This window comes from Massilia sp. W12, from assembly GCF_037300705.1.
Classification (GTDB): Bacteria; Pseudomonadota; Gammaproteobacteria; order Burkholderiales; family Burkholderiaceae_D; genus JACPVY01.
In genome coordinates, this window is the sequence record NZ_CP147776.1 from 1,210,083 (window position 1) to 1,325,425 (window position 115,343).

The following is a 115,343-nucleotide window of genomic DNA, read 5'->3' on the forward strand; positions in this document are numbered from 1 at the left end:
GGATGCTGCCGCCCCATTCATCCTGGCGCTGATTGCTGCCGTCGCGCATGAATTGGTCGAGCAAATAGCCGTTTGCGCCGTGCACTTCGACGCCATCAAAGCCGGCTTCGCGCGCCATCGCGGCGGCGTGGCGGAAGTCATTGATGATGGCTGGAATTTCCGCCGCCTCCAGGGCGCGCGGCGTGACAAAGGGTTGGAAACCCTGTTCGGTGAAGGCATTGCCGTCCGGCGCGATGGCGGAAGGGGCTACAGGCAAGGCGTTGCCGGGCTGCAGACTGGGGTGGGAGACGCGCCCGACATGCCAGATCTGCAGGAAAATTTTGCCGCCGGCGGCATGCACCGCCTGCGTCACTTGACGCCAGCCGGCCACTTGTTCCGGGCTATAGACGCCCGGCGTCCAGGCATAGCCCTTGGCTTGTGCGGAAACCTGGGTGGCTTCGGCGATGATCAGGCCGGCGCTGGCGCGCTGCGCATAATATTCAGCGGCATGCGGGCCGGGCACATCGCCGGCCTGGGCGCGTGAACGGGTCAGCGGCGCCATGACGATGCGGTTGGATAATTGCAGCGCGCCGAGTTGAAACGGGGAAAACAAAGTGCTCATGGTGACTCCAATATCAGTTCAATTGTATGCCGCAGCGTGCGGCGGGAATGCGATCAGGCTGTTTCCTGGCCAGGGATAAAGCCTGATTCGCGTAAAAATTCACAGATTGCTTGCAAAGCCGGTTGTTGTCTGGCGCAGGCTGCGCGCGCCGCGCCGTCGGTCAGCGAAGGCGCGCTCAAGCGCAGATGGCGCGCCGTTACGCCGCCGGCTTGCAGTTTGTGCGCATACGCCAAAGCTTCATCGCGCAGCGGATCATCGTCAGCCGAGATCAAGAGCGCCGGCGGCAAGCCTTTGATGCGGCTTGAAGCCAGCGGGCTGGCGTAGGGGTGGGCGCGGTCGCAGGCGCGCGGCAGGTATTCGGTATAGGCGCGGGCGCAGGCGTCAGCGACGCCGGCGGCTTGCGGCTTATTGCACAGCGCACGCATCGAGGCGCTGGATAAACCGGGGTCTAACATCGGCATCAACAGCATTTGCGCGGCGACTGCGGGTTTGCCCCGGTCGCGCGCCATCATGCAAGCCACCGCCGCCAGATTGCCGCCGGCTTCCAAACCCGCCAGCAGCCATTGCCTGGCGCCGCCGCATTGTTTGGGATGGCTGACAGCCCAGCACAGCGCGGCGTAGGCGTCTTCGACCGCCGCCGGGAAGGGCGCTTTATGCTCGCCGCAGCCTGCCAGACGGTAGCTGCAGGACAACACCGGCAACTGCGTGACCACGGCCAGCGCGCGCACAAAGTGGTCGGCTTCATCCAGTGAACCGCAGACAAAGCCGCCGGCATGGAAAAACACAATCCCGTGCGCTGCCGCGCCGCTGTTTGCGCTGCTTTCTGCGCTGGAATACAGGCGCGCTTGCAGTGGCCCGCACGGCCCCGGGATCTGACGCGCTGCCACACGCACCGCAGCGGCTTGCGCTTCCGGGCAGGTCGTGCTGGCCGTCATGCCGCGCCGCCGAAGATTTTTTGCGCCAGGAGATCCATGCCGCGCACCTCGTTGGCGGCGTAAGCGCCCAGCCCGAAATAGCTATGCGCTTCTTGCAACAGCCATAAAGCAAGCAGGCTGATGGCCGACAGCAATGTCAGTAAAACCAGATTCATCAAGAGATGGCCCCAGCCGGCATGGGCTTGCGGCAGTCTTGGCAAATGCAGTTTGGCGATGGTTTTCATGATGCCCTCCTTGTTGATACACACTATAAATGTTCAGATTGAACAGTTAAAGTGGCAAAATTCTAATTGACTGTTCACCATTGTGAACAATCGGGCTTATTCTTGGGAATTGAAGGGTATGCGCAGCGTGCTGTGCGTATCCAGCGGCGCCAGACGCCGGCTTAGCGCTGCGCGCAAGCCTGCCTGCGCTTGGGCCTGAATCCGGCTGTGACGGGAGGGAGAATGGATAAATTATTGGCGATGGAAGTGTTTGTGCAGGTGGTGGACGCCGGCGGTTTTACGCGCGCGGCGCAGCAATTGCAATTGCCCAAGGCGACTGTTTCGACGCTGGTGCAAAAGCTGGAAAAACATCTTGGCGCCAAGCTCTTGCACCGCACCACGCGCCAACTCAGTTTGAGTGCGGATGGCGCGATGTATTACGAGCGCTGTTTGCGCATTCTGGCTGAAGTGCGCGACAGTGAAGAAGCCTTGTCATCCAGCGTCGGCCAGGCCTTTGGCCGCTTGCGCGTGGAGGCGCCGAACAGCCTGGGCAATCGGCTGCTGGCGCCGGCATTGCCGGATTTTTTTGCGCGCTATCCCGATTTGCAACTGGAATTGGGCTGCAGCGATCGCGCGGTGGATTTGATTGAGGAAGGGGTGGATTGCGCTTTGCGCGGCGGCGAGTTGGCCGATTCGAGTCTGATTGCGCGGCGTGTCGGTGTGCTGCATTTTTACACCTGCGCCGCGCCATCGTATCTGGCGGCGCATGGCGAGCCGCAACACCCGGAGGATTTGCACAGGCATCGCTGCCTGAACTATTTTTCGGCCCGCAGCGGCAAGCACTTCCCCTGGAGTTTTACGCGTGGCGAACAGCAGTTATCGCTGCACTTGCCGGGATTTTTTTCCACCAACAACTCCGATACCTATCTGCAGGCGGCTTTGAGCGGTCTGGGCGTGGCGCAAATGACTTCCTTTGTCATGCAAGACTATGTGCGCCGTGGCGAATTGCAAATCGTGCTGCCGGCCTGGCGCAGCCGCGCCGCGCCGGTGCATGTGGTGTATCCGCATAATCGGCATTTATCCGCCAAAGTGCGCGTTTTTGTGGAGTGGCTTGCGCAATTATTGGCCGGCGTGCCACAGTTGCAGGCTGAGGCGGCGCTGTAATACGCAAAATATTTTCGTAAGGCAACTTTTTTGCTGATTCCCGCCCAAGGCTTTACAATATCGCCACTTTTTACCGTATCAGCTTTCCCCGGAGCCTGTTTATGCCATTCATGAAACCTGTCCTGATCCTGTCCTGTTGCGCAGCATTCTCCGCCGGTCTGGCGCACGCCGCCGCCAGTGCGCCGCCGATTTTGCTGGGGGTGCCCAATGCGCCCGAAGCGAAAATGGTGTCTGACACAGTGAAGTATTACGACGCCTGGGGTTTGCAAAAGACCCTGGAAGTGGTGAATGGCGATGCGAAACGGCAGAATCACTGCCTGGCGCTGTTTGACTTGCAAGGCAAATTGCTGGGTGTCTCTCAGCCGGAGTTGAAAGCAAAAATCGGCAGCGACGCCGGTTCGCTGAAGATGGGCAACGGCATGTTTTCCGCTGCTGACTTGTTGGCTGAAGGCCGTCGATACAAAAAGCCTGAAGATTGGCAACGTTTCGTCAGCTATGCCCCGCCTAAGCGTGATATGTATGTGCGTTTGCACGACAAATTGATGTTTGTGTGCGACCCTTCGCTGGGTAAATAAGCCGCCGCAGTCTGGCGCTCAGCCGCTTCTGTCGCAAGCCAGTGCGGCCCGGCCCCAAGGCCGCCAGCGCTGGTCCGGCGCATCGCCATGAATCGGTATGTGCGTTGCCGGTAAGCCCAATGCATATAAACCCAGCTATGACAGGGCAAAGCGTATCCTGACGGCTACCCAGGCAAGGAATGGAATCCGCCATGCAAACTGATGCAGTCCAACCCGTCTTCTTCCTGTCGCACGGCGGCGGCCCCTGGCCCTGGCTGGATGGCCCGATGCGCACTGCATACGCCAAACTCGAAGCCTGCCTGCGCGCCTTGCCCGCCAGCTTGCCGCAAACCCCGCGTGCCGCCATCTTCATCACCGCACATTGGGAAGCGCCGCAATTCACCTTGAGCGCCGGGGCCAATCCCGGCATGTTGTATGACTACGGCGGTTTTCCGCCGCACACCTATCAGATTTCCTATCCAGCACCCGGCGCGCCGGAGCTGGCGCAAGAAGTGTGCGCCAGCTTGCAAGCCGGCGGCCTGCGCGCAGCGCTCGACCATGTGCGCGGCTATGATCACGGCGTATTCACACCCGCCGCCGTGATCTGGCCGCAGGCGCAGATGCCGATTTTACAAATCTCGCTGCAAGCCGGACTTGACCCCGCCGCCCATCTGCAACTGGGCCGCCTGCTGGCGCCCTTGCGTGCGCAAGGCGTGTTAATCATCGCCAGCGGCCTGAGTTATCACAATCTGCGCAACTTCGGCCCCGGCGCGGCAAGCGCATCGGCGCAGTTTGACGCCTGGCTGCAAGAAGCATGTTGCCGCTTGGCCGGCGAAGCGCGCAATGCGCGTCTGTGCGACTGGCGGCAAGCCCCCGCCGCCATGCAAGCGCATCCGCGCGAAGAACATTTGATTCCCTTGCTGTGCGCCGCCGGCGCGGCGCAAGAGGATGCCGCGCAATGCTGCTATCACGAAACGGATTTTGTCGGCGGCGTGGTGGTGTCGAGTTTCCGCTTTGGCTAAGGCGCAATACTGCGCCATTGCTCAGCTGCAGCGCATGATGGTTTTGCGGTTGTGCCTGAGTATGCTAACAGGCGATTTGCGCCGGCGCCCGCTTGGCGCAAGTGCGGCAGCGTATTCCGGTTCGGCTGCCGCTTCGTCTGTTGTTGCGCTGCGTTGGCGGGATGTGTCGTAAGAGGGGGGAGCTTAGAAAGAATTCGGCAACAGGTCGCGCATCCGGTTGCGGATGTTTTCTTCCATCAGATTGCGGATGCTTTCGTCTTTGGCATGGCCTTGGATCACCACCACATCTTCACACCTTTTCTTTTTGACGATGCGGCTGCCGGTCGGGGCGTCATCCATGCAGATGGTTTTCTCGACTTTTTTGCCGCTGACTTGCACCACTTGCGAGGCTTCCTGCCCTGGCGCGCTTTCAGTGCTGACCGGCGCGTTGTTGGGCTGGCTGGCGACGCTGGGGCTGCTTGCTGCGGGCTGGCTGGCGGTGGGGACGGATTGGGCTGGCTGGCTGGCGGGGTCGGACAGTGGAGGTTGGCTGACCTGATCAAACATTGGATTGACAGCGGGTTCGCTCAGATTGCCGGCGCTGGCGCTTGTGGCCAGCAAGAGGGTGCAAAGGAATAATGTTTTCATATTGTCTCCTGATAATCATCCGCCCATGCATTTGGCGGAAGGGACAGTATCAATGGAAATAAAACAAAATGCAAATAATATGAAAAATGCTGTGCATTGTTCGGATTTTGTAAGTATGGATTTTATATTTGTTTGTTAAATGCCAAGCACATGCGGCTTTGTCTGTTTTAATGGCAACTGTGTCCGGTTCAGTTGCCGCTGTTTTTTTCTGGTCTCGTTCAGCGTTTGCCGGCCATCGGGTTTTCACTGACCGGCGGTGGCGGCAGCAGGGTCAGCATGCGATTGCGCAGATTTTCTTCCATCAGCAATTCAACCGAGCGGTCTTTGGCGGCTCCGCGCACCACGATTAATTCTTCGCAGCGTTTCTTACGCATGATGCGGCTGCCGGTGGGGGCGTCATCGACGCAGATGTTTTTTTCTTTTTGCCCGGTAATAGACACGGTCTGCGGTTCAGACTGTCCCAATCCCGGGTTGCCGCTGGCCACGGATTCATCCGGCGTTGTGCTTTGGGTTTGGAAGTGCGGGAATGCGTAGGCGGTGTTTAAACCCAGCGCGAGCAGGCTGATTGCCAATGATGTCTTTAAAATCTTCATGTTGTCCCCTTGTTTGATTAGCCGTTTGATGTAAGCGGCGGTTTTACTATCACATAAAATTTTCGGCAAGGCAAATTACTTGTGAAAATATTGATTGCATTGGAAATTATTATTCCAAGAGGAAAATGAATAATACTTTTTGTTGTTTTGAGGGAAATAATGTCGTGTTTGCCGCTGCTTTTTTTGCGCAGCTGACAGCCTGTGTTGCGGCAGGTTTGGGCGATTGCGCAGCGCCGGATTTACGCCACGTCCAGCGGTAAATACAGATGAAATACCGTTCCGGCGCCGGCTTGGCTGTGCGCTTCGATCTGGCCGCCGAGTAATTGGGTGACGATATTGTGGCAAATCGACAGGCCCAGCCCATTTCCGCTCTGGGCCTGGGTTGGCGGGCGGGTGAAGGCTTCAAAAATATGCTCCAGCCGCTCCGCCGCAATGCCGCAGCCATTGTCTTCCAGGCTGATATGCACCTGCTGCGCATTGTTGATGGCCGCGCGCAAAGTAATCTGCCCGCCCGGCGCCTTAAAAGCATGTGTCAGCGCATTGCTGAGCAGGGCGTACAAAGCCTGCCCGTAGGGGCCGGGGTAGCTGTGCATGACGATGCCGGGGGCTATCGCCAGGGTGAGTTGATGGCCGCCTTGGCGCACCTGGTTGATCAGGGTGTCGGCCACTTCCTGGCTGGTGATGGCCAGATCAAAATCCCGCGCGCTGGCGTTGGCGCGATCGACTGCGATTTGCTTAAAGCTGCTGATCAGGTTCGCCGCGTGTTGCAAATGCTGCAGTAAATCCTGTCCCGTGGCTTGCTGTTGCTGACAATGCGCGCTCAGTCCGGCGGCGTTCAAGGCGCCGCTTTGCAGACTGGCTTGCAAGTGCTGCAAAGCCTGTTCTCTTTCTGTCGCCAGGGACAGGCTGGCGGCGAGCGGGGCGCTTAATTCCTGCGCCACGCCGGACACCAGGCGGCCCAGGGCGGCCAGTTTGTCTTGCTCCACCAATTCCTGCCAGGTGTGTTCCAGGGTTTGCCAGGCTTGCACATTTTCCAGCGCCACGGCGCCATACGCGCACAGATTGTTGAAAATCAGCAGTTCGCGTTCGCCATAGGCATGCCGGGGCGGCGCTTGAATTGTCAGCACGCCCAATACCCGCTCGCCCAGCAAGAGCGGGCCGAACAGGGCGCTCAAGCAGATCGGTGCGTCGCTGCGTTGCATCGGATTGTCTTGCCCCGGTGCAGCGTCGATCAGCAGGCTGCGCCGCTCACGCCAGCTGATCACGGCATGCGAATCATGCGCGTCAAGCGCTACGCGGTAGGGCGGCAGCGCGGCCCCGTCTTGCAGGCGGAATACGGTTTCCAGCGCATCGCCTTCTGCGCTGGGCAGAAGCAGTGTGCAGTATTTGGCGTCCAGCAGATTGTGTAATTGCTGTTGCAAATCCAGAAATAAGTCATCGAGCTTGCGCCGGCTGTGCATTTCGCAGCCGATTTCTCCCAGCAGGGTCAGGCTGTTGCGCATATCTTCGAGCGCCGCCACGCGCCGCGCTTCGGCTGCCGCGAGCGCTTGCAAATGCTCGGCTTCTTGTTGCACGCGTTCGGATTGATGGCGGATTTGCATCGCTTGCGCGCGCTGGCTGGCGCTTTGATTGTGGCTGTGGCTGCGTTGCCGGTTGGCTTGCCGGGCAAATTCGAGCGCCTGTCCCGGCAGTCCGAGCGCTTTGCTGGCTTGCGCCAATTCATCCAATAAGGCAGCGCTGATTTGCATGCCGGGAATGGTGTGCGCCAGGGCCAGCGCTTGTTGCAGCCAGTGCAGGCGGGCGGCGTGCTGACCAAGTGTGGCGCAGGCGGCGGCCAGGGCTTGCAGGATGTCTAAACGCGCCATGCCCAATTCCACCGGGTCCATGCCGGGCAGCCAGTCCAGGCCCTGTTGCAGCGCATTTTCGGCCTGTCCCATGCCGCAGAGCGCGCGCAGCAGGCCGATGCGGGCGGAGGCCAGGAAATCGGGGTGTTGCAGTTTCTGCGCCAATTCCGCCAATTGCTGATGCCAGTCGTAAGCCGCTTGAAAATCTTTGCGGCGCAATTCGACATGTCCCATTTGCATGAGGGTATGGCAGTAATTGCGTGAATTGGCTTGCGGTTGTTGCATTTGCAGCGCTTGCAGGCCGATTTGCTGCGCTTCATCGCTGCGCCCAAGCAGCATCAGGCATTCGGAATATTGCACCAGGCAGCTGGCGTGCAAGCCGGGCCAGGCGTAGGGGCGCACCAGTTGCAGCGAGCGTTCAGTCCATTCCAGCGCGCCGTCGAGTTCATTCAAATTCGCCAGCACCCGGCTGACATTGCTGGCGGCGATGATGGCGCGCCGCATTTGTCCGCTTTGCTGTGAGGCTTGTGCGGCCAGGATGTAGCAGCTCAGGGCGCGCTCCATATGCGCGCCGGGATGCAGATACAGGCCGAGCGCATTGCCCAGCACGGCCAGCAGGGCTGGCGCTTGTTGCCGCCAGTCGCGTTGCAACCAGTCTTCGCAAATGGCGGCGGCCTGCGGCAGGCCGCGCAGGATCTGGTCGGTCAGGATGGCGCATTGCGCGCAGGCGCTGCGCAATGCATCGCCGGCTTGTTGCGCCAGGCTTTGCGCGGTTTGCGCGTGGTGCATAAAATCCTGTTGCGCGCCGCGCTCGCTGCTGAGGGCGTATAGCAGGGCATGTGCGTCCGCTTGCAGCAGGCGTATTTCATGGGTTGCTTCATGCGCCAGGCCGGCGCTTTCCTGCAGTACGCTGGCGGCCAGTTTCCAGCCGGCTTCCAGGCGCAACATCAGCCAGTCTTGTTCGGCTTGGATCAGGCGTGCGCGCAGGCGCAGCGCGGCGGGGGCGGCGGCGCTGTGCTGGCTGAGCTGGTGCGCGCGCGCCGGATCGCTTTGGCGCAGATACCAGGCCAGTTCAATCGCCAGTGCAATCGCTGCCGCGCTGTCGGGCGCAGCCTGCTCCAGGCGCGCTTGCAGCGCTTGTTGTTGTGACAGGCTGGCAAACCAGGCGATCATGTTGCGGCATCATGCGCCGGGGCCGGCAGTTCGAGCAAGAAGCAGGCCCCGCCGCCCTTGCTGCTGATGACTTCGATGCGTCCGGCCAGATGATTGCGCACCAGCTGATAACAGTGGTGCAGTCCCAGTCCGTTGCCGCCCTGACCCAGGCGGGTGGTGAAATACGGGTCGAACACATGTCCCAGATGTTCGGGCGCGATGCCGCAGCCATTATCCGCCACGCGCAGTTGCAGCGCGCCGTTGCGTTTGCGCTCGGCGCTGATGTGCACTTCGCCGCCGGGGCCGCTAAAGGCGTGCGCCAGGGCGTTGTCGAGCAGGGCGGATAAAACTTGTTGCAGTGCTTGCGCTTCGCTGTGCGCTTGCAGGCCGGGGTCGAGATTGACCTGCAACCGGTGCCCGGCGGCGGCAAAGCGCGCCTGCTGCGTTTGCAGCAAATCGTGCAGGGCTTCGGCCAGATGCAGATTGCGCAGTGCGTGTTTGGCTGGCGCGCTTTCATTGGCGCGCAATTTGTGCAGCAGCTGGGCGGTGCTGTGCAAGCCATGCAAGAGCAGGTCGCAGGCTTCTTGCGCATGTTCAAACCAGGCTTGCAGGGCGCTGCCGCGCAGGCGCTGGGCGCTGAAGTCCTGTTCCAATTGGCGCAGCAGATCATGCATGCTGCTGACCATCATCAGGCTGTTGCCCAGCGGGGTGTTGACTTCATGCGCCACCCCGGCCACCAGATTGCCCAGCGAAGCCAGTTTGGCGTGCTGCACCAGTTGCGCGCGGCTTTCGCGCAGCGCTTGCCAGGCTTGCGCATTGTCGAGCGCGATCGCGGCGTATGCGCAGAGGTTTTCAAAAATCAGAATTTCCCGTTCGCTGTAGGCGTTTTCCTTTGGCGACTGGATGGAGAGGACGCCGACCACGCGTTGTTGCACAATCAGCGGGCCGAACATGGCGCTGTTGGTCGGTTTGCTGTCTTGCAGGCGCGGCAGGTCGCCTTGCGGGGACTGATTGAAAAACACCAGGCGCCGTTCGCGCCGGCACAGGGTGCTGAAGGATTTCTCGTGGTCATACGGGATCTGGTAGGGCGGCAGGATTTGCTGATCTTCGATCCGGAACACGGAATGCAGGATGCAGTTGTCGTCGTCCGCCAGCAGCAGGGTGCAATAGTCGGCGCGCAATAATTCCTGCAAGCGGGTTTGCAGGGTGCTGAGCAATTCGGGCAATTCGCGCTGGGCGGTGATCTGGCGCCCGATTTCTCCCAGCAGGGCCAGGGTTTGATTGCTGTCTTGCAGGGCGGCGGCGCGCTCGGCTTCGCTGTGCGCCAGCTTTTGCAAGTGCTGCGCCTGCTGTTCCATTTGCTGCAATTGGCGGCGGATTTGCAACGCCTGCACCCGTTTGCCGGCTTCGGTGGCGTGCAGGCGGTCGCGCATCGCATTCGCTTCTTTGCGCGCGAGCCAGGCTTCGCGTTCGCGGCCCAGTGCGGCGCAGGCGTCGGCCAGGGCTTCCAGCAGCGGCGGCGGGATTTGCATGCCGTCGATTTTGCGCCGCACCGCCAGCGCTTCTTGCAGCGCTTCCAATTCCGCCTGCCGTTTGCCGCATGCGCACAGCGATTGCGCCAGCGCTTGCAGCAAGTCAGCTTGCAACAGCCAGTTGGCGCGCGCGGCGGCGCGCGGCAGCCAGTCTTGCGCCAGGGCTTGCACTTGTTCGTGCTGTTCCAGCAGCAGCAAGGCGCGCACCCGTCCCAGGGTGGCGATGCACAGATAGCTGTCATAGTCCAGGCTGTGCGCCACGCCCAATAATTGCTCGAAATGGCGCAAGGCGGCGGCGCCGTCGCGCTCGGCCAGGGCGACATCGCCGGCTTTGTGCAGACACATGCAGATATGGCGCGATTGCTCCAGCGTTTGCAGGCTTTGCAGCGCTTGCCCGATCACGCTGCGGGCGTTGTCGATCTGTCCCAGCAATAAGAGACATTCGGCGTATTGCACCAGGGCGTTGCCCAGCACGGCGGGCCAGCCGAGTTCTTGCAAGCCGTGCAGCGCGCGTTCGGTCCACAGCAAGGCGCCGGCGTGATCATTCAAATTCACCAGGCAGCGGCTGACATTGCTGGCGGCGATGCTGGCGCGGCGCAATTGTCCGCTGCTCAGCGCGGCCTGCCAAGCCAGGGTGTAGCATTCGGCGGCGCGCGAGATTTGCGCGGTCTGGTGCCAGCGCATGCCCATCAGATTGCCGACTTCGGCTAACAATACCGGGTCGAGTGCTTCCAGCTTCACGTCTTCCCAGGGCAGGGCGGGCAGGTTTTCCGGGCTGGTGCGCAAAATCAGCGGCCCTTGCAACAAGGCTTGCGCGTAGGCGCTGCGCTGGGCGTCATCGGCCTGTTGCGCCAGTTGCAGCATGCGTTGCGCATGCGGGATGGCCTGCGCCGGTTGCGGGCTTTCAAATTCGACCCAGAAAGCGAGACAGGCGGCGTCGCACAGCAAGAGCAGGGCGGCGCGCGAGTCCGGCTTGGCGCAGGCCTGTTCGATGGCGTGCAGCTGCGCTTGCGCGGCGCTGTGTTCCGCCGCCAGCCAGCGCCATTCGGCTTCGATCAAATCCAGGCGCAAGTCCCATAAGTTGGCGTGGCCGCCGGTCTGCGGCGGGGTGTGTTTGAGCAAGGCGCGTGCGCGTTGCATCAGGCTGTGCGCCTGCGCCACATCGGCCTGGCGTAAATACCAGGCGCGGCAACACAGCGCGGCCAGGTCTTCGCCCAGCGGCCCCAGTTCTTGCAGCGGATGAAAGAGGGCGATCATGCGCCGTCTCCCGCGCGCAAGGGCAGGTCAAGCATGAAGCAGCAGCCGCCCAGCGTGCCGACGCAGCAATTGATTTTGCCTTCCAGCAGGGCGGTTACGATGTTGTAGGCGATATGCAGGCCCAGGCCGGGCCGCCGGCTGTGTTCGGGGCCGCTGTGGTTGAAGATCTGCGCCATGGTTTGCGGCGGCATGCCGCCGCCATCATCTTCGCAGCGGATTTCCACTCTGGCGCCGCGCAATTGGGCGGAAATGCGCAGCAGGCCGCCGCGTCTGGCGGCAAACGCGTGCTGCAGCGCGTTTTCCAGCAAAATCCGCAGCACTTGCGCATACGGGCCGGCAAAGCTGTGCAGCACAATGCCGGGCGCAATCGCCAGTTCGAGCCGGTGCGCATGTTGTTCAAAGTCGGCCAGCACGATCGCGGCGGCGGCCTGGCTGACCTGGGCCAGATCAAATTCCTGTGCTTGCAATTGCGCGCGTTGCACCGCCAGTTGTTTGAATTGCGTCACCAGTTGCGCGGCGCGCGTCAGGTCTTCGCCGGCCTGGCGGGTTTGTTGCAAGCCCTGTTGGATGAATTGCCCCAGGTCTGCGGCTTGCAGGGTGCGGGCGGCGAAGGCCTGGCTCAGTTCGGTGCGCGCCTGATGCAGGGCGCGGATTTCCTGCTGGCAGTGGGTGAGCGGATCGAGCAGGGCTTGCGCCACGCCATCGACTAAGCCGCCCAAGGCGGCCAGCTTTTCCTGCGCCACCAGCTGACGCTGGTTTTCCTGCACCTGTTGCCAGGCTTGCGCATTGTCGAGCGCAATCGCGCCATATGCGCACAGATTGCGAAACACCAGTAATTCGCGCTCGTTGTAGGCGTGCGCGGCAAAGGATTGGATGGTCATTACGCCCAGCACGCGGCCACCGGCGATCAGCGGCGCAAATAAGGCGCTTTGCGTGATATCGACATCGGCTAAGCGGTTGATGTGGCGGTCATCCGGCGGCAGGAATAAAACCAGTTCGCGTTGTTCGCGCACGCATTGCACGGCAAACGCGGACGGGTTGTCCATGCTGACCCGGTAGGGCGGCAAATGGGTCTGGCCCTGGATCCGGAAGACTGAGTGCAGCGCGCTGCCTTCGGCGTCCATCACCAGCAATGCGCAGTAATCCGCCTGCAGCAGATTGCGCACATGATTTTCCATACTGGCAAACAGGCCGGCGAGGTCGCGGCAGGCGGTGATTTCACGTCCGACCGCGCTCAAGTGCGAGAGCGTGTCCCCGGTTTCAGCCAGGGCTTGCACGCGCAAGGCTTCGGCCTGCGCCTGTTGCTGCAATTGTTCGGCTTCGATTTGCATGCGCTCGGCATGATGGCGGGTTTGCAGGCTTTGCAGACGTTGCAGGGTGTCTTGCCGCAATTTATCTTCGCGCACCCGGCCTGCGTGTTGGCTGTAGGTGTTGGCTTGCAGAAAATCGCCTTGTGCGGCGTGCAGATCGGCCAGGCTGTCAAGCAGGCTGCTGGAGGTTTGCATGCCGTGAATGCTGTCGGCGATTTCCAGCGCTTGCAGCAGGCAGGCGCGCTGTCGCCCGGCATCCTGATTGGCGGCGTGGATATGCGCCAGCACTTCCAGCAATTCGACTTGGCCGAGCGGGTCGCGCATCTCCTGGGCGAAGCGCAAGCCTTCTTCTGCGCACTGGCGCGCGGCGTCAAACCGGGCCAGTCCGAGAAGCGATTTGGCCTGGCCGCTCAAGGCCGCCGCCTGGAAGTTGTGATAACCGCGCCGCGCCGCCTGTTCCTGCAGTTTGCTGAAACTCTGCAAGGCGTCGGCGTGCTGTCCCAGATCGCTTTGCAATTCGCCCATCATTTGCAGGCATTGGCTGTAGCGGTGCGAGTGCGGATTGGATTGCAGCGCTTGCATGGTTTCCTGCACCAGTTCCAGCCCTTCGCTAAAGCGGCCCAGTTGCCGCAGACAGGAAGCATATTGCGTCATGCTGTCGTGGTACAGGCTGCGCCATTGGGTTTGGCGCGCGATGTCGATGGCTTTTTCTATCCATTCGAGGGCGGCGTGCACATCATTGAGGTTGAGCAGGACGCGGCTGACATTGCCGGCGCAGACGATGGCGCGGCGGCTCTGGCCGCATTGCTGCGCATCCTGGCAGGCTTGCATGTAATGGCCGATTGCCTCGGCCATGTTTTCACTCATATGCATTTGCAAGCCGAGCGCATTGTGAAAGGCGGCGCGGCTGACCGGATGCAAGCCGGCCAGGTGCGGCAGCCAGGCTTGCAATTGCGCTTCGGCGGCGGCCGGTTCGTATAAACCGAGCGCGGCCAGAATCGAGGCTTGCAGGTATTCGTTGCGCAGCGCATCTTCGGCCTGCTGGGCGCAGCGCAGGGCTTGTTGTAAATGGTGATGGCGCGCTTTCACATCGCCCAGTTCAAACACCAGCCAGCTCAGTAATTCATGCGCATCGCAGCATAAGGCATGCGCGCTGTGCTGCAAGGCGGCTTGGCTGCTCAAGGCGCCGGCTTGCTCCAGGCAGGCTTGCGCCAGCGCTAAGGCTGCCTGGTGTTCGCTGCACAGCCAATGGCGTTCGGCGCGCAGCAGGTCGAGGCGGAGGCGCAAGAGCTGATGTGCCGGGCTGCGGTCGAGTCGCAGCAGGGCGCGCTGCGCCAGCACTTGCGCCTGGGCTTGCGCGCTCTGGCGCATATACCATGCCAGCGCCACCAGATCGGCGGCGTCAGCCACGTCCAGTTGCGCGCGCGACTGCAAGGCGGTCAGTTTGGCGTTTGTTTCAAAAAACGCGATCATCAGCGGATGTCCATATCAGGCGCAGTGCAGGGGCAAATCCAGTATAAAACAGGCGCCGTCGCCGGCCCCGCTTTCGGCGCGGATCGAACCCTGCAGCAGCGATCTGACGATGTTATAGCAAATATTGAGTCCAAGTCCATTCCCGCCTTGCCCTAAGCGGGTGGTGAAAAAAGGGTCGAAGATGTGTTTTAAATGCGCAGCCGCGATCCCTGCGCCATTGTCGCACACCTTGATTTCGACGTGCGCGCCGGGCAGGCGGCGCGCGCTGATTTTGATCAAGCCGCCGCTGCGCCCGGCAAAGCCGTGTTCCAGGGCGTTTTCCAGCAGGGCGCTTAAGACCTGGCCCCAGGCCCCGGGCTGGCTGTAGAGCGTGATATCGGGGGGGATGTCCAGCTGCACATGGTGGTTGCCGTCACGCATACGGTTTTGCAGGGTGCGCAAAATATCCGCCGTGGTTTGCGCCAGGCTGAAATGGCGCGCCTGTTCGCTGGTGCGGTCTTGCGCCACTTGTTTGAAGCTGGACACCAGGCGCCAGGCGGCTTGCAGACTGCGCTGTAAAACCGCGCTGCTTTCATGCCCGTCTTCCAGATAGCAAAGTAAATCGCTGTGGCGCAATTGGCTTTGCTGCTGCAGCGCGAACAGGGCGTCTTGTTGGCTGGAGGCCATCATCAGGGCGTTTCCCAGGGGGGTGTTCAATTCATGTGCGACGCCGGCCACCAGACTGCCAAGGGACGCCAGTTTTTCCTGCGCCACCAATTGCCGCCGGCTGCTTTCGACCTGGGCCCAGGCTTGCGCATTGTCGAGCGCGATGGCGGCATACGCCGCCAGATTGGCGCGCAAGGCTGGCGTATGCGCGCTTTCCTGTTGCGGTGCGCTGCTTGTCAGCAGCATGCCGCACAATTGTCCGCCTTTAAACAATGGCTCAAAACACAAGCTGCGGCGCGCGCCGGGCCAGGGGCAGCATTGCAGGCTGTGGCGCTGGCTGGCGCAGGATGCGGCCAGCTGCGCCAGTCCGTCGGGCGTGGCGGCGCCGGGCATGGCTGTGCGCCATGCGTCCGCGCCTGGCAGCAGCAGTTCGACCGCCTCGGCTTGCAGCAGCGCCGGGGCATGCTGGCGCAGGGCTTTGGCCAGTTCGGGCAGGCTGCGGCGGGCGGTCAGATCGCGCCCGCAGGCGCCCAGCTGGCTCAGTACGTCGATATGCGCTTGCAAGGCGGCGGCGCGCGCCGCTTCGCTGGCGGCCAGCTCGCGCAATTGGCTGGCGCGGGTGGCGGCGCGCTCTTCTTCATAGTGGCTGGCCAGCAGGGTGGCGCGCCGGCTCAAGTCGGCCTGATATTGGCGCACCTGGGCTTGGCCGGCTTGCAGGGTGTATTCAAGCGCCTGTTCCAGCTCGCCTTGATTTTGATGCGCTTGCGACAGCATTTCCAGCAAACCCAGGGGCAGGTGCATGCGGTCCATGCGCTGCGCCAGCGCGGCCGCCTGTTGCAGCCACATCATGGTTTCGGCCTGTTGCTGCAGCGCTGTGCTGATTTGCGCCAGAATTTGCAGCATCTGCATTTCTTGCGCTTGTAAGCCAAGCTGGCGTATTTGCTGTAATTGCCGGCGTCCGCTTTGCATGGCGTGCGCGGCTTGCCCCAGTTCCAGCAGGGCGCGGGTTTGTCCCAGCCAGGCTTCGGCCTGGAAATCGGCTTGTTCCAGGCGCAGCCCCAATTCTTCCAGCGCGACGAAGGCTTGCAAGGCCTCATGCGCCTGGCCGCTGGCCTGACACACCAGCCCTTCTTGCAGCAGGGCTTGGGCATAAAGGCGCGACCCGGCCAGCGGGGCCAGGATCTGCAGCGCTTCGCGGCTGGCGGCGCGCGCATCGCTCAGGCGTCCCAGCAATTGCATGCATTCGGCGTATTGCGCCAGGGCGTGTCCGAGCAGGCTGGGCCAGGCGCTGCTGCGGGCGATGCAAAGTTCGCGTTCGGCCCATTCGAGCGCGCCATCGAGGTCTTGTTGATGCGCCAACACCCGGCTGATATTGCCGGCGGCGATGCAGGCGCGGCGCAGTTGCCCGCTGTTTTGCGCATGTTGCCACGACAGGCGGTAATAGCGCACCGCCAGATTCATTTGCGGGCCATTATGGAAATACAGTCCGAGCGCATTGCTGAGGATGGCGCCGGGGGCGGGCGGCAGCGCGCTCAGGTCTGCTGCGCGCCATTTGTCGATCTCTTGCGCCACGCCTTCGCTTTGCTCAAGGATGCGCATGGTCAGCATATTGCCCTGCGCAATCAAGATGCGTTCGTGGTCGCCGGCGGCTTGCGCGGCTTGTTCCATCTGCGCTAAATGGTGGTTGCGCGCTTCGTGTTCGCTGTTTTCAAAGCAGAGCCAGGCGGCCAGGGCGTGACAATCGGCGCGCAGCAACAGGCCGTGCTGGCTGTCTTGCGGACAGCGCGCCAGTATGCGCTGGCATACCGCTTGCGCTTGCGCCGGGCGCAGTTGCAGCCAGTCCAATTCGGCTTGCAATAAATCCAGACGCCAGCTTTGTTCTTCGCGCCATCCGGGCAGGCCGGGCAGGGCGGCGCGCAGCGCGTGCGCGGGCCGGCTGTCGGACTGGCGTTGATACCAGGCCAGCGCCAATAATTCATCCGGCCCGGCGCTTTGCTGCGCCGCCTTGTCCTGCAGCGCGGCGATGCTGCTTTGGGTGGCGAAGTAATGTAAGTCAGACATGTGCTCTAATGCGCCACCAGCGGCAAATCCAGACTGAAACAAGCGCCTTGCCCCGGCGTGCTGCTGGCTTCAATGCTGCCTTGCAAGAGCGAAGTCACCAGATTGTAGGCGATGTTCAAACCCAGGCCATTCCCGCCTTGCCCCAGACAGGTGGTGAAAAAGGGGTCAAAAATATGCGCCAGATGTTGCGGCGCGATGCCGCAGCCGTTGTCGCTGCAGCAGATCAGCACCCGGCCTGGTTTGTGCAGTCTGGCCCAGATCCGGATCTGGCCTTGGGGCTGGCCGGCGAAGGCGTGCACCAGGGCATTGCTGATCAGGCTGGCGATGACCTGGCCGTAATGTCCGGGATAGCTTTGCAATTCGATATTCGGCGCAATTTCGAGCGTGATGCTGTGGCCGTTGGCGCGGATCTGGCTCATCATGGTGGCCACGATTTCCTGCGTGGTCTGGGACAGATCAAAGCTGCGCCGCTCAGCGCTGGTGCGGTCCACCGCGACCTGTTTGAAGGTGCTCACCAAATGCGCTGCGCTGTGCAGGGCGCGTTGCAGTAAATGACTGGCTTGTTTGCCGTCGGTGATGCAATCTTGCAACCGCGCCATGCTCAAGGTTTGCGCTTGTAAGCGCTGTTCCAGGTCCTGCCATAATTCCTGAATGCTGCTGGCGATGGTGATGCTGTTGCCCAGCGGGGTGTTTAATTCATGCGCCACGCCGGCCACCAGACTGCCCAGGGCCGCCAGTTTTTCCTGTTCCACCAGCTGGCGCTGGGTCTGTTGCAATTGGCGGTAGGCGTTGGCGTTGTCCAGCGCAATCGCGCCATAGGCGCACAGATTACGGAAAATCAGGCGTTCCCGTTCGCCATAGGCGTCGGCCTGGCTGGATTGAATCGTCATTGCGCCCAGCACCCGCTCACCCACTTGCAACGGGCCGAACAGTGCGCTCAAGGTCGGGCTGGCGTCGTCGCGCAGGGCCGGATTGTGTTGCCCGGCTTGCATCGACATGATCACTTCGCGTTTTTCCAGCACGCATTGGGCCACATATGAATTGTCCGCCGGCAGCGCCTGGCGGTAGGGCGGCAGGGATTGCTTGTTTTGCACCCGGTACACCGAATGCAGGCCGCTGCCATCTTCGTCCATCAGCAAAATCGCAAAATAGCTGGCGTCCAGCAGATTATTGACATGCTGATTGAGCAGGGCGAATAAATCGCTCAGATTGCGTTGCGCGGTGATTTCGCGCCCGATCGCGCCCAGGTGGCTTAAGGTGTTGCCGGTGTCTTGCAAAATTTCGGCGCGGCGCGCTTCGGCTTGCGCCAGTTGGCGCAAATGTTCGCTTTCGGCGCGCATGCGCTCTGATTGATATTGCAATTGCAGGGAGAGCGCGCGATTTTCCGCTTTCACATCGCTTAAGGCGTCGCGCGCACGCGCGCTCTTGCGCGCATACTCAAACGCTTGCTGCAGCTGGCCGTCGCGCGCATAGGCGTCGGCAATCGCATCCAGCAATTCCGGGGTGTGGCAGTATCCTGTGATGGTGGCGCCCAAGGCTTGCGCCTGCAGCAGACAATCCAGCTGGGCCTGGCTGAAGTGCGCGCCGGCCTGATAAGCGTGAATCTCGGCCATGATGTGCAGCACATCAATCTGGCCTGAAACATCTTGCACTGCGCGCATGATCGTCAAGGCTTCTTGCGCCATCTCCCAGGCTTCTTGCGGGCGTTGCAGCATGAGCAGGCTTTTGGCGATGCCGCGCCGCGCATTGCCTTGCAAGTCGCTGTGCTTGAGGGTATCGGCGCGCGCTTTGAACATACTGAAATTGTGCAGTGCGCTGGCGCCGTCCTGGCGCGCCAAGTCGATATCGCCGGCGATCACATAGCTGACGGCGTGATTGCGCGAACCGGCGTAAGGCGTCATGCATTGCAGGCTTTCCTGCATCAAGTCATGCGCAGCGTCGAGCCGTCCCATCAAGCGCAGACAGGAGGCGGTGTGCATCAGGCAGTTGCCCAGCAGTCCGGGCCAGGCATGCGTGCGCGCTGCGCCCAAGCCGCGCTCCATCCATTCCATGGCGGACACGGCGTCATTCAGGGTGACAAAGATATTGCCGATATTGCAGGCCAGCACCGCGCTGCGCCGCACTTGTCCGCTTTCGTTTGCGCTTTCATAGGCATTGAGCCAATATCCCACACATTGTTTCAAATCGTCGCTGATGCGCAAGGTCAGGCCGAGAAAGTCATGCACCACGGCGCGCAGCGCGCTGTGCATCGTTTGATTGCCGGCCTTGCTTTGATAGCGTTCGGCCTGGGATTGCGCTTGCACCGGATCATGGAAGGCGAGCATGGAGGCCAGCGATGCCTTGGCGAATTCGGCGCGCAGGCTGTCTTGTGCATTCAAGGCCGCGACATGCATCGCTTGCCAGGCCTCGCTGCGTTTCTCGGTGTCGCCGGATTCATTCGCCACCCAGCCCAGCAGCCACCAGGCGTCGGCTTGCAGGGCGGCAAATTGAATGCTTTCGCTGGGAGCGCTTTGCTTGATCACATATTGCGCATGTTCCACCGCCTCGTTTAAGCGTCCATGCAACCAGTCGTGTTCTGCCAGCACCAGCTGGCAGCGCAGGCGCAGCAGCTGGCCTTCGGCGTCTTCACCAGCCAGGGCCAGGGTTTGCCGGCACAGCGCTTGCGCGCGCAGCGGGTCGCGCTGGCGCAGCGCCCAGGCCAGGGCGCATTGCGCAGCCGGATCGGCTGGCGCGCTTGTCAGCGCATCTTCCAGCGCTTGCAACTCGCTCTGGCTGGCGAAAAATTCAATCCTGTCCATGCCCGGCGGCTCCCTGTTGTGCGCCTGGTGCGCAAAGTGGTAAATCCAGCGTCACAATCACCCCTTTGCCTTGCTGGCTGACAATGCCGATTGCGCCGCCCAAGAGCTGGTGCACGATATTGTGGCAAATTGATAAGCCCAAACCCGTGCACCCTTGCCCCATGCGGGTGGTGAAAAACGGATCGAACACCTGTTTCAGATGCGGCGGCGCAATCCCGGCGCCATTATCCTCAAAGCTCAGGCGCACGCGTCGCCCGCTCTGCTGCGCGCATAAACGCATGCGGCCATTGCGTCTGCCGTCAAAACCATGACGCAGGGCGTTGTCGATCAAGTGCGTGATCACTTGGCCCAGCGGGCCGGGATAGCTGTGCAGCATGATGCCGGCATCGATTTCCAGCAGCAGTTCATGCCCGTCCGGACGCAAACGGTTCATCACTGTGGCCAGAATCTCATGCAGGGTTTGCTGCAATTCAAAATCGCGCAATTGTTCGGTGGTGCGGTCCAGCGCCACTTGTTTAAAGCTGCCGACCAATTGCGCGGCCTGGCGCAAGCCGCGCAAAATCACGGCGGCCCCTTCGTCTGCTTCCTCCACCCATAATTGCAGTTCGGACAGGCGCAGTTGCTGGCGGTCGAGCAAATCCTGGATTTGCCCATTGCGTTGCAACAGCGCGCTGCTCATGATCAGCGCATTGCCCAGCGGCGTGTTTAATTCATGCGCCACGCCGGCCACCAGCCCGCCCAGCGAGCCGAGTTTTTCCTGCGCCGCTAAGCGGGTGTGGGTGTGTTGCAATTGGTCGTAGGCGTTCGCATTCGCCAGCGCAATCGCGCCATATGCGCACAGCGAGCGGAAAATCAGGCGTTCCCTTTCGCCATAGGCATGCCGTTGCAGTGACTGCACCGTCATCACGCCCAGCGCCTGGCCGGCTGCGCACAGCGGCGCGAACAGCGCGCACAGACTGGCGCGCGTGCCGGGGATCACGCTGTCTTCATCTTCCGGGTTGCGATCATCCAAAATCTCGCTTTGCTCACGCAAGGCGCGCGCAGACAGCGCATGCGGATTATTGCAGGCGATGCGGCCAGCCGGCAGCGCGCAACCGGCTTCTATGCCAAAGGCGCGCTCCAGCCATAAACCATCTTCATGCAATAAATAGATGGCAAAAGAACTGACATCGAGCATTTGATGCACATGGCGGTTGAGCGCGGTAAATACCGAGTGGCGTTCGCGGTGGGCGGTGATTTCCTGGCCGATTTGCGATAAATGCGCCAGCGTCGCGGTCATTTGCTGCAAACTCAGGGCGCGTTGCGCTTCGGCTTGCGCCAGCTGGCGGTGATATTCGCCCTCCGCCTGGGTTTGTTCGGTGTGCTGGCGGATTTGCAGCGCAATGGCGCGATTGGTGGCTTGCTGGCTGTGGGTTTTTTCGCGCGCCAGATTCGCTTCCCGCGCCAATTGATAGGCCTGGGCGTAATCGCCCAGACGGGCATAGGCGTTGGCGGCCTGATCCAGCAAATCGCCGGCGATGGTGTAGCCTTGGATCGCTTTGCCGATGGCGATCGCCTGTTCCAGTAGATACAGCTCGGGGTCTTGCGCCGGTGTTTGCGCGGGCGGGCTGGCGTGCTCCCACTGCGCCGGGTGCGGCAAGTCCGGATGCTGGTGGTGAATATGCGCCAAGACTTGCAAGACTTCGATTTGGCGTGCGCCGTCATGTTGCCGGCGCGCCAATTCCAATGCGGTTTGCGCCGCCGCCAGTGCGCCAGGCCCATCGCCCAGTTCGCACAGCGCATGCGCCTGACCGCGCCACGCGCTGGCGAAAAAATCCGCCTGCTCCAGCGCCGCCGCCTGCTCATAGAGTTGATGGAAATGCTCCAGCGCGACTTGATATTCGCCATTTTCCAGCGCCAGATCGGCCAGATATTCCAGCGTGATGCTTTGATTGCGCGAGCCGGTGAAGGGCTGCAGCACATGCATGGCTTCATCCAGCATGCGCGCGGCGCTGTCGCGCCGTCCCAGATGACGCATGACTTGCGCGGTTTGGGTCAGGCAGACGCCGATGCACAGCGGCCAGTTGCTGCGGCGCGCCATTTCCAGCCCGTGCTGCATCCACTGCAGCGCGGCGTGATGGTCGTTCAAACAGCAAAATGAATCGCCGATATTGCCGGCGATGAACAGAGCGCGGCGCAGCATGCCGCATTGCAATGCGGCTTGATGCGCGCGCATATGCAACATCGCCGAGCGGCCAAAATCGCCATGCATCCAGGCTGATGCGGCGAGAAAATCGCAATGCGTCAAGACTTCCAGGGGATGGGCCTCCGGCCCCGGTTCGCTGATCTGCGGCCCCCAGTGCGCCAAGGCGCTGCGCGCATCGTGCAACAACGCGGCATAGGAAGCCAAACCCTGCACCACCAAGGCGCGCCAGGGGTCCGGCGCACAGGCGGCGGCGGCTTTGAGCATGGCGTCTTCTTGCGCGGTGTCGCCACGGTCAGCTGACATGCGGCTTTGCAGAATCAGGGCGTCGCAGTAAATTGCGGCTTCGTGGTGTTGCGTCAGCAATTGCTGGCATTGTTCGAGCAAAGCCTGGGCTGCATCCATATTTGCGTACAGCCAAAAAGCTTCTGCGCGCAGCAGCAACAGCCGCATTTTGCCGTGGGTGTGCAGGCTGGCTTGCCAGGGGCTGTGCGGCAACAGCATTTCAGCTTCATCGGCCAAGTCCAGCGCGCGCCGCGTATCGCGCTGCCGCAAGCCCCAGGCCAATTGCAGCATGGCCGGCAAACGCGCGCAGCCGGCTTCGCGCAGCAGGGTTTGCTCCAGCCGGCTTATGCCTTCATCGAGTAAAACGATGTCGGGCGCTAAATGCAAAATCTCAGCCTGGGTTCGCATGTGCGTATCGGTTCAGCCATCCACTGACAGGGATATTGTATTGTGGCATTGCCACAGCGCACTGGTGCGGTTTATTGCAGACAATCCGGAAAAAAATATGCGACAGATGTCTGTTTGCTCATATTTTCATGAAATGATTATCTCGTTGATAATTTTGTCTGCAAATCCAGGGCGGCGGCTTGTCGCCCTGGTCTGGGAGTCGGCTCACGATGCGCAAGGACTGGCGGGCGCGGCTTGCGCGCTGTCGTCGGCTGCGCCGGCAGGCGGCAAATGGCGCTCCATGCCGGTGGGCAGGCCATCCAGACTGACCATATTCGCATTGCGCCAGAATTCCCTGATCACCGCCTCGCCTTTTTTATTCGCCCATTTTTCGAGTGTGCCGCGTTCTTTCACAAATTCCATGCGCGGCACGCCAAAGCCGCAAGAGGTTTGCACCAGATCGATTTCCAGCACAAACACCTGACGCGCGCCGGCCACACCCTGTTCAAAATGGGCCAGCAGCGCCGGCCATTCCGGCGCATCGCAGTGATACATGCGGGCCTGACCATACAGACGCAAAATCAGCGGCGCTTTGTCAAATGAGCAAAACATCATGGTCATGCGCGGATGGGTTTGCAAATGGGTCGCGGTCTCATTCCCGGTTCCCGTGCCATTCACCCACAATACTTCGGTCGGGGACAGCACGCGCAGGCTGTCCATCCCTTTGGGCGACAGATTGATGCGGCCTTCGGCGGTGGCGGTGGATACAAAAAACAGATGCTGCCGTTGGATGAATTCGATTAATTCCTGGCTCAATTGCGGAAAACGCCCGTCATCACTCATAGTTGCCTCACATAAATGCGAAAGGCATCAGGGTAGCAGGTTTTGGCCTGAGCGGGAGGCCGCCCGGCATGTCGCCGGGCGTGCAGACATTAATGCTTGTGTTCGCCAATCAAAGCTTCGGAATCGTACTCGCGCTGGTTCATGCGGTGGCGCACCATCACCAGCATCATCGTGACAGAAACAAACATGCCGAAGAAAATGATGATGGTGTAAATGCTCATGTCCATCTTGGTCATCAGAGCGTACACCGCCAGCATGGTCAGAATTGACAGATTTTCATTGAAGTTCTGCACCGAAATCGAATCGCCCGCATTCATCAGAATATGGCCGCGATGCTGCAGCAGGGCATTCATCGGCACCACAAAAAAGCCCGACAGCAAACCCACCAGAATCAATAGCGGGGCCGCGCTCCAGATCGTGTCAATGCCGGTCATGGCCATCACCACAAAACCCATCGCCACCCCCATCCACAGTACGCGCAGCGATTTTCTGAGCGTGATCATGGAAGCGGCGGCCACTGCGCCCAGCGCGACCCCGATCGCCACCACGCCTTGCAGATACGAGGCATGGTGCAGCGGCATATTCAAAGCCTTGTCGGCCCATTTGATGACGATGAATTGCAAGGTGGCGCCAGCGCCCCAGAACAGGGTGGTGACTGCCAGCGAAATCTGGCCCAAGCGGTCGCGCCACAGCAGGCCGACGCAGGTGGAGAAATGGCTGATTAATTGCAGAGGGTTGCGATGATGGCGGCGATAGCGCACGCCGGTGTCAGGAATCCGCAGATTGAACATGGCGGCAATCATATACACTGCCGTGATGACGCTCAGCGCCGCTTCCGCCGGGGTGTCAATCCCGCTGTTGATGCCGGGCATATCAAACAACAGCAGTTGGGCGGAGATTTTCGGATTTACCAACACCCCGCCCAGCACCGTGCCCAGAATGATGGAGAGCACGGTCAAGCCCTCAATCCAGCCATTCGCCGCGACCAATTTTTCCGGCGGCAGCAATTCCGTCAAAATGCCGTATTTGGCCGGCGAGTAGGCCGCCGCGCCAAAGCCCACCACCGCATACGCCGCCAGCGGGTGCACATCAAAAAACATCAGGCTGCAGCCGCATACCTTGATCAGATTTGAAATGAACATCACGCGCCCTTTGGGCATCGAATCGGCAAAGCTGCCGACAAAGGCGGCTAACAGCACATACGAGAGCACAAAGAAAAGTTTGAGCAGAGGCGACATCCATTCCGGCGCATGGATAGCGGCCAGCATGGCCATGGCCGCGATCAGCAGCGCATTGTCGGCCAGCGAAGAAAAAAACTGCGCCGACATAATGGTATAAAAACCGCGTTTCATCCTGGGTGGGCTAGATGCCTGTGAATGCAAATGGCTTGCTTTATACCATGAAAAACGCGCAAATCAGCGCAAAACCGGGAAAAAGCCTTGCCGCATACTTTGGCGTGATGTGCTTTCCAGGGATTTATCAATTTCTTTGATGAAATAAATAAGCTTTCAGTAATGCAATGTTTTTCTGCATTTCCGCCCAAATGCGCTGCGTGTTTCGCAGGCTGATTTTGTAAAATACACAGCATCCCGTCATTCAGGAGCCAGGCATGCCCCGTCCACTTTGCGCCACCATTCATCTTTCCGCCCTGCATCACAATTTGGGTGTGGTTCGCCGCCATGCGCCCGGCGTCAAAGTCTGGGCGGTGGTGAAAGCCAATGCGTATGGCCACGGCATTGAGCGCGCCTTGCGCGGTTTCGCCGAGGCCGATGGTTTGGCCCTGATTGAGCCGGATGCGGCCTTGAAATTGCGCGCGCTCGGCTGGCAAAAGCCGGTCTTATTGCTGGAAGGTTTTTTTGATCCGAGCGATTTGCCGCCGCTGTCTGCGGCGCGGATTGAAGTCGCGGTTCATTGTTTTGAGCAAATCGCGATGCTGGAAGCGGCGCAATTGGCCACCCCCATGAATGTGCATCTGAAAATGAATACCGGCATGAACCGCCTGGGTGTGATGCCGGCGGACTATGCAACTGCGCATGCGCGTCTGGCGGCCTGCCCGAATGTGGCCAAGATCAGCCTGATGACCCATTTCGCCAATGGCGAGGCGCAATCGGCGCATGTGTTGCCGGTGGCCGAGCAGGTGCGCCGCTTTCAGCAGGGGGCCGCCGGTTTGAGCGGTGAGCGCAGCTTATCCAATTCCGCCGCCGTGCTCTTGCATCCTTTGCTGGGTTGCGATTGGGTGCGGCCAGGGATTATGTTGTACGGCGCCACACCGGGCGGCAAGAGTGCGCAGGAATTCGGCTTGCAGGCGGCGATGACCTTGTCTTCAGAAATTATCGGGGTGCAGGAATTGACGGCGGGCGAGGCGGTCGGCTATGGCTGCCGCTTTATCGCCCCGGTGCCGATGCGGGTCGGGGTGGTGGCTTGCGGTTATGCCGACGGCTATCCGCGTCACGCCCAGGACGGTGCGCCGGTGCTGGTGGCTGGCGTGCGCACCCGTTTGCTGGGACGCGTCTCGATGGATATGCTGGCAGTCGATTTGACCCCTGTGCCCGGCGCCCGTGTGGGCAGCCAGGTGATTTTATGGGGCAAGGATTTGCCGATCGACGAGGTGGCGCAAGCCGCCGGCACAATCGGCTATGAATTGATGTGCGCAGTGGCCCCGCGCGTGCGGATTTTGGAAGATTAAAACATCCTCAGTCGCTGCGTTTGGCGACGCGCTCAAATACAGTATGGGCGCGCGCCAGATTCATACTCCAGGCGGTTAAGCGCGGCGCCAGGTTGTAGCACATGCAGCTCAAGCGGGTTGAAAAAGGGGCCAGGATTTTTTCATGCGATTGCGCGCGCGCCAAGGTGCGCACTATATACGCCACCACCTCTGGCGCCGGAATCGCGCCCACCAGGGGCGGCGCGTGAATGCCATGCGCTTCGGCTTGATCGGCGTACATCCCGGCCCCGCTGACAAAGCCGGGGCAGATCAGCGACACCGCAAGCGCGCTGCCCTGACGTTGCATGGTGGCGCGCAGTGAGCGCGTAAAGCCTACCAGCCCATGTTTGCCGGCGGCATACATATCGCCGAATTCCACCGGCAAAAAGCCGGCCACTGAAGCCAGATTCAGAATGTGTCCGCTGTTGCGCGCCTGCATGGCGGGCAAAAGGGCGTCGGTGAGCAGCATCGGCGCTTGCAAATTCACCGCCAGCATCTGGCAAATCGCCGCGCTGCTGCTGCGCGTGTGCATCAGTCCGGCGTTATTGATCAGGATGTCGGGTGCGCCGAACAGATTTTTGGCTTCCTGCGCCAGCGCCAGCACTTCGGTGCTGTTGCCCAAATCGCAAGGATGCAGATGAATCGGCGCGCGGGCGCCGCCGGCTTGCAAGCTTTGCCGCAGCTGCTGCAATTGTTCATGATTGCGCGCGCTGAGCAGTAATTCAACGCCGCAGGCGGCCAGCTCTTGCGCCAGGAGGCTGCCCAGGCCGCGACTGGCGCCGGTCAGCAGGGCGCGCTTGCCATTCAGGCAGGCGCGCAAAGCAGGGGAGGTGTGTGTCACAGTAGTCCTTGCCGGCTGCCCTCAGGCCAGCGGCGCCGGACTGTGACAGCCAAGATCAGTATTCAAACGAGCAGGCGGCAAACGACATGCCGGCGCTGCCCACCCAAAAGGCCAGCCGGTCGCCGCGCTTGATGGCTTGTTTTTCCTGCGCCAGATACAAGGCGGCCGGCACCGAGGCCGACACCAGATTGCCATACTCGGGATAAACGCAATGCAAACGGTCTTCCATCCCGGCCAGCTGGGCGAATTCGCGCCACTCCGCCCAGGAAGAAGAATGGGTGAACACGCCTTTGATTTCTTCTTTGCGCGGCACGGCTTTGGCGAACACTTCTTGCAGCGGCTGTTCCGCTGCATCGTGCAAGGCGCTGCCAAAGGAAACGAAACGCCAGGGGCCGTTTTTGGCGATTTTATCCGAAGGCGCGCAATAGTGCTCCCAGGATTCAGTGGCCACGCTGCATAAATCGGCCAGATCCGGGCGCGATTGGAAGGCCCAGCGCCAGGGCGGCAGATTGGCGTCGGCGGTCAACAGCGTGGCGGAAGCGCCTGTGCCAATGGTGTAGCTGGGGAACATCCATTCCACTTGCGACTCATCAAACAAACGGTAATTGCCCGGATACAGCGGGCCGCCTTCGACGGTGTTGCATTCGCTGTTGACCACCAGAATGCGGCGGTAGCGGCCCGTGGTGAGCAGCGCTTCAGCCATTTGCAGCGCGCGCATCCAGCTCATACAGGCGTCCAGAATGTCGAAGCATTCGACATGGTTCCAGCCTAAGGCTTGCGCCATTAAATATGATTGGCCAGGCTCCATACAGCCTTTGCCGATGCCAACCCAGATCATCAGATCAACTTCTTTTTCGCTGCAGTTGGCGCTTTGCAAAGCCTTGGCGATGGCATCTTTGGCCAGTTGCAAAGGGGTTTCGCCGGGCGCCAGCCAGAGGCGGTGATTGGCGCCGGATAAGCGCAGATAGCGCCCTATTCTGCGCAGACATTGGTCCAGGTCGCCGTGAAATGTTTCACTGCTGTGCTGCCGGATTAAGGAAAGGATTTCGTGATTGCAAACGGTGCGGGAGGGAAAGGCGGCGGCGACCGCCTCGATTTTCATGCTCATGAAGGTGCATCCTTTTCAATTATTGTGTTTTGATGATTGGCGTGTGCCGTGGAGGGTGATGCTGAATGTGCTGCGGATACTGAAATGCGTGCGGCGGCGGGCGCGTAAAGGCCGCTGGCGAAAGCCTGTTGCAGCTGGCCGGCATCCTGGCCGAAATCGGCGGGGCTGTAGTGGTGGCGGCTTTGCCTGGCGTGTTGATCTTGCGCTAATGCCTGGTGCAGGCGCGCGGCAAAGTCGGGTTCAAAAGGTAAATCGAAGTGACGGTGAATGGCGCGCACCGCTTCCAGCGGTTCCCGGGTGAGTTGCGCATAATCGAGCTGGTAAATGCTGCCCGGGTGCGCAGTTTGATAAGCCTGGCTGACCTGCTGCATTTGCAGCAAGGCTTGCAAATTGGTTTGCGCCATGCGCGGCAAATCCAGCGCATCGCTGACCACGCCATGCAAGGTGGAAAGCAGGCTGTTCAAACTGGTCAGGGTGGTGACCGGATCGCGCATGGTTTGCACAATCATGGCTTGCGGCAGCGCCTGCATCAAGGCCGGCAGGCAGCCGGTGTGCGCCGGCGCTTTCAGGGTTAAGCGCAGATCCGGCGTTTGCGCCTGTAAAAAGCGCAAATGTTCGGCATAGCCGCGATAGGCCTGCTGCTTATCCGCCTCCAGCCACCATTGCATATAACTGTGCATCGGGCCGAATACCCAAAATGACAGACTGACCAGACAGGCGTCCAGCAACAGCATGCATTCTTCGGCGTCATCGCCGGAGGTCAGATGTTTGTGATCCAGATCCGGCGCCGCCCAGCGCAACAGCTGGATGGCGCGCCGGCCTGCGCGCTGGCGTCCGTCGGCGCCGCGCAGCGGCGGGAAAGGGCGCTGCAATTCCCACATCGGCAGCGCGCGCGCGCGCGGATCCAGCGCCAGCAAGCGGTGCAGCAGGGTGGTGCCGCTGCGCGGATGTCCCAGTACGATCAAAGGGGCCGGCGGCGGGGCCTGGAAAATCTCAGGCCTGGCTTTGCGCCAGGCCACCCACAGCAGACGGTTTTCCAAGACCCGCTGCAATAAATCCCGCCACACCAGCCGGCCAAACAGGGTCAGGCGCGCATCATGTCTGATCGAGTGCTGCAACATCTGCAACCCCTGCTCAAAGTCGGCGTCCGGCGCAAAATCGGATAGGCCGGTGGCCGCCTGCGCGCGCGCCTGCAAGCGCCGCACATCGGGCATGCAAGCGTGCGGCGCCAGCCAGCGGCCAAGCGTATTCAGACTGCGCAGCAGAAAAGGAGAGGAAGTGGGTGTCATGTCAGGGAGGAAGGGGTGGGAAGTGGGTGAATGTTTCTGTATTGATCACTTTCAGGATGAAGGAGTCCTGTATTTTGCAATTTTTCATGCAATTTTGTCAAGTGTTGCAATACGGCCGATGATGCAAGCACAGCTGCGCCTGCGCCAAGAAAAAACGCGCCTTGCGGCGCGTTTTTCCGGTGTTTCGCATTAATTGCGGCGTTGACGCGCGCGTGCGGCAATCCGCATGCGCAGCGCGTTGAGCTTGATAAAGCCGCCCGCGTCCGCCTGGTCGTAGGCGCCGCCGTCTTCGTCGAAGGTGGCGATTTTCATATCAAACAGGGAATCGGTTTGGGAATCGCGCGAGACCACTTGCACATTGCCCTTGTACAGCTTGAGGCGCACCCGCCCGTTCACATTGGCCTGGGTGTGGTCGATCAGGGTTTGCAGCGCGATCCGTTCCGGCGACCACCAATAGCCGTTGTAAATCAGCGAGGCGTAGCGCGGCATCAGATCGTCTTTCAGATGCGCCACTTCGCGGTCCAGCGTGATCGATTCGATGGCGCGGTGCGCGCGCAGCAGAATCGTGCCGCCCGGGGTTTCGTAGCAGCCACGGTTTTTCATGCCGACGTAGCGGTTTTCCACCAGATCGAGGCGGCCGATGCCGTGTTTGCCGCCGATTTCATTGAGCTTGGCCAACAGGGCCGCCGGCGACAGGCGCTGGCCATCCAGCGCAACCGGGTCGCCATGGGCGAATTCGAGTTCGATGTATTGCGGCGCATCCGGCGCGGCTTCCGGGCTGACAGTCCAGCGCCACATGCTTTCTTCCGCTTCCGCTTGCGGGTCTTCCAGATGGCGGCCCTCAAAACTGATATGCAGGAGATTGGCGTCCATTGAATACGGCGCGCCGCCGTTTTTGTGCTTCATATCGATGTCGATGCCGGCGTTTTCCGCATACGCCATCAGCTTTTCGCGGGACAGCAGATCCCATTCGCGCCACGGGGCGATGATTTTGACTTCCGGCATCAGGGCGTAAGCGCCCAGCTCAAAGCGCACCTGGTCATTGCCCTTGCCGGTGGCGCCGTGGGAAATCGCATCGGCCCCGGTTTTGCGCGCCACATCAATCAAGCGCTTGGCGATCAGCGGTCGTGCAATCGAGGTGCCCAGCAAGTATTCGCCTTCATAAATAGTGTTGCAGCGGAACATCGGGAAGACGAAGTCGCGCACAAACTCTTCCCGCACATCTTCAATGAAAATATTTTCCGGCTTGATGCCGAATTTCAAGGCCTTGGCGCGCGCCGGCTCCAGCTCTTCACCCTGGCCCAGATCGGCGGTGAAGGTCACCACTTCGCATTGATAATTGTCTTGCAGCCACTTCAAAATGACCGAAGTATCCAAACCGCCTGAATAGGCGAGCACCACTTTTTTGATATCAGACATAGTCTTTCCCGACAAAAAATGGAGCTGTGAGCGTGATGTCAGACATCAAGCGCGGCAGCCCCGAGAGCAATCAACACGCGTGCGGCATTACGCCATTTCGCCGCGCACCAGATATTCAAGCAGAGCTTTTTGCACATGTAAGCGGTTTTCCGCCTCATCCCACACCACCGATTGCGGGCCGTCAATCACCTCGGCTGCGACTTCCTCGCCGCGATGGGCCGGCAGGCAGTGCATGAAGAGCGCATCGGCGGCGGCGCGCTGCATTTTGGCCTGGTCGATGATCCAGCCGTCAAAGGCTTTTAAGCGCGCCTCGTTTTCCGCCTCATAGCCCATGCTGGTCCACACATCGGTATTCACCAGATGCGCGCCGGCGCAGGCTTCGGCGGGATCGTCAAACAGGGTGTAGCAATCATTGTCGCCCACTAATTGCAGATCCAGCGGATAGGCGCGCGGGGTCGAGACGCGCAGATGAAAACCGAACAGCCTGGCCGCCTGCAGCCACGAATACAGCATATTGTTGGCGTCGCCGACCCAGGCCACCTGCTTGCCACGGATCTCGCCGCGATGCTCGATAAAGGTGAACACATCCGCCAACACCTGGCAGGGATGATGTTCATTGGTCAAACCATTGATCACCGGCACGCGCGAATATTCAGCAAAGCGCTCGATGATTTCCTGGCCGAAGGTGCGCACCATGAGAATGTCGCACATGCGCGACATTACCTGGCCGGCGTCTTCCACCGGCTCGCCGCGTCCTAATTGGCTGTCGCGCGTGGGCAGATAAATCGCCGCGCCGCCTAACTGGTGCATGCCGGCTTCAAACGATAAACGGGTGCGGGTGGAGCTTTTGTCGAACACCATCACCAGGGTGCGGTCGATCAGGGTGTGGTGCGGTTCGTAGTGCTTGAATTTGCGTTTGATCAGAGACGCGCGCGCTATCAGATATTCAAATTCCTTGAGACTGAAGTCAGAAAATTGCAAGAAGTGTTTGATCGACATGGCTGTGGTTTCTTGAGAAGAGTCAAATCGATTATAAAGGCATTTTTTACAACGCGAACAAGCCGCGCGGGATTTTTTGCGCAGTGCAGCATCCGGCTTGCCGCTTGTGGCGCCCCTGTCAGCCAGCGACCTTGTTGCTTTGTGTTTTTGATAATTTTGACATGCTGCAGGAATCTGCATGCAAACGGTTGCACGCCACCCGCCAGTGGCATACTATTGCCAGCAGGCAGCTGCTGCCTGCCGCTCTTCCTGAACTTTGCAGGAGTCATCTATGTATCAGTGGTTGCAGCGCCTGTTTGGCGACAAGCCGCGTGAGGCGCCGGCGCCTGAACCGGCGCAAAAACTGGATCACCAGGTCTTGGCCGCCAAGGTCCAGGCCGTACAGGAGCAAAGACAACAAGTCGCCGCGCCGCCTGCTGCGTCCGCCAGTCCGGCGGCAACGCCAAAACCCGTCCCGGCCGCCCAGGCCAAACCCGCCAAAGGCGAAGCCTGGGGCGCGTCCTGGGAACAGCGCAGCGATGTGAATGCGAATTTTCATGACTGGCTGTTTGAAGGCGGCGATGGCGAATTTGACATTACGCCGATTGAGGCCGAGATTCTGGAGGCGCTCGACAAAATCGTCAAAGGCAAGCAATCCGGCGCGAATCTGGTCAAGCGCATGCCGGGCGTGATTCCGCAACTCTTGCAATCCCTGCGCACCGAAAATTTTTCCGGGGCCGACATTTCGCGCAAAATCGCGCACGATGTGGTGCTGGTGGCGGCGGTGATCCGCTTGGCCAACAGCTCGATGTACAACCCGCAGGCGCAAATCACCAGCATTGAAAACGCGGTGCTGGTGTTAGGCTATAACGGCTTGCGTCAGCTGATCACCGGCGTCGCCTTCCGCCCCATCATCGACTTGCATTCCGGCATGTACACCAAGATGAGCGCGCCGCGCGTGTGGGAGCAATCCGAATATTGCGCAGTGGCATGCCGCATGCTGGCCGAAGAGCGCCATGCCGATCCGTTTGAAGCGTTTCTGGCCGGTTTGGTGCAACAAGTCGGCCTGGTGGTGGGCTTGCGCATCATTGACCAGGTTTGCCAGCAGCCCGGCAGCAAAGCCGGGCGCGTCGGCACCAGCCCGTTTTGCTCAAACTTGATGAAAATGACGCGCAGCCTGTCCTGCTCAATCGCGCGGGAGTGGAATTTCCCGGAAAATGTGATTCTCGCACTGGAAGATCAGAACCAGTTCCAAAGCGCGCAAATGAGTGAAACCGGCAAAGTGCTGGCTCTGGGCGACTATTTATCCAAGCTGTTCTTGCTCTCGCGTGAACAGCGGGTGGCGGCCGGCGACCCGCGTATTTTGAAAGGCTTGTCAGAAAACGCCCGCGCCACCTATGCCGAACTGCAAAACGTCGAAGTGTTTGATCCGGCAGCACAGGAAGCCAAGGGATGAAAACCGGGCCTGTGCGCCAAGCGCAATCGCGCCCGCATCCACGCCCGTATCCCCGCCCGTGTATGTGCGCAGGCGGGGTTAAGCGCAGCGGCTTACCCGGCGTCCGAACCGTTCGCATCACAAAGGAATCCGGTTTGGCCTCATCCGACACCGTCCGCATCGCAAAGCAATGCGCGTCAGCTCATCCGTCCCGCCCGGAGGCCCCATGCTGAAATATGAATTTTCACTGCAAACCAAAAACGGTCAGCACATCGACAATATTGTGATTGCCGGCCAAAGCCAGGAAGACGCACAGCGCAAGCTGTTTCAGATGTACCACCATTGCACCATTCTGCGCTGTGAAACCCGCGTCACGCCACAGCGTTTAAGCGTGGGCAGCGTGCACAGCTCGGTGGAAGAGATAGTGGATTTGATTGCGCGCGAACGATAAGTTTTTTAAGCAATGAATGCCGCGTGCAACAACTCATCCAGCAGCGCGGCATAGTCTTTCGCGCCACGGCTGTTGGGCGCATGTTCAAACACGGTTTTGTTATATGCCGGGCTTTCCGCCAGACTGACGTTTTCCCCGATCTTGATTTCACAGACATCCGCGCCAAAACGGGTTTTGACCAGTTCCAGCACATCCCATGCCATATTCCGGCGCCCATCAAAGCGCGTCATCAAATAACGCCGCGCAATCTTATGCTTGACCACTTTTTCCAGCGCATTCAAGGTCTTTTCGATTTGCATCGCGCCCTTGGCGGATAAATGGTCGGCGGAAATCGGCACGATCACGCCATCGCAGGCGAAAATCGCATTCAGCGACAGCACGCCGATCAGCGGACTGCAGTCAAGCAACACAGGGCGGCGCGGATCGCGCAGATTTTCCGCATGCAGGCTGGCGTTCAGGCGATTCACCACGTTATACCCTTTGCCGTACAGGGTATCGACCTTGGACAGTTCTATATGCGCCGGGATCACCGACAAACCATTCTTGGCGCTGCGCTGTAATTGCGCGAGATGACGGTTTTGCTGGAACAGGGACAGTACGGTGGCTTCGCCATCGTCCACCTGATTGCCGGTGATGGTGGAGAGCTGGGCTTGCGGATCAAGGTCGATCACCAGCGCTTCACGTCCGCGCGCATTCAGCGCCGCCGCCAGATTCAAGGCCGTGGTGGTCTTGCCAACCCCGCCTTTTTGATTGAACACTGCAATCACACTCATGCCGCCTCCTGCCATCAAGCCTGGTCCGCTGTGCGAACAGAGAAAAAAGAATCCGCAATCCAAACAGCTTGCGTGACTTGTGGACGGTGTAGAGAAGCGATATGAAAAACGCAAGCCTTTGATTTCAGGCTAGCACATGAGCTGATTTTTCAAGCAAAAACAAAGGCTTTGCTGCAATTCTTGATGTGAAACTGTTGCATGCTTGCACTGCTGCGGCGCAGCAGCCGCAGCCTGGGCAGGGCCGGCGCAGGGAGGCCGTGCGCGGCTTATGCGCAATCATCTTTGCAGCCCTGCGGGCCAAAGCTGCGCTTCAGAGATTGGCGCCGCTTTCCCTCTGGCCGCCAGCGTATGCACACATTGCTTGCGGATGCTGAGCGCAAGTCTGGAACTGTCCTGCGCTTTTACCTGATTCACTGTGCATGGCGCTGCAAACGTGTATTGGTTTGTAATTACTAAATGCAATAGCTTCTGTTAACAGGGTGTTAGAAAACTAACGCTTGGTGATTCCCCATTCTATCTCTAGTTGATTTTCCGGGTTTTCCGCTAGATATAGTGGTCAAAATTCTGGGCGCCTTCATTTATCAACACCCTGTTAGAGCAGGCGCCACCCATGCATCATTTACAGCCTTGCCGCCAATTCCGCCCCTTCACGAATCGCACGCTTGGCGTCCAATTCCGAAGCCAGCGCGGCGCCGCCGATTTTGTGGAAGCGGGCGAAAGCCGGATCATTTTCCGGCGGCATCAATTCCGCCAGAGGTTCCTGGCCGGCGCAGATAATCACATGGTCCACCGGCAGGATTTTTTCTTCGCCATTGTGGGTGATATGCAAACCCTGATCGTCGATTTTGCGGTATTCGACCCCGGCCAGCATCTGCACGCCTTTTTTCTGCAGCGTGGCGCGGTGCACCCAGCCGGAAGTTTTACCCAAACCAGCCCCAACCTTGCTGTTTTTGCGTTGCAAGAGCCAAATTTCACGCGCCGGCGCTTCCGGCGCGGCTTCGCACAGGCCGCCGGCATTGCGCGCTTTCAAGTCCACGCCCCATTCCGCGCACCATTGCTTGACCGGCTGTGGCAAGGGTTGATCCGCCGGATGCACCAGATATTCGCTGACATCGAAACCGATGCCGCCAGCGCCGATCACCGCCACTTTCGCGCCGACCGGCTTTTTATGCAGCAAGACATCCAGATAGCTCAAGACTTTGGCATGGTTCACGCCTTCGATTTTCGGCATGCGCGGCACAATCCCGGTGGCGACGATGATTTCATCAAAGCCGGCTTCCAATAATTCCTGTCGTGTCACTTTTTTGCCGAAGCGCGTCTTCACGCCGGTCAATGCCAATTGCTTGCCGAAATAGCGCAAGGTTTCTTTGAACTCTTCCTTGCCGGGAATCTGCATGGCGATGCGGAACTGCCCGCCGTGTGTGTCACTGGCGTCAAACAAGGTCACATCATGGCCGCGCGCGGCGGCGGTGGTGGCGGCGGATAAGCCAGCCGGGCCGGCTCCGACCACCGCGATTTTCTTGGCCGCCACGGTTTTGCGGAACACCAATTCCGTTTCGTGACAGGCGCGCGGATTGACCAGACAGCTGGCGCGTTGATTGGCGAAGGTGTGATCCAAACAGGCCTGATTACAGGCGATACAGGTATTGATTTCATCCGTGCGTCCTTGCGCCGCCTTATTCACCCATTCCGGGTCAGCCAGGAAGGGACGCGCCATCGACACCATATCGGCCTGCCCGCCAGCGATGATTTGCTCCGCCGTATCCGGCATATTGATGCGGTTGGAGGCGATGATGGGCGCGGATATTTCTTTGCGCAAGCGGGCGGTGGCGGCGACAAAGGCGGCGCGCGGCACCGAGGTCACAATCGTCGGCACGCGCGCCTCATGCCAGCCGAAGCCGGAATTGAAAATCGTCACGCCGGCTTGCTCCAGCGCTTGCGCAATCGCCACCGTTTCTTCCCAGGTATTGCCATCTTCCACCAAATCGAGCACGGAAATACGGAACATGATGATGAATTCCGGGCCGACCGCCGCGCGCACCTGGCGCACGATTTCCAGCGGCAGGCGCATACGGTTTTCCAGCGCACCGCCCCATTCATCATTGCGGCGGTTGGTGCGCCGGGTCAAAAATTGGTTCAGCAAATAACCTTCGCTGCCCATGATTTCCACCCCGTCATAGCCGGCGGATTGCGCCAGTTTGGCGCAGCGCACATAGTCAGCAATGGTGCGCAGCACGCCACGGCGCGACATGGCGCGCGTTTTGAAAGGGGAAATCGGCGCTTTGATCGCCGAGGCGGAGACGGTAAAAGGGTGATAACCATAGCGCCCGGCATGCAAAATCTGCATCAAAATCTTGCCGCCTTCCTGATGCACCGCGTCTGTCACCACGCGGTGATTCCAAGCGTCCAGGGGGAAATTCATGGTGCCGCCAAACGGCAGCAGCCAGCCGCTGCGGTTGGGGGAAATGCCGCCGGTGACGATTAAACCGACGCCGCCGCGCACACGTTCGCGGTAAAACGCCGCCAGTCGGGGGTAATTGTAAAAACGGTCTTCCAGACCGGTGTGCATGGAACCCATCAAGACCCGGTTTTTCAAGGTGGTGAAACCAAGATCGAGCGGGGTCATTAAATGCGGATATGCGCTGCTCATGTTTGTCCTTTTTGCGCTGGCCGGCGCTGGCGGCCTGGCTGTTGTCATATTTATTCTGCGGCGCGCATGCATGCGCCGCGCCTGCCCAGCATTACAGCGCATTCAGGTAGAAGTTTGTATCTAAAACCTTGGTTGCAGCGCAACATCCGACGCTCAGCGGCGGCGTTGCGCCTGTTCCGGCGTCAATAATGGCGGGGCCAGTCCGGCCGCCGGGGTGCGCGGCAGCTTCAAATACGCATCCGCTTCGCCGGCCCGGCGCACGATCTCCATGCCGGCCTTTTTGGCGATATGCAGCATGGCTTGATTGCTGGCCAGGCAGTGCATGAATAAGCGGCACACGCCCAGCCGGCGGCTTTCCAGCACCGCCCGGGCAAACAGTTTGCTGCCCAAACCGCTGCCGCGCGCAACAGCCAGCACCGATAAACCCAGCTCCGCCTCCTGGCAATGGCCATTCGGCGGCGGTAAAGCCAGATGCGCCAGCGCCAGCACTTGGCGGCCACGCACCAGGCCAAAGAAAAGGTCGCGCTTAAAGTCCAGCGATGCTGTCAGCCGGATCAAGGCTTCGTCAGAGAGTGCATGCCCAAAGCGCAACATGCGGTCTTCAGCGGAAAGCGCAAGAAAATGGCGTAACACCCGCCCGCGCTGCCGCGTTCCCATAAGTATGATGTTCATTCCTGCCTCCATCATGATGCCGGGATTGGCCGCGCCGCACAGGATGCTGCGACGCACAATCATTGTAGGCGGCGCAATCGTTTGCCACGACTGAGGCAGGACTCTAAGCTGTTTCGGGATGTGAGTTTTTTTACAATTTCAAGAATCTGGAAACAGCAAGATAAGCGAGAAAAATTCTGGGAGTGCTGGGGCGTGTTGACATTTACGTTAACCAGATCGCAGCTATTCAGCCGAATTCAGGCCGTCATGCCGGGTTGAGCGCAGCGATAACCCGGCGCCCGGCAGCGCTTGCGCTGCAAAGGCGCCAAAGCAAGCGATAAGCAAGATCCAGACTGTTGAAAAGTATCTATTCAGCCACCGCGCTAACAATTCGGTCTTATATACCAAGTCGGTTGCAGCTTCATTGTGCGGAGCTTGTCGAACCACGGTTTTCCATGACCAACCATGCCCTTCGACAGGCTCAGGGCGAACGGAATCTGCTTCGTCCATCCTTATGAAGAATGAACAGTCACGAAAAACATCGATTCCTTGCTGTTGCGGTGCGAGTTGCACCGTCAAATTCAGATAGTCCGCAGAGCGGGGTTGTGCGTGTCAAGCCAAGGATGCACGCATTTTGCATTTTACAGTTGAGGGCGAGCCTTTTTGCCGCATTTTTTGCATCAAACAAACCGTGTGCGCCCGATTCAGTGCGCGGGCTGGTATGACGCCAGCAGCGCGATTCGCTTGCGCCGTTATTTCTCAATTTCTGTTTATGGCGCGCCTCACATCAATGTCGCCAGCACCGCCTTGCCGGAAACCGCATCGAGCAAAATCAGCACTTCATCCGGCGACATCACCATGTCTTGCGGCGTATCGTAAGCAAACATCACGGCCCAATGGGCGCCAGGCAAGCCGAGCGTGCGGGATAGCGCATCGGCTTGGCAGAATCTGACGCTGAGCGCTTCCGTTTTGAGCGGAATGCCATGAGAGGGCAGGCCGGCGGCGAATTGGCGCGCGCGGGCGATGGCCTGCTCTTGACTGAGGGAAGCAGATGGCGTCTGCGCCGCGTCAGCGTGCTTTTGCAAGCGAAAAGCCAACTGCATATCCGGCAGACAGGCGCTGAGCAATGTCGTTGGCGCAATCAGGAATTCGACGCAAGTTTTGCCGGCGGCGTCAGTCAGATCCGCTTGAATGCGCAAAATCGGCTGCTCTTGCGCATACGCGGTCTGCACGGGATAGGAAGATGAAAACTGCAGAAAGCCGCAGCTTATGATTTTCTCCGCCAGCGTGCGCAGCGTGTCTGCCGGCGTGAGCGCAAGCTGCAGCCTCAGGTCATTCATTTGATCATCCTGGGCGCAGACCGCTTCGCGGGTGATGTGCAGTATGTTCATTCTCGCTTTAATGATAGTGGCAGGGGGGGGCGTCTGGCGCTAATCCCCAATCCTGCTCCAGCTTTCATAATGAATCCCGTGTTGCGTCAGAAATTGGCCAAGTTCTGCCGCCGCAGGCCCGGAAAAACGCATTTGCAGCGCCGCCAGTAAATCCGTTTCAGCGTGCAGCGCTTCGCTGAGCTTGGGCAGATCGGCTTTGGCGATGAGCCACGCCCATTCGTATTCGCGGCTGCCGGAAAATTCCTCCACGCCAGCGCCGATATCCTGGCCTTCGATTAATAAATCCCCGCTTTCGGCAATCCGCGCGCCAAGATAGCGCGAGTCGCCTGGCGTGCGTTCATTGCGCAGGGTGACTTGCGTCTTTGGGCGGGCTGGCGCTTGCGGCTGGTTTTGCGCAATCCCCGCACTGGCTGGCTTGGGCGCCGCTTGTCCAGGCTTTAATAAATCCAGCAGATGGGTCAGTATATTGGCCATGTTAAAGCGCTTGCGGGGCAATCATGAAGGCCCAGCATAAAGCAACAGGGCGGGGCGGGCAATGGCGGTGATTGGTATTCAAGCATTGCGCACTTGTCGCCAGACCGCTTACGCGCAGCGCTTACCCGGCCGCGACGCCGGTGCGCAATACGGCGTCGCCCCATACTTTTGCAGAGGCTGTCAATTGCCAAAACTTCAGGTACAATACGCGCGTTTGCGGCAAAAAGTTTTCATAAAGAAATTTTTCCAAGCCGCAACACCGGGGCCATGTAAGAATGGCTGCCCATATCACAAAGAACCGGAACGCGAGCAGACTGAGTCTGCAAAGCGGATTCCGCCCGCGCCAGCAGCATCCGGCTGGTTGAGGGTTGCGCAATCACTGTCTGCAACGATTAAAGCGGCCCCGCCGCATGGCAGAAAAGCTGTCAAAGAATCGGACGATATACGTTTTTGAGTACGGAATGAAAACATCTGAGGCGAAGAAAGTCCTCGAAACCGCCTTGCTGTGCGCGCAAGAGCCTTTGTCGCTGTTCATGCTGCGCAAACTCTTTATAGAGGATGGCCAGGCGATCGGCGGCATCGGGCCGGACTCGATCCGCTGGATGCTGGAAGAGTTGCGGCGCGATTGGAGCGAACGCGGGGTGCAATTGGTGGCCCTGTCCACCGGCTGGCGTTTTCAGAGCAAGCCGGAAATGAAACCGTTTCTGGATCGTATGAATCCGGAAAAACCGCCTAAATATTCGCGCGCCACGCTGGAAACCCTGGCCATCATCGCCTACCGGCAACCGGTGACGCGCGGCGATATTGAGGAAATCCGGGGCGTGGTGGTGAATTCGCAAACCATCAAGATGTTGGAAGAACGTGGCTGGATCGAAGAGGTCGGCCACCGTGATGTGGTCGGGCGGCCTGCTTTATTGGCCACCACCCGGAAATTTTTAGATGATTTAGGCTTGTCTTCTTTAGCCGAATTGCCGCCTTTGCAAGAAATCGCCAAGGGGGAATTGGTTGAGGAAGCCTTGCTGCAAATGCAGGCGGCCGGCTTGCCAGACAATCCGGCTGCTGATGAAAGCGGGCAGGCGCAGGCGACATCGCCGCAGCCTGCAGACGCGCTTCCCGACGGGGTTGCGCAACCATAGCAAAATGGCGAATATGAACCTTCCTGAAGATCCCACCGAAAACTTGAACCCGGACGCCGCAGCAACCCCTACTGTCAAGCGCCGGCGCGCTGCCGCCAAGGCAGCTCCTGCCACCCCGGCAGATAGCGCAGAGGCGCCTAAGCCGCGCCGCAAGAAAGCCGCCGCCCAGACTGACGGGCAGACTGAGGCTGCGCTGCAAGAACCGGCGCCCAAGCGCAGCCGTAAGCGCGTTGAAACGCCGCAAGAATCCGCTGATGCGCCTGAAGCTGCGCAAGAAGCAGCGGCCCCCAAGCGCACACGCAAGCGCAGCGATGTTGTTGAAACCGCTGATGCGCCCGCCGCTGATGCTCCCGCCGCACCCAAGCGCAGCCGTAAAGCCGCGCCAGCGTCGCTGACGGTGGCGCAAGAGGCTGCGCCGGCGGAAGTGGCTGCAGCGCCGCTGCGCAAGCGCAGCGCCAAAACTGTCGCCCCGCAAGCGGAAGCGCTCGGCGTCGCGCCTGTCGCCGCCGTCACCGGCGCGCAGGAAGCGGCCCCGCAGCAAGAGACAGAGGTGCGTCCGGGCAAAACCCGTCGTGAGCGCGCCGAACGCGCCCGCGTACGTCAGGAAAACGGTGAGGCGCCGCGCCAAGAGCGTCAGGAACGTAAAGACAAGCGCCGCAAGCCGGAAAACCAGCCGGCAGAAAAAGCCGGGGAGGGCGCGGCGGCGCGCGTGGCCGGGCAGGCCGATGCGCCCAGGCATGAACGTGGCCGGAATCAGGATGGCGCGCGCCGCAACCAGGACAAAGGCGCACACCAGCCGCGCCAGGGCGCGCAAGCCAAGTCCGGCAAGCCGGGGCGTGAGGGGCAGGAGCAGGAACGCGGCCAGCAGCGCGGCGCTAAAAAGCCTGTGCGCGGCGGCAAATATGATGCGGATGATTTGTTTTCCGCCATCACCTCCGACCAGTTTGATCATTTGATGGCGGAAGATGGCAAAGGCGGCAAAAAGCAATTGCGCGAATTGACTGCGGATGATGACGCGCCGAAATTGCACAAAGTGCTGGCTGAGGCCGGTCTTGGTTCGCGCCGCGAAATGGAAGAATTGATTGTGGCCGGGCGGGTGTCGGTGAATGGCGAGCCGGCCCATATCGGCCAGCGCATTCTGCCCACCGACCAGGTGCGCATCAATGGCAAATTGCTGGCGCGTAAAGTCAGCAAAAAGCCGCCGCGTGTTTTGATTTACCACAAGCCGGCTGGTGAAATCGTCAGCCATCATGACCCGGAAGGGCGTGATTCGGTGTTTGATCATTTGCCGAATATGAAGAGCGGCAAGTGGCTGGCGGTTGGCCGTCTGGACTACAACACCGAAGGCTTGTTGTTGTTTACCACTTCCGGCGATTTGGCTAACCGCCTGATGCACCCGCGTTATGGTATCGAACGTGAATATGCTGTGCGCACCCTGGGTGAGCTGGAAGAAGGCATGCGCCAGAAACTGCTGGCCGGGGTTGAGCTGGAAGACGGCGTGGCGCAATTCGCCAAGATTGCCGATGGCGGCGGCGAAGGCGTCAATAAATGGTATCGCGTGGTGATTGGCGAAGGCCGCAACCGTGAAGTGCGCCGTATGTTTGAAGCGATTGGCTTGACCGTGTCGCGCCTGATCCGCACCCGTTACGGCGCCTTGACCCTGCCGTCGAGCTTGAAGCGTGGCCGTTGGGAAGAGATGGAAGAAAACGCGGTGCGCGCCTTGCTGGCGGCCTGCGGTCTGGAAAAACTCGCGGCCAGCGGTGAGAAAACGCCGGCAGAGCGGCGCGGCAAGGGGCGCACCCGCAGCGATCCGGAACTCGGTATGCGCGCCACCACGCTGGCCGCCAGCATGCCGACCGTGTTTGGCGCAGCGCGCGATGATGCGCCGTTTGCCTTGACCGGGCGCAGCCCTGGCGCGGCGCGTGGCGAAGCCGGGCGTGGCCGTGGCCGCGAAGCGAATGGGCGGCGCGATGGCGGGCGTGACTTCGGGCGCGATGCGCAAGCCGGCAACGGCGCCCGCAAGCAGGGCCGTGATGCGGGCCGCGACTCGGGCCGCGATTTTGCGCGCGAAGACGGCCAGCGTCCGGCGCGCGGCAAGCAAGCCGCCGCCAATCCGCTGAAATCCGGCGCGCCGGCCAAGAGCGCGCAGCAGCGCGGCCCGCGCCGCCAGCCGGATCCTTTGCAAACCACCTTCGGTTATACCGCAGGTAAGGGCGGCAAGCGGCGCGGCAAATAAAAGATAGACCCGCGTCACAAAGCGGGCCGGCTGCGGTGGAGTGTCTGATTTCTGCCGCAGATGGCTTCGCTTTGCGTTTTGCATTGCCGCATTGGCGTATTTTCGCTATAATTTATAGCTTAATAAAAGTTCGATCCATACACGGCTGATGTTGCTGCAATGGTTTGAATGGCGAGAGGATGGGCATGCGCCCATTTTTTTTTGCTGACAAGGCGGTCCATCCGGGCTGTCAAAGATGAGTAAATGGGGTGAGTTTTGCAACTCTTGGATTTGGTCGAAACGACAGTCGCCGGCCTGGGTTATGAGCTGGTGGAATTCGAGCGCGCTGAGCGCGGCGTGTTGCGTGTGTATATCGACGTGCTGCCAAATGCGGATCATGCGCATATCACGGTGGAAGACTGCGAAAAAGTCAGCCATCAGTTATCGCATGTGTTCCTGGTGGAAGATATCGATTATGAACGTCTGGAGGTTTCTTCGCCCGGCTTGGACCGGCCTTTGAAGAAGCTGACGGATTATCAGCGTTTTGCCGGCTGCGAAGCCAGCGTCAAGTTGCGCATGGCCTTGCCGGGCACAGCCAACCGCAAAACTTACCAGGGCATCTTGCATGAACCAGAGGGTGATCAGCTGAAACTCGAATTTGAAGGAAAAGAAGGCCCGGCGATGTTGGAGTTCACACTCGCCGATGTTGATAAGGCACGTCTGGTGCCGAAGGTGGATTTTAGGAGTCGCAAAGCATGAGTCGCGAAGTTTTGTTATTGGTCGATGCGTTGGCGCGTGAAAAAAATGTGGACAAGGAAATCGTGTTCGGCGCCCTCGAACACGCGCTGGCCCAGGCGACCAAGAAGCGTTATGAAGGTGATGTGGATATTCGCGTAGCGATTGATCGCGACACAGGCGAATTTGAATCCTTCCGCCGCTGGCATGTGGTGCCGGACGAAGCCGGTCTGCAATTGCCGGATCAGGAAATTCTCTTGTTTGAAGCACACGAGCAGATTCCTGATATTGAAGTTGATGAATACATCGAAGAGCCGATTGAATCGGTAGAGTTTGGCCGCCGTTTTGCGCAAGACACCAAGCAAGTCGTGTTGCAGCGCGTGCGCGACGCTGAACGTGAGCAAATCCTGAATGATTTCCTGTCGCGCGGCGATTCGCTGGTGACAGGTTCGATCAAGCGCATGGAGCGCGGCGACGCCATCGTCGAGTCCGGCAAGATCGAAGCGCGCCTGCCGCGCGATCAAATGATCCCCAAAGAAAACCTGCGCATCGGCGACCGTGTGCGCGCTTATATTTTGCGCATCGACCGCAGCATGCGCGGCCCGCAAGTGATTTTGTCGCGCACCGCGCCGCAATTCATCATGCGCCTGTTCGAGCTGGAAGTGCCGGAAATCGAACAAGGCTTGCTGCAAATCAAATCCGCTGCGCGCGATCCGGGCGTGCGCGCCAAAATCGCGGTGCATGCGCTGGATAAGCGCATCGACCCGATCGGCACCTGCGTCGGCATGCGCGGCTCGCGCGTGCAGGCTGTCACCGGCGAACTGGGCGGCGAGCGTGTCGATATCGTGCTGTGGTCGGAAGATCCGGCGCAATTCGTGATCGGCGCGCTGGCGCCGGCGAATGTGTCCTCGATTATGGTGGACGAGGAAAAACACGCCATGGACGTGGTGGTGGACGAGGAAAATCTGGCGATTGCTATTGGCCGCAGCGGCCAGAACGTGCGCCTGGCCTCGGAACTGACTGACTGGAAAATCAACATCATGACGGCGGAAGAATCCGCTGACAAACTGGCGCTTGAACGCGCTGCGATCCGCAGCCTGTTCATGGAAAAGCTGGATGTGGATTCCGAAGTCGCCGACATCCTGGTGGAAGAAGGTTTCGCCACGCTGGAGGAAATCGCTTACGTGCCGCTGGCTGAAATGCTGCAAATCGAAGCTTTCGATGAAGACACCGTGAATGAGCTGCGCAACCGTGCGCGCGATGCGCTGGTGACCGAAGCGATTGCTTCCGAAGAAGGCTTGGAAGGCATGGAGGAAGGCCTGGTCAATCTGCAGGGGCTGGATCGCCACACCGCAGGCAAACTCGGTTTGGCCGGCATCAAGACCCTGGCGGCATTCGCTAATCTGGCGTATGACGAATTCGGCGCCATTCTGGCGTTTTCCACGGACCGCGCGCGCGACTTGATCGCCAATGGCTTTGCCGACGCGAGCGATGAAGAAATGAAATTGATCGACGCCAAATATGACGATCATGCCAAAGCACTGCAAGAGCAAGCCTGGCGTCTGACTGGCAGCAAGTGAACGAAAGAGAAAAGAGGACTGAATGGCGAGTAACAACGTAGCCCAATTTGCCACCGAACTGAAGATGCCGGCGGAACAATTGCTGACGCAATTGCGCGCCGCAGGCGTCGCCAAGAGTTCGGCGTCCGACTCCCTGTCCAAAGAGGACAAGGATAAACTGCTCGACCATCTGCGCCGCCTGCACGGGACCGCGAATGACGGTGAGAAAAAGAAAATCACCTTAACCCGCAAGGAAACCAGCGAGATCAAACAGGCGGACGCCAGCGGCAAATCGCGCACCATCCAGGTGGAAGTGCGCAAGAAGCGCGTGCTGGTCAAGCGTGATGATTATCCGGAGTCCACCGCCCGTCCGAGCCAGACCGCCGCGCCGCAAAGCGAAGCAGAGTTGGAAGCCGAACGCATTGCGCAGGAAGAGGATGCGCGCGAAGCGCAGCGCCAGGCTGAGCGCCAGGCGGCTGAGCTGGCGCGTCAGGAAGCAGAGTTGGCGCGTTTGGACGCCGAGCGTGAAGCACAGGAAAAGGCGCGTCGCGAAGCGGAAGAAAAAGCCCGTCGCGAAGCCGAGGAAGCCGCTGCGCGCGCAGCCGCCGAAGCCAAGGCCGCCAAAGATGCTGAAGCAGCAGCTGCTGCAGAGACCAAGAAGCGTGTGATGGAAGAAGAGGCGAAAAAACGCGTCGAAGCCGCCGCCAAGGAAGCTGCGGAACGCGCCGCCCGCGTCGAGCAGGCGCGCAAAGCGGTAGCGGATGAAGTGGCGCAGATCAAGGCCATGATGGCTCAGCCGCGTCGCGCTGCGCGCGCGCCGGAACCGACCCCGGCCCCGACCGTGGCGCCGAAAAAAGCACAGGAAGGCACGCTGCACAAGCCTGCTGATAAAAAGCCGGGCACGGCTTCTGAGCGCAATAATGCAGCTGGCGGCGACAAGTCACGCAATGAAAAACGCACGCCGGCCCCGGCCAATGCGACCCCTGCGGCGCCCAACGCCGGCGCCGCTGCTGAGCGCGGCGATAAGAAATCGGTCAAATCCGCGAACATGGCTTCGTCCTGGCAGGAAGATTCGCGCAAACCGCGCGGCGGCGGCGGACTCAAAACCCGTGGCGCCGGCGGCAGCGCGCGTGGCGGCGGCAACGCCGACACCGGGCGCGAAGGCTGGCGCGGCGGTGGCCGTGGCGGCCGCCGTCATGGCCACCATGACGACCGCGAAAGCAATTTCCAAATGCCAACCGAGGCCGTGATCAAAGAAGTGCATGTGCCGGAAACCATCACCGTGGCCGAACTGGCGCACAAGATGGCGGTGAAAGCCTCTGAAGTCATCAAGATTTTGATGAAGCTGGGTCAGATGTGCACCATCAACCAGGTGCTGGATCAGGAAACCGCGATGATCGTGGTTGAAGAAATGGGACACAAGGCGCTGGCCGCCCAGCTCGACGATCCGGAAGCATTCCTGGCGGAAGGCACGGAAGCGCATCAAAACGCGGAAAGCATGCCGCGCGCGCCTGTGGTGACCGTGATGGGCCACGTTGACCATGGTAAAACCTCGCTGCTGGACTACATCCGCCGCACCAAAGTCGCCTCCGGCGAAGCGGGCGGGATTACCCAGCACATCGGCGCCTACCATGTGCAGACGCCGCGCGGCATGATCACCTTCCTCGATACCCCGGGCCATGAAGCATTCACCGCAATGCGTGCACGCGGCGCGAAAGCGACCGACATCGTGATTCTGGTGGTGGCGGCGGATGACGGCGTGATGCCGCAGACCAAGGAAGCGATTGCGCACGCCAAAGCGGCCAATGTGCCCATCGTGGTGGCGATCAACAAGATCGACAAAGCCGGCGCGAATGCCGATCGCGTATCGCAGGAATTGATCGCTGAACAAGTGGTGCCGGAAGAATACGGCGGCGATTCGCCGTTCGTGCCGGTATCCGCCAAAACCGGTCAGGGCATTGACGACTTGCTGGAAAACGTCTTGTTGCAAGCTGAAGTGCTGGAACTCAAGGCCCCGGTGGAAGCGCCGGCCCATGGTCTGGTGGTGGAAGCCCGTCTGGACAAAGGGCGCGGCCCGGTCGCCACCATTCTGGTGCAAGCCGGTACGCTGCGGCGTGGCGATGTGGTGCTGGCCGGCGCAGCCTATGGCCGCGTGCGCGCCATGCTGGATGAGAACGGCAAGCAGATCAGCGAAGCCGGCCCCTCGATCCCGGTCGAAATTCAAGGTTTGACCGAAGTTCCGACCGCAGGCGAAGAAGCGATTGTGATGGTGGACGAGCGCAAGGCGCGTGAAATCGCCCTGTTCCGCCAAGGCAAGTACCGCGATGTGAAGCTGGCCAAACAGCAGGCTTCCAAGCTGGAAAACATGTTCGAGCAAATGGCCGAAGGCGAAGTCAAGAACCTGCCTTTGATCATCAAGACCGACGTGCAAGGCTCGCAGGAAGCGCTGGTGCAGTCGCTGCAAAAACTCTCCACCTCCGAAGTACGGGTGCAAGTGGTGCATGCGGCAGTGGGCGGCATTTCGGAATCCGACGTCAATCTGGCGCTGGCTTCCAAGGCCGTCATCATCGGCTTCAACACCCGCGCCGACGCACAGGCGCGCAAGCAGGCCGAAACCAATGGCGTGGACATCCGTTACTACAACATCATTTATGATGCGATCGATGAGATCAAGGCGGCGATGTCGGGCATGTTGGCCCCGGAAAAACGCGAAACCGTTACCGGCATGGTGGAAATCCGCCAAGTCATCATGGTCAGCAAGGTCGGCGCCATCGCCGGCTGTCTGGTCACCGATGGCGTGGTCAAACGGACTTCTTCGGTGCGTCTGCTGCGCAACAATGTGGTGGTGTGGAGCGGCGAGATCGACTCCCTGAAACGCTTCAAAGACGACGCCAAAGAAGTGCGCGCCGGTCTGGAATGCGGTTTGTCATTGAAGAACTACAATGACATTAAAGAAGGCGATCAGCTCGAAGTGTTTGAAGTGCAGGAAGTCGCGCGCACGCTGTAATATCACGGCGCGCAGCACAAGGGGCGACTTCGGGTCGCCCCTTGTTTTTATGTGGCGCCGGCATTGTTTTGTGCAGGAGCGGCTTTAGCCGCGAACAAAATCAGCCACCAGCGCCAGCATTGTTTTGTGTAGGAGCGGCTTTAGCCGCGAACAAAGGTTGAGTCACATCAAGCCGCATTTTGCAACCGGCGTGCTGTTTGGTGTGTCATCGCGCAGGCTGTCAAGCCGCTGCGCAAATCAGAAAGAAAATCATGGCTAAGAAAAGCACCGCGCCGCGCGGCATCCGCGTGGCAGACCAGATCCAGCGCGATCTGGCCGAAATCATCAGTTTTGAATTGAAAGACCCGCGCGTGGGCATGATCACGCTGACCGAAGTGCAGCTCACACCTGATTATGCGCACGCCAAAATCTGGTTCACCACCCTGGTGGATGATCAGAAAGCGGTAGCGCAAACCCTGGCCGGTTTGCAAGCCGCCGCCGGCTATTTGCGCAATCAATTGGGCCGCCGTTTGCACATCCACACCCTGCCGCAATTGCATTTCCTGCACGATAACTCGACCGTGCGCGGGATGGCGATGTCGCAGTTGATTGATCAGGCCAACGCCAGCCGCGCCAAGGATGATGAGGCATGAATAAACCGGCGAAAAAGCCGCGCCGCCTGCTGCACGGTGTTTTATTGCTGGACAAAGACGCCGGCATTTCCAGCAATGACGCGCTGGGCCGCGCCAAATGGCTGCTGGCCGCCAGCAAAGCCGGCCATACCGGCACGCTGGACCCCTTCGCCACCGGTTTATTGCCCCTGTGTTTCGGTGAGGCCACCAAGTTTTCACAAGACTTGCTGGACGCCGATAAAACCTATGAAACCGTGGTGCATCTGGGTGTCGCCACCACCACCGGCGACACCGAAGGCGAGACGCTTCCCTGTCCCGCTTTGCCGGACTTGAATTCAGCGCAAATTGAAGCCGCATTGGCGCAATTCCGTGGCCCGATCTCCCAGGTGCCGCCGATGTACTCGGCCTTGAAGCGCGACGGCAAACCGCTGTATGAATATGCGCGCGCCGGCATTGAGCTGGAACGTGAAGCGCGCGCCGTGACGATTCATGAATTAAGCCTGCTCGAATGGCAAGCGCCGTTTTTGCGCCTGCGCGTGTGCTGCAGCAAAGGCACGTATATCCGCGTGCTGGGTGAGGACATTGGCCGCGCCTTAGGGACGGGGGCGCATTTACAGGCTCTGCGCCGGGTGCAGGTCGGTGATTTGACATTGGCAGGCGCATACACCGTTGCGCAAATCGAAGCGCTGGCGGAAGACGCGCGCGCCGCTTTGCTGGCCCCGCTGGACGCTTTGCTCTCCACCTTCCCCGCAGTGCAATTGCCGCCGGACATGGCGCAGCGCTTTGGCCATGGCCAGCGCCTGGCGCTGGGGCGTGATTGCGCCTTGCCGCCGGGGCGGGTGCGCGTTTATGCGCATGAGGGCGCGCAGCTGGTCTGCGCCCCGCCCACAGCGGGCGCGCGTTTGCTGGGCACAGCGCAATTCGCCATGCATGGCGTGTTGGCGCCGGAGCGGCTGGTGGTGATGTGATGACGGCAGGAGCGGCTTGCAGCAGGAGCGGCGGCTACAATTCCTCTGTTTATCCACCGCTGTCGGACGCCGGCTTGCGCTTCGCTTAACCCAGCCTGCGCCAGAGGCTTGTGCATGAGCTGCGGCGCGGCAAACAACTTTGCCGATTTTTTCTCAAAACAGAATAATGATGCGAACCCAAATATCTGCGCTGCTGGCGCAACACCAGGCTTTCGACGCCACTGAAGCCCGGCATCTGGCCGCCACCATCGAGTTTGTGCAAACGCATCCCGACTGCTGCAGCCGGCATTGCATTCCGGGACATATTACCGCTTCCGCCTGGGTCATGGCGCCGGATGCATCTGCGGTCTTGCTGCTGCATCACAAAAAACTCAAGCGCTGGCTGCAGCCGGGCGGCCATCTGGAAGACGATGCCGAGATTCACCTGGCCGCCATGCGTGAAGTGCGCGAAGAAAGCGGTTTGCAGAACTTGCGCCTGCTGTCGCCGCAAATATTTGATGTCGATGTGCACCAGATCCCGGCGCGCGGCGCGGAAGCCGCACATTATCATTATGATGTGCGCTTTTTGCTGCAAGCCGTCGATGCGCAATTGCAGCTCAGCGATGAATCAAATGCCTTGGCCTGGGTCAAGCTGGAGCAAGTGGCGCAATACAGCGACAGCCCTTCCGTGCTGCGCATGGCGGCGAAAAGCGCGCGCGCCTGATTTTGCGCCACAAAATGGGGGCGCGGCGGACATCTGTTTCATCGCCGCCGCTGTTGCCGGCGGGCCACGCAGCAGCATTTTGTGACAAGCCCGCCCCACCCGAGAAAAGTTTCCAAAAAGAAAAATTAAACTGTACGGCCACAGACAAAGCCGCTATAATTTCGCGCGCCGCATCTCAGAAGCATAGCGCACCAGTCTGCTATGCGCCGGTTGCGCTGCGCTGCAACATGCTATAATGCCGCGCCCGTTGCAGCCCGGGCGCCAACGCCTGCACCGTCAGAACATGCCGGTGGCATTCCGGTACCCTGTTATTCCTGAAAGTGACCATGTCCAATACCAAACGCGCTTTACGCAATATCGCCATCATTGCTCACGTTGACCACGGCAAAACCACCCTGGTTGACCAACTGCTGAAGCAGTCCGGCACCTTCCGTGAAAACCAGCATGTCGATAACCGCGTGATGGACAGCAACGATCTGGAAAAAGAGCGCGGCATTACCATTTTGGCGAAAAACTGCGCGGTGGAATACGAAGGCACCCACATCAACATCGTTGACACCCCTGGCCACGCCGACTTCGGCGGCGAGGTCGAGCGCGTATTGTCCATGGTGGACAGCGTGCTGTTGCTGGTGGACGCGGTTGAAGGCCCGATGCCGCAAACCCGTTTCGTGACGCGTAAAGCGCTGGCGCTGGGTTTGAAGCCCATCGTCGTGGTGAACAAAATCGACCGCCCGGGCGCACGTCCGGATTGGGTTATCAACGCCACCTTTGAATTGTTTGACAAGCTGGGCGCTACTGACGAACAGCTGGATTTCCCGGTGGTGTTCGCTTCCGCCCTGAACGGCTATGCCAGCCTGGATTCGGAAACCCGTGGCGGCGATATGAAACCGCTGTTTGACGCGATTTTGCAGCACGTGCCGGTGCGCGATGATGATCCGGACGGCCCGCTGCAATTGCAAATCTCCTCCCTCGATTATTCTTCCTACGTCGGCAAGATCGGCATTGGCCGTATCAAGCGTGGCCGCGTGCGCGCATTGCAAGACGTGGTCTTGATGCATGGCGAAGGCGCCACCCCGGTCAAAGCGCGCATCAATCAAGTGCTCAAATTCAAAGGTCTGGACCGCATGCTGGTGGATGAAGCCATCGCTGGCGACATCGTCCTGATCAACGGCATTGAAGACGTGGGCATCGGCTCCACCATCTGCGCCGTCGATACGCCGGAAGCGCTGCCGATGTTGACCGTGGATGAACCGACCCTGACCATGAACTTCATGGTGAACACCTCGCCGCTGGCAGGCCGCGAAGGCAAATTCGTCACCAGCCGCCAATTGCGCGAACGTCTGGAACGCGAATTGAAATCGAATGTGGCGCTGCGCGTGGCCCCGACCGATGACGACACCGTGTTTGAAGTCTCGGGCCGTGGCGAATTGCACCTGACGATTCTGCTGGAAACCATGCGCCGCGAAGGCTATGAACTGGCCGTCTCGCGTCCGCGCGTGGTGTTCAAGATGGTCGATGGCGTGCGCCACGAGCCATATGAAATGCTGACGGTTGACGTGGAAGAAGGTCATCAAGGCGGCGTGATGGAAGAACTGGGCCGCCGCCGTGGCGACCTGCAAAACATGGAACCGGACGGCAAGGGCCGCGTGCGTCTCGAATACCGTATTCCGGCGCGCGGCCTGATCGGCTTCCAGGGCGAATTCATGACCTTGACCCGTGGCACCGGCTTGATGAGCCATATTTTTGACGAGTACGCCGCCGTCGATAACAGCAAGGGCGAGTTGGCCGGCCGTCGCAATGGCGTGCTGATCTCGCAGGAAGACGGCGCCGCTGTCGCCTACGCGCTGTGGAAACTGCAAGACCGTGGCCGCATGTTCGTCAGCCACAACGACCCGGTGTACGAAGGCATGATCATCGGCATCCACTCGCGCGACAACGATCTGGTGGTCAACCCGATCAAGGGCAAACAGCTGACCAACGTGCGCGCCTCCGGCACTGATGAAGCCGTGCGCCTGGTGCCGCCGATTGCGCTGTCGCTGGAATACGCCGTTGAATTCATCGAAGACGACGAGCTGGTCGAAGTAACGCCGAAGAGCATCCGCCTGCGCAAGCGTTACCTGAAGGAACACGAGCGCAAACGCAGTGCGCGCGAAGCGGCGTAATGCTGGTTTGACGTGATGATGACGCCGCCGCAAGGGCGGCGTTGTTGTTTGTGGCGCCGACTTAAATTGGCTTATCCCTGCTGCGCGGCGCGCAGCGCCAGCAAAAGATATTCCGCCAATTTTTTCTCCTCGATTTGCGCCAGCGTATGCAATTTGATATGACGGCGGCCTTTGCCGGCGCCTTCCAGAAAGCCGTAAGGATCGGCGATTTTGGCGCCATGCCCAAATTCCACACTGACATGCGCGGTATAAGCGAATACGCCGCCAAACTGCACGCCGTCAGCAAACAAAATGCCGCCGTATTTCACTTCTTCACTCAGGTTTTCCAGACTGGCCTGCGCCAGCGCGCGCACAGCTTCGACGATTTCATAGATTTGCGGCTTGAGCAGGCGAATATCGTCCAGCAGCGCCGGGACGGATTGTTTGACTTTGGCGGTAGGCATGATTATCAGGTGTGGATTGGTTTGGGGCGGGGCTGAGCAGGGCGACGCTCAGTCAATAAAAGTCCAGCTGTCGGCGCCATCGAAACGCCGGATCACTAAAGATTCCAGCAAGGCCGGCGGGAAGTTGTTCAAATTCACACCATGCATCGCGTCCGGCTTGGGCGCCAGCGGCTCCCAATGCGTGGTCACGCCACAGGTTTTGCAGCGCACAGTGCGCAGGGTTTTATCGCCTTGAATGTATTCCTCCGTGTGTTGCGGGTGGCCGCTGATTTGCACCGAGCCGTATGCAAAGTAGGCCCAGGTGGCGCCAAGCCGGCGACAGATGGAACAATTACAGCGCGTCGCCTTTTCCGGCAAGGCCGGCAGCGTCAGGCTGATGGCGCCGCAATGGCAGGCGCCTTGCAGCAGCTTATGGTCGGGGTTTGTGTCGGACATGTGAGATTCCTGAGTGATTTTAAAAATGTTGCGATGATACGCAAATTGTTGTGATTCCCGTCTTGAGATGCGCCACTTCGCCCTGAAATACACCATCGCAAGACTTGACGCCATCCCGCTTGCAGCAGCTTCATACAATCTGCGCTTGAGGCGCTTCAGCAATCGAAAAGGGGAAACACATGACGGAACAGCAAAACTATGAGAGTGCGTTCTCGGACACTGGTTTCTGGGACAAAGTGCTGCGTTACGCAAAAACAGCCGGACGCGAGGTCATTGAGAAAGCGCTTTGGCTTTATTATGCCGCACAAGAGCCAAAAACCCCGGCCTGGGCGAAAACGGTAATCTATGGCGCGCTCGGCTACTTTATTTTTCCAGTCGATGCAGTCCCGGACATCACGCCAATGGTTGGCTACGCTGACGACCTTGGCGCACTGGCGGCGGCCGTCGCGACTGTCGCCATCCACATCACAGATGAAGTCAAAGCGAAAGCCGCAAAACAACTTGCAGACTGGTTTGGCTAGGGGGCGCCTGCATCCCCAGTCTTCGCCGATTATGTTTTTTCCAGTCGGTCTGAGCAGGGCTAACTGGTGATTTGGGTTTGACAAGGTGATGCCGCCTGACTGATGGAGCGGTTAAACTTCACTTCTGTGAGGCCGTATTCAGGCACTGTTGCGGCATATCCTTACTTGGAGCGCCGACACATTTCCACTTCACTTGATTTGAGAGCAACTGTGGAATCAAGGTAAGCATGGCCCCATCATCCTTCAGCTTGGCGACAATAACTCCAGTTGGACTTACATAAAAATAGTCAAGTTGTGAATGGGAGAAAATGGATTTTTCATAATCAATGGCAATGTTCTCCAGCTTTCCCTCCCTCGCGGCAATGTGCTCAATTTTTTTTGGACAGAAGTGAGTTCGCTTAGCAGCGCGCCAGTTCGTGCAACTGAGCGATAATCCGAATATTGTGGAACCAGCAAAAATAAGGAAAATATTGCTGCAGAAAAAAAATAGCAATCCATTTCACCATCTATTCTCCCTCCCCTTAGTGAATTTTTTATACTTTCTTTCGGTGATGCGAGTGCTTTATCTGCCCATAGATTTTACCCCTCAAACCATTCTTGGCATGATATACAACCTTTCAATGCGCCAATATTTCTTGATATTAGATTGTCGAGAATCCAGAAAAACCTTTCATTAAGGTGCTGACTGCGGCTCAGGCCGCAGTTTGCGTAACCGGCGCAGCCCGGTATGTATCCCCCGCTGACAAACCCCATCCAGATTTGCCCATCCGCCCACACCAATTTTTCACAATTATGCAAAATTCCCCTGCATGAAATGAACTTAATCGAACAAAAACGAACGCAAATAGTATGCAAAGCTGTTGATTTCTCTTCGTATTTGCGCAAGAATGCCTGTTCCTGCCACCCAAGATTCCCCTCTCGCCTATGCAAAGCTCCCCCGCGCTTCACGCTATTTTTGTCGCCGTCGCCGCGCTGGCGCTGCGGGATTGGCCGGCTGCTGATGGCGGCATGCGGGGCGTAAGCGCATCCACTGGTAAGCGCCATGGGCAGGGCAGATATTCATGGCGGGCCTACACATCCGGCGCCAGCCATGCGCAGAATAAGGAGAGAGCGTGATTCTTGAATTACAAGGCGTCAGCAAGCTGGTCGGGGGAGAAACCCATATTTATCCCAGCGATTTAAAACTGGCGGCAGGGGCCATCAATGTCTTGCTGGGGCCGACCCAGGCCGGCAAAACTTCGCTGATGCGCTTGATTGCCGGCCTTGATCAGCCCAGCAGTGGCCGCGTACTGGTCGATGGCAAAGACGTGACCGGGGTCAGCGTGCGCGAGCGCAATCTGGCCATGGTGTATCAGCAATTCATCAATTATCCGGCGTTGACGGTATTTGAAAACATCGCCGCCCCTTTGCGTATTCAAAAAATCGCCCCTGCGGAAATTGAAAGCAGGGTGCGCGCGATTGCGGAAAAGCTGCATATCGCGCAATTTCTGCAACGCCTGCCCGGCGAATTATCCGGCGGCCAGCAACAGCGCACCGCCTTAGCGCGCGCCTTGATCAAACAAGCTCCGCTGGTCTTATTGGATGAGCCGTTGGTGAATCTGGATTACAAGCTGCGCGAAGAATTGCGCGAAGAGTTGGCCGGCTTGTTTGTGGATGGCAAAACCACGGTGGTGTACGCCACCACCGAACCGCAGGAAGCCTTGCTGCTGGGCGGCCATACCTGTGTGATGGATGCAGGCCGCATCTTGCAGTGTGCGCCTGCGCTGGCGGCTTACAATGCGCCGGCGAATCGGCGCGTAGCGGAGATTTTCAATGATCCGCCCATGAATCTGCTGCCTGTCACCGCAGGCGCTGGCAATCTCTTGCGCCTGGCTGACGGGACAGAAATCAGATTGTCGCGCGCTGATCTCCAGCTCAGTTCCGGGCAAGCCTGTTTGCTCGGAGTGCGCTGTAATCATGTCAGCTTGCACGCCAGCGCTGACGCGCTGAGCCTGCCCTGTGTGCTGGATCTGGCGGAATTGAGCGGCTCAGAAAGTTTTTTGCATCTGCATTACGGCGCCCACACTCTGGTGGCGCAATTGCCTGGCGTGCATCAGCCGCCACTGGGCGGCGCCCTGCAAGCCCATATCCGGCCACAAGACATCTTTGTATTTGACGCACAGGGCGCTTTGCTGAGCGCTGCAGGAGGTTGAGCATGGCGTGTATTGAATTTCGTAATCTGGGACATGCTTATGGCCAGAAGCCAGGCTCCAAAGCGGCGCAAAGCGCCGACTATGCTTTGCAGCCAATGAATATGGAATGGCGCGATGGCGGCGCGTATGCGCTGCTCGGCCCCTCCGGCTGCGGCAAATCGACCTTATTGAATATCATTTCCGGCTTGTTGCTTCCCTCCGAAGGCCAGGTCTTGTTTGACGGCCAGGATGTGACACACACGCCAACGCGGGGCCGCAATATTGCGCAAGTGTTCCAGTTCCCGGTGCTATACGACAGCATGAGCGTGTTTGACAATCTGGCCTTCCCGCTGCGCAATCGCAAAATCGCCGAACACGAAGTCAAACAGCGCGTGCATGAAGTGGCTGAGATGCTGGATTTGACGCCGGACTTGAAAAAACGCGCCAGCGGTCTGGCGGCGGACGCCAAGCAAAAAATCTCGCTCGGGCGCGGGCTGGTGCGCAAAGACGTGGCGGCGATTTTGTTTGACGAACCGCTGACCGTGATCGACCCGCATATGAAATGGCAATTGCGGCAAAAGCTCAAACAGATTCATCAGCAATTGAAATTGACCCTGATCTATGTCACGCATGACCAAATCGAGGCGCTCACCTTCGCCGATGAAGTGGTGGTGATGACCAATGGCAAAGTGGTGCAACAGGCCCAGCCGGAAGCGCTGTTCATGCAGCCTGAGCATACCTTTGTCGGTTATTTCGTCGGCAGCCCCGGCATGAATTTTCTGCCGCTGCGCATACAGGGTGAACAGATTTTGCTGGGCGACGCCGTCTTGCCCATCGCGCCGCAACAGCTGGCCACGCTGAAAAATCTGACTGGCGCATTGCAACTGGGCGTGCGTCCCGAATTTGTGCGTCTGGCTGCGCCCGGCGCACCCGGTGCGCTGGAAACACAAGTCTTGCGCGTGCAAAACCTGGGCACATCGCAACTGCTGACCGCGCAATGCGGCGCACATGTGTTGAAAGCCCGCCTGCCGCTGGAACAAAGCATTGCGCCGGGGGCGCACTGGTTGCAGGTGCTGACGCCGGAAAGCCTGTTCTTTTGCAATGACATCCGGGTTGGGAGTTAAGCCATGAAGCCGTATAGCAATAAAGCCTGGTTCTTTATCCTGCCGGTATTTTTGACCGTCGCGTTTTCTGCGATTGTGCCCTTGATGACGGTGGTCAATTATTCGGTGCAAGATATTCTGTCACCGACCCAAAGCGTCTTCGTCGGCCTGGAATGGTTTCAAAAAGTGATGCGCGACCCGGAGCTGCGCGAAGCCTTGCAACGCCAGATGATTTTTTCCGCTTGCGTCTTAATGGTGGAAATCCCCTTGGGCATCGCGCTGGCCTTATCGATGCCGGCGCAAGGCTGGAAATCCTCGGCCTCGTTGGTGGTATTGGCCATGCCGCTGTTAATTCCCTGGAATGTGGTGGGCACCATTTTTCAGATTTTCGGGCGCAGCGATATCGGCTTGGGCGGCTATGCGCTGGCCAAGCTCGGGGTGGATTACAACTACGCCTTGCACGCTTTCGACGCCTGGGCCACGGTGTTGCTGATGGATGTCTGGCACTGGACGCCGCTGGTGGCCTTGCTGTGTTTTGCCGGCCTGCGCTCGATTCCGGCGGCGTACTACCAGGCCGCGCAAATTGACGGCGCCAGCCGCTGGGCCGTGTTCCGCCACATTCAATTGCCGAAGATGCGCGGCGTCTTGATGATTGCGGTCTTGCTGCGCTTTATGGACAGCTTCATGATTTACACCGAGCCCTTTATTTTGACCGGCGGCGGGCCGGGTAACTCCACCACCTTCTTATCGCAATATCTGACGCAAAAAGCAGTGGGACAGTTTGATCTCGGCCCGGCAGCGGCGTTTTCGCTGATCTACTTCCTGATCATCCTGGGTTTTTGCTTTGTCTTGTACAACTGGATGCAAAGCGCCGGCCAAAGCGGTCAGACAGGAGCTGAACATGAATGAGCAAAACCGCCTGCCGCGCAGCCTGATGCTGCTGGCCTACATCATTTTCACCATCATCCCGCTGTATTGGCTGCTCAACACTTCCTTGAAAACCAATGAAGAGACGATTTCTGTGTTTTCGCTGTGGCCCAACAGCCCCACGCTGGCGAATTACAAGATTATCTTCACTGACCCCTCATGGTATATGGGCTATGTCAACGCCATCATCTACGTTGGCATCAATACCGTGCTGTCCCTGTTGGTGGCGCTGCCGGCGGCGTATGCGTTCTCGCGCTACCGCTTCCTGGGCGATAAGCATATGTTTTTCTGGCTCTTGACCAATCGCATGACGCCGCCGGCGGTGTTTTTGCTGCCGTTTTTCCAGCTGTATTCCAGCGTCGGTTTAATGGATACCCATATCGCCGTGGCGCTTTCGCATATGTTGTTCAATGTGCCGCTGGCGGTGTGGATTTTGGAAGGTTTTATGTCCGGCATTCCGCGTGAGATTGATGAAACAGCGTATATCGATGGCTTTTCTTTCCCGCGCTTTTTCCTCAAGATTTTTCTGCCCCTGATCAAGTCAGGTCTGGGCGTGACAGCCTTTTTCTGCTTCATGTTCAGCTGGGTCGAATTACTATTGGCGCGCACCCTGACCTCGGTCAACGCCAAACCTATTGGCGCGATTATGACGCGCACCGTCTCTGCTTCCGGCATGGATTGGGGCGTATTGGCGGCTGCCGGCGTGCTGACGATTGTGCCGGGCGCTTTAGTGATCTGGTTTGTGCGCAACCATATCGCCAAAGGTTTTGCGATGGGGAGGGTGTGAAATGGAATGGCTGGCCTGGATGTCGTGGACACGCGAAATTGCAATCTTTTTCGGCTGCATCATCGTCATGCTGATCGTCATGACGATTTGGGAAATCCGCAGCCCTTGCGTGGCGCGCAAGGGATTTTTGCCCTTGGTCACCACACGCGGCGACCGCTTATTTATCGGTTTGCTCTCATGCGCCTACGTGAATTTGCTGTGGGTGGCTCTGACAGATATGAGCCAATGGATTGCCGCCTCAATCGGCTTGGCGCTGATGGTGTTGATCATGGCCAAAGCTTAGGTTTTTATTGCATCGCTTGGGATGCGCAGGACGCACAGACGCCAGCAGGCGCTGTGCCAGAAGATGGCAGCAGACTACTCACTTGGAGATAACATGAAACAATGGAAGTTGACCGCACTGGCCGCCGCAGCAATGCTGTGCTCCGCCAGCGCTTACGCGGATATCAAAGCGGCGGAACAATGGATTGATAAAGAATTCCAGCCCAGCAGCTTGAGCCGCGCCCAGCAAGTCGAAGAAATGAAATGGTTTATCCAGGCTGCCGCCAAACTCAAGGCAAAGGGCGTGAAAGAAATCAGCGTGGTTTCCGAAACTATTGACACGCATACCTATGAATCCAAGGTGTTGGCCAAGGCGTTTGAAGAAATCACCGGCATCAAGGTCAAGCACGACACGATTCAGGAAGGCGATGTGGTGGAGAAACTGCAAACCTCCCTGCAATCGGGCAAATCGATTTACGACGGCTGGGTTAATGATTCTGATTTGATCGGCACCCATATCCGCAGCGGCGGCACGGTGATTTTGTCGGACTACATGGCTGGCCCCGGTAAGGAATTCACTAATCCCGGCTTGGATTTGAAAGATTTCATCGGCGCCGCCTTCACATCTTCCCCCGACGGCAAGCTGTATCAATTGCCTGACCAGCAATTCGCCAATCTGTACTGGTTCCGCGCTGACTGGTTTGAGCGCAAAGATTTGAAAGAAAAATTCAAGGCCAAATACGGCTACGAACTCGGGGTGCCGGTGAATTGGTCGGCGTATGAAGACATCGCCGCCTTCTTCACCAATGATGTGAAAGAGCTGGACGGCAAAAAAGTCTTCGGCCATATGGACTACGGCAAAAAAGACCCGTCCCTCGGCTGGCGTTTTACAGATGCCTGGCTGTCCATGGCCGGCACGGCAGATAAAGGCATTCCGAACGGCATGCCGGTGGATGAATGGGGCATTCGCGTGGCGGATGATAAGTGCACCCCGGTCGGCGCTTCGGTGGCGCGCGGCGGCGCCACCAATTCGCCGGCGGCTGTGTATGCGCTGACCAAGTACATTGACTGGATGAAAAAATATGCGCCGCCGACCGCCATCGGCATGACTTTTGGCGAAGCCGGCCCGGTGCCGGCGCAAGGCCAGATTGCGCAGCAGATTTTCTGGTACACCGCATTCACCGCCGGCATGACCAAGCCCGGCCTGCCGGCAGTGAATGCGGATGGCACGCCGAAATGGCGCATGGCCCCGTCCCCGCATGGCCCGTATTGGAAAGAAGGGATGCAAAACGGTTATCAAGACGTGGGTTCCTGGACGTATTTGAAGAGCACCCCGCCGGATCGCATGGCCGCCGCCTGGTTATATGGCCAGTTTGTGACCTCGAAAACGGTGTCCACCAAAAAGTCTATCGTCGGCCTGACCTTCATCCGCGAATCGGACATCAAGCACGAGTATTTCACCAAAAACGCGCATAAATACGGCGGCCTGATCGAGTTTTACCGCAGCCCTGCGCGCGTGGCATGGACTCCGACCGGAACCAATGTGCCGGACTATCCGAAAATGTCGCAACTGTGGTGGAAAAATGTCGCCACCGCCATCACCGGCGAAAAAACGCCGCAGGCCGCCATGGATAATCTGGCCAATGAAATGGACGACATCATGGCCCGCCTGCAGCGCGTCGGCATGAAATCCTGCTCGCCGAAGTTGAATGATAAAAAAGACCCTGCTGCATGGCTGTCGGACAAAAAAGCGCCGTGGAGCAAGCTGGGGCAGGAAAAGCCCAAGGGCGAAACGATTGCCTATGACAAGCTGTTGCAGGCGTGGAAAGAAGGGCGGGTGAGGTAAGCGCTAAGCCAAGCCATGCCGGATGGCGAGTCCGGCATGGCGAGGGAGAGGGCAGGGCTTGCGTGCAGGGAAGATGCGACCAACGCAGGTCGAACGGGGTCAGTTTCCCGGATTGACAGGTGGTGGTAAATCGGCTAACCCGTTCATGGCAGCAACGAGTAATGGGATGATTGCCATGTAATCAACACATAACTGTGGGCCACTGGCTGTTTCAATTTTTCTGACGATAAGGCCAATTTCACGAAGTTCCAAAATCTCTTCCGCAATTAATCCATAGGTTTGATGTGGAGAATCATGCCAAGTCAATTTGTTTGAAATTTTCGCGAGTCTGCGAAGTATTCTTAAAGCCTCTTCAGGAGCGATATTTTCTTTATTTGCAATGGTGCTTCTATTTGTGTCCCTGACAATCAATCTATTTATTACTGGATTTTTTATAATGGTTGTCGGGATGTCGTCGGCTCCAAGAAAAAATGAGATTGCAGGATTGTTTTCTTTGGATTTTAAGGGGGTAATTTTATTTGAGCGGATAGTACCTTCTACACTAAGAGATTTTTTGACGGTGCTATCATTTGTTACGGTTAATGTTTCAATTTCTGTGAAGGTGGCAATGTTTAGGGGGGCCAAAAAATTCGCTTTCGAGAAATCTACAGAGCCATTTGCTACGAGCGCACATTTTCCGCTTTCACTGTTAATCGTTATTTTTTTTGTTTTAATGGATGTTACTTCAACGTCCGTCATTATATTAATTGGAGTGGTATATTTTGCGCCATTAAGATTTAGTGTCGCCTTTGAGAGATTGATCGTATTGCAAAAATGGACTTCGCCACCCTCTTTAAAAATGACAGGTGTTTTTGGTGGGCTTGCGAATGTGACACTGTTCTCGAAATTGCTCGGGCACATTACATCGAATTTATTTTGCTTCGGGGAAAGTATATTTTCAATGGTGACGCTACCTTTGAAAATTGTTGTGCCATTGGTTGTTATATCGTCAGCTAAATTTCCTGTTGGCAATGTTGCAGTTGTAGGATTGGTCATTTTTTCCTCCCTTGTAGGTTGAATTTTGATGCAATCGTATTTAAAACAATGCACGAAAAGGGCCAATCCAGTATGGAATAAATTCCAACATTCCCACAAACCACCCTAATTATGACTAATAAAATTGTTCTTGCAATCTATCCATCTCATTAAATGATTTGCAGAAATTGCCAACCATCGCTTAGCAACTGACTTTTCCCTAGAAAGTTCATGCTAGGATACGGATTCTACTTTGTCAAATTAATATCAAATATCGAACGGGGGAAGTTCTGACATTCAAACATTTGTTGTGTCTATTCAGCCGCCAGCAGGGGGCAACCAGATCAGAAGAGAAAGCACGCTGCAAAACAATGAACATTCCATTACACACAACTCAGTCTTGCAATGCGCCCATCTCGCGTAGAGTCTTGATTGTCTGAGCCGGAACTTGAACTTCCTGCAGACCTCGCCAGATTGTTTTCACGCCGGGTTCCCCGTCATGTTTTCGTGTGAGAAAGCCACCATGCGCAATACATCTTCATGCCGGGCGCAGCGGGGCCTTCTTTTAATTGAGCAGGTAGGCCGCCCGGATTTCATTGGAGTCAAAGTACAATCTAGCATCAAGATCAGGGCTGGTGCGGCCTGTGCGCATCAAGTACGCAATGTGACATGCCACCACCATAAAGAGAGTCGGAACTCGCTGCAACTGATCCATGCTGAACAGTTGCAGCCGGGTAGGGGGGCACGCATTTGTGCGTGTGCAGAAATGTTGCCCATCCATCCGCCCAAGATTATGCCGTTACGCCGGCCCGGTGCTTTGCTTACCAAACCGGAAAACTTCAAAAGACATGCGAACCATAGAGCTTGATCAATACGAATTCCCAAATGGCTCAAATTCTGAGGAGTTTGCCCGCATATCCACGCATGGCCGCGGCAAAGCGCCTTACAGCAGTGTCTTGGATTTTGCCCGTGTTGCAAATGAAGACCTGGAGATCAGCGGGCTGCCGCCAGCCCGGCCATTCTTTGAGATTGGAAAAAGGGAAATGGAGCGGACATATCTGGCGCTATTTGCCGGGATTGACCTTCCCGCGCATTGCGACTATCCGACCTATCTCATTACGGATGACTGGAATGAATGCCATCTTGTGATTGAGGGGCCTGAATTCTTCATTAGCTTTTATTGGGCGACATCCGCTTGAGTCTGGCGTTTGTGAGGCGCTTGTATCAGCTAAGTTTGGCTTACCTGTTTTCAGGCGACGCGCATGCAAGAAAACGCCTTGTTTGCGCGCAGTCCCTATTTTGCGCCGCGTGAACGCTGTCCATATGCCGCATGTCGCAGTTGCTTGTATTGTTCTGGTATATTTCAGCACACCCCTCTGCAGCAGTTTGCTGATTTTGCCGGCTGCTTATCGTGCAGGGCAAGGCTTTATTATCGGCAGCAGCGATTGCGAGGGCGCTTTGCTTCATGTTGAGCACAAGGTACGCTCAGTTACCCGCCAGCCTGATTGTTATAGGGGGGCAAATTGGCCGAGCGCTGAATTTACACAGGAGTCCGCCTATGGAACACATTTCAAATCAAGTCACCCTGCGTGAGATCACGGCTGACACCGTGCGCGCCGTGATGTTGCTTGACGTCGCTGAGCATCAGAAAAAATTCGTGGCTCCGAATTCCTGGTCGCTGGGACAAGCCTTGTTCGCCCCCGAAGCCTGGTACCGCGCGATTTATCTTGGCGAGGAGCCGGTCGGCTTTGTGATGCTCGCCGATGATTCGCTGCGCGACCCCGTGCCAGAAAATCCAACTGCCTATGTCTGGCGTCTGATGGTCGATGCCAAACATCAGCACAAGGGAATCGGGCGGGCCGCAATGCTGCAAGTTATCGAACATGTGAAGCAGAAGGGCATCTTCGAGCAGTTGCTGATTTCATATGTCCCGGAAGAAGGCGGCCCTGAGAAACTCTATCTTTCTCTGGGCTTTCAGCCGACGGGTGAAATTGATCAGGGCGAGGTTGTCATGGCCTTGGCGCTCAAGCAAAAACAGAGCTAGTTCGGGCAGTCTGCATGCGGTTTTGGCCGCCAGTCAAAATAGTTGCCGTTTTTTGTGATTTCACCGCCAAAAGTTTGCCTCCCCCGCGTCATGCTGACGATGGGGGGGCGGTGCTAATCGGAAAAATTGCGCAGGGCCATGTCTGACCCTGACAGCGCATGCATCACCCATCATTGCGGCTTCTACTTAGTCCCGCACCCTGGCCGCAAATCCTCGCTATACTGCTTTTTTGCATTGCACAAAGGCCCGCCATGAGCAGCACCCGCCAACACCGCCAAGCCATTTTGCTGATGATAATTGCGCCCGCGATGTGGAGCATTGCCGGGGTGTTCACCCGCCACCTGGAAGCGGCGCGCAGCTTTGAAGTCACCTTTTGGCGCAGCCTGTTTGCCGCGCTCTTCATTCTGGTCTGGCTGGGCGCGCAGGGGCGCTTTACCGCCACCTTGCGCGCAGCAGGGCGCTGGGGTGTGGTGTCCGGGTTTATGTGGTGCTTGATGTTTTCCTGCTTCATGTTGGCGATGACTTTGACCACCGTCGCCAATACCCTGGTGGTGATGAGTATTGCGCCCTTGCTGACTGCCTTGCTGGCGTTTTTCATCCTGGGCCAGAAAATCGCCATGCGCACCTGGGGTGCGATTTTGCTGGCGCTGCTTGGCGTGGTCTGGATGTGCGTGGGCGGCATGCGCGAAGCCGACGCCGCCGGCGGCAATGCCGCGCTGGGCATGCTGGTGGCGTTTGCAGTGCCGCTGGCTTCCAGCATTAATTTGATCACCCTGAAAAAAGCCGGCGCCGCAGTCGATTTGATTCCGGCTATTTTCATCGGCGGCGTGCTGTCCTGTTTATTTACCCTGCCTTTCGCCTGGCCTTTGCAGGCTTCCTTGCACGATGTGTTGATCCTGGCGATTCTGGGCGTGTTTCAACTTGGCGTGCCGTGCATGCTGATGCTGCGCGCCGCGCCGCATCTGTCGGCGCCGGAGCTGTCCCTGCTGTCCTTGCTTGAAGTTTTATTGGGGCCGCTGTGGGCGTGGTTGTGGGCGAATGAAACCCCGGGCGCGGCGACGTTGTATGGCGGCGCGCTGGTTTTGCTGGCCTTGATTGTGAATGAAGCGCTGGGCTGGCGCGCACAGACGCGGAATGCGGCGGATGCCGGGAATCCGAAGCAGGTGGAAAATACCGGGGCAGTGGACGGCGGACGCGCTTAGGCCTCAGCCGCAGATGAAAAAGCGCGCAATGTCTGCGCGCTTTTTTCTTGCTGTGTGCGGATTACAGTGCGCGCAAACACTCGCCGATGGCGCCAAATAAACGGTCGATCTGCTCTTTTTCGATGATCAAAGGCGGCGACAGCGCAATAATGTCGCCGGTGGTGCGGATCAGCACATTTTTTTCTTCAAAACACTTCAAGAATACTGAGAAAGCGCGCGCGGTCGGCTTGCCGGCGATGCCTTCCAGCTCGATGCCGCACACCAGGCCCAGATTGCGAATGTCTTTCACATACGGCAGGCCGCGCAGGCTGTGCGCCGCTTCTTCAAAATACGGCGCCATTTCCGCTGCGCGCGCAAACAAGCCTTCGCTTTGATACACGTCCACCGTGGCGATAGCGGCGGCGGCGGCCAGCGGGTGGCCGGAATAGGTGTAGCCGTGGAAAAACTCAATCGTGTTTTCCGGCGCAGCTTGCATGAAGGTGTCATGAATTTCCTGCTTCACCAACACCGCGCCCATCGGCACGGCGGCATTGGTCAGTCCCTTGGCGCAGGTGATCATATCCGGTGTGACGCCGAAATAATCCGCGCCGAACGGTTTGCCCAGGCGGCCAAAACCGGTGATGACTTCATCGAAAATCAGCAGGATGCCGTATTTATCGCAAATCTGACGCAGCTTTTGCAAATAACCCTGCGGCGGCATGATCACGCCGGCGGAACCGGCCACCGGCTCCACGATCAGCGCCGCCACCGTTACCGGATCGTGCAGCGCCAGCAGGCGCTGTTCAAATTCATCGGCCAGTTCTGCGCCTTGCTGCGGCAGGCCGCGCGTGAAAGCGTTTTGCGCCAGATTCAGGGTGTGGCGGATATGATCGACGCCGGGCAGGGCGGGGCCGTAATGTTTGCGGTTGCCGGCGATGCCGCCCACCGAAATGCCGCCGAAACCTACCCCGTGATAGCCGCGTTCGCGTCCAATTAAACGGTGGCGCAGGGTGTCGCCGCGCATGCGGTGATAAGCCAGGGCGATTTTCAAGGCGCTGTCCACCGCTTCCGAGCCGCTGTTGCAGAAAAATACGCGGTTTAAGCCTGCCGGCGCGATCGAGGCCAGCGCGGTGGCGGCCTCAAAGGCTTTGGGGTGTCCCATTTGGAAGGGGGGCGCATATTCCATCTGCGCCACCTGCTGCTGCACCGCCGCCACGATTTTCGGATGCGCATGGCCGGCATTGCAGCACCACAGACCGGAAGTGCCATCCAGAATCTGCCGCCCGTCATCGCTGGTGTAATACATGCCTTTAGCGGCGACCAGCATACGCGGTTTTTGTTTGAATTGGCGATTGGCGGTGAATGGCATCCAAAAGTGTTCGGTATTCGTCATCATGACCTCGTTGCAGGTAGCGGGGGATAGTGCATCCTAGTACGAAACCGTGCGCAAGTGTAGAACCAGTTGCGCAGAACCAGTGTCAGTCCGCCTTGCGCAATCCAAACAAACAGCAGCCAAATAGGGCGACAGCTTCTCTGATAATATATGTAAAAAAACGATATTTGGATTTTGATGAAATGAAACCTGAATTGCATGCGCTTGCTGCAGCGCCGCGCTGGCGCAGCATCCTGGGTTCCGCCTTCGCCCTGTATTTCAGCGCCAAACTGTCTTACCTCATTTTCTTCCCCTCGCGCAATCTGCTTCATCTGGCGCTGCTCGGGGCCGCCGCACTCATATTCTGGCGTTATTTGCAAGACTGGCAGAATATGCGCGCCAGAATGCGCCAAGCGCAGCAACCCTTGACTTGGCTGGCGGCATGGCTGCCCATGCCTTTGCTGGGATCTGCCCGTTTTATCAGCTTGCTTTTGCGCGACTTCGGCGCATTTGCGCGTGGCCGCAATGCTGCGCCGCCACACATTTCAGCAGACCATATTTGCCTGGGTTTTATGCAAAACAGCCAATATGAAACCGCGTTTTGGCTGGTGATGCTGGCTTTATTGGTGGATATGCCGGTCTCGCTCTTCATCGCCAGTGTGATTGATATCCCGCCGGCAGTGCGTCCGCTCTTGCACGGCGCTTTGTTGTTGGCGACGCTGCTGGGCGTGGCGCTGGTTCTGGCCGAACGTTGGGGGATGCGCGCCCAGCGCCATGCTGTGAGCGCAGATTGCCTGTATTTGCGGATGGGACATCGTCTGCATGCTGACTTGCCTTTTGCCGCCATTCGCAGCATGCAGCGCTTTGATGACAATCCCGAGCAATTCCGCCGCAAACAGGGTTTGCGCGCCGCCGAAGTTTTGTTCGCCGCCCCCTGCACCCTGTTTGATAAACCCAATCTGTTGCTGGAAATCGACCCGCAACACTGCATGATCACCCATTTTCAAACCCCGCAAACATGTCCGCGCATGGTTTTGCTGCTGTTGGATGATGCCGGCGAATTATTGCGCGCCTATCATGCTTCGCAAGCCGGGCGGCAAGCGGCGGGCGCTTGAACGCCGCACCGCCGCTGCTTATTTCTTTTGCAAATCTTTATACGCCGCCGGCACATTCAAACCCGGATGCACCCAGCCGAACAGGGCATAGCCGCCAAACTCCGGCAATTTCACGCGCGCCACGGTTTGTTCCAGATTCAGGCCTTCATTGATGGCGGCCTGCACCTGGTCGCGGATCGCTTGCAGATAATCAATATGCCATTTCATGTCTTCACGCCCGATTGGCGTGCCATGGCCGGGCACAATCCGCGCCTCAGGCGGCAGGAAGGCATACACTTTTTTCAGCGTCTCCAGGGTTTCCAGCAAATGCCCGTCCAGCAGCCAGGGCAGGGCGGGTTTGCCGGCAATCACCGGATTGCCGGCCCACATGACTTTGCTGCCCGGCTCCCAGACCCATAAATCGCCGCCGGTCTGGGCAAAGCCAAAATCGATCACCTGCACTTTTTTGTCGCCCAGATCCAGTTCCAGCTTGCCGCCGGCGGGCAGCAAAATATCCGCCGCGCGCGCCTTGATTTGCTCAATCCCGCGCCCTTTGCCGAAATACTGGAGCATGAAGGCCTTGTCTTTTTCCAGATGCTGGTGGATATAAGCTTGCGTGTTGGCGTGTTGCACCACCAGGGTTTGCGCCGGCAGATACATATTGCCAAAGCTGTGGTCGCCATGCGCACTGGTGTTAATGGCGTACAGCAAGGGCTTGCCGGCCAGGGTTTTATTTAACTGCTGCACCTGTTTATGCAGGCGCTGATTGATCATGGTGTCAATCATCAGCGCGCCGCGCGCGCCAACGATAATGCCGCCGCTGGTGGCCGCCGCGCCACCCTTGGCATTGATCTCGCCGGCTTTTTTGTCATACAGCGCATACACGCCATCGGCCATTTTTTCGCTCACCATTTCCACTTTATTGGCGTCCCAGATCGGTTCGCCCGCCTGCGCCGCGCTGATGATGAGCGCACCCGCTGCCACCGCCAGGATGCGTTTCAAAGGACTTGCTTGCATGCTTTTCTCCAGTCGTGTTTAAGATGTGAGCAGTGTATGATTTGCGGGAATGCAAGTACATTCCAAATTTCAACAAGCCAGGTTTGCAAAAATGCAAAATGAAGAGGATTTAAACGATTTCCGCTTAGTCGCCCTGATCTGCGCCAGCGCTTCGCTGGCCGGCGCTGCGCGCAGCCTGGGGTGTAACCACGCCACCGTATTCCGCCGCTTGCAGCAATTCGAGCAGCGCCTGGGCGTGGCCCTGTTTGAGCGGCATGGCGGGCGCTATATTCCGACCGCCGCCGGGGAGGAAGTGGCGCGCGCCGGCGACGCCATGCAAGAGTTGCTGGCCGGGGCCATGCGCAAAGTCAGCGGCCAGGATGCGCGCTTATCCGGTGAAGTGCGTATTTCCACCACGGACAGTCTGGCCGCCGCGCTCCTGCCCGCGCTGCTGCAAGCCTGTCGCGCCAGCTATCCCCTGATCCGCTTGGATGTGCAAATCGATAACCGGGCCGCCAACTTGTCCCGCCGTGACGCCGACATCGCCCTGCGCACCGCCAGTGCGGCGCCGGAGCACTTAATCGGCAAACGCGTTGGCATGGTGCAATTTGCGGTGTACGGCGCAGCTGGCGTCAGCCGCGCGGCCAACTGGGCGGAGTGCGACTGGCTGGGGCTGGATGAGAGTTTCGCCGGCCACCGCACCTTGCGCTGGCTGGAGCACATCATCCCGCTCGACGCCTTGGCCTTGCGCTGCAATACCTTTGTCGGGCTGCAACACGCTTGCGCCGCCGGGTTGGGATTGTGCCTTTTGCCCTGCCATCTGGGCGACGCCAATCCAGCATTGCGCCGCTGCAGCGCGCCGGTTCCGGAATGCGCTGTCAATCTCTGGCTGCTGACCCATCCGGATTTGCGCCAGACGGTGCGGGTTAAAGCGGTGTATCAATTTTTGCTGGATGGCTTGCAACAGCGTTTGGCCAGCGCCGATCCGCTACAATAGCTGGCCTTCCTACCATGCCGAGCTATGAACCGACCTGATGCAGCAGTCCCCGCCACGCCGCGCGGCAACATGAATTTTGTCTTGATGTGCGTCTTTATCGATATGCTGGGCATTGGTTTGGTGGTGCCGGTATTGCCCTTGATTTTCGCTAATTTCGCCGACACGCGCGCCGAGCAAGCCGCCCTGCATGGCGCTTTCACCACCTTGTTTGGCGTGTTGCAATTTATCTTCATGCCGCTCTTGGGCGCCTTGTCCGACCGCATCGGGCGCAAGCCTGTGCTCTTATTTTCCATGGCTGGCATGGGCGTGAATTTTCTTTCCACTGCACTGGCGACTTCAATTCCCCTGCTCTTGATCGGGCGGATTATCGGCGGCATGTCTTCCGCCAGCGTGTCGGTGGCCAACTCGTATGCCGCCGATGTGAGCGCGCCGGCAGAGCGCGCCGCCGCTTTTGGCAAGATCGGCGCGGCTTTCGGCATGGGTTTTATTTGCGGGCCGGTGATTGGCGGCTTGCTGGGCAGCGTGAATTTGTATTTGCCGCTGTATTTCGCGGCAGCCTTGAGCCTGGCCAATTTGCTGTACGGCTGGCGGATGTTGCCGGAATCCCTGCCGCCGCAAGCGCGCAAGCCGATTGACTGGCGGCGCTTAAATCCGCTGGCCACGCTTTTACATTTTGTGCGCCAGCCGGGCTTGCAGGTTCCGCTGCTGATTGTGATGCTGTGCGCTTTTGCGCAAATGCTGTTGCAAAGCAATTGGGTGCTGTACACCAATTTCCGTTACAACTGGGGGCCGCTGGAAAGCGGTTTCTCGCTGTTTTTAGTCGGCCTGTGCGCCGCCAGCGTGCAAGCCGGCCTGCTGCCGCGTTTGCGCGCCTGGTTTGGCGATAAGCGTCTGGGGCTGCTGGGGCTGGGCTGCGGCGCAGTGGTGTATCTGGGCTATGGTCTGGCCACGCAGGGGTGGATGTTGTACCTGCTGATTTTGTGCAATCTGCTGGCTTTCGCCGCCGGGCCGGTATTGCAAGCGATGTTATCGAATCAAGTCGCGCCGTATGAGCAAGGGGCTTTTCAAGGTTCGGTGCAGGCCATCAACAGCCTGGGCGTGATTTTTATGCCGCTGATCGGCAGTCATTTACTGGCGCAGATGAGCGCCTTGCCGGCGGACGATTGGCGCGCCGGCGAGATTTATTATCTGTGCGCCATCATGCAAGGCGTAGCCAGCATGCTGCTGTGGCGCTGCTTTAAGTGCGGCTGGCTGCGCGAGGCGGATGCGCAAGACGGGGCGGGGAAGGCGGGCTAAGCCGGCCCGGCGTCATAGTATTTTCAATTTGAGCAAACCAGTTCCTTGAGCTTTGATTGCCCAGACAGCCGCAGGGATTTCGCGCTCAATTTCTGCTTTGCACGCTACAATGACCGTTTTTTTGCCCTCAGGTGCGCCATGGCTGTCATTTCCCTCACTTCCGCCCAACTGGCCTTCGGCCATGTGGCCTTGCTTGATCACGCTGATTTTTCACTTGAGAGCGGGGAAAAAGTGGGTTTGATCGGGCGCAATGGCGCTGGCAAATCCTCGCTGTTTAAAATCATTGCAGGCCGCACCCGTCTGGACGATGGCTTGCTGGTGATGCAAAACGGTTTGCAAATCGCCTCGGTTGATCAGGAACCGCAATTTGCAGCCGGACATACTGTGTTTGACGCTGTGGCCGGCGGTTTGGGCGATTTGGCTGGGCTGCTGGAAGAATATGAGGGTTTGACCGCTCAACTGGGCGGCGCTGATGATGAGGCGCTGCTGGCGCGCATGCATCAGGTGCAAACCGAGCTGGATGCGCGCGACGCCTGGAATTTGAAAAGCAAGGTCGAAGCCACCCTGGCGCGCCTGAGCCTGCCGCGCGATGCGGCGATTGAAAGCCTGTCCGGGGGGATGCAAAAACGGGTGGCGCTGGCTGCCGCCCTGGTCGGCAATCCCGATGTTTTATTGCTGGACGAACCGACCAACCACCTCGATTTTTCTTCGATTCAATGGCTGGAAAGTTTGCTGCAGGAGTTTCGCGGCAGCGTGCTGTTTATCACCCATGACCGCAGTTTTCTGGACAATGTGGCCACTCGTATCGTCGAACTTGACCGGGGCCGCTTGTTGTCTTTCCCCGGCAATTTTTCAGCCTACAAAGCGCGCAAGGCGCAATTGCTGGAAATTGAGGCGATTGAAAACGCCAAATTCGACAAATTCTTAGCGCAGGAAGAAGTCTGGATCCGCAAGGGCGTGGAAGCGCGCCGCACGCGCGACGAGGGCCGGGTGCGGCGCTTGGAGGCGCTGCGCTTGCAACGCGCTGCGCGCCGTGATTTGCAAGGCCAGGTCAGACTGGAATTGAGCCAGGGCGAGCGTTCCGGCAAGATTGTGGCCGAACTGGAAGGCGTTGCTAAAGCCTGGGGCGACAAGCAAATCGTGCGCGATTTCTCTTCGATTATTTTGCGCGGCGATAAAGTCGGCCTGATCGGCCCGAATGGCGCCGGGAAAACCACCTTGCTCAAATTATTGCTGGGCGAGCTGGCCCCGGATGCCGGCACGATCAAGCAGGGCGCGCGCTTGCAAATCGCGTATTTTGACCAGATGCGCGCCCAGCTCAATGAAGACGCCAGTCTGACCGACACCATTTCCCCCGGCAGCGAGTGGGTGGAAATCAATGGTCAGCGCAAGCATGTGATGTCGTATCTTGGCGATTTTCTGTTTTCGCCGGAACGCGCGCGTTCGCCGGTGAAATCGCTCTCCGGCGGCGAGCGCAATCGCTTGCTGTTGGCGCGCCTGTTCGCCAAGCCGGCGAATGTGCTGGTGTTGGACGAACCGACCAATGATCTGGATATCGACACCCTCGAATTATTAGAGGAATTGCTGGAAGAGTACGCCGGCACAGTATTCCTGGTCAGCCACGACCGCGCCTTTTTGGATAATGTCGTGACCCAGGTGATTGTGGCCGAGGGCGGCGGGCGCTGGCGTGAATATGTCGGCGGCTACACCGATTGGGAGCGGGTGCAAGCGGCGCAGGCGGCTGCCGCACCGAAAGCGCCGCTCAAGGCGGCAGCTGAAAAGGCGCCGGAAAAAACCGCGCCGGCAAAAGCAGACAGCCCCAAAGCAAAGAAACTCTCCTACAAAGAGCAACGCGAATTGGATGAGTTGCCCGGGCGCATTGCCGCGCTGGAAGCGGAGCAAAAGCAGATATCCGAACGTCTGGCCGATGCCGATCTGTATCGCAGTCAGCCGGATGAGGTGAAGCGCTTGAATGAGCGCTTTGCGCAGATTGATGAAGATTTGTTGCTGGCCTTGGAAAAGTGGGAAGAAATCGAAGCCCGTTCCAAAGCCTGAGGCTGGTGCGGCGCGCTCAATTAAAGCGCGCCGCCGCCTGACGCAATTCCGGCAGCATGGCGTTAATCAGTTCCGCATCCAGGCCATGCGGGCGCTGTTCCACATAATCTTGCAAATCCTGCACCGCAGCTTGCGGGCACTCCAGTTGCGCCCAGGTGAACCCGCGATCGCGCCTGGTCAGCAAATCATCCGGCTGCAAAATCAAAAGACGTTGCAAGACATTCAGCAGCTTGGGCCAGTCTTCGTGTTCGAGGAAAATGAGTTTTAGGTTTTGCAACATGCGGATCAAAATCTGCCGTCCGTTGCAGGCTTGCAAATGGCGTTTCAATTCATCTGAGGGAATTTCATTCAAGCTTAAATCGCCCTGCGGCATATCGAGGGTATTGAGCAAGAGATGCTCCAGTTGCTCACGTCCCAGGCTTTGCCCGGTCAAGGGATCAAGCACCACCTCGCCGGATGGCAAATCCAGTTTCATCAGGAAATGGCCGGGGAAGGAAACCCCCTGCACCGGCAAGCTGATGTGCTGAGCGAATTCGAGAAATAAGACCGCCAGTGAGATCGGGATGCCGCGCCGGGTCGCCATGACGCGGTGCAAATAGCTGTTGTCCGGGTGGTAAAAATCATTCAGATTGGCGGCAAAGCCCAGGTCGTGGTAAAAGAAGCGCAGCAGGCAATGCAGTTTTTGCAGACGCGAGGCATCGCTGGGCAGGCGCTGTTGCAGACGGTTGGCGAGTTGATCAAATTCCGCCAGGGTGGCGGCCAGATCAATCGGCTCTTCCGCATCTTGCGCCAGCGAGAGCGCAGCCTCAAACAGCGCCAGGTTGCGATCTTCACGCACCAGCGCGGCAAAATAATCCAATTTATCCAAAGGGGCCGGGTTCAGGTTCATGCAAGGATTATAGCCACGCCCCGCAGTGATGACAGGTGATTTTTGCAGAAAAGACAAGGCGCGCAGATCAGGTTTTAAGGCCGGCGCCGCAAAATTTGCAAACACTTGTCCCGCTTGCCAAATGCGGCTATAATCTGTCGCTTCACAAAATTCCGGTTGAGCAAACGCCTTAGCTTTGCCACCGATTAGACCAACTTATCAGGATTTATTCATGGCAAATTCCGCACAAGCGCGTAAGCGCGCACGTCAGGCAGTCAAGCTGAATGCGCATAACTCTTCCCAGCGTTCCACTCTGCGCACCGCTATCAAAGCTGCCCGCAAGGCAATCCAGGCTGGCGACAAAGCCGCCGCCACCGCTGTGTTCCAGGCTTCGGTTTCCACCATCGACCGTATCGCCGACAAGAAAATCATCCACAAAAACAAGGCTGCCCGTCATAAGAGCCGCCTGGCAGCTGCTCTGAAAGCGCTGGCCGCTTAATTTTTGCGGATACATTCTGCGGCTGATAGCGCTGCTTTGGCAGCGCCGGCGCAGAATAAAAGAATGGCATTACGTTTGCAAGCGCGAGCGTAATGCCATTTTTGTTTGTGGCGCCAGAATGGCGTCAGTGTGTCGGGATTTACTTCGGCAGGCCGTCGATTTGCGCGCCCGGCTTGATATTTTTTTGCTTGAACCACCCCTGATTCATTTCCAGCGCGTAGCGCACCGGACGTGTGCCGCAATGGGATTCTTCGCTCAGGGGTTGCATATCTTCAATATTGATAATGCGCCGCTCTTCATCAATAAAAGCGACTGATAGCGGGATGTAGGTGTTTTTCATCCACATGCAAACCTGCGCCGGCGCGCCGAAATCAAATACCATGCCTTCGTTATGCGCCATTTTGCGGCGATACATCAAGCCTTGCGCCCGCTCTTCCGGCGCGGCGGCCAGTTCGGCCTTGATCACATACATGCCGATATTGAGCTGGGTGACGGGAAATTTGACTTGCGCAGAACAGGGAAGCGACAGGCACAGCAGGGCGGCAGGCAGCAGCAGATGGGCGGATTTCATGGCGGTGCGGATAGCGTCTTAACAGTGGTAAATGCTGCGGACAACAAAAAAGGCAGGTCGAAACCTGCCTTTTTTTGCTTCAGACCAAATTACTTGGAAGCGGAAGCGGATGCAGCAGCGGCGGAAGCCGGAGCGGAAGCTTCAGCGGAAGCTTTAGCTTTCTTGGCTTTCTTGGCTTTCTTCGGCTTAGCGGAAGCGTCAGCGGAAGCAGCTGCAGAAGCCGGAGCGGAAGCAGCAGCAGCGGAAGCAGCCGGAGCGGAAGCGGAAGCGGAAGCAGCGAAAGCGGAAGCGGCGAACAGGCTGGCTACCAGAGCGGCGATGATCTTCGACATTTTGAAGTCCTTTGTATTGGGTGGGTTGAAAATTCGGGATTCTTTATTTCGAATCTGCTGCCATAACGGGGTGCGCGGCAATCGGGTTGACAGTTTTTTGGCGGAAATCCGAAAAAAATCAAAAAAAACGCCGCCACCTGCGCCGCCGCCCGGCTTGGCGCGAAAAAATGATCATTCTTGCAATTCTTCTGCCTCGATTTCCCGCATCTCGCCGGGCAGCAGCGGGTGGCTGGCCAGTGAAACCGCGCCAATCGCATAGCGCACCAGACGCAATGTCGGCAGTCCGACGGCGGCGGTCATGCGCCGCACCTGCCGGTTTTTACCTTCGTGCAGGGTCAGCATCAACCAGTCGGTTGGAATATTTGCGCGCTGGCGCACTGGCGGGTCGCGCCGCCACAGCCATTCCGGGTTTGCAATGCGCACGGCCTGACAGGGCAGGGTGGTGAAGTCGCCTAAATAAATGCCGCTGCGCAATGCAGTCAACTGCGCCTGATCGGCCACGCCTTCGACTTGCGCCAGATAGCGCTTGGCGGCTTTTGCGGCGGGGTGGGCGATTTGATGCTGCAGCTTGCCATCATCGGTCAACAGCAGCAGCCCTTCGCTGTCCGCGTCCAAGCGGCCAGCCGGATAGACATGCGGGATCTTGATGTAATCCGCCAGGGTGGCGCGGGTGGGGTGCGCGGAAAACTGGCTCATCACGCCAAAGGGTTTATTAAACAGGATCAGACGCATGGGCAGCCGCTCAAAAAGGTGGTAAACAGGATTGCGCGCGCAGCATGCAGGCGGCTTACAGGCGCAACTTGCGGCGCAGCGGGCAAAAACAGCCGATTTTGCCAAAATTTCGCCGTAACTGCCATCCTCAACCGGGAGTGCGGGTAAAATGCGGCTGCACAATGTGAAACAGATTATGGGCGGAGGTTTCGCTTCCGTCCTGCCCCAGCCGCAGCAAGCGCGGCTGCTGGCATGCCAGGCTGTTTGCGCATGGCGACGCAGACATGCTTTCATCCCAACTTCGGAGAATACGATGTATCAACATATCAAGGTACCGACCGACGGCCAAAAAATCACCGTCAATGCGAATTTTTCCCTGAATGTGCCCGACACTCCCATCATTCCTTATATTGAAGGCGATGGCACCGGCGTGGATATTACCCCGGTGATGATCAAAGTGATCGACGCGGCAGTGGCGAAAGCTTACGGCGGCAGCCGCAAGATCAGCTGGATGGAAATCTATGCTGGCGAAAAATCGACCAAGGTGTATGGCCCGGACGTGTGGCTGCCGGATGAAACCCTGGAAGCGCTGAAAGACTATGTGGTCTCGATCAAAGGCCCCCTGACCACCCCGGTTGGCGGCGGCATCCGTTCGCTCAACGTTGCGCTGCGTCAACAACTCGACCTGTATGTCTGCCTGCGCCCGGTGCGTTACTTCAATGGCGTGCCTTCCCCGGTGCGTGAGCCGGAAAAGACCGACATGGTGATTTTCCGCGAAAACTCTGAAGATATTTACGCCGGCATCGAATGGGCGGCAGATTCCGAAGGCGCCAAGAAAGTGATCGAATTCCTGATCAAAGAAATGGGCGTGAAGAAGATCCGTTTCCCGGAAACTTCCGGCATCGGCGTCAAGCCGGTATCGCGCGAAGGCACTGAGCGTCTGGTGCGCAAAGCAATTCAATACGCGATCGACAACGACAAGCCTTCCGTGACGCTGGTTCACAAAGGCAACATCATGAAGTACACCGAAGGCGGCTTCCGTGACTGGGGTTACGAGCTGGCGCAAAAAGAATTCGGCGCTGAGCTGATCGATGGCGGCCCGTGGTGCAAATTCAAGAATCCGAAAACCGGTCGCGAGATCGTGGTGAAAGATTCGATTGCTGACGCGTTTTTGCAACAGATCCTGCTGCGTCCGGCAGAGTACAGCGTGATTGCAACGCTGAATCTGAACGGCGATTACATCTCCGACGCACTGGCTGCGCAAGTGGGCGGCATCGGCATTGCGCCGGGCGCCAACCTGTCTGACTCGGTGGCGATGTTTGAAGCAACCCACGGCACCGCACCGAAATACGCCGGTCGCGATTATGTGAACCCGGGTTCCTTGATTCTGTCGGCGGAAATGATGTTGCGCCACATGGACTGGCTCGAAGCGGCTGACCTGGTGATCGACGCGATGCAAAAAGCGATTTCCTCCAAACGCGTGACTTATGACTTTGCGCGTCTGATGGAAAACGCGACTCAGGTATCGTGCTCGGGCTTTGGCGATGTCATGATCGAAAACATGTAAAACACATGTCGCCGCAGGCGCGCTGCGCTTGCGGCATTTCCCCTGTTATATCAAAAATCGTTGTAAATAGTGTGAATTGGAAATGTTTTGCAATTCGCCCCTATAAATAAAAAACCCCGCAGGGGGCGGGGCTTTTAGCAAAATATTTTTGCGCTTACGCGTTTTGAATATTCGATGCCTGCTTGCCTTTCGGGCCGCTCACAACTTCGAATTCCACACGCTGCCCCTCCTTGAGGGTCTTGAAGCCTGCCATATTGATTGCGGAAAAATGGGCGAACAAATCTTCGCCGCCATCATCCGGGGTGATGAAACCAAAGCCTTTGGAATCATTGAACCACTTGACGGTACCAGTTGCCATAAAAGAACTTTCAAATAAAATCTGAACAAACGAGCTTATGCAAGAAGCACCGCCAACGCGTCCACTTACCTGCCGCTCCTCCTCCCAGGTCACGCCGTGACGTCACCTGTTATGTGCATTGTTCAAGGAATAAATTTTGAAGTCAAGTCGTTTTGTAACAAGCTCCATATCTTCTTGCAATCAAGCAAAAAATCGTCTTGTTTTTTGCTACGACGCCCCCATTCTGCAGGGCGTGGCAAAAGCGCGTAAGATGGCGACTGTGCAATGGCAGGATGTAAGCTGCCATCCCGGCAATCAGACATTAGAATATAAGTATGTCTAGCAATAACGAAAACAGCACCGTATTAGACCGGCAGGCGGAGAAAGTCAAACCGCCATCGATGTATCAAGTCCTTCTCTTGAACGACGACTATACGCCGATGGAGTTTGTGGTCGCGATTCTGCAGGAGTATTTCAACAAGGATCGCGAAAACGCGACCCGGATCATGTTGAATGTGCACCGTGAAGGCAAGGGGGTGTGCGGGGTCTATTCAAAAGACATTGCAGCCACTAAAGTAGAGTATGTAATCAGCCACGCCCGCAAGGCGGGGCATCCGCTGCAGTGCGTGATGGAGGAAGTATGATCGCTCAGGAATTGGAAGTCAGCTTGCACATGGCTTTTGTCGAAGCGCGACAGGCCAGACATGAATTCATTACAGTCGAGCACCTGTTGCTGGCTTTGCTGGACAATCCTTCCGCAGCAGAAGTGTTGCGCGCATGCGCCGTGCACATTGATGATTTGCGTAAAACCCTCACCAATTTCATCGGCGACAATACGCCGACCGTGCCGGGGGTGGGGGAAGTGGACACCCAGCCCACGCTGGGCTTTCAGCGCGTCATTCAGCGCGCCATCATGCACGTTCAATCCGCCTCCAACGGTAAGAAAGAGGTCACGGGAGCGAATGTGCTGGTGGCGATTTTCGGCGAAAAAGATTCGCACGCGGTGTACTACCTGCATCAGCAGGGCGTGACGCGGCTGGATGTGGTGAATTACATTTCGCACGGCGTGCGCAAAGATGCTTCCGGCGATAGCCAGAAAGCGCCGGAAGGGGCGGAAGATGCGCAAGCCGGGGCCGATGGGCAAAAAGAAAGCCCGCTGGAGCAATTCACCCAGAATCTGAACAAAATGGCGCTGGAAGGCCGCATCGACCCCCTGATCGGGCGTGAAGATGAAGTTGATCGCGTGATTCAAATCCTGTGCCGCCGGCGCAAAAACAATCCGCTGCTGGTGGGCGAAGCCGGCGTAGGCAAGACCGCGATTGCGGAAGGTCTGGCATGGCGCGTCACGCAAAAAGATGTGCCGGAAGTGTTGCAAAACGCCATCGTGTATTCGCTCGATATGGGGGCTTTGCTGGCCGGCACCAAATATCGCGGCGACTTTGAGCAACGCCTCAAAGCGGTCTTAAAGCAGCTCAAAGACAATCCGCACGCCATCCTGTTCATTGATGAGATTCACACCATCATCGGCGCCGGCTCGGCCTCAGGCGGCACGTTGGACGCCTCCAATCTGCTCAAACCGGCCTTGGCCAATGGTCAGCTCAAATGCATCGGCGCCACCACCTACACCGAGTTCCGTGGCGTGTTTGAAAAAGACCACGCCCTGTCGCGCCGCTTCCAGAAAGTGGATGTCAATGAGCCGACGGTGGAGCAGACCGTGCAAATTTTGCGCGGCCTGAAATCGCGCTTTGAAGAACATCACGGCGTCAAATATTCCAATCCGGCCCTGCATGCCGCTGCCGAATTGGCGGCGCGCTTCATCAATGACCGTCATTTGCCGGACAAGGCGATTGACGTGATTGACGAAGCCGGCGCGGCGCAAAGAATTTTGCCCAAGTCGCGGCAAAAGAAAACCATCGGCAAGCCGGAAATCGAAGACATCATCGCCAAGATTGCGCGCATTCCGCCGCAATCGGTCAATCAGGACGACCGCAGCAAGCTGCAAACCATTGAGCGCGATTTGCGCAATGTGGTGTTCGGCCAGGATCAGGCAATCGAGGCACTGGCGGCGGCCATCAAAATGTCGCGCGCCGGGCTGGGCAAACTTGATAAACCGATCGGCTCCTTCCTCTTCTCCGGCCCGACCGGGGTGGGCAAAACCGAAGTCGCCAAGCAGCTCGCCTTTATTCTGGGCATCGAATTGATCCGCTTTGACATGTCGGAATACATGGAGCGCCACGCGGTCAGCCGCCTGATCGGCGCGCCACCCGGCTATGTCGGCTTTGATCAGGGTGGTTTGCTGACCGAGGCCATCACCAAAAAACCGCATGCCGTGTTGTTGTTGGATGAAATCGAAAAAGCGCATCCGGATATTTTCAACATCCTGTTGCAAGTGATGGACCACGGCACACTGACTGACAACAACGGACGCAAAGCGGATTTCCGCAATGTGATCCTGGTCATGACCACCAATGCCGGCGCGGAAAGCCTGCAGAAGCGCGGCATCGGCTTCACTGACAATAAAGAAGCCGGCGATGAAATGGCCGACATCAAGCGCATGTTCACGCCGGAATTCCGCAACCGCCTGGACGCCATCATCAGCTTCAAGCCCTTGGATGAGGAAATCGTCTTGCGCGTGGTGGATAAATTCCTGATGCAGCTGGAAGAGCAGTTGCATGAGAAGAAAGTTGAAGCCATCTTCACCGAAAAACTGCGTGGTTTCCTGGGCCGCAAAGGCTTTGACCCGCTGATGGGCGCGCGCCCCATGTCCCGCCTGATTCAAGACATGATACGCAAAGCGCTGGCGGATGAATTGCTGTTTGGCCGTCTGGCCAGCGGCGGCAAAGTCACGGTCGATCTGGATGAGGCGGAAAAAGTCGTGCTGGCATTTGAAGTCGGCAGCCGCAGCGGCCCGCCGGCGGTGCGGGCCGAACCGGTCGAAGCCGAGTAAAGCGCAATTCCGCCATGCAAGCCGCCTGTATCCCAGGCGGCTTTTTTTCTACTGTATCGCCCAATTTCCGCTTGATGCGGTTTTTTCACCATCACAGCCGGCTGCGATGCAACATTTTTCCATTTACTTCTGCATGCATTCTTTCCTGTATGACAAATAAATGACGGATTTGTAAAATGAATTTTGCATGGATGGCAATCCGCTCTGCTGAAATGTGAAAACTGTACTGTTTTAATGAGGCAGTACAATTCATAAAAACATGGAATTGCTATCTATTAAAACATCGCTGAATAAGATAAATCACAATACAGATTTCCTGACGGCATGAAATTTGATGACTTGCGTTACAGTTCGGCCTGTTTTGATGCAGCACAGTTTGCAAAAAATGTTGCTGTTGTTTAAAAGAAAGTGGAAAACTGCATCTTTTATGTGACTTAAAGCACGGATAAACTTCTTTCTGTCGGCGCTGCAAACAAAAATAAATCAGCGCCAAGAGTGGCAGACCGGCTTGAGCTTAATTGGCTCGCCAGAAATCGTTTCCGGTCATCTTGTTGATTTTTCCAGCAACAGGATGTTTTCGGGGTTGTCGGAAGTTGTTGTTTGCAAGCCTTCTCCTCCTTGGAAGTCTTGCAAACAACAAACCGCCAACCCCGTTTTTTTTTGCCCTGGGCTATTGCGCAAGCCCGGCCTGTTTCAGGCGGCGCCACAGCGTAGTGCGGGAAATGCCAAGATGTTGCGCCAACAGCGCGCGGTTGCCGCCGAAACGGTTCAATAAAAGCGCCAGATCGGCGTCGCCGCCAGACCTTGCCTGCGCACTGAGCGACGGGGCCGGCAACGGTGTGGCGCCGGGCAGGGCGGCCTGCAATTCCGGCGCCACGCGCAACAGCAAAGCCGGGGTAATTGCTTGCAGCGGCTGGGCCGCCAGATGCAAAGCCAGCCGTTCCATCACATTGCGCAGCTCGCGCACATTGCCCGGCCAGGCGTAAGCTTGCAAAAGGCTGGCGCAGCTGGCTAATTCCGCCTCCAGATTGGCGCGCAGACTGCCGCGCATATCCAGACCGGCCAGCGCGTTTTTCAAACACCATGCCGCCAGATCCAGCACATCCGCGCCGCGCGCGCGCAAGGGCGGCAAATGCAAGCGCAACACCGCCAGCCGGTAATACAGATCGGCGCGGAACCGCCCCTGCGCCACCAGCGCCGCCAAATCAGAATGCGTGGCGCAGATCACCCGCACCTGCAGCGCAATGGGTTTGGTCGCCCCCACCCGCAGCACCGCGCGTTCCTCCAGCACCCGCAGCAAGCGGGTTTGCAAGGCCAGCGGCATCTCGCCGATTTCATCCAAAAACAGTGCGCCGCCATGCGCCGCCTCAAACAAGCCGGCATGCCCGCCCCGGCGTGAGCCGGTAAACGCCCCGTCCTCATAGCCGAATAATTCCGCTTCCAGCAGAGATTCCGCCAGTGCGCCGCAATTGACCGCCACAAACGGCGTGGTTTTTTGCTGCAAACGCTGGCTTTCGCCATGAATCGCGCGCGCCGCCAACTCCTTGCCGCAGCCGGTTTCCGCCTCAATCAATACAGTCGCCGGCGAACGCGCATACAGCAAAATCAGCTGACGCGCCTCATCCAGCGCCGCACTATTGCCGCGCAACACTTGCAACCCCGGCTGCGTCACCGCTGCCGGCAGGCTCTTGCCCGGACGCAAGCGGGCGATTTGCAGCGCGTGCTCAAACGCCTGCCGCGCCGAATCCGCAGAATACACAAACACCCCCTGCATGCCGGCGGCTTGCGCCAAATCCGTGATCAAACCCGTGCCCACCACCGCCCGCACGCCGCGCGCTTTTAACTCATTTATCCCGGCGCGCGCATCGTCCACCGTGGCGTAAGTGCGCTCCAATAGTTCAATGCCGAAACTCCTGGCGAACTCCGCCACCTCGGGGAAGGGCGCCAGATAACTGATGATGCCCAAGGGCGCCAGCGCGCCATCCGCCTCCAGGCTCAAGGTGCGCGCGCGCGACAAGGCTTGCATCACATCAAAGCCGCTGGCCTTGATGATGATCACCGGCGCCGCCAGCCGGCTTTTCAGATACGCCCCATTTGAACCGGCGGCGATGATGGCGTCGCAATGCCTGGTTTCCAGTTTTTCATTAATCCATTGCACAGCTTCTTCAAAGCCGAGTTTGATCGGCTCAATCGTGGCCTGACCATCAAATTCGAGCGTGATTTCACGCAAGAGACTGAAAAGGCGGGAGACCGCCACCGTCCAGATGACGGGTTTGTGATCGGAAGCGCGTTGCATGCCGGGCCGCTGAAAAGGAAAAACGCATTGTGCCTTGCGAGCGACCGGTGTTTCAAGTGTTGCGTTTGTTTCAGATGTTTCAGCGGTATGTTTCAAGCAAGGTCGCGCCTCGCCTGTGCCGCAAATCCAACAGAAGCCGACGAAATGCCGATTTCAACAATGCCAGCCGGACATAGCAAGCCGGTGCAGTAAATCACAGTCGCCGCCGGGCGCAAAGCGCGGCACAATGTGCATCAATTGCCTTGCCGCGCGACGGTAAAACAGCCCACGTAAGCATTCCTTTATCCCAATGTGACAGGACCACTATGCGCTACGCCGATTTCTATCAACATTCATTGCAAAATCCCGAAGCATTCTGGCGCGAACAAGCCCGCTTAATCGACTGGCGCACCCCGTTTTCCCAAGTCTGCGATCACAGCCGGCCCCCATTTGCGCGCTGGTTTGTCGATGGGCAGACCAATCTTTGCCACAATGCCCTGGACCGCTGGCTGGAATGGGAGGATGGCAAATTGCGTGACGCCCCGGCCTTGATTTGCATTTCCACCGAAACCGGCCAGGAAAAGACCTACAGCTTTGCCGAGCTGTGGCAGGAAGTGCAACATGCCGCAGCTATCCTGCAACAGCAAGGGGTGGGGCAGGGCGATATGGTCTTGCTGTACATGCCCATGATCGCTGAAGCCGCATTTTTCATGCTGGCCTGCGCCCGTATCGGCGCTGTGCACTCGGTGGTGTTTGGCGGCTTTGCCGCCGGCAGCCTGGCCACCCGCATCGACAGCGCGCAACCCAAACTGATCGTCTCCGCCGATGCCGGCTCGCGCGGCGGCAAAGTGATTCCCTATAAACCGCTACTGGATGAAGCGCTGCAGATTGCACAATGGCAAGTCGAGCGGGTGATTCTGGTCGATCGCGGCTTGGCGACTATGGACAAGCAAGCCGGACGTGACCTGGATTACGCCAGTCTGCGTCAAGCCTGTCTGGGCGCGCGCGTGCCGCTTGTCTGGCTGGAATCAAACGCCCCCTCGTATGTGCTGTACACCTCCGGCACCACCGGCAAGCCCAAGGGTGTGCAGCGCGATGTGGGCGGCTATGCCGTCGCGCTGGCCGCCTCAATTCCGCATATCTTCGCCGGCAAACCGGGCGAAGTTTTCTTCGCCACCTCTGACATTGGCTGGGTGGTGGGGCATTCCTACATCGTCTATGGGCCGCTGCTGGGCGGCATGGCCAGCATTATGTACGAAGGCTTGCCGGTGCGCCCGGACGCCGGCATCTGGTGGAGCATCGTCGAAAAATATCGCGTCACCTGTATGTTCACCACCCCGACCGCGATGCGCCTGCTGAAAAAACACCCGCCCGAGCTGCTGAAAAAATACGATCTCAGTTCCTTGCATGCGCTGCACATTGCCGGCGAACCGCTGGACGAACCGACTTCGCTCTGGATAGGCGGCGAAACCGGCCTCACCATCATCGACAACTATTGGCAAACTGAAACCGGCTGGCCGATTCTCTCGATTTGCCATGGCGTGGAAAAATTGCCGCCCAAAACCGGCAGCCCCGGCATTCCGGTGTATGGCTACGAGATGCAAATTTTGAATGAAAGCACCGGACAGGAATGCGGCCCCGGCGAAAAAGGCGTGGTCGCCATCAAAGGCCCGCTGCCGCCCGGCTGCATGCAAACCGTATTTGGCGATGATGAGCGCTTTGTCAGCACCTATTGGAATAATTTCCCGGGGCGGCAAGTGTATTCCACCTTTGATTGGGGCATCCGGGACGAAGATGGCTATTACTTCATCCTCGGGCGCAGCGATGACGTGATCAATGTCGCCGGGCACCGCCTCGGCACACGCGAAATCGAAGAAAGCATTTGCAGCCATACCCGTGTCGCCGAATGCGCCGTGGTTGGCGTGCAAGACCAGCTCAAAGGGCAGGTTGCCGTCGCCTTCGTGGTCTTAAAGCCAGGCCCCGAACAAAGCGCCGCCACACTGCAGGAAGAAATCATGGACACCGTGGTGCGTCAGCTGGGGGCAGTGGCGCGCCCGGCGCAAGTGCACTTCGTGCATTTGCTGCCGAAAACCCGCTCCGGCAAAATGCTGCGGCGCGCCCTGGTCGCCCTGTGCGAGGGGCGCGACACCGGCGACCTGAGCACCCTGGAAGATCCCGCCTCCCTGAGTGAAATCCGCAAAGCGTTGCAGCTCTGACCCGTCAAGCGCCGCCCGAACGCACCGCCGGCCATGCCGGCGGTTTTTTTTCATCCAGAGCAGGCGGCGCCCCATCCCTGGCATCTGCTTCAATCTTGTTACTCCCGGTGTGCTTTAAGTCACGTTAAAGCCCCATTTTCTATAGAGAAAACAGTGCAAAAGCACCCGATAGCGGTGCTACAGTACGCCTGATAACTGCAAACACTGACGCTGGCGTATTCAATATCGGAGCAAAAGTTGCAAAAAAGCTGCGCAAAGCGCCCAAAATTCATGCCGGGCAGCGTTGCTTTCTCACAATGCACAAATCCTGTACGCCCGACTCTTTGTTTCTATTGAGAAAGATTGCAGGACAGCAAAACCGCATATCGCGGCACATTGAAAAGGAGAAAACATGCTGAACTTCGAGATTACCGACGCCCAAGGGGTGTTGGCAGTGCAATACCAGGAACTGATGCCATGGCAGGGTGCGGCAAACGCATATGCCGATCATGGCGCGGCCCAGACTGAAGCTGCGCCAGGCGATGGCCCGCACCCGGATCCGCCGAAACCGCGCTAATACGTTTCACTGCTGCCTGACATGCCAATCTCTATTTTGCTGCAAATCGTATCCCGTGCTTTTTTGTGGATCTTTCTGCTCTCCATCGACGTGGCCGGCCCCTTGCTGTTTATGCTCAATCCGGGCGTAGAGGCGGCTTATGCGATCTGGTTGGGATTGGCATGTATTTCCCTGCTCGCGACCTGGGCTTTTGCCGAAGATGATGTGGTGCGCGACTTGCGCGAACTGAGTCTGTATGGCGTGCTGGTGCAATCCATCGCCTTGCTTTTATACAAGCTGGGCTACCCGGCCAGCATGTTTTCCGTTTCCCTCTCCGGCGCCATTTTCCTGCTCAAATACCTGCGTCTGCTGTGGCCGGCAAAAACGGCCGATGGCCGCCACTTCAGCGCCTGGCCGGTATTCGGCCTGTATGGCTGGTGGCGGGCGCGGCGCGGCGCGCAAATCTGGCCGCCCAGTCCGGCTCAAGCGCGCCAATGCTGGCTGGCCCTGGGCATCAGCCTGGCGCTGGGCATCTTGATGGCGAGCATGGGACTGGTCTTGAAAATCGCTTATTTTTGCCTGGCTGCGATGTTTGCGGCCCCGCTCTTGCACCGCATCACACGACGCGAATTGCTCGAACAACACCAACGTTACCTGTGCGCCGTCCAAGCCGCTCAGCGCGCAGCCGCGCGCGCCAGCATCGAGCACAGCCTGGCTGCAGAACAGGAAAGGCATAACCGCCAGCTCGAAGCCAACCATGCCGCCCTGGCCGAAGCGCACCGGCAAAATGCGCAACTATTGCAAATCCAACAGCAGCAGGCGCACCAATTACAGCGCTACAACGCCGCCCTGCGCGACGCCGCACACGACTTGCAACAGCCGCTGGCCCTGGCGCGCGTCTGCGCCGACAATCTGATCCGCCGTTGCGCCGGCAGCGAGCGCGCCGCCAGCGGCGAACAATTGCAAGAAGCCCTGCGCCAGTTAGGCGAAAGCATCGAAAGCAGTATCCACGGCGCGCAAATCGTCACCGGCGTATTGCCGGCGCAAGCCGTAGCGATCGACTTGCGCGCGCTCACGCAACGCTTTAGCGCCGATTGGCAAAGCGGCCCCTTGCGTCACGTCCGCTTAAGCTTGCGCGTCAGCCGCCGCGTACGCCAGGATTGCGAGGCCGATTTGCAAATCGTGCAAAGAATTTTGCGCAATCTGCTCAGCAATGCGGCGCGCCATGTCAGGCCCGAAGGCCGCGTCTTATTGAGTGTGCGCGCACAGCGCCAGCAATGTCTGGTGCAAGTCTGGGATCAAGGCCCCGGCATTGCGGAAGGCGAGGGCGGCGACGGACACGCCAATTTCCTGGCCTTCGTAGCGCGCTTGCGCAAAGAAGGCAGCCGCTGCAGCGCAGGCGGCGGTTATCGGCTGGGTATGAATAATGTGCTGCAGCTGTGCATGGCCGGCGGCATCCGCATCCAGCTGCACGCCAGAAAAGGACGCGGCGCGGTGTTCAGCTTTTTCGTGCCCTACAGCCGCCACGCACGCTTTTGCGCCATGCCCACAGATCTGCCGCAATGCGCGCCGCAGCTCACGGCCAGCGTGCAATATTTCCCGCAGAGAAATCCGCAGGCGCGCTGCGCCGGCTGGCCTTGACATCATTCCACCCCATAGCGTGACTCAGGTACAACAGCCAGCCACTTGCGCGCTCTGGCGCATACAGCAAACAATGCGTAACGCATGGCGTGAATTCAGGCCCGCAACAGGTAAAGCCGGTTATCATCAATGCTTAGCGTGACTAATTTCCCGAACCGGACATCGGCACAAGCCAAGCAGCAGTCAAGCCCGGCGCCAGTCATCGCAACCTTATTCTTCCAAGCAGTACAGCCAATAGAGCCCTGTCATGTTCTCAAAACTTGCCTTAAATGCCGCAAAGCGTTTGATGAAACTGGTTTTTATCCGCAAAGACGGTCCAACCGACACCTTATTGATTGAAAGCCTGCACGCCGAAGAAGAGGTTTCGCGCGACTTTGAATACACCGCCCATGTGCTGTCAGACAATCCTGAAATTGCGCTCAAAGATGTGCAAGGCAAGCTGATCGGCATCGAACTCACGCGCGACGATGGCGGCAAGCGCTGGTTCACCGGCTATTGCTGGAACTTTGAGCTGCTGGAATATGACAACAGCGTTGCCACCTACAAACTGACCCTGGTTCCCTGGCTGGCCTTCCTGCGCTTGCGCAAAGACATGTTCATTTTCCAGAACAAGACCTATATCGAGCAGACCAAGGAGATTTTTGAAGACTACGCGATGGCCAAGTTTGACCTCAAAGTCAGCAAGGCCGGCCACCGCCACACCTACTGCGCGCAATACGACGAAACCGATCACAACTATGTGCACCGGCGCTGGGAAGAAATGGGCTGGCATTACTGGTATGAGCATGACGCCAGCGGCCACCGCCTGATTTTGTCCGACCACTCGCCGGCGGCAGAGCCGGTCGATGGTGACACCACGATCGCCTACCACCATGGCGGCGGCAATAACAAAGAAGACAAAATCGGCATCTTTGGCGGCCAGCGCGAAATCGCCTCCGGCAAAGTGAATTTATCCAGCTTTGATTTCAAACGTCCGACCCCGGCCCTGGTTGGCAAAACCAGCCAGCAGGAACAGGGACAAATCGCCAAGCTCGAAGTGTATGAATATCGCGGCCTGTACGGCTTTGTCGATGCCGACGAGGGCAAGTTTTACGCCGAACGGCAAATGGAGCAAATCGAAGGCGATGCGAAAAGCTTTGCCGGGCGCGGCAATGTGCGCCAGATGCAACCGGGACGCTGGTTCACCCTCACGCGCGACCATCTGAAACAATTATTCCGTGGCCCCGGCCACAAATTTGAATTCCTGCTGCTGTCTGTCACCCACGATATTCACAATAACCTGCTGAATTCCGATGGTGGCATGGGGACATATGACAACAGCTTTATCTGCCTGCGGCGCAAAGTCTTCTGGCGCCCGGCGCGCGGCCATCACAGCGAAGAGGTGCGTGTGCCCGGCGTGGATACCGCGATTGTGGTCGGCCCGCAGGGTGAAGAAATTTACAGCGACAAATACAGCCGCATCAAAGTCCAGTTCCACTGGGACCGCATGGGCAAACAGGATGAAAACAGCTCACCCTGGGTGCGCGTGATGACGCCCTGGGCGAATAAAGGCTTCGGCATGGTCGCCGTGCCGCGCATCGGCACCGAAGTCGTGATTCAATATTTGCAAGGCAACCCCGACCGTCCCCTGGTGGTGGGACAGTTATACAACGAACGCCACATGCCGCCCTGGACGCTGCCGGCCAATCAAACCCAATCCGGCGTGCTGACCCGCTCCAGCAAAGGCGGCGGGCCATCGAACGCCAACGCGCTGCGCTTTGAAGACAAAAAGGGAGAAGAAGAAGTCTGGTTGCATGCGGAAAAAGATCAGCGCATCGAAGTTGAAAACGATGAAAGCCACTGGGTCGGGCGCGATCGCAAAAAAACCATCGACCGCGATGAAACGGTGCATGTCAAACGCGACCGCACCGAGACGGTGGACCACAATGAAACCATCACCGTGCACAACGACCGCAAAGAGCGGGTCGATCACAACGAAAAAATTTCGATTGGCGACAACCGCACCGAAGATGTCGGCAAAGACGAAGATATCCACATCGGTCAAAGCCGCAGCGTGCACATCGGCGACCATAAAAACGAAACGGTAGGCAAAACCAAAACCGAAACCGTGGCCCTGGCCAAATTTCTCTCGATTGGCGGCCTTTATCAAACCACCGTCGGCGGCGCCATGAACACCACCGTGGCCTTGGCGCAAGCGGAAGAAGTGGGCTTATCCAAAACCGTGGTCGTCGGCAAAACCCTGACTCAGACCGCCGGCGAGCAATTCAAACTCACCGTTGGAAAAAGCAGCTTAACCCTGCATGCCGATGGACGGATTGAACTCGAAGGCACAGAAATCCTGATTTCCGGCAGCAAAAAAGTCGAGCTGCACGGCAAAGATATTGATAACAACCCGGCATAAGGCAAGGCGAAGAATGCAAGAGCTGATGCAAACCGCCACGCCCGGCAAAATCAAGCTGGCCGAAATCCCCGAGCCGCCCTGTCCCCCTTTGCAAAACGACAGCGGCCTGGACGCCATGCTGTTCAACACCATCGACCCGCTGCGCCAGGCGTTTCATGTGCTGGTGGCGAAAAGCGCATGGCGCATCACCCCCGGCCCGCAAACGGGACAAGCGCAACTGCAAGAAGATATGTCGCCGCCGCCGTTGGCCGATAGCGATCTGGCGTTTGCCGGGCAAGACCCGGCTGCTTATGGCTGGCGCGCCGAAAGCGATCTGGCGCCATACAAACCGCTGTGCGATGTGCTGCTGGCCGCTGACGCCATCGCACCCGGCGCACAGGCGCTGCCGCAATTCGGTGTGCGCTTGCAAGTGCAAGCCGGCGGGCAAGCCGCCGACGCAGGCGCCATCCTGATCGACAAACGACTCTTGATCAGCGGCGCGCGCCACTTCAGCGGCAGCGGCAAAGACTGGCGCTTGAGCGCGCCCGCCCCCATCAGCCGCCTGCCGCTGCGCCATACATACGCTTGCGGCGGCAGTCTGCAACTGCGCGCGCAAGACCCGGCTTTGCGCCACGCCCCCGCCGCCGAATTGCTCGCGGCCCCGGATGAGCAAGGACGAAGCCTGCATCTGGTGGCCCAAAGCAATCCGCTGGGACAGGGCTTTGCGCGCGCCTGGCATTTGCAAAGCGGGACAGTGCAAAGCATCGCCGCACCACAGATTGAATATCTGGATCAAACCATGGATGGGGCCGCCTTCTGGCGCGCCGCCGAAAGTGGCGCACTGCCGCCCAGCGCCGCGCCCTGTCCCCTGGGACGGGCCTGGCTGCCGCGCCGCCAGCTGGCCGGAGTCTTGCCGGAACAGCGCTATGCGGCGGATGAAGTCCCGTTCTTACCGCCGGATTTTGATTACCGCTATTGGAACTGCGCCCCCGCCGACCAGCAATGCCGCTATCTGCAAAGCGGCGATCTGCTGCGCTTGTGGAATTTGAGCGAAGCGAACGATCCCGCCGCCACGCTTGACGCGCAAGGCAACCATTTCCTGCAATGCAGCCTGCCGCCGGCCCGATGCGTAGCCTTGATAACGCTGGACGTGAACGGGGAAGCCATGCTGGACGTGCAGGATTTGCAGCTCGACACCTTGATCTACGAGCAGGCCGAACGACGCTTTTACTGCACCTGGCGCTTAAACCTGTTGGCCGATCCCGCCATTCTCAGCATCCGCCTGCTGTATGTGAGCGAGCCGGCGCAAATCGAGCGCATCAATACCCTGCAGAGCGCACAAGCGCTGCTGGCGCAAGGAGCGTGACATGGCTAAAGAAACCGTCACCCAATCCAGCCGCTTCTTTTGCGTGAGCTTAGTGCCGGATTTTTGTAAAACCCCGGTCGGCCCCGCCACGCCGCCGCTGCCTTACACCATCAAGGGCGAATTCAAACAAACCAGCAAGCCCAGCAAAACCCTTAAAACGCACAGCGAGCCGGTGTTTTTGCACAATACAAGCGTGATTCCCAGCGTCACCGGGGACGAACCCGGGGTGGCCAAGGGCGTCAAGAGCAATACCGTGGGCAAACGGGTGGAGAGCCTGCGCTTTTCCAGCAGCTATGGCGCAAACAACACCAAGACCATCGAAGTCGGCCACATGGTGTGGATGAATGACCGCAACACAGTGGGACAGATTCAGGAACGCGGCGCACAGCCGGCCAAGCCGACCCAGGCCGACTGGACGGATAAATTTCAACAAGGCTTTAAACAGACCGAGCAAAAAGTCACGCAAAAGCTGCAAGACTTGTCCAAACAAGTGAATCAAAAGGTGAAAGCCAGCAGCAACGCCTTGCTGGATCAAGGCGCCAGTATTTTGCAAAGCATTCACCAGAAAGCAGAAAACGTGCGCATCAGCTTGCAACCGCTGGCGCGCGAGTGGCAAAACGGCAAATCGCAAGCCTTTCACGCCTTTGGCCAGGACGCCATGGACACCGGCGGTAAAATCGGCGTCGGCAGCGCGGCGCTGGGCGTGGCCGGCTTGGGCGTCGGCGCCACCGGGATTGGCGCGCCGGTGGCGGTGGTGATGGAAGGCGGGGCCGCCGCCGGCGGCGTAGTGGCTGCCGGCGTAGGCGGAACCGGGGCCGTGGTCGATTCCGGCGCCACCTTGCTGGACGACGCAGCCAACTTCATCCTCAACGGCAAAACCCCGGATTTAGTGGCCAGCGCCAAACAAATCGGCAGCAATGCATTGCAACTCTTACCCATCGCCAAGCTGCGCGGCCTGGCCGGCAAACTCTTGCCCAAGGGCGCAGCGAAAGCGCCCAAACCCGGCGCGCCGGCCCCCAAACCGCCCGCCAAGCCACCCAAACCGCCCGCCAAAGACCCGCCAGCCAACCGCAGCGGACGCGATGGCGGCAAAATCAAACCGGGTAAAAAACCCAAGCAAGACAAGCCCAAGGACGAGTGTCCCAAGAATTGCGCCACCGGCGGCGCCAATCCGCGCCCGGTCAAATCACGCCGCCCGGTGCACTTTGGCGCCGGTGAAGAAATTCTGTATCAGACCGATTTCGTCACGCGCGGCAGCCTGGGACTGGAATGGACGCGCTGCTACCGCTCCGGCAGCGCAGCGCAAGACTGGGGCGTGCTGGGCGCACGCTGGTCTTTACCCTACAGCGCCAGCCTGTCGATCTCGCGGCGCGGCATCGTGTATCACGACGCCAGCGGGCGCGCCCTGCGTCTGCCGCGCATCGCAGTTGGCGAGCGCCATGCTGTCCCCGGTGAAGGTTTTACCTTGGAACGCAGCAGCGAGACAGAATGCATCCTGCATTGGCAGGACGGCAGCCAGGACCGCTTCACACGCGGCCCGGATGGCTGGCTGCCGCACGGGCATGATGGCGTCAACGCCATGCTGCGTCCCGGCGCGCCATTAGCGGTGCGCAGCTATCACTTAAGCCGGCATCAAGCCGCCAATAGCCAGGGCTATCGTGTACTGCGCGACTTCGCCGCCGCCCCCGGCGCGGTGATGCTCGAAGTGCATGGCGACGATGGCACGGTATTGCGCGCGGTGCGCAGCCAGAGCGCGGCGCAACACAGCCCGCACAGCCAACCAGTGATCGGCGAAGTCTGGCAACTCTTCGAGGATGGCGCAGCGCAATGTATGGCGCGCTATGAATATGGGACAGAAGACTGGGCCTGCGCCGCGCCGCCGCCAGGCTTCGCGCCGCTAGCCGACAGCTGGCCCGGCGGCGAGGAGCAAGTAGCGCAACACGCCCCCGCCTTGGCAAACCAGGGTTTGCCGCATCCTGCCTTCCTGCAACTGCCGCCACGCTTAAATCTGACGGCGCAACGCAATGCCCTGGATGCGCGCCGCGAGTATGCCTACCGCCTGCACCTGCTGCAGCGCTACACCGATTATCTGGGACATGGCTTCACGCTGGAATGGATCAGCCTGGAGGCTTTGCGCGCCAGCTGGCGGCGGGACTTGAGCAGTATGACGCCGGAACAATGCGCCGCATGGCAAGCCGAGTGCGCAGCCCTGGCGCCGATCCGCTTAAGCAGCAGCCAGCAAGCGCGCGCCATCGTCAGTGGTGCGGAGGACGGCGCGGAGCGGGTGCAGATCCGCTATCTGGATGAAGACAGCACCGAAGTGACAGAGGCCGACGGCAGTCGCCATCTGTACTATTTTAATGACGCCTGGCTGGTGACAGCCTACCAGGCATGGCAGCCCGGCATGCAAGACGAACCGGAACGCCCGGTGCAACTTGGCAAACGGCGCTGGAGCCGCGAAGGCTGGCTCTTGAGCGAAAGCGACGCCAACGGACATACCGAACAATACAGCTACGATGCGCATGGCAATTTGATTGAACAAATCGACGCCTGCGGCGCGCGCACCCGTATCGAGTATGACGCCGGCAACCGGCCCATCCGCATTCAGGATGCGCTGGGCGGCGATACCCGCATGGAGTGGGACGCAGGCGGGCAACTGCTGCGCCACATTGACGCACTGGGACACTGCACCGCCTATGCCTGGGATGCGCAAGGGCGCTTAAACGGCGTGCAAGACGCGCGCGGCGGCCAGACACGTCTGCAATACGATGCCGCCGGGCGGCTGATACGGCATACCGATTGCTCGCAACGCAGCACGGAATACAGCTACGACCGCAGCGGCAATTTGTTGCGCCAGACTGATGCCATGGGACAGAGCACCAATTACCGCTACGATGCGCTGGGCCGCCTGCTGCAAGTGATGTACCCCGATGGACTGAGCGAAACCCTGGAATGGGACGCGGCTGACAATTTAATCTGTCACACTGACACAGGCGGAGCGCAAACGCGCTATCGCTACAACAATCTGCAATTGCCGGTTGAGCGGATTGATGCGCTGGGGCAGCGCATGCGTTACGGCTATGACGCCATGGGACGTTTGAGCATGCTGGAAAACGCCAACGGCGAGCGCTGCAGCTTTGCCTACAACCGGCAAGGCTGGCTGATCCGCGAAACCGGCTTTGACGGCAAAGTGACAGAATACCAATACGACGCGGCGGGCCGGCTGCAAAGCAGCGCCAGCGCCGGGGCGCAAACGCACTATGTGCGCGATGCGCTGGGCCGCATCTTAGCGCGCAACAGCGCGGATGACACTGTGCGCTTTGATTGGGATGCGTTGGGACGGCTCACCGCCGTGGAAAACCGGCACGCCAGCATGCGCATGCGTTATGACGCGCTCGGACGCCTGCTGGAAGAGCGGCAGCTGCTGCGCCTGCCTACAGAGATCCGCAGCGTGATGCAAACCCTGCATGCGCAAGCGGCAGCGCAAAATAATCAGCAAAACAATCAGCAAAACAATCAGCACGCTAACCAGCAAGCCAGCGCAGCCGCCGCCGCCAGCGCAGCCAGCCAAGACCATGACGAACTGCCGCACAGCATCGCGCTGCTGACGCGCCACGAATACGACGCCTTAGGCAACCGCATCGCCAGCGTGCTGCCGAACGGGCGGCGGCTGGACTGGCTGCGCTATGGTTCCGGGCATTGGCATGGAACCTTGTGGCAGGGACAGGAAATCGCCCACATCGAGCGCGACGCGCTGCACCGCGAAGTGCGGCGCAACATCGGCTACCGCCGTGGCGCACAGCAAAACAGCCGTGGCATTGAACTGGAAAAACACTACGACGCACAATCGCGCCTGTCCCGCTTCGCACTGTACAGCGCACACAGCCAGCAAAGCCGCAGCTATGAATACGACCGCGCCGGCCACCTGCAGCGCATCACAGACAGCCGGCGCGGTTTGCAAGAATACCGCTACGACCCGCTGGGCCAATTGCTGCAAGCCACGCAAAGCGGCCACACCGAACGCTTCGCCTTCGACCCGGCAGGCAATTTACTGCAAGAAGGCAGCGCCAATCAGCCTAACGCCGCGTCAAACACCGGGCCAAACACCGGGACAAACGCAGCGCAAATCAGCGCGCCGCCCGGCCTGGGCCGGCTGACCCACAATCTGCTGCAACAATGGGGCGGCTGCCGTTACGCCTACGACAAACAGGGCAATATGATCAAACGCAGCCTGCAGCATGGCAGCCTGGAAGATCAGAGCGAATATGCATGGGACGCACAGCAATGTTTAAGCAGCATGCAGCGCAGCTACGCCGGACGGCGCTACCGCGCGCATTATGTGTATGACGCCTTCCAGCGCCGCATCGCCAAATACGTACACAGCGCGCGCCACGACGCGCAAGGCCGGCTGCAGGAAGAAGGGGCGGAACTGTATTACTTCGTCTGGGATGGCGACGTATTGCAGCAGGAAATCCGCTTCACCCAGCACCTGCCGGGGCAGCCGGCCATGCACAGCGCCAACCATAGCGGCCGGCACAGCGCCAGAGATTACGACAGCGCCGACCTGCCAAGCCCGCACGCCACCCGTCCCCTGCCGGCGGGACAGGGGGAATGCACCACCTATCTGTACGAAGCGGACAGTTTCGTGCCGATGGCGCGCACAGTGAGCCGGCACGAACAGGAGGAATTCGCCGCCAGTGCAGTGTATCTGCCGCCGGCGCCAGGCTGGGCCAGCGCACGCGACCAGCTGGCGCAAGCGCAAGCCTGTGACAGCCATTGCCAGGCCCTGCAACACGCGCGGGAAGAATGGCGGCATCACCAAATCCAGGCGATCAGAGAAGAACGCGCGGCGCGCCTGGCGGCGCAAGACGCTCAACTCTACTACCACTGCGACCACATCGGCGCCCCGCTGGAGCTGCTGGACGAAGACGGCATCGCACAATGGTCAGCGCGCCGCCTGAGCTGGGGCAAGCTGCACGACATCCAGGACAAACACGCCAGCCAGCCTTTGCGCTTCCAGGGGCAATATTTCGACGCGGAAAGCGGTTTGCATTACAACCGCTATCGGTATTACGACCCGGAAGTGGGAAGGTTTGTTTCGCAGGATCCGATTGGGCTGCAAGGAGATAGCAATATTTATCGTTATGCGGCTAATCCTGTTTCATGGATTGATCCATTGGGGTTGGCTGGGCATAATTGCATTGATGATGCTGCGCGTGAGGTTTTAGTTCAAGCTAATGCAAAGTCGATTGCAAAAAATAAGGAATATGGTGGACTTATTTATAAGAGAGGGAATCGGTATTATGCCACTAATCCAATTCAGGGAGCAGGGCGATCATTTTCTCCAAAAAAGGCATTTAAGTACGTACCAAAAGATGCACAAGTTGTTGGAGATTATCACACTCATGGAGATTATTCAATTGAAGGGAAAGGGAAGAAAATAATCAGGACTGGTGAAGCAAGCAGAGATGATTTTGATAGCGATGCTTTTTCAAATAGTGATAAGAGGATACATAGGGATGCTTGCGCAATGTTTTCAAAGCATAGATCTTATCTTGGAACTCCAAGTGGAAAATTCTATGTAATGGAGAATGGGGCTATTCATGGTTTTTGATATAAGAATTTTTGATCAATTCTGGAATGATCATATTGAAATTGATGGCGGTATTCTTTCCGCCAAAAAAGAGGGGGTAAATTTTTTTAAAGATAAAGGAGAAAAAGAAGGTTTTTTTCAAAAATTACTTTTTCATGGTATGGAGAAATTAGTTGAAGATTATGGGGGGGGGGTTAACCTTGATGGTTATTGGATAATGATGTGGGAATATCCAATAAAGCCTTATTGCTGTATCTCATTTGTTCCAAAAATAGATTGGAATGGTGGGGCTGGATTTCAGATTCCAAAAGCGGGAGTATGGAAGAATGGGCCTGGGGTGAGTTATTACTATGATTATGAGAAATGGGAACTAATGAGGAAGGTTCGCATGAGGTAGGGCGGATTCAAGGTGCAAGTGCAACACCCTTGAATAGAGGGGGGGCTTTCATTGCATGAACCATGATTGTCTGACAATTTTGCTCGACTCAAGGGTAAGCGCCATTCTGGCGCGGCTACGCCGTCCTTGAGCCGATCGAAATTGTCAACCCTTTGTTTTTCAAGCAATAAATCCATTCCCGACAAGGGCGGGGGTGTTGCTCTTGGTTTTTGGGTCTGGCCGGACCCCACCTTTACTCGCCGCTGAAAATATTTTTTCTGGATGTGGCGCGTTTTTGCCGCGCTTCATATTCAAGCGCTTCTGCTCTGGCGTATAGCTGTTGGCTGTAGCGGAAAACGCCAACAGCAGCACCATTCAAAATTAACATCAATTCACCATTTACGCCTTTAATGGAAAATTTGCCGGCTTGACCATTACTCTCCATATTTGGGTAGAGCCACCAATTCAATAAACATGGTTCGCTCGTAATTTCCAGTGCGATACAAGCGGCTTTTTTTGCCTGATCCGGGTCGGAAAAGGGGCCGAGATGGGTTTGGCTGTCCAGAGAATAAAACCATACGCCATTTTCGCGGTGCAGCAATATCACTTCCCGGCTGTAGGCCGTGCTCATAATGATATGATTGCCGCCTGTACCCATCATATAACACATGGCGCGGTCAAAATCCGTCTCATTGGCAGCAGGTCTGCTGTCCGTACAAACCACTTGAATATAACCTTCAGCCAAGGCCATTTGTTCCACTGTGGCATGCTGTAATTTTTCTATGATCCGCTGACACATTGGACTGATATCACTGCTGCCAGCTTTCATTGAAGTGAGATGTGTGAGTGCGGAGAGGCGGTCTTCTGCTACTTGCTTGAAATGACGAATGATTAAGTAGCTCCCAATGAGGCAACCAAAGGAGCCTAATATAAGCATTGTAATTAATGCCCTCAACCCCACTTTATTTGACTGCGAACTCGGAGAATAGCCATGCCATAAAACATATGCTGCACAGATCGCCAGCAAAGCAGAAAGCCAGAATGGTTTCTTGATTGCTATACGCCAAGGTTCGATGGGTAGTAGGGTTGTAATAAAGCCATGATCGGGCCAGCATAGGCGGGCAAGTTTGATCGCTGTAATGCTTGAATTTGCAATTAACCAAGGCCAACTTTCAAAACCTACCCACCAAAGCACAAAGCCAAGCAATTGAATGAGTGAGTCAAAGAAGTATATATATGAGATATCTTGCAATATTGGTAGGCGATATTTTCTGGCGGGTAATTTTGCCATGCAATGCAAGCAAATAAAAATGGATGTTGCTTGTATGAATGTCGATATATAAAAATTCAAGTCAGGCATTAATGCTTTAGTTATTATGGCATAGTATTTTTCACCATAGTTAAACCATGCACAACCAACTAGTATCCTAAAAAGGATTTCCAAATAATGAGGATTTGTTGGGATTTTATTCATTTTCATCTTGGCGGTGGGGGATCGTATGGGGTATTTATCATTGGTGCGAGATCGGAAAATCTAGAATACCCGTCACTCTGCGCATGTTGATTTGGGATTGAAGTTGTTAAATTTAACTTGGATTGTGTTGGGATTTCTGGCATTTCAAACTCAGGCATGTATTGGTGAGTTGGCAGATGTTCAGAAAATTGTACCACTCCACTTACATCAATGTGAATTTGTTGCGACAAATCAAGCGGAAGAACGGCAAAACTGTTGTAATGCAAACTGAAAATTGTTTCCATGAAATCACCTGTGTTTACAAACGTAAACACAATATTATCATGTGGCAAGTCATTGAAACAAGCTGCCCGGCGCATGCGTCACGCCATATTCATTTCTGATGCATGATCAGTGTCACGTTGCATCTTCAAATGGCAATCCATTATTTTATTCAGCTATTCACTCTGGCTATTGTCGGCGCAGGCTGGATGCGCCTGCTGAGATAATGACCCCGCAAGCATTTTTCAGGCGCCGCAAACGGGCGTCGTGTCACGCATTGAGCGCGGTCGTTGTCGCAATGAGCGTTATTCATGCCGCCTTCCCTGTCTCCACCTGCGTCACGTCAAAGCCGAGTATCTGATCAAAAAATGCGCAGCCTTCCGTGCTTTGGCAGGCCGTCGCCAATTGCACATCGCTCACCTCTGCCGGCGTCGTTGCTATCTCCAGCGCAGCCAAGGCCGCTTTTTGCAAACGTTCAGGCGCTTGCCGGAAATGCGCAATGCGGGCGCGCGCTGCCGCAGAAAACACCGTGTGGCTTTGCAACAGCGCCAGCGCGGCTTGCAAACCTTGCGGCGTGGCGTGTTGCGCGGCTTGCAGCAAGTCATGAAATTGCCGCGCCGCGCTGTTTTCGTGGATCTTGCATAACTGATCCAGCGCGCTGTGCAGGCAGTCCGGGCGCAAGCCGCCATCGATCAAATTCACCATCGTCAAAAAGACTTCACCGCGCACATGCGACGGCAGTTTGGCAAAAGCCGCATGGCGCTGGCTCACATCCAGCGCCAGACTGGCGGCGTCTGCGCTGATGCTGTTGCGCTGGCGTGGCATACGTTGCAAGCCGGCGCGCGCGGCTTGCGCCACACATTCCGGTAAATCCAATTTGGCAAGTTCGGCCATATTCACCATTTCAGCGACCGAAGGCGCGTGCCGGCCCGATTCCCAGGCCGAGACGTTCGGCTTTTTACAGCCGTAACGCTCGCCAAACGCATCCTGGCTCTCGCCCAGAATACGCCGGCATTGCTGAACAAATTCACTGATGATCTGTGCGGGTGGGGGAGTGGTTTTCATGATCTGCGGAGTATAACTTCGATGCAAAAAACTGACAAATCAGATAAATTTTACAGTTTCATTGAAGAGTTCACATAAACAAAATATACTTTGCAAACTTTTGCAAACCATAGCCGCATGCGTGCCAGTCTGGTCAGGCGTGTTGGCATGGTAAGGGTGACCTTCATCTCAATAGGAGAAATCATGCATACATTATTATTGCTGAGCGATTATGCTGCTGTGGCCCAAGGTTTGAGCGTCATGCTGGGGCCGGAATATGTTCTCAAAGCCTTGCCGCCCCATGCCACACTGGCCGAAGGCCTAAAGCAGGGCGATCATGCGCTGGTTTTGCTCGATACCCAATGGCGCGGCGGGCAGCACTTCGGCATTACTTTGCGCCAATGTGTCAGCTATAAAACCCCGACCGTGCTGTTTGGCTATTCCTTGTATTCGCACACCCTGGCCGACGCCATCATTATGGGCGCGCACGGCTATTTACCGCCGTCCACCCAGCCGGCAGAATGGCGCGCCGCCTTGCAACAAGTGCTGGCGCAGCAATATGTGTTTTCGCCGGATCAGGTCTTATCTACGGTGCGCCACATGGGCGAACTTGTGCCGGAATTGAGCGAGCGCGAACGCGGTATTTTGGATTTGCTCTTGCTCAACGAAAATATGGAAAACCTTGAAATTGCTAAGAAACTCAATCTGTCCACCGGGCGCACCAAAAATGTTCTGACCGGTATTTATCGCAAATTCAATGTGGAAACCCGCCATCAGCTGATTCATGTCGCGCGTCAACGCGGTTATTACCCTGGCATGCCTTTGGAAATGTACGCCAAATTCTTTAAAAAATACGGATTACAAAAGCCGCGCCGTGCGCATGGCGCTTGAGCGGTGGATGCAATTGCGTCATGGCCGGGCGGGCGCAATATGCTAAAGTGCGGGCAAACTGATTCGCCTGTCGCCATGCCGTCTTCCATGCTCACCCATCGCTGCCAAGCGCAGCTCATTGCCGCTACCCGCCAGGCCATCCAGATGGCGCCGGGCGGCTTGGGGTTGCGCCGCCCCCCGCTGGAGCCGCGCCATGGCTAAAGAAACCGTCACCCAATCCAGCCGCTTCTTTTGCGTGAGCTTAGTGCCGGATTTTTGTAAAACGCCGGTCGGCCCCGCCACGCCACCCTTGCCTTACACCATCAAGGGCGAATTCAAACAAACCAGCAAGCCCAGCAAAACCCTTAAAACGCACAGCGAGCCGGTGTTTTTGCACAATACAAGCGTGATTCCCACCGTCACCGGGGACGAACCCGGGGTGGCCAAGGGCGTCAAGAGCAATACCGTGGGCAAACGGGTGGAGAGCCTGCGCTTTTCCAGCAGCTATGGCGCAAACAACACCAAGACCATCGAAGTTGGCCACATGGTGTGGATGAATGACCGCAACACAGTGGGACAGATTCAGGAGCGCGGCGCACAGCCGGCCAAGCCGACCCAGGCCGACTGGACGGTTAAATTTCAACAAGGCTTTAAACAGACCGAACAAAAAGTCACGCAAAAGCTGCAAGACTTGTCCAAACAAGTGAATCAAAAGGTGAAAGCCAGCAGCAACGCCTTGCTGGATCAAGGCGCCAGTATTTTGCAAAGCATTCACCAGAAAGCAGAAAACGTGCGCATCAGCTTGCAACCGCTGGCGCGCGAGTGGCAAAACGGCAAATCGCAAGCCTTTCACGCCTTTGGCCAGGATGCCATGGACACCGGCGGTAAAATCGGCGTCGGCAGCGCGGCGCTGGGCGTAGCCGGCTTGGGCGTCGGCGCCACCGGGATTGGCGCGCCGGTGGCGGTGGTGATGGAAGGCGGGGCCGCCGCCGGCGGCGTAGTGGCCGCCGGCGTAGGCGGAACCGGGGCCGTGGTCGATTCCGGCGCCACCTTGCTGGACGACGCAGCCAACTTCATCCTCAACGGCAAAACCCCGGATTTAGTGGCCAGCGCCAAACAAATCGGCAGCAATGCATTGCAACTCTTACCCATCGCCAAGCTGCGCGGCCTGGCCGGCAAACTCTTGCCCAAGGGCGCAGCGAAAGCGCCCAAGCCCGGCGCGCCGGCCCCCAAACCGCCCGCCAAGCCACCCAAACCGCCGGCCAAAGACCCGCCAGCCAACCGCAGCGGACGCGATGGCGGCAAAATCAAACCGGGTAAAAAACCCAAGCAAGACAAGCCCAAGGACGAGTGTCCTAAGAATTGCGCCACTGGCGGCGCCAATCCGCGCCCGGTCAAATCACGCCGCCCGGTACACTTTGGCACCGGTGAAGAAATTCTGTATCAGACCGATTTCGTCACGCGCGGCAGCCTGGGACTGGAATGGACGCGCTGCTACCGCTCCGGCAGCGCAGCGCAAGACTGGGGCGTGCTGGGCGCACGCTGGTCTTTACCCTACAGCGCCAGCCTGTCGATCTCGCGGCGCGGCATCGTGTATCACGACGCCAGCGGGCGCGCGCTGCGTCTGCCGCGCATCGCAGTTGGCGAGCGCCATGCTGTCCCCGGCGAAGGTTTTACCTTGGAGCGCAGCAGCGAGACAGAATGCATCCTGCATTGGCAGGACGGCAGCCAGGACCGCTTCACACGCGGCCCGGATGGCTGGCTGCCGCACGGGCATGATGGCGTCAACGCCATGCTGCGTCCCGGCGCGCCATTGGCGGTGCGCAGCTATCACTTAAACCGGCATCAAGCCGCCAATGGCCAGGGCTATCGTGTGCTGCGCGACTTCGCCGCCGCCCCCGGCGCGGCGATGCTCGAAGTGCAGGGCGACGACGGCACGGTATTGCGCGCGGTGCGCAGCCAGAGCGCGGCGCAACACAGCCCGCACAGCCAACCAGTGATCGGCGAAGTCTGGCAACTCTTCGAGGATGGCGCAGCGCAATGTATGGCGCGCTATGAATATGGGACAGAAGACTGGGCCTGTGCTGCGCCGCCGCCAGGCTTCGCGCCGCTAGCCGACAGCTGGCCCGGCGGCGAGGAGCAAGTAGCGCAACACGCCCCTGCCTTGGCAAACCAGGGCTTGCCGCATCCGGCCTTCCTGCAACTGCCGCCACGCTTAAATCTGACGGCGCAACGCAATGCCCTGGATGCGCGCCGCGAGTATGCCTACCGCCTGCACCTGCTGCAGCGCTACACCGATTATCTGGGACATGGCTTCACGCTGGAATGGATCAGCCTGGAGGCCTTGCGCGCCAGCTGGCGGCGCGACTTGAGCAGTATGACGCCGGAACAATGCGCCGCATGGCAAGCCGAGTGCGCAGCCCATGCGCCGATCCGCTTAAGCAGCAGCCAGCAAGCGCGCGCCATCGTCAGCGGTGCGGAGGACGGCGCGGAGCGGGTGCAGATCCGCTATCTGGATGAAGACAGCACCGAAGTGACAGAGGCCGACGGCAGTCGCCATCTGTACTATTTTAATGACGCCTGGCTGGTGACAGCCTACCAGGCATGGCAGCCCGGCATGCAAGATGAACCGGAACGCCCGGTGCAACTTGGCAAACGGCGCTGGAGCCGCGAAGGCTGGCTCTTGAGCGAAAGCGACGCCAACGGACATACCGAACAATACAGCTACGATGCGCATGGCAATTTGATTGAACAAATCGACGCCTGCGGCGCGCGCACCCGCATTGAGTATGACGCCGGCAATCGGCCCATCCGCATCCAGGATGCGCTGGGCGGCGAGACCCGCATGGAGTGGGACGCAGGCGGGCAACTGCTGCGCCACATTGACGCACTGGGACACTGCACCGCCTATGCCTGGGATGCACAAGGACGCTTAAACGGCGTGCAAGACGCGCGCGGCGGCCAGACCCGTCTGCAATACGATGCCGCCGGGCGGCTGATACGGCATACCGATTGCTCGCAACGCAGCACGGAATACAGCTACGACCGCAGCGGCAATTTGCTGCGCCAGACCGATGCCATGGGACAGAGCACCAATTACCGCTACGATGCGCTGGGCCGCCTGCTGCAAGTGATGTACCCCGATGGACTGAGCGAAACCCTGGAATGGGACGCGGCTGACAATTTAATCTGTCACACTGACACAGGCGGAGCGCAAACGCGCTATCGCTACAACAATCTGCAATTGCCGGTTGAGCGGATTGATGCGCTGGGGCAGCGCATGCGTTACGGCTATGACGCCATGGGGCGTTTGAGCATGCTGGAAAACGCCAACGGCGAGCGCTGCAGCTTTGCCTACAACCGGCAAGGCTGGCTGATCCGCGAAACCGGCTTTGACGCTAAAGTGACAGAATACCAATACGACGCGGCGGGCCGGCTGCAAAGCAGCGCCAGCGCCGGCGCGCAAACGCACTATGTGCGCGATGCGCTGGGCCGCATCTTAGCGCGCAACAGCGCGGATGACACGGTGCGCTTTGATTGGGATGCGCTGGGACGGCTCACCGCCGTGGAAAACCGGCACGCCAGCATGCGCATGCGTTATGACGCGCTCGGACGCCTGCTGGAAGAGCGGCAGCTGCTGCGCCTGCCAACAGAGATCCGCAGCGCGATGCAAACCCTGCATGCGCAAGCGGCAGCGCAAAATAATCAGCAAAACAATCAGCAAAACAATCAGCACGCTAACCAGCACGCCAGCGCAGCCGCCGCCGCCAGCGCGGCCAGCCAAGACCATGACGAACTGCCGCACAGCATCGCGCTGCTGACGCGCCACGAATACGACGCCTTAGGCAACCGCACCGCCAGCGTGCTGCCGAACGGGCGGCGGCTGGACTGGCTGCGCTATGGTTCCGGGCATTGGCATGGAACCATGTGGCAGGGACAGGAAATCGCCCACATCGAACGCGACGCGCTGCACCGCGAAGTGCGGCGCAACATCGGCTACCGCCGTGGCGCGCAGCAAAACAGCCGTGGCATTGAACTGGAAAAACACTACGACGCACAATCGCGCCTGTCCCGCTTCGCACTGTACAGCGCACACAGCCAGCAAAGCCGCAGCTATGAATACGACCGCGCCGGCCACCTGCAGCGCATCACAGACAGCCGGCGCGGTTTGCAAGAATACCGCTACGACCCGCTGGGCCAATTGCTGCAAGCCACGCAAAGCGGCCACACCGAACGCTTCGCCTTCGACCCGGCAGGCAATTTACTGCAAGAAGACAGCGCCAATCAGCCCAACGCAGCGACAAACACCGGGACAAACACCGGGCCAAACGCAGCGCAAATCAGCGCGCCGCCCGGCCTGGGCCGGCTGACCCACAATCTGCTGCAACAATGGGGCGGCTGCCGTTACGCCTACGACAAACAGGGCAATATGATCAAACGCAGCCTGCAGCATGGCAGCCTGGAAGATCAGAGCGAATATGCATGGGACGCACAGCAATGTTTAAGCAGCATGCAGCGCAGCTACGCCGGACGGCGCTACCGCGCGCATTATGTGTATGACGCCTTCCAGCGCCGCATCGCCAAATACGTACACAGCGCGCGCCACGACGCGCAAGGCCGGCTGCAGGAAGAAGGGGCGGAACTGTATTACTTTGTCTGGGATGGCGACGTACTGCAGCAGGAAATCCGCTTCACCCAGCACCTGCCGGGGCAGCCGGCCATGCACAGCGCCAACCATAGCGGCCGGCACAGCGCCAGAGATTACGACAGCGCCGACCTGCCAAGCCCGCACGCCACCCGTCCCCTGCCGGCGGGACAGGGGGAATGCACCACCTATCTGTACGAAGCGGACAGTTTCGTGCCGATGGCGCGCACAGTGAGCCGGCACGAACAGGAAGAATTCGCCGCCAGTGCAGTGTATCTGCCGCCGGCGCCAGGCTGGGCCAGCGCACGCGACCAGCTGGCGCAAGCGCAAGCCTGTGACAGCCATTGCCAGGCCCTGCAACACGCGCGGGAAGAATGGCGGCACCACCAAATCCAGGCGATCAGAGAAGAACGCGCGGCGCGCCTGGCGGCGCAAGACGCACAACTCTACTACCACTGCGACCACATCGGCGCCCCGCTGGAGCTGCTGGACGAAGACGGCATCGCACAATGGTCAGCGCGCCGCCTGAGCTGGGGCAAGCTGCACGACATCCAGGACAAACACGCCAGCCAGCCTTTGCGCTTCCAGGGGCAATATTTCGATGCGGAAAGCGGTTTGCATTACAACCGCTATCGGTATTACGACCCGGAAGTGGGAAGGTTTGTTTCGCAGGATCCGATTGGGTTATTGGGTGGGGAGAATTTCTATTTATATGCACCTAATGTAATTGAATGGGTTGATCCTGTAGGGATGAACGCTATTCCTCAAAATCCGGGGGTCGTGCGAAGGTTTATGCCTAGCAAAGAATGCAAACAATTTAGAAAGAGTGGTTTTACATATGACCCATCAGATAGTAGAGGAGGGATAAGTGTTACTTCCGTACATGTTAAACCTTGTAACCCGGAAAAAATTAAGCACAGCACCGGAGCACTAGGAGCTGATTGTTATGTGGATATCAACACGATTGGATTAAATGTGGCTCTGAAAGGCATGACCAAAGGTGGTGTTGCTGATTGGAAGATCAAAGATAATGTTGGAATAGAAAGGATAGTTGGATATGGATCTGTCAAGAAAAAATGTTGATCATGACGCTCTATTTTGGTTAATGAAAATAATTGATATTAGCGATCAAATAACGCAGGTTTCACGAGAGAAAGGGTTAACTATAATTGATGAAGCTAGACGTAGCGAAGATGTGTTGGAATTTGCACGAAACAATTATGACAATTTAAAAAATATTTTGCAAAAAGGTTTATTTAAAAATACTATTTTTTCACTTTTATTAGAAGTGAATCCAGTTGATGCAAAGAAATTCCTTGTAGATTGGTACTTGCGAGAGGATTTGCATTATGATAATTTTGTGATTGGTTATAAAGGGATGTTGCAAGAATATTTCGAGGCAATAGTTGATGTTTGTGGGGCTGAAGAGCTACGATTGTTGTTGCGATCTAATGGAATAGATAAAAAGAAACTAAATGACTATCGCATGCATCAAGCAATAATGAGTTGTGTTGATGAGTTGGAGACAACAACAGATGTCAAAAAATGGCTTGGAATTGGTAAATTCTTTCAGAATTTGGAATCTGAATAATACCTGAATCCGTGATCTCGCACGCTTTTTTTGATGAATTCTATTTTAAAAACAACAGCTTACGCTCATAGTAGAGCTCACTCAGCATGATAGTTAATATTGCTAATTTAATGTTACTATTAAGCGTGAAAATTTCTATGCAAATCAATGAGTTACGTTGGTGATATTTCCAGGTGAAGTCTTTTTTTAAATGGAGAAAGGCTTGATATTTCGCGGAAAAATTCGTAACCCATTGATTTATATGGACTTCTTAAATTTTCTTGCAAAACATCGGCGATTTTGCAACCCTTTGATTTTAAAGGGTAATTTCACGGCTTCGTAGAGGCTGAATAGGCACGAAAAGTGATTGTAATACTTCCGCCAAGAAAGAAATGGAAATAGAGACACAGTCATTTGAACAGGCGCGGAATTTGGCCCTTAAAAAGCTTGGATCAATTGTACCTGAGTCTAGGGTACAACAAATTGGGCAATTCGGTGTGGGAAAGGATAAGGTTGTCGGTTTTTATGGCATGGATGTAGATGGTACATTCAAGCGATATCGCCTAGATTATGATCCAGACAAAGGTCCACATATTAATATTGAAATAGGGAAAGGAGATTGCGCTAAGAAATTTGCAATTAAATTCCAGGAAATGAGAAGACTATCAAGAAATTACTTAGGAGAAATTCATGATTACAAGAAAATTTCGCTCTTCATCACTTTCGAAAGGGGGAGATTGGCAAGTTGTTGAGATAATGGAGGGAGTTGACCTTGAAAGCGAAATTATTAAAAGGGGCTATGTTATATCTCCAGAAGGTAGAATTGGTTGGAGTAAAGTAAATAATAAAAAGCTATGCAAATTTAATAATGAGTCTCCCCTGAACAATTCCCAACCTCCTGATTTTATTGAAAAAAATTGAGGAATGGAGACCGCAGAATTGCAAGAAATGATTAAAATAGAATTCATTTCCGGCAAAAAGCGGAGGGGCAAATGGGGCCGAAACCGACGGGGACAGTAAGCGCGGATATGTTCCGACAAAGGCTTGATGAGTTGGTCAACCCCAAACATCCATTGGTGAAGTTGGCCGATTTGATGGATTGGAGCGTGTTCGAGAGGGAATGGACGACGCATTTCCCGTCATCGCGAGGCAGACCAGCAACTTCTACGCGCCTGATCGCAGGCCTTTTGTATCTGCAACGTAAGCGCCCAACCGCCCCATCTCCCCAAGCCCACAAAACCCGCGCATGCTGTGCCCATCAAACTGGAGGGGCAAGTATGCAAAGCAAATCACCGAAGAAAAGCAGAGAAGAATGGCTCGCGCACGTGCGGGCGTGGCGCATGAGTGGGCAAACGCAAAGCGCGTATTGCCGGCAGCACGAAATCAATCTGCCGGTCCTGCAATACTGGATCAAGCGCAGCCGCAGCGGATCTGAAAGCGCGCCGCTGACCTTGGTTGCCGCACAAGCGCCAACTGGCGCCATTTCTGCCCCCATCAGCGGCAATCTGACGCTGGAATGCGGCGCGCAGCGGTTGCATATTCCGCTGCATGTTCCGGCGCAATGGCTGGCTGCTTTATTGCGAGAGCTGGCGTGAGCTGGCCGCAGCCTAAGCAAATCTGGCTGGTGCAAGAGGCGATGGATATGCGCGCCGGCATCGATAGCCTGGCCGCGCGCATTCAGCACAGCTTGGGACGCACGCCGTCGGATGGCGCTGCATACGTGTTTCGCAACCGGCGCAACAATCGCCTCAAGGCGCTGGTGTTTGACGCCAGCGGCATTTGGCTGTGCCAGCGCCGTCTGCATCAAGGCGGCTTCACCTGGCCGGAACCGGGCGCGCAAGTGTTTCTGCTCAACACAGAACAATGGGAATGGCTGTGTAAAGGCGTGGATTGGCGCCGTCTGAGCGCTGCCCACATCCCCGCCTGGCTGTATTGAAATGCGCTTTGGCAACGATCCGACTGGTTCTTGATCAGGTAAAAAAATCCCATGAAAGAAACCGCAAAAAAGATGGTGTTTACGCAGGAAAAAGCGCTTGAAAGCGTTACACTTCAGGCATGGATTTCATTGCGCAAAAACACCGCTTGCAACACACCGAAGGCATCCCGTCCCCGCTACGGGAAGAGCTGTTGGCGCTCATTGAGCAAGCCACGCAGGCAGAGCAAAAAGCTGCTGCATTCGCACAACGCGCCACACATGCAGAGCAGCAAGCCGCACAAGTGCAAAGCTATGCGGATCAACTGCGCCAGCAAAACGAAAAACTCCATCAAGAAGTCACGTACTTGCGCCGCATGCGTTACGGCATCAAGAGTGAGCGCATGGCTGACAGCACGCAGCGCGATTTGTTTGAGCAAGATTTGGATGCCGATATTGAGGCGCTGCAAGCCGAGTTGGATAAGCTCGCAGCAGCGTCCCCAAAAAAAGAAGCGGTCAAACAAAAGCGCCCTGGTCGCCTGCCGCTGGCGGCGCACTTGCCGCGCGAAGACGTGTTGCACGAGCCGGCCAGTTGCGACTGCCCGGAATGCGGCAAAGCGATGCGCAAAGTTGGCGAAGATGTCACAGAAAAATTATCGGTGCAGCCGGCAGTGTTCAGCGTCAAGCGTCACCGCTATCCGAAATATGCCTGTCAGGCTTGCCAATCCATTCATCAGGCGCCCAGCGCACCGTCGATTATTGACGGCGGCGGCGTTGAGCACGATGTGCTGGCTTGGTTGCTGGTGTCGAAATATCTCGATCATCTGCCGCTGTATCGCCTGGAGCAGATCGGTGAGCGCCATAATGTGCCCCTGTCCCGCACCAAGCTGGCGCAGTGGGTAGGACGTACAGGCGTGGCGCTGGCGCCGTTGGCGGATCGCTTGGCGCAATTGTTGCGACAGCGGCGCTGCTTGCATGCCGATGAAACGCCGGTGGCGCAATTAGCGCCGAAAACCGGCAAAACCGAGCGCGGCTATCAATGGGTGTACCGCAGCAACGATATGGAGCCTGGGCCACGGATTGTGGTGTATGACTATCAGCCATCACGCCAGGGACAGCACGCGCGCAACATGCTGGCGGGCTGGAGCGGCTATTTGATGGCGGATGCGTATTCCGGCTATCAGGCATTATTTGCTGGCGGCGTGGTGGAGCTGGGCTGTATGGCGCATGCGCGGCGCAAATTCTTCGATTTGCACGCAGCACGTCCAACGCCCATCACCACCGAAGCCTTGCATCGCTTTGCTCAGTTATATGAAATTGAGCGCGAAGCAAAAGACATGTGCGTAGAACAACGCGCGGATTTGCGACGGGAAAAAAGTCTGCCTCTGTTAGCGGAATTCGAGACCTGGCTGAATGAAACCAGCGCCCGCGCCAGTCCGTCCTCCGGCTTGCAAAAAGCGATCGTGTACACCCTCAGCCGATGGCCTGCGCGGGTGCGCTATGCACACAGCGGGGATTTGCCGATAGATAATAATGCGGCGGAAAATGCCTTGCGCCCGGTGGCCATCGGGCGCAAGAACTGGCTGTTTTACGGCACAGAACGCGCCGGCCATCGCGCCTCTTGCATCATGTCTTTGCTGGCCACGGCAAAGCTTAATGGCCTTGATCCATACGAATGGCTGCTTGATACGCTCAACAAATTGCCCACTTGGCCAGCCAATCGCTTGGATGAGCTATTGCCGCTTGGGTCTGTGATTCAGGTCTGATCGAGATGGGGGCGTTGGGCGCTTACTCTGCAACACACATTTGCGTTATCTGACGAAGATGTTGTGTGGGGATGGGTTGAGAATCCATATTGGCAATTGTTTTGCGGGGAAATTTGGTTTCAACATCACCCGCCAATTGACCCCAGTTCGCTGACGCGTTGGCGCAAACGGATTGGAGAAAAAGGTCTGGAATGGATGCTGACGCAGACAATCAAAGCAGCAGAAAAAGCCAAGGTGGTGGAACAAAAAAGCTTTGAGAAGGTGATCGTTGATAGCACAGTGCAAGAAAAAGCGATTACGTGGCCAACCGACGCAAAATTGCTGGAGCGCGCCAGGCAGCATCTGGTCAAATTTGCCATTGAGGAAAAGTTGGATTTGCGGCAAAACTATAACCGTGAGGCGCCAAAATTAGCCGGGCAAGTAGCGCGTTATGCTCACGCCAAGCAGTTCAAACGCATGCGCGGCAGTTTAAAGAAGCTCAAGACGCTGGTGGGGCGCGTTTATCGGGATGTGGAGCGCAAGCTCGCCAACAAGTCTGAGAGCGTGAAGCAGAAAGCCAGCGACTTGCTGGCCAAAGCGAAGCGCCTGCTGACGCAACAAAAAAATGACAAGAATAAACTTTATAGCCTGCATGCGCCGGAAGTTGAATGCATCTCCAAAGGAAAGGCCCGGCAGCCATATGAATTCGGTGTGAAGGTTTCGATTACGGTGACACACAAAGAAGGCTTGGTGGTGGGGATGCGCAGTATGCCCGGCAACCCATACGATGGCCATACTTTATACGAAGCATTGGAACAAGCGGCCATCCTGACAGATACCCTTCCAAAAGAGGCATTTACAGATTTGGGCTATCGCGGCGGCACAGCGCCAAGCGGCGTTAAAGTCTTCCATCGACGTTTAAAGCGCAACATCACAGCGCGACTTCGGCGGGATATCCGACGGCGAAGCGCAATTGAACCGGTGATTGGACATATGAAAAATGACGGAAGATTGAGCAGAAATTGGTTGAAAGGCGCTGATGGTGATGCCTTTCATGCTTTGTTATGCGGCTGCGGCCACAATCTGCGCATGATCCTCCGAAAGCTCCGGCTTTTTTTGGCCTTCCTTGCGTTTCTTTGCAGCTTCAGATTTCCTGAGGGAAAACCTTGTCTGACCGCAGATTGCATTTGTTGACCTTAATTTGAATTGTTCAGGGCCGACTAATGATGCCGAAGCTGCACTCGCAGTTTCTCGAATTCTTAAAGAAGAGTGCTTATCTGGAAATGTTATTGTTGTGTGGACAGATGCAAACATTATACCAATAATCATTGATTGCTTGCAGCTTGCAAGATGTGCAACGCAAATATGCGCAGAGGATTGGGATTGCTGGATATTTCAAGAAGGTGAAAAATGGATAATAGAGAAATACCACGAAGGAGAGATTTATTTCTCAAGGGGTAATTAATGCGAATGAGAGACTATTTAACCGGGTGTTGAAAAAACCTCGGCCAGAGCCTGTCAGCATCTTTTTAATTCATCGAACGCCGTGCCGTCATTCCCGAAATTTTTAGCGGGAATCCAGTCTTTTGCAAATGGATATCGCTTGAGCTTCCTGTGATCGATCGATCTCCGACCTTACTAATTCACTTCATGAGCAGATGCCGACCAAAGTATTTCAGCATTAGCGCTTTGCGTGAATCGTTGTGGCTAGCTCTGAATATTTATTTTGCGACTTGCATCCACGCTTACTCATTCCTGAAAAAGTTTTTTCTGGATGCCGCACTTTTTTGCCGCGCTTCAAATTCCAATGCTTCAGCTCTGGCGTACAGTTGTTGGCTGTAACGGAAAATGCCGACAGGATTGTTATTTAAGATCAACATCAATTCACCATTGACACCTTTGATGGAAAATTTGCCAGCTTGGCCATGGCTTTCCATGTTTGGGTGAATCTTCCAGTTTAATATGCAAGGGGGCGTCTCAATCTCCATTGAAATGGCAGCCATTAATTTTGCTTGTTCAAGATCAGGAAATGGACCAATATGATTTTGACTATCAACTGAATAGAACCAACCCTCATTTTCACGATGAAGCAGGATTTCTTCATTAGTCTCCCCTGAACAATTCCCAACCTCCTGATTTTATTGAAAAAAATTGAGGAATGGAGACCGCAGAATTGCAAGAAATGATTAAAATAGAATTCATTTCCGGCAAAAAGCGGAGGGGCAAATGGGGCCGAAACCGACGGGGACAGTAAGCGCGGATATGTTCCGACAAAGGCTTGATGAGTTGGTCAACCCCAAACATCCATTGGTGAAGTTGGCCGATTTGATGGATTGGAGCGTGTTCGAGAGGGAATGGACGACGCATTTCCCGTCATCGCGAGGCAGACCAGCAACTTCTACGCGCCTGATCGCAGGCCTTTTGTATCTGCAACACACATTTGCGTTATCTGACGAAGATGTTGTGTGGGGATGGGTTGAGAATCCATATTGGCAATTGTTTTGCGGGGAAATTTGGTTTCAACATCACCCGCCAATTGACCCCAGTTCGCTGACGCGTTGGCGCAAACGGATTGGAGAAAAAGGTCTGGAATGGATGCTGACGCAGACAATCAAAGCAGCAGAAAAAGCCAAGGTGGTGGAACAAAAAAGCTTTGAGAAGGTGATCGTTGATAGCACAGTGCAAGAAAAAGCGATTACGTGGCCAACCGACGCAAAATTGCTGGAGCGCGCCAGGCAGCATCTGGTCAAATTTGCCATTGAGGAAAAGTTGGATTTGCGGCAAAACTATAACCGTGAGGCGCCAAAATTAGCCGGGCAAGTAGCGCGTTATGCTCACGCCAAGCAGTTCAAACGCATGCGCGGCAGTTTAAAGAAGCTCAAGACGCTGGTGGGGCGCGTTTATCGGGATGTGGAGCGCAAGCTCGCCAACAAGTCTGAGAGCGTGAAGCAGAAAGCCAGCGACTTGCTGGCCAAAGCGAAGCGCCTGCTGACGCAACAAAAAAATGACAAGAATAAACTTTATAGCCTGCATGCGCCGGAAGTTGAATGCATCTCCAAAGGAAAGGCCCGGCAGCCATATGAATTCGGTGTGAAGGTTTCGATTACGGTGACACACAAAGAAGGCTTGGTGGTGGGGATGCGCAGTATGCCCGGCAACCCATACGATGGCCATACTTTATACGAAGCATTGGAACAAGCGGCCATCCTGACAGATACCCTTCCAAAAGAGGCATTTACAGATTTGGGCTATCGCGGCGGCACAGCGCCAAGCGGCGTTAAAGTCTTCCATCGACGTTTAAAGCGCAACATCACAGCGCGACTTCGGCGGGATATCCGACGGCGAAGCGCAATTGAACCGGTGATTGGACATATGAAAAATGACGGAAGATTGAGCAGAAATTGGTTGAAAGGCGCTGATGGTGATGCCTTTCATGCTTTGTTATGCGGCTGCGGCCACAATCTGCGCATGATCCTCCGAAAGCTCCGGCTTTTTTTGGCCTTCCTTGCGTTTCTTTGCAGCTTCAGATTTCCTGAGGGAAAACCTTGTCTGACCGCAGATTGCATTTGTTGACCTTAATTTGAATTGTTCAGGGCCGACTCATTATTATATGGTGTGCACATAATAATATGATTTCCATCTTTTCCAATAGCGTAGCACATGGCACGGTCAAAGTTAGCTTCATTCGCCGCTGGTCGTGGAGAATTGCAGACAACCTGAGCATAATGCTCGACCAATATTACTTGCTCTGCAGTGGCGGTTTGTAATTTGTCGAGAATACGTTGGCAAGTTCGACTGATATCGCTGTTTCCTGCTTTCATGGCGGTCAATTGTGTGAGTGCGGATAGTCGGTCTTGTGCTATCTTTACGATACGGTTGATGATAATATTTCCCATTAAGCATGTAAATGATGCAAAAATAATCATTGCAATTAGCGCGCGCATTTCTGCACGCTCTGATTGAGAGGTAGGAGAATAACCATGCCAAGTGACATAAATAAAGCAGATGGAACAGAGTGTCAAAATTCCCATTGGCATTTTAATTGCCAGACGCCATGGTTTTAAATGAGATAACGCAGTAATAAACCCATGATCAGGCCAACATATTCTGCACATCTTGATCACACCAATAGAAGAATTGGCGATTGACCATATCCTGCTATCAAAACCAAACCACCATAGTATAAATCCAATAATTTGGATTGCCGCATCAATTGAGTAAATGATAATAAAATCTTGCAAAATGGGAATTTTTTTCTTCAATTTGAGGCTGAGTGTAAGCAAACAAGCTGAAATTATTCCGGTTTGCAATGCTAATGCTATGTAGAAATTCAAATC

Annotated in this window: 86 protein-coding genes and 4 pseudogenes (2 of these 90 cut by a window edge); 49 read left to right on the forward strand and 41 right to left on the reverse strand. The window is 57.6% G+C overall.

Annotated elements, in window-relative coordinates; genetic code table 11:
* The 3 genes in view from V8J88_RS05005 to V8J88_RS05015 are tightly spaced (at most 53 nt apart) and all read right to left on the reverse strand, a layout consistent with a single transcriptional unit that may run on beyond the window.
* A protein-coding gene (locus V8J88_RS05005) for an alkene reductase (protein WP_338848186.1) crosses the window boundary here: on the reverse strand, window positions 1-601 show its 5' portion. Its footprint begins 473 nt before the window's first position; 601 of the gene's 1,074 nt are visible here — the first part of the coding sequence; the start codon lies at window positions 599-601; the stop codon falls past the left edge of the window.
* 53 nt (window positions 602-654) lie between these two features.
* A complete protein-coding gene (locus V8J88_RS05010) occupies window positions 655-1,536 on the reverse strand; it encodes an alpha/beta hydrolase (RefSeq protein ID WP_338848187.1) in 882 nt (293 codons plus the stop codon).
* Window positions 1,533-1,760: a hypothetical protein gene (locus tag V8J88_RS05015; protein WP_338848189.1), complete on the reverse strand. Its 228-nt coding sequence runs from the start codon at window positions 1,758-1,760 to the stop codon at window positions 1,533-1,535. Before V8J88_RS05015 ends, V8J88_RS05010 begins: the two co-directional genes overlap by 4 nt.
* A gap of 222 nt (window positions 1,761-1,982) precedes the next feature.
* Here V8J88_RS05015 and V8J88_RS05020 point away from each other — a divergent pair, with 222 nt between their 5' ends.
* The 3 genes from V8J88_RS05020 (at window position 1,983) to V8J88_RS05030 (ending at window position 4,479) form a co-directional block, all read left to right on the forward strand.
* A complete protein-coding gene (locus tag V8J88_RS05020) occupies window positions 1,983-2,903 on the forward strand; it encodes a LysR family transcriptional regulator (RefSeq protein WP_338848190.1) in 921 nt (306 codons plus the stop codon).
* Window positions 2,904-3,004: 101 nt separating this feature from the next.
* Window positions 3,005-3,478 carry a hypothetical protein gene (locus V8J88_RS05025; RefSeq protein ID WP_338848191.1) on the forward strand — a complete coding sequence of 158 codons (474 nt, stop codon included), beginning with the start codon at window positions 3,005-3,007 and terminating at the stop codon, window positions 3,476-3,478.
* A gap of 191 nt (window positions 3,479-3,669) precedes the next feature.
* The gene (locus tag V8J88_RS05030; protein WP_338848192.1) at window positions 3,670-4,479 is read left to right on the forward strand and encodes a class III extradiol ring-cleavage dioxygenase; all 810 of its coding nucleotides are present in this window, start codon (window positions 3,670-3,672) and stop codon (window positions 4,477-4,479) included.
* Window positions 4,480-4,662: 183 nt separating this feature from the next.
* Here the strand turns inward: V8J88_RS05030 and V8J88_RS05035 are convergent, their stop codons facing one another.
* The 10 genes from V8J88_RS05035 to lplT form a co-directional block, all read right to left on the reverse strand.
* Complete coding sequence (locus tag V8J88_RS05035) at window positions 4,663-5,106, reverse strand: hypothetical protein (RefSeq protein WP_338848193.1); 444 nt, start codon at window positions 5,104-5,106, stop codon at window positions 4,663-4,665.
* Window positions 5,107-5,324: 218 nt separating this feature from the next.
* The gene (locus V8J88_RS05040) at window positions 5,325-5,699 is read right to left on the reverse strand and encodes a hypothetical protein (protein WP_338848194.1); all 375 of its coding nucleotides are present in this window, start codon (window positions 5,697-5,699) and stop codon (window positions 5,325-5,327) included.
* A 239-nt stretch (window positions 5,700-5,938) separates the two neighbouring features.
* The gene (locus V8J88_RS05045) at window positions 5,939-8,716 is read right to left on the reverse strand and encodes an ATP-binding protein (protein WP_338848195.1); all 2,778 of its coding nucleotides are present in this window, start codon (window positions 8,714-8,716) and stop codon (window positions 5,939-5,941) included.
* The gene (locus V8J88_RS05050; protein WP_338848196.1) at window positions 8,713-11,484 is read right to left on the reverse strand and encodes a GAF domain-containing sensor histidine kinase; all 2,772 of its coding nucleotides are present in this window, start codon (window positions 11,482-11,484) and stop codon (window positions 8,713-8,715) included. The genes V8J88_RS05045 and V8J88_RS05050 overlap by 4 nt, the downstream gene beginning before the upstream one ends.
* Complete coding sequence (locus V8J88_RS05055) at window positions 11,481-14,267, reverse strand: ATP-binding protein (RefSeq protein WP_338848198.1); 2,787 nt, start codon at window positions 14,265-14,267, stop codon at window positions 11,481-11,483. The genes V8J88_RS05050 and V8J88_RS05055 overlap by 4 nt, the downstream gene beginning before the upstream one ends.
* A gap of 15 nt (window positions 14,268-14,282) precedes the next feature.
* A complete protein-coding gene (locus V8J88_RS05060) occupies window positions 14,283-16,973 on the reverse strand; it encodes an ATP-binding protein (RefSeq protein WP_338848200.1) in 2,691 nt (896 codons plus the stop codon).
* Between the two features lie 5 nt (window positions 16,974-16,978).
* Window positions 16,979-19,771: an ATP-binding protein gene (locus V8J88_RS05065; RefSeq protein ID WP_338848201.1), complete on the reverse strand. Its 2,793-nt coding sequence runs from the start codon at window positions 19,769-19,771 to the stop codon at window positions 16,979-16,981.
* Complete coding sequence (locus tag V8J88_RS05070; protein WP_338848202.1) at window positions 19,758-22,646, reverse strand: ATP-binding protein; 2,889 nt, start codon at window positions 22,644-22,646, stop codon at window positions 19,758-19,760. The genes V8J88_RS05065 and V8J88_RS05070 overlap by 14 nt, the downstream gene beginning before the upstream one ends.
* 204 nt (window positions 22,647-22,850) lie before the next feature.
* On the reverse strand, window positions 22,851-23,468 hold the full coding sequence (locus V8J88_RS05075) for a pyridoxamine 5'-phosphate oxidase family protein (RefSeq protein ID WP_338848203.1): 618 nt from the start codon (window positions 23,466-23,468) through the stop codon (window positions 22,851-22,853).
* 89 nt (window positions 23,469-23,557) lie between these two features.
* Window positions 23,558-24,820 carry a lysophospholipid transporter LplT gene (gene lplT / locus V8J88_RS05080; protein ID WP_338848204.1) on the reverse strand — a complete coding sequence of 421 codons (1,263 nt, stop codon included), beginning with the start codon at window positions 24,818-24,820 and terminating at the stop codon, window positions 23,558-23,560.
* A gap of 257 nt (window positions 24,821-25,077) precedes the next feature.
* On the opposite strand from lplT, the gene alr reads away from it, so the two are divergent.
* Window positions 25,078-26,154: an alanine racemase gene (gene alr, locus V8J88_RS05085; protein ID WP_338848205.1), complete on the forward strand. Its 1,077-nt coding sequence runs from the start codon at window positions 25,078-25,080 to the stop codon at window positions 26,152-26,154.
* Between the two features lie 7 nt (window positions 26,155-26,161).
* Here alr and V8J88_RS05090 read toward each other — a convergent pair whose 3' ends face one another.
* The 5 genes from V8J88_RS05090 to argF form a co-directional block, all read right to left on the reverse strand.
* The gene (locus tag V8J88_RS05090; RefSeq protein ID WP_338848208.1) at window positions 26,162-27,013 is read right to left on the reverse strand and encodes an SDR family oxidoreductase; all 852 of its coding nucleotides are present in this window, start codon (window positions 27,011-27,013) and stop codon (window positions 26,162-26,164) included.
* A 55-nt stretch (window positions 27,014-27,068) separates the two neighbouring features.
* Entirely contained in the window at window positions 27,069-28,121 is a 1,053-nt protein-coding gene (locus V8J88_RS05095; RefSeq protein ID WP_338848210.1) for a 3-oxoacyl-[acyl-carrier-protein] synthase III C-terminal domain-containing protein, read from the reverse strand.
* Window positions 28,118-29,410, reverse strand: coding sequence for a sulfotransferase (locus tag V8J88_RS05100; protein ID WP_338848211.1), 1,293 nt, complete (start codon window positions 29,408-29,410; stop codon window positions 28,118-28,120). The genes V8J88_RS05095 and V8J88_RS05100 overlap by 4 nt, the downstream gene beginning before the upstream one ends.
* Window positions 29,411-29,599: 189 nt before the next feature.
* Entirely contained in the window at window positions 29,600-30,829 is a 1,230-nt protein-coding gene (locus V8J88_RS05105; protein WP_338848212.1) for an argininosuccinate synthase, read from the reverse strand.
* Between the two features lie 87 nt (window positions 30,830-30,916).
* Window positions 30,917-31,828: an ornithine carbamoyltransferase gene (gene argF, locus V8J88_RS05110; RefSeq protein WP_338848213.1), complete on the reverse strand. Its 912-nt coding sequence runs from the start codon at window positions 31,826-31,828 to the stop codon at window positions 30,917-30,919.
* A 271-nt stretch (window positions 31,829-32,099) separates the two neighbouring features.
* On the opposite strand from argF, the gene V8J88_RS05115 reads away from it, so the two are divergent.
* Both V8J88_RS05115 and V8J88_RS05120 read left to right on the forward strand, forming a co-directional pair.
* Window positions 32,100-33,263 (forward strand): HDOD domain-containing protein, encoded by a 1,164-nt coding sequence (locus tag V8J88_RS05115; protein ID WP_338848214.1) that lies wholly within the window; start codon window positions 32,100-32,102, stop codon window positions 33,261-33,263.
* 205 nt (window positions 33,264-33,468) lie between these two features.
* The gene (locus V8J88_RS05120) at window positions 33,469-33,693 is read left to right on the forward strand and encodes a hypothetical protein (RefSeq protein WP_338848215.1); all 225 of its coding nucleotides are present in this window, start codon (window positions 33,469-33,471) and stop codon (window positions 33,691-33,693) included.
* 5 nt (window positions 33,694-33,698) lie between these two features.
* Here V8J88_RS05120 and V8J88_RS05125 read toward each other — a convergent pair whose 3' ends face one another.
* From V8J88_RS05125 to V8J88_RS05145, 5 genes are all read right to left on the reverse strand, one after another.
* The gene (locus tag V8J88_RS05125) at window positions 33,699-34,466 is read right to left on the reverse strand and encodes a ParA family protein (protein ID WP_338848216.1); all 768 of its coding nucleotides are present in this window, start codon (window positions 34,464-34,466) and stop codon (window positions 33,699-33,701) included.
* Window positions 34,467-35,085: 619 nt separating this feature from the next.
* The gene (locus tag V8J88_RS05130; protein ID WP_338848217.1) at window positions 35,086-37,116 is read right to left on the reverse strand and encodes an NADPH-dependent 2,4-dienoyl-CoA reductase; all 2,031 of its coding nucleotides are present in this window, start codon (window positions 37,114-37,116) and stop codon (window positions 35,086-35,088) included.
* A gap of 153 nt (window positions 37,117-37,269) precedes the next feature.
* Complete coding sequence (locus V8J88_RS05135; protein ID WP_338848218.1) at window positions 37,270-37,788, reverse strand: GNAT family N-acetyltransferase; 519 nt, start codon at window positions 37,786-37,788, stop codon at window positions 37,270-37,272.
* A 761-nt stretch (window positions 37,789-38,549) separates the two neighbouring features.
* Window positions 38,550-39,107 (reverse strand): hypothetical protein, encoded by a 558-nt coding sequence (locus tag V8J88_RS05140; protein ID WP_338848219.1) that lies wholly within the window; start codon window positions 39,105-39,107, stop codon window positions 38,550-38,552.
* Window positions 39,108-39,197: 90 nt separating this feature from the next.
* Window positions 39,198-39,632, reverse strand: a complete 435-nt coding sequence (locus tag V8J88_RS05145) for a hypothetical protein (RefSeq protein WP_338848220.1) — start codon at window positions 39,630-39,632, stop codon at window positions 39,198-39,200.
* 461 nt (window positions 39,633-40,093) lie between these two features.
* Here V8J88_RS05145 and scpB point away from each other — a divergent pair.
* The 9 genes and pseudogenes from scpB to typA all read left to right on the forward strand — a co-directional run.
* A pseudogene (gene scpB, locus V8J88_RS05150) lies at window positions 40,094-40,663 on the forward strand (SMC-Scp complex subunit ScpB); the annotation flags it as partial.
* Window positions 40,664-40,781: 118 nt separating this feature from the next.
* Window positions 40,782-43,004, forward strand: a complete 2,223-nt coding sequence (locus V8J88_RS05155) for a pseudouridine synthase (RefSeq protein ID WP_338848221.1) — start codon at window positions 40,782-40,784, stop codon at window positions 43,002-43,004.
* 255 nt (window positions 43,005-43,259) lie between these two features.
* The gene (gene rimP / locus V8J88_RS05160; protein ID WP_338848223.1) at window positions 43,260-43,742 is read left to right on the forward strand and encodes a ribosome maturation factor RimP; all 483 of its coding nucleotides are present in this window, start codon (window positions 43,260-43,262) and stop codon (window positions 43,740-43,742) included.
* The gene (gene nusA / locus V8J88_RS05165; protein WP_338848224.1) at window positions 43,739-45,298 is read left to right on the forward strand and encodes a transcription termination factor NusA; all 1,560 of its coding nucleotides are present in this window, start codon (window positions 43,739-43,741) and stop codon (window positions 45,296-45,298) included. The genes rimP and nusA overlap by 4 nt, the downstream gene beginning before the upstream one ends.
* A 22-nt stretch (window positions 45,299-45,320) precedes the next feature.
* A complete protein-coding gene (gene infB, locus V8J88_RS05170) occupies window positions 45,321-48,284 on the forward strand; it encodes a translation initiation factor IF-2 (RefSeq protein ID WP_338848225.1) in 2,964 nt (987 codons plus the stop codon).
* Between the two features lie 251 nt (window positions 48,285-48,535).
* On the forward strand, window positions 48,536-48,916 hold the full coding sequence (gene rbfA, locus V8J88_RS05175) for a 30S ribosome-binding factor RbfA (RefSeq protein WP_338848226.1): 381 nt from the start codon (window positions 48,536-48,538) through the stop codon (window positions 48,914-48,916).
* Window positions 48,913-49,863: a tRNA pseudouridine(55) synthase TruB gene (truB, locus tag V8J88_RS05180; RefSeq protein WP_338848227.1), complete on the forward strand. Its 951-nt coding sequence runs from the start codon at window positions 48,913-48,915 to the stop codon at window positions 49,861-49,863. The genes rbfA and truB overlap by 4 nt, the downstream gene beginning before the upstream one ends.
* Before the next feature lie 166 nt (window positions 49,864-50,029).
* Window positions 50,030-50,566, forward strand: coding sequence for an NUDIX hydrolase (locus V8J88_RS05185; protein WP_338848229.1), 537 nt, complete (start codon window positions 50,030-50,032; stop codon window positions 50,564-50,566).
* A gap of 326 nt (window positions 50,567-50,892) precedes the next feature.
* Window positions 50,893-52,728 (forward strand): translational GTPase TypA, encoded by a 1,836-nt coding sequence (typA, locus tag V8J88_RS05190; protein WP_338848230.1) that lies wholly within the window; start codon window positions 50,893-50,895, stop codon window positions 52,726-52,728.
* A gap of 71 nt (window positions 52,729-52,799) precedes the next feature.
* Here the strand turns inward: typA and V8J88_RS05195 are convergent, their stop codons facing one another.
* Together V8J88_RS05195 and V8J88_RS05200 are read right to left on the reverse strand one after the other, a co-directional pair.
* Window positions 52,800-53,171: a DUF1801 domain-containing protein gene (locus V8J88_RS05195; RefSeq protein WP_338848232.1), complete on the reverse strand. Its 372-nt coding sequence runs from the start codon at window positions 53,169-53,171 to the stop codon at window positions 52,800-52,802.
* A 48-nt stretch (window positions 53,172-53,219) separates the two neighbouring features.
* A complete protein-coding gene (locus V8J88_RS05200) occupies window positions 53,220-53,606 on the reverse strand; it encodes a GFA family protein (protein ID WP_338848233.1) in 387 nt (128 codons plus the stop codon).
* A 179-nt stretch (window positions 53,607-53,785) separates the two neighbouring features.
* Between V8J88_RS05200 and V8J88_RS05205 the strand changes: the two genes are divergently transcribed.
* The gene (locus V8J88_RS05205; protein WP_338848234.1) at window positions 53,786-54,127 is read left to right on the forward strand and encodes a DUF1232 domain-containing protein; all 342 of its coding nucleotides are present in this window, start codon (window positions 53,786-53,788) and stop codon (window positions 54,125-54,127) included.
* Window positions 54,128-54,245: 118 nt separating this feature from the next.
* Here V8J88_RS05205 and V8J88_RS05210 read toward each other — a convergent pair whose 3' ends face one another.
* Entirely contained in the window at window positions 54,246-54,620 is a 375-nt protein-coding gene (locus V8J88_RS05210) for a hypothetical protein (protein WP_338848235.1), read from the reverse strand.
* Window positions 54,621-54,706: 86 nt separating this feature from the next.
* Window positions 54,707-55,171: a hypothetical protein gene (locus V8J88_RS05215; RefSeq protein WP_338848236.1), complete on the reverse strand. Its 465-nt coding sequence runs from the start codon at window positions 55,169-55,171 to the stop codon at window positions 54,707-54,709.
* A 68-nt stretch (window positions 55,172-55,239) separates the two neighbouring features.
* Here V8J88_RS05215 and V8J88_RS05220 point away from each other — a divergent pair, with 68 nt between their 5' ends.
* The 6 genes from V8J88_RS05220 (at window position 55,240) to V8J88_RS05245 (ending at window position 61,222) form a co-directional block, all read left to right on the forward strand.
* Window positions 55,240-56,319 carry an ABC transporter ATP-binding protein gene (locus V8J88_RS05220; protein WP_338848237.1) on the forward strand — a complete coding sequence of 360 codons (1,080 nt, stop codon included), beginning with the start codon at window positions 55,240-55,242 and terminating at the stop codon, window positions 56,317-56,319.
* 2 nt (window positions 56,320-56,321) lie between these two features.
* Window positions 56,322-57,422 (forward strand): ABC transporter ATP-binding protein, encoded by a 1,101-nt coding sequence (locus V8J88_RS05225; RefSeq protein ID WP_338848238.1) that lies wholly within the window; start codon window positions 56,322-56,324, stop codon window positions 57,420-57,422.
* A 3-nt stretch (window positions 57,423-57,425) separates the two neighbouring features.
* Window positions 57,426-58,310, forward strand: a complete 885-nt coding sequence (locus V8J88_RS05230) for a sugar ABC transporter permease (RefSeq protein WP_338848239.1) — start codon at window positions 57,426-57,428, stop codon at window positions 58,308-58,310.
* Window positions 58,303-59,115 (forward strand): carbohydrate ABC transporter permease, encoded by an 813-nt coding sequence (locus V8J88_RS05235; protein WP_338848241.1) that lies wholly within the window; start codon window positions 58,303-58,305, stop codon window positions 59,113-59,115. The genes V8J88_RS05230 and V8J88_RS05235 overlap by 8 nt, the downstream gene beginning before the upstream one ends.
* A gap of 1 nt (window position 59,116) precedes the next feature.
* Complete coding sequence (locus V8J88_RS05240; RefSeq protein ID WP_338848242.1) at window positions 59,117-59,398, forward strand: DUF2160 domain-containing protein; 282 nt, start codon at window positions 59,117-59,119, stop codon at window positions 59,396-59,398.
* Between the two features lie 93 nt (window positions 59,399-59,491).
* Entirely contained in the window at window positions 59,492-61,222 is a 1,731-nt protein-coding gene (locus V8J88_RS05245) for an ABC transporter substrate-binding protein (RefSeq protein WP_338848243.1), read from the forward strand.
* Between the two features lie 99 nt (window positions 61,223-61,321).
* Here the strand turns inward: V8J88_RS05245 and V8J88_RS05250 are convergent, their stop codons facing one another.
* Together V8J88_RS05250 and V8J88_RS05255 are read right to left on the reverse strand one after the other, a co-directional pair.
* A complete protein-coding gene (locus V8J88_RS05250) occupies window positions 61,322-62,257 on the reverse strand; it encodes a hypothetical protein (RefSeq protein WP_338848244.1) in 936 nt (311 codons plus the stop codon).
* 373 nt (window positions 62,258-62,630) lie between these two features.
* Window positions 62,631-62,966: pseudogene (locus V8J88_RS05255) on the reverse strand (IS4 family transposase); the annotation flags it as partial.
* A gap of 118 nt (window positions 62,967-63,084) precedes the next feature.
* Between V8J88_RS05255 and V8J88_RS05260 the strand changes: the two are divergent.
* The 3 genes from V8J88_RS05260 (at window position 63,085) to V8J88_RS05270 (ending at window position 65,482) form a co-directional block, all read left to right on the forward strand.
* A complete protein-coding gene (locus V8J88_RS05260) occupies window positions 63,085-63,435 on the forward strand; it encodes a hypothetical protein (protein ID WP_338848245.1) in 351 nt (116 codons plus the stop codon).
* A 359-nt stretch (window positions 63,436-63,794) separates the two neighbouring features.
* Window positions 63,795-64,280, forward strand: a complete 486-nt coding sequence (locus tag V8J88_RS05265) for a GNAT family N-acetyltransferase (RefSeq protein WP_338848246.1) — start codon at window positions 63,795-63,797, stop codon at window positions 64,278-64,280.
* 251 nt (window positions 64,281-64,531) lie between these two features.
* The gene (locus tag V8J88_RS05270; protein WP_338848247.1) at window positions 64,532-65,482 is read left to right on the forward strand and encodes a DMT family transporter; all 951 of its coding nucleotides are present in this window, start codon (window positions 64,532-64,534) and stop codon (window positions 65,480-65,482) included.
* A gap of 61 nt (window positions 65,483-65,543) precedes the next feature.
* Here the strand turns inward: V8J88_RS05270 and V8J88_RS05275 are convergent, their stop codons facing one another.
* Window positions 65,544-66,854 carry an aspartate aminotransferase family protein gene (locus V8J88_RS05275; protein WP_338849836.1) on the reverse strand — a complete coding sequence of 437 codons (1,311 nt, stop codon included), beginning with the start codon at window positions 66,852-66,854 and terminating at the stop codon, window positions 65,544-65,546.
* Between the two features lie 182 nt (window positions 66,855-67,036).
* Here V8J88_RS05275 and V8J88_RS05280 point away from each other — a divergent pair, with 182 nt between their 5' ends.
* The gene (locus tag V8J88_RS05280) at window positions 67,037-67,948 is read left to right on the forward strand and encodes a hypothetical protein (RefSeq protein WP_338848248.1); all 912 of its coding nucleotides are present in this window, start codon (window positions 67,037-67,039) and stop codon (window positions 67,946-67,948) included.
* Window positions 67,949-67,966: 18 nt separating this feature from the next.
* On the opposite strand, the gene V8J88_RS05285 is transcribed toward V8J88_RS05280, so the two are convergent.
* Window positions 67,967-68,944 (reverse strand): MBL fold metallo-hydrolase, encoded by a 978-nt coding sequence (locus V8J88_RS05285; RefSeq protein WP_338848249.1) that lies wholly within the window; start codon window positions 68,942-68,944, stop codon window positions 67,967-67,969.
* A gap of 91 nt (window positions 68,945-69,035) precedes the next feature.
* Here V8J88_RS05285 and V8J88_RS05290 point away from each other — a divergent pair, with 91 nt between their 5' ends.
* From V8J88_RS05290 to V8J88_RS05300, 3 genes are all read left to right on the forward strand, one after another.
* Window positions 69,036-69,920 (forward strand): LysR family transcriptional regulator, encoded by an 885-nt coding sequence (locus V8J88_RS05290; RefSeq protein ID WP_338848250.1) that lies wholly within the window; start codon window positions 69,036-69,038, stop codon window positions 69,918-69,920.
* A gap of 24 nt (window positions 69,921-69,944) precedes the next feature.
* The gene (locus V8J88_RS05295) at window positions 69,945-71,216 is read left to right on the forward strand and encodes an MFS transporter (RefSeq protein WP_338848251.1); all 1,272 of its coding nucleotides are present in this window, start codon (window positions 69,945-69,947) and stop codon (window positions 71,214-71,216) included.
* A 138-nt stretch (window positions 71,217-71,354) separates the two neighbouring features.
* On the forward strand, window positions 71,355-73,271 hold the full coding sequence (locus V8J88_RS05300) for an ATP-binding cassette domain-containing protein (RefSeq protein ID WP_338848252.1): 1,917 nt from the start codon (window positions 71,355-71,357) through the stop codon (window positions 73,269-73,271).
* A gap of 16 nt (window positions 73,272-73,287) precedes the next feature.
* Here the strand turns inward: V8J88_RS05300 and V8J88_RS05305 are convergent, their stop codons facing one another.
* Window positions 73,288-74,160: a tetratricopeptide repeat protein gene (locus V8J88_RS05305; RefSeq protein WP_338848253.1), complete on the reverse strand. Its 873-nt coding sequence runs from the start codon at window positions 74,158-74,160 to the stop codon at window positions 73,288-73,290.
* 211 nt (window positions 74,161-74,371) lie between these two features.
* Between V8J88_RS05305 and rpsT the strand changes: the two genes are divergently transcribed.
* On the forward strand, window positions 74,372-74,638 hold the full coding sequence (gene rpsT / locus V8J88_RS05310; RefSeq protein ID WP_338848254.1) for a 30S ribosomal protein S20: 267 nt from the start codon (window positions 74,372-74,374) through the stop codon (window positions 74,636-74,638).
* Between the two features lie 139 nt (window positions 74,639-74,777).
* Here rpsT and V8J88_RS05315 read toward each other — a convergent pair whose 3' ends face one another.
* Window positions 74,778-75,209 (reverse strand): DUF192 domain-containing protein, encoded by a 432-nt coding sequence (locus V8J88_RS05315; RefSeq protein ID WP_338848256.1) that lies wholly within the window; start codon window positions 75,207-75,209, stop codon window positions 74,778-74,780.
* On the opposite strand from V8J88_RS05315, the gene V8J88_RS05320 reads away from it, so the two are divergent.
* Window positions 75,195-75,800, forward strand: coding sequence for a hypothetical protein (locus V8J88_RS05320; protein WP_338848257.1), 606 nt, complete (start codon window positions 75,195-75,197; stop codon window positions 75,798-75,800). The two genes, V8J88_RS05315 and V8J88_RS05320, sit on opposite strands and share 15 nt — an antisense overlap.
* Here the strand turns inward: V8J88_RS05320 and V8J88_RS05325 are convergent.
* Entirely contained in the window at window positions 75,713-76,273 is a 561-nt protein-coding gene (locus V8J88_RS05325) for a pseudouridine synthase (RefSeq protein ID WP_338848258.1), read from the reverse strand. The genes V8J88_RS05320 and V8J88_RS05325 overlap by 88 nt on opposite strands.
* 292 nt (window positions 76,274-76,565) lie before the next feature.
* Here V8J88_RS05325 and icd point away from each other — a divergent pair, with 292 nt between their 5' ends.
* Window positions 76,566-77,819, forward strand: coding sequence for an NADP-dependent isocitrate dehydrogenase (gene icd, locus V8J88_RS05330; protein WP_338848259.1), 1,254 nt, complete (start codon window positions 76,566-76,568; stop codon window positions 77,817-77,819).
* Between the two features lie 154 nt (window positions 77,820-77,973).
* Here icd and V8J88_RS05335 read toward each other — a convergent pair whose 3' ends face one another.
* A complete protein-coding gene (locus tag V8J88_RS05335) occupies window positions 77,974-78,177 on the reverse strand; it encodes a cold-shock protein (RefSeq protein WP_338849837.1) in 204 nt (67 codons plus the stop codon).
* A gap of 314 nt (window positions 78,178-78,491) precedes the next feature.
* Here V8J88_RS05335 and clpS point away from each other — a divergent pair, with 314 nt between their 5' ends.
* Both clpS and clpA read left to right on the forward strand, forming a co-directional pair.
* A complete protein-coding gene (gene clpS / locus V8J88_RS05340; RefSeq protein ID WP_338848260.1) occupies window positions 78,492-78,800 on the forward strand; it encodes an ATP-dependent Clp protease adapter ClpS in 309 nt (102 codons plus the stop codon).
* Window positions 78,797-81,103: an ATP-dependent Clp protease ATP-binding subunit ClpA gene (clpA, locus tag V8J88_RS05345; RefSeq protein ID WP_338848261.1), complete on the forward strand. Its 2,307-nt coding sequence runs from the start codon at window positions 78,797-78,799 to the stop codon at window positions 81,101-81,103. Before clpS ends, clpA begins: the two co-directional genes overlap by 4 nt.
* Window positions 81,104-81,773: 670 nt before the next feature.
* On the opposite strand, the gene prpR is transcribed toward clpA, so the two are convergent.
* Window positions 81,774-83,399, reverse strand: coding sequence for a propionate catabolism operon regulatory protein PrpR (prpR, locus tag V8J88_RS05350; RefSeq protein ID WP_338848262.1), 1,626 nt, complete (start codon window positions 83,397-83,399; stop codon window positions 81,774-81,776).
* A gap of 305 nt (window positions 83,400-83,704) precedes the next feature.
* Between prpR and V8J88_RS05355 the strand changes: the two genes are divergently transcribed.
* The 7 genes from V8J88_RS05355 to V8J88_RS05385 all read left to right on the forward strand — a co-directional run bounded on the left by V8J88_RS05355 (window position 83,705) and on the right by V8J88_RS05385 (window position 97,506).
* Window positions 83,705-85,594, forward strand: a complete 1,890-nt coding sequence (locus V8J88_RS05355) for a propionate--CoA ligase (RefSeq protein ID WP_338848263.1) — start codon at window positions 83,705-83,707, stop codon at window positions 85,592-85,594.
* Window positions 85,595-85,985: 391 nt separating this feature from the next.
* Window positions 85,986-86,150 carry a hypothetical protein gene (locus V8J88_RS05360; protein WP_338848264.1) on the forward strand — a complete coding sequence of 55 codons (165 nt, stop codon included), beginning with the start codon at window positions 85,986-85,988 and terminating at the stop codon, window positions 86,148-86,150.
* 21 nt (window positions 86,151-86,171) lie between these two features.
* Window positions 86,172-87,770, forward strand: coding sequence for a sensor histidine kinase (locus V8J88_RS05365; RefSeq protein WP_338848266.1), 1,599 nt, complete (start codon window positions 86,172-86,174; stop codon window positions 87,768-87,770).
* Between the two features lie 286 nt (window positions 87,771-88,056).
* Window positions 88,057-90,171, forward strand: a complete 2,115-nt coding sequence (gene tssI, locus V8J88_RS05370) for a type VI secretion system tip protein TssI/VgrG (RefSeq protein WP_338848267.1) — start codon at window positions 88,057-88,059, stop codon at window positions 90,169-90,171.
* 13 nt (window positions 90,172-90,184) lie between these two features.
* Complete coding sequence (locus V8J88_RS05375; protein WP_338848268.1) at window positions 90,185-91,516, forward strand: DUF2169 domain-containing protein; 1,332 nt, start codon at window positions 90,185-90,187, stop codon at window positions 91,514-91,516.
* 1 nt (window position 91,517) lies between these two features.
* Complete coding sequence (locus tag V8J88_RS05380; protein ID WP_338848270.1) at window positions 91,518-97,130, forward strand: RHS repeat-associated core domain-containing protein; 5,613 nt, start codon at window positions 91,518-91,520, stop codon at window positions 97,128-97,130.
* Entirely contained in the window at window positions 97,120-97,506 is a 387-nt protein-coding gene (locus V8J88_RS05385; protein ID WP_338848271.1) for a hypothetical protein, read from the forward strand. The genes V8J88_RS05380 and V8J88_RS05385 overlap by 11 nt, the downstream gene beginning before the upstream one ends.
* Before the next feature lie 232 nt (window positions 97,507-97,738).
* Here the strand turns inward: V8J88_RS05385 and V8J88_RS05390 are convergent, their stop codons facing one another.
* The 3 genes from V8J88_RS05390 to V8J88_RS05400 all read right to left on the reverse strand — a co-directional run bounded on the left by V8J88_RS05390 (window position 97,739) and on the right by V8J88_RS05400 (window position 100,285).
* Window positions 97,739-98,965 (reverse strand): hypothetical protein, encoded by a 1,227-nt coding sequence (locus V8J88_RS05390; RefSeq protein ID WP_338848272.1) that lies wholly within the window; start codon window positions 98,963-98,965, stop codon window positions 97,739-97,741.
* Window positions 98,962-99,243, reverse strand: coding sequence for a hypothetical protein (locus V8J88_RS05395; RefSeq protein ID WP_338848273.1), 282 nt, complete (start codon window positions 99,241-99,243; stop codon window positions 98,962-98,964). The genes V8J88_RS05390 and V8J88_RS05395 overlap by 4 nt, the downstream gene beginning before the upstream one ends.
* Window positions 99,244-99,529: 286 nt before the next feature.
* Window positions 99,530-100,285: a helix-turn-helix transcriptional regulator gene (locus V8J88_RS05400; RefSeq protein ID WP_338848275.1), complete on the reverse strand. Its 756-nt coding sequence runs from the start codon at window positions 100,283-100,285 to the stop codon at window positions 99,530-99,532.
* A 183-nt stretch (window positions 100,286-100,468) separates the two neighbouring features.
* Between V8J88_RS05400 and V8J88_RS05405 the strand changes: the two genes are divergently transcribed.
* The 7 genes and pseudogenes from V8J88_RS05405 to V8J88_RS05435 all read left to right on the forward strand — a co-directional run bounded on the left by V8J88_RS05405 (window position 100,469) and on the right by V8J88_RS05435 (window position 112,200).
* Window positions 100,469-101,155 carry a LuxR C-terminal-related transcriptional regulator gene (locus tag V8J88_RS05405; protein ID WP_338848276.1) on the forward strand — a complete coding sequence of 229 codons (687 nt, stop codon included), beginning with the start codon at window positions 100,469-100,471 and terminating at the stop codon, window positions 101,153-101,155.
* Between the two features lie 193 nt (window positions 101,156-101,348).
* Window positions 101,349-106,862, forward strand: a complete 5,514-nt coding sequence (locus V8J88_RS05410) for an RHS repeat-associated core domain-containing protein (protein WP_338848278.1) — start codon at window positions 101,349-101,351, stop codon at window positions 106,860-106,862.
* The gene (locus V8J88_RS05415) at window positions 106,837-107,370 is read left to right on the forward strand and encodes a hypothetical protein (protein ID WP_338848280.1); all 534 of its coding nucleotides are present in this window, start codon (window positions 106,837-106,839) and stop codon (window positions 107,368-107,370) included. The genes V8J88_RS05410 and V8J88_RS05415 overlap by 26 nt, the downstream gene beginning before the upstream one ends.
* Window positions 107,371-108,039: 669 nt before the next feature.
* Window positions 108,040-108,270, forward strand: a complete 231-nt coding sequence (locus V8J88_RS05420) for a hypothetical protein (protein WP_338848282.1) — start codon at window positions 108,040-108,042, stop codon at window positions 108,268-108,270.
* A gap of 71 nt (window positions 108,271-108,341) precedes the next feature.
* Window positions 108,342-108,548, forward strand: a pseudogene (locus V8J88_RS05425) (IS5/IS1182 family transposase); the annotation flags it as partial.
* A 392-nt stretch (window positions 108,549-108,940) separates the two neighbouring features.
* On the forward strand, window positions 108,941-109,285 hold the full coding sequence (gene tnpB, locus V8J88_RS05430) for an IS66 family insertion sequence element accessory protein TnpB (RefSeq protein ID WP_338844870.1): 345 nt from the start codon (window positions 108,941-108,943) through the stop codon (window positions 109,283-109,285).
* Window positions 109,286-109,404: 119 nt separating this feature from the next.
* Window positions 109,405-112,200 (forward strand): annotated as a pseudogene (locus V8J88_RS05435) (IS5 family transposase).
* A 551-nt stretch (window positions 112,201-112,751) separates the two neighbouring features.
* Here the strand turns inward: V8J88_RS05435 and V8J88_RS05440 are convergent.
* Window positions 112,752-113,009, reverse strand: coding sequence for a hypothetical protein (locus tag V8J88_RS05440; RefSeq protein WP_338848284.1), 258 nt, complete (start codon window positions 113,007-113,009; stop codon window positions 112,752-112,754).
* Window positions 113,010-113,232: 223 nt separating this feature from the next.
* Between V8J88_RS05440 and V8J88_RS05445 the strand changes: the two genes are divergently transcribed.
* Window positions 113,233-114,579, forward strand: a complete 1,347-nt coding sequence (locus tag V8J88_RS05445) for an IS5 family transposase (protein ID WP_338844876.1) — start codon at window positions 113,233-113,235, stop codon at window positions 114,577-114,579.
* Window positions 114,580-114,581: 2 nt separating this feature from the next.
* Here the strand turns inward: V8J88_RS05445 and V8J88_RS05450 are convergent, their stop codons facing one another.
* Window positions 114,582-115,343 carry the 3' portion of a hypothetical protein gene (locus V8J88_RS05450; protein ID WP_338848285.1) on the reverse strand. It continues 126 nt past the right edge of the window, so the window shows 762 of its 888 coding nt (coding positions 127-888); its start codon lies beyond the right edge, outside the window; it ends in the stop codon at window positions 114,582-114,584.

Excerpts from the sequence above, each read along its gene's own strand:
- V8J88_RS05010 (WP_338848187.1), bottom strand. The coding sequence starts at position 1,536 with ATGACGGCCAGCACGACCTGCCCGGAAGCGCAAGCCGCTGCGGTGCGT.
- V8J88_RS05015 (WP_338848189.1), bottom strand. The coding sequence starts at position 1,760 with ATGAAAACCATCGCCAAACTGCATTTGCCAAGACTGCCGCAAGCCCAT.
- V8J88_RS05020 (WP_338848190.1), top strand. The coding sequence starts at position 1,983 with ATGGATAAATTATTGGCGATGGAAGTGTTTGTGCAGGTGGTGGACGCC.
- V8J88_RS05025 (WP_338848191.1), top strand. The coding sequence starts at position 3,005 with ATGCCATTCATGAAACCTGTCCTGATCCTGTCCTGTTGCGCAGCATTC.
- V8J88_RS05030 (WP_338848192.1), top strand. The coding sequence starts at position 3,670 with ATGCAAACTGATGCAGTCCAACCCGTCTTCTTCCTGTCGCACGGCGGC.
- V8J88_RS05035 (WP_338848193.1), bottom strand. The coding sequence starts at position 5,106 with ATGAAAACATTATTCCTTTGCACCCTCTTGCTGGCCACAAGCGCCAGC.
- V8J88_RS05040 (WP_338848194.1), bottom strand. The coding sequence starts at position 5,699 with ATGAAGATTTTAAAGACATCATTGGCAATCAGCCTGCTCGCGCTGGGT.
- V8J88_RS05045 (WP_338848195.1), bottom strand. The coding sequence starts at position 8,716 with ATGATCGCCTGGTTTGCCAGCCTGTCACAACAACAAGCGCTGCAAGCG.
- V8J88_RS05050 (WP_338848196.1), bottom strand. The coding sequence starts at position 11,484 with ATGATCGCCCTCTTTCATCCGCTGCAAGAACTGGGGCCGCTGGGCGAA.
- V8J88_RS05055 (WP_338848198.1), bottom strand. The coding sequence starts at position 14,267 with ATGATCGCGTTTTTTGAAACAAACGCCAAACTGACCGCCTTGCAGTCG.
- V8J88_RS05060 (WP_338848200.1), bottom strand. The coding sequence starts at position 16,973 with ATGTCTGACTTACATTACTTCGCCACCCAAAGCAGCATCGCCGCGCTG.
- V8J88_RS05065 (WP_338848201.1), bottom strand. The coding sequence starts at position 19,771 with ATGGACAGGATTGAATTTTTCGCCAGCCAGAGCGAGTTGCAAGCGCTG.
- V8J88_RS05070 (WP_338848202.1), bottom strand. The coding sequence starts at position 22,646 with ATGCGAACCCAGGCTGAGATTTTGCATTTAGCGCCCGACATCGTTTTA.
- V8J88_RS05075 (WP_338848203.1), bottom strand. The coding sequence starts at position 23,468 with ATGAGTGATGACGGGCGTTTTCCGCAATTGAGCCAGGAATTAATCGAA.
- lplT (WP_338848204.1), bottom strand. The coding sequence starts at position 24,820 with ATGAAACGCGGTTTTTATACCATTATGTCGGCGCAGTTTTTTTCTTCG.
- alr (WP_338848205.1), top strand. The coding sequence starts at position 25,078 with ATGCCCCGTCCACTTTGCGCCACCATTCATCTTTCCGCCCTGCATCAC.
- V8J88_RS05095 (WP_338848210.1), bottom strand. The coding sequence starts at position 28,121 with ATGAGCATGAAAATCGAGGCGGTCGCCGCCGCCTTTCCCTCCCGCACC.
- V8J88_RS05100 (WP_338848211.1), bottom strand. The coding sequence starts at position 29,410 with ATGACACCCACTTCCTCTCCTTTTCTGCTGCGCAGTCTGAATACGCTT.
- V8J88_RS05105 (WP_338848212.1), bottom strand. The coding sequence starts at position 30,829 with ATGTCTGATATCAAAAAAGTGGTGCTCGCCTATTCAGGCGGTTTGGAT.
- argF (WP_338848213.1), bottom strand. The coding sequence starts at position 31,828 with ATGTCGATCAAACACTTCTTGCAATTTTCTGACTTCAGTCTCAAGGAA.
- V8J88_RS05115 (WP_338848214.1), top strand. The coding sequence starts at position 32,100 with ATGTATCAGTGGTTGCAGCGCCTGTTTGGCGACAAGCCGCGTGAGGCG.
- V8J88_RS05120 (WP_338848215.1), top strand. The coding sequence starts at position 33,469 with ATGCTGAAATATGAATTTTCACTGCAAACCAAAAACGGTCAGCACATC.
- V8J88_RS05125 (WP_338848216.1), bottom strand. The coding sequence starts at position 34,466 with ATGAGTGTGATTGCAGTGTTCAATCAAAAAGGCGGGGTTGGCAAGACC.
- V8J88_RS05130 (WP_338848217.1), bottom strand. The coding sequence starts at position 37,116 with ATGAGCAGCGCATATCCGCATTTAATGACCCCGCTCGATCTTGGTTTC.
- V8J88_RS05135 (WP_338848218.1), bottom strand. The coding sequence starts at position 37,788 with ATGAACATCATACTTATGGGAACGCGGCAGCGCGGGCGGGTGTTACGC.
- V8J88_RS05140 (WP_338848219.1), bottom strand. The coding sequence starts at position 39,107 with ATGAATGACCTGAGGCTGCAGCTTGCGCTCACGCCGGCAGACACGCTG.
- V8J88_RS05145 (WP_338848220.1), bottom strand. The coding sequence starts at position 39,632 with ATGGCCAATATACTGACCCATCTGCTGGATTTATTAAAGCCTGGACAA.
- V8J88_RS05155 (WP_338848221.1), top strand. The coding sequence starts at position 40,782 with ATGAACCTTCCTGAAGATCCCACCGAAAACTTGAACCCGGACGCCGCA.
- nusA (WP_338848224.1), top strand. The coding sequence starts at position 43,739 with ATGAGTCGCGAAGTTTTGTTATTGGTCGATGCGTTGGCGCGTGAAAAA.
- infB (WP_338848225.1), top strand. The coding sequence starts at position 45,321 with ATGGCGAGTAACAACGTAGCCCAATTTGCCACCGAACTGAAGATGCCG.
- rbfA (WP_338848226.1), top strand. The coding sequence starts at position 48,536 with ATGGCTAAGAAAAGCACCGCGCCGCGCGGCATCCGCGTGGCAGACCAG.
- truB (WP_338848227.1), top strand. The coding sequence starts at position 48,913 with ATGAATAAACCGGCGAAAAAGCCGCGCCGCCTGCTGCACGGTGTTTTA.
- V8J88_RS05185 (WP_338848229.1), top strand. The coding sequence starts at position 50,030 with ATGATGCGAACCCAAATATCTGCGCTGCTGGCGCAACACCAGGCTTTC.
- typA (WP_338848230.1), top strand. The coding sequence starts at position 50,893 with ATGTCCAATACCAAACGCGCTTTACGCAATATCGCCATCATTGCTCAC.
- V8J88_RS05195 (WP_338848232.1), bottom strand. The coding sequence starts at position 53,171 with ATGCCTACCGCCAAAGTCAAACAATCCGTCCCGGCGCTGCTGGACGAT.
- V8J88_RS05200 (WP_338848233.1), bottom strand. The coding sequence starts at position 53,606 with ATGTCCGACACAAACCCCGACCATAAGCTGCTGCAAGGCGCCTGCCAT.
- V8J88_RS05205 (WP_338848234.1), top strand. The coding sequence starts at position 53,786 with ATGACGGAACAGCAAAACTATGAGAGTGCGTTCTCGGACACTGGTTTC.
- V8J88_RS05215 (WP_338848236.1), bottom strand. The coding sequence starts at position 55,171 with ATGGCGCTTACCAGTGGATGCGCTTACGCCCCGCATGCCGCCATCAGC.
- V8J88_RS05225 (WP_338848238.1), top strand. The coding sequence starts at position 56,322 with ATGGCGTGTATTGAATTTCGTAATCTGGGACATGCTTATGGCCAGAAG.
- V8J88_RS05230 (WP_338848239.1), top strand. The coding sequence starts at position 57,426 with ATGAAGCCGTATAGCAATAAAGCCTGGTTCTTTATCCTGCCGGTATTT.
- V8J88_RS05235 (WP_338848241.1), top strand. The coding sequence starts at position 58,303 with ATGAATGAGCAAAACCGCCTGCCGCGCAGCCTGATGCTGCTGGCCTAC.
- V8J88_RS05240 (WP_338848242.1), top strand. The coding sequence starts at position 59,117 with ATGGAATGGCTGGCCTGGATGTCGTGGACACGCGAAATTGCAATCTTT.
- V8J88_RS05245 (WP_338848243.1), top strand. The coding sequence starts at position 59,492 with ATGAAACAATGGAAGTTGACCGCACTGGCCGCCGCAGCAATGCTGTGC.
- V8J88_RS05250 (WP_338848244.1), bottom strand. The coding sequence starts at position 62,257 with ATGACCAATCCTACAACTGCAACATTGCCAACAGGAAATTTAGCTGAC.
- V8J88_RS05260 (WP_338848245.1), top strand. The coding sequence starts at position 63,085 with ATGCGAACCATAGAGCTTGATCAATACGAATTCCCAAATGGCTCAAAT.
- V8J88_RS05265 (WP_338848246.1), top strand. The coding sequence starts at position 63,795 with ATGGAACACATTTCAAATCAAGTCACCCTGCGTGAGATCACGGCTGAC.
- V8J88_RS05270 (WP_338848247.1), top strand. The coding sequence starts at position 64,532 with ATGAGCAGCACCCGCCAACACCGCCAAGCCATTTTGCTGATGATAATT.
- V8J88_RS05275 (WP_338849836.1), bottom strand. The coding sequence starts at position 66,854 with ATGACGAATACCGAACACTTTTGGATGCCATTCACCGCCAATCGCCAA.
- V8J88_RS05280 (WP_338848248.1), top strand. The coding sequence starts at position 67,037 with ATGAAACCTGAATTGCATGCGCTTGCTGCAGCGCCGCGCTGGCGCAGC.
- V8J88_RS05285 (WP_338848249.1), bottom strand. The coding sequence starts at position 68,944 with ATGCAAGCAAGTCCTTTGAAACGCATCCTGGCGGTGGCAGCGGGTGCG.
- V8J88_RS05290 (WP_338848250.1), top strand. The coding sequence starts at position 69,036 with ATGCAAAATGAAGAGGATTTAAACGATTTCCGCTTAGTCGCCCTGATC.
- V8J88_RS05295 (WP_338848251.1), top strand. The coding sequence starts at position 69,945 with ATGAACCGACCTGATGCAGCAGTCCCCGCCACGCCGCGCGGCAACATG.
- V8J88_RS05300 (WP_338848252.1), top strand. The coding sequence starts at position 71,355 with ATGGCTGTCATTTCCCTCACTTCCGCCCAACTGGCCTTCGGCCATGTG.
- V8J88_RS05305 (WP_338848253.1), bottom strand. The coding sequence starts at position 74,160 with ATGAACCTGAACCCGGCCCCTTTGGATAAATTGGATTATTTTGCCGCG.
- rpsT (WP_338848254.1), top strand. The coding sequence starts at position 74,372 with ATGGCAAATTCCGCACAAGCGCGTAAGCGCGCACGTCAGGCAGTCAAG.
- V8J88_RS05320 (WP_338848257.1), top strand. The coding sequence starts at position 75,195 with ATGGGCGGATTTCATGGCGGTGCGGATAGCGTCTTAACAGTGGTAAAT.
- V8J88_RS05315 (WP_338848256.1), bottom strand. The coding sequence starts at position 75,209 with ATGAAATCCGCCCATCTGCTGCTGCCTGCCGCCCTGCTGTGCCTGTCG.
- V8J88_RS05325 (WP_338848258.1), bottom strand. The coding sequence starts at position 76,273 with ATGCGTCTGATCCTGTTTAATAAACCCTTTGGCGTGATGAGCCAGTTT.
- icd (WP_338848259.1), top strand. The coding sequence starts at position 76,566 with ATGTATCAACATATCAAGGTACCGACCGACGGCCAAAAAATCACCGTC.
- V8J88_RS05335 (WP_338849837.1), bottom strand. The coding sequence starts at position 78,177 with ATGGCAACTGGTACCGTCAAGTGGTTCAATGATTCCAAAGGCTTTGGT.
- clpS (WP_338848260.1), top strand. The coding sequence starts at position 78,492 with ATGTCTAGCAATAACGAAAACAGCACCGTATTAGACCGGCAGGCGGAG.
- clpA (WP_338848261.1), top strand. The coding sequence starts at position 78,797 with ATGATCGCTCAGGAATTGGAAGTCAGCTTGCACATGGCTTTTGTCGAA.
- prpR (WP_338848262.1), bottom strand. The coding sequence starts at position 83,399 with ATGCAACGCGCTTCCGATCACAAACCCGTCATCTGGACGGTGGCGGTC.
- V8J88_RS05355 (WP_338848263.1), top strand. The coding sequence starts at position 83,705 with ATGCGCTACGCCGATTTCTATCAACATTCATTGCAAAATCCCGAAGCA.
- V8J88_RS05360 (WP_338848264.1), top strand. The coding sequence starts at position 85,986 with ATGCTGAACTTCGAGATTACCGACGCCCAAGGGGTGTTGGCAGTGCAA.
- V8J88_RS05365 (WP_338848266.1), top strand. The coding sequence starts at position 86,172 with ATGCCAATCTCTATTTTGCTGCAAATCGTATCCCGTGCTTTTTTGTGG.
- tssI (WP_338848267.1), top strand. The coding sequence starts at position 88,057 with ATGAAACTGGTTTTTATCCGCAAAGACGGTCCAACCGACACCTTATTG.
- V8J88_RS05375 (WP_338848268.1), top strand. The coding sequence starts at position 90,185 with ATGCAAGAGCTGATGCAAACCGCCACGCCCGGCAAAATCAAGCTGGCC.
- V8J88_RS05380 (WP_338848270.1), top strand. The coding sequence starts at position 91,518 with ATGGCTAAAGAAACCGTCACCCAATCCAGCCGCTTCTTTTGCGTGAGC.
- V8J88_RS05385 (WP_338848271.1), top strand. The coding sequence starts at position 97,120 with ATGGTTTTTGATATAAGAATTTTTGATCAATTCTGGAATGATCATATT.
- V8J88_RS05390 (WP_338848272.1), bottom strand. The coding sequence starts at position 98,965 with ATGAAAATGAATAAAATCCCAACAAATCCTCATTATTTGGAAATCCTT.
- V8J88_RS05395 (WP_338848273.1), bottom strand. The coding sequence starts at position 99,243 with ATGGAAACAATTTTCAGTTTGCATTACAACAGTTTTGCCGTTCTTCCG.
- V8J88_RS05400 (WP_338848275.1), bottom strand. The coding sequence starts at position 100,285 with ATGAAAACCACTCCCCCACCCGCACAGATCATCAGTGAATTTGTTCAG.
- V8J88_RS05405 (WP_338848276.1), top strand. The coding sequence starts at position 100,469 with ATGCATACATTATTATTGCTGAGCGATTATGCTGCTGTGGCCCAAGGT.
- V8J88_RS05410 (WP_338848278.1), top strand. The coding sequence starts at position 101,349 with ATGGCTAAAGAAACCGTCACCCAATCCAGCCGCTTCTTTTGCGTGAGC.
- V8J88_RS05415 (WP_338848280.1), top strand. The coding sequence starts at position 106,837 with ATGGATCTGTCAAGAAAAAATGTTGATCATGACGCTCTATTTTGGTTA.
- V8J88_RS05420 (WP_338848282.1), top strand. The coding sequence starts at position 108,040 with ATGATTACAAGAAAATTTCGCTCTTCATCACTTTCGAAAGGGGGAGAT.
- V8J88_RS05440 (WP_338848284.1), bottom strand. The coding sequence starts at position 113,009 with ATGGCTGCCATTTCAATGGAGATTGAGACGCCCCCTTGCATATTAAAC.
- V8J88_RS05445 (WP_338844876.1), top strand. The coding sequence starts at position 113,233 with ATGGGGCCGAAACCGACGGGGACAGTAAGCGCGGATATGTTCCGACAA.